The sequence below is a fragment of the Pontibacter mucosus genome (genome assembly GCF_003054055.1).
Lineage (GTDB): Bacteria > Bacteroidota > Bacteroidia > Cytophagales > Hymenobacteraceae > Pontibacter > Pontibacter mucosus.
This window is the reverse complement of sequence record NZ_QBKI01000001.1, coordinates 689,937-805,279: the sequence shown is the minus strand read 5'-3', so window position 1 is coordinate 805,279 and position 115,343 is coordinate 689,937. Positions and strand designations below refer to the sequence as shown.

At 52.2% G+C, this 115,343-nt stretch carries 105 protein-coding genes and 1 tRNA gene (1 of these 106 only partly in view); 46 read left to right on the top strand and 60 right to left on the bottom strand.

The annotated features are described in order from the left end of the window. The 4 genes from tsaB to rpmH all read right to left on the bottom strand — a co-directional run. Positions 1–635: the 5' portion of a tRNA (adenosine(37)-N6)-threonylcarbamoyltransferase complex dimerization subunit type 1 TsaB gene (gene tsaB / locus C8N40_RS03650; RefSeq protein ID WP_108210390.1), read on the bottom strand. 61 nt of this gene lie to the left of the window's left edge; only the first 635 of its 696 coding nucleotides appear in the window; it begins with the start codon at positions 633–635; its stop codon lies beyond the left edge, outside the window. 139 nt (positions 636–774) lie between these two features. Next, a complete protein-coding gene (locus C8N40_RS03645; protein WP_108210389.1) occupies positions 775–2,424 on the bottom strand; it encodes a S41 family peptidase in 1,650 nt (549 codons plus the stop codon). Positions 2,425–2,454: 30 nt separating this feature from the next. Further along, positions 2,455–2,862 (bottom strand): ribonuclease P protein component, encoded by a 408-nt coding sequence (locus tag C8N40_RS03640; RefSeq protein ID WP_108210388.1) that lies wholly within the window; start codon positions 2,860–2,862, stop codon positions 2,455–2,457. A 41-nt stretch (positions 2,863–2,903) separates the two neighbouring features. After that, the gene (gene rpmH, locus C8N40_RS03635; RefSeq protein ID WP_092105289.1) at positions 2,904–3,065 is read right to left on the bottom strand and encodes a 50S ribosomal protein L34; all 162 of its coding nucleotides are present in this window, start codon (positions 3,063–3,065) and stop codon (positions 2,904–2,906) included. Positions 3,066–3,833: 768 nt separating this feature from the next. Between rpmH and C8N40_RS03630 the strand changes: the two genes are divergently transcribed. Then, positions 3,834–5,549 (top strand): M61 family metallopeptidase, encoded by a 1,716-nt coding sequence (locus C8N40_RS03630; protein WP_108210387.1) that lies wholly within the window; start codon positions 3,834–3,836, stop codon positions 5,547–5,549. Positions 5,550–5,980: 431 nt separating this feature from the next. On the opposite strand, the gene C8N40_RS03625 is transcribed toward C8N40_RS03630, so the two are convergent. The 8 genes from C8N40_RS03625 to C8N40_RS03590 form a co-directional block, all read right to left on the bottom strand. Next, a complete protein-coding gene (locus C8N40_RS03625) occupies positions 5,981–7,219 on the bottom strand; it encodes an NAD(P)/FAD-dependent oxidoreductase (protein ID WP_108210386.1) in 1,239 nt (412 codons plus the stop codon). 133 nt (positions 7,220–7,352) lie between these two features. Then, positions 7,353–7,553 (bottom strand): hypothetical protein, encoded by a 201-nt coding sequence (locus tag C8N40_RS03620; protein ID WP_108210385.1) that lies wholly within the window; start codon positions 7,551–7,553, stop codon positions 7,353–7,355. A gap of 185 nt (positions 7,554–7,738) precedes the next feature. Beyond that, complete coding sequence (locus C8N40_RS03615) at positions 7,739–8,662, bottom strand: PfkB family carbohydrate kinase (protein ID WP_108210384.1); 924 nt, start codon at positions 8,660–8,662, stop codon at positions 7,739–7,741. A gap of 93 nt (positions 8,663–8,755) precedes the next feature. Further along, positions 8,756–8,832 (bottom strand) — tRNA-His (locus C8N40_RS03610). A gap of 357 nt (positions 8,833–9,189) precedes the next feature. Beyond that, on the bottom strand, positions 9,190–9,558 hold the full coding sequence (locus tag C8N40_RS03605) for a DUF6980 family protein (protein WP_108210383.1): 369 nt from the start codon (positions 9,556–9,558) through the stop codon (positions 9,190–9,192). A gap of 5 nt (positions 9,559–9,563) precedes the next feature. Beyond that, positions 9,564–10,898: a dihydroorotase gene (locus tag C8N40_RS03600; protein ID WP_108210382.1), complete on the bottom strand. Its 1,335-nt coding sequence runs from the start codon at positions 10,896–10,898 to the stop codon at positions 9,564–9,566. 74 nt (positions 10,899–10,972) lie between these two features. After that, positions 10,973–12,199, bottom strand: coding sequence for a serpin family protein (locus tag C8N40_RS03595; protein WP_108210381.1), 1,227 nt, complete (start codon positions 12,197–12,199; stop codon positions 10,973–10,975). Positions 12,200–12,539: 340 nt separating this feature from the next. After that, entirely contained in the window at positions 12,540–12,977 is a 438-nt protein-coding gene (locus C8N40_RS03590) for a hypothetical protein (protein WP_108210380.1), read from the bottom strand. A 256-nt stretch (positions 12,978–13,233) separates the two neighbouring features. Between C8N40_RS03590 and C8N40_RS03580 the strand changes: the two genes are divergently transcribed. Further along, a complete protein-coding gene (locus C8N40_RS03580; protein ID WP_108210378.1) occupies positions 13,234–14,592 on the top strand; it encodes a DEAD/DEAH box helicase in 1,359 nt (452 codons plus the stop codon). 770 nt (positions 14,593–15,362) lie between these two features. Here the strand turns inward: C8N40_RS03580 and C8N40_RS03575 are convergent. Then, positions 15,363–15,848 carry a hypothetical protein gene (locus tag C8N40_RS03575; protein WP_245904979.1) on the bottom strand — a complete coding sequence of 162 codons (486 nt, stop codon included), beginning with the start codon at positions 15,846–15,848 and terminating at the stop codon, positions 15,363–15,365. Positions 15,849–15,943: 95 nt separating this feature from the next. Then, a complete protein-coding gene (gene upp / locus C8N40_RS03570; RefSeq protein WP_245904978.1) occupies positions 15,944–16,600 on the bottom strand; it encodes a uracil phosphoribosyltransferase in 657 nt (218 codons plus the stop codon). 248 nt (positions 16,601–16,848) lie between these two features. Between upp and C8N40_RS03565 the strand changes: the two genes are divergently transcribed. The 9 genes from C8N40_RS03565 to C8N40_RS03525 all read left to right on the top strand — a co-directional run bounded on the left by C8N40_RS03565 (position 16,849) and on the right by C8N40_RS03525 (position 26,805). Further along, on the top strand, positions 16,849–18,510 hold the full coding sequence (locus tag C8N40_RS03565) for a hypothetical protein (RefSeq protein WP_108210376.1): 1,662 nt from the start codon (positions 16,849–16,851) through the stop codon (positions 18,508–18,510). Between the two features lie 401 nt (positions 18,511–18,911). After that, on the top strand, positions 18,912–20,750 hold the full coding sequence (locus C8N40_RS03560; protein ID WP_108210375.1) for an ABC transporter ATP-binding protein: 1,839 nt from the start codon (positions 18,912–18,914) through the stop codon (positions 20,748–20,750). Positions 20,751–20,878: 128 nt separating this feature from the next. Then, on the top strand, positions 20,879–21,220 hold the full coding sequence (locus C8N40_RS03555; protein WP_108210374.1) for a hypothetical protein: 342 nt from the start codon (positions 20,879–20,881) through the stop codon (positions 21,218–21,220). A gap of 9 nt (positions 21,221–21,229) precedes the next feature. Continuing rightward, positions 21,230–21,805, top strand: a complete 576-nt coding sequence (gene lpcA, locus C8N40_RS03550) for a D-sedoheptulose 7-phosphate isomerase (RefSeq protein ID WP_108210373.1) — start codon at positions 21,230–21,232, stop codon at positions 21,803–21,805. A gap of 140 nt (positions 21,806–21,945) precedes the next feature. After that, entirely contained in the window at positions 21,946–22,584 is a 639-nt protein-coding gene (locus C8N40_RS03545) for a hypothetical protein (RefSeq protein ID WP_108210372.1), read from the top strand. A 109-nt stretch (positions 22,585–22,693) separates the two neighbouring features. Then, positions 22,694–24,232 carry a YifB family Mg chelatase-like AAA ATPase gene (locus C8N40_RS03540; protein WP_108210371.1) on the top strand — a complete coding sequence of 513 codons (1,539 nt, stop codon included), beginning with the start codon at positions 22,694–22,696 and terminating at the stop codon, positions 24,230–24,232. A 241-nt stretch (positions 24,233–24,473) separates the two neighbouring features. After that, positions 24,474–25,052 (top strand): porin family protein, encoded by a 579-nt coding sequence (locus tag C8N40_RS03535; protein WP_108210370.1) that lies wholly within the window; start codon positions 24,474–24,476, stop codon positions 25,050–25,052. A gap of 299 nt (positions 25,053–25,351) precedes the next feature. Continuing rightward, positions 25,352–26,020, top strand: a complete 669-nt coding sequence (locus C8N40_RS03530; RefSeq protein WP_108210369.1) for a porin family protein — start codon at positions 25,352–25,354, stop codon at positions 26,018–26,020. 125 nt (positions 26,021–26,145) lie between these two features. Then, the gene (locus C8N40_RS03525; RefSeq protein ID WP_108210368.1) at positions 26,146–26,805 is read left to right on the top strand and encodes a porin family protein; all 660 of its coding nucleotides are present in this window, start codon (positions 26,146–26,148) and stop codon (positions 26,803–26,805) included. Between the two features lie 58 nt (positions 26,806–26,863). Here C8N40_RS03525 and C8N40_RS03520 read toward each other — a convergent pair whose 3' ends face one another. The 7 genes from C8N40_RS03520 to uvrA form a co-directional block, all read right to left on the bottom strand. Then, positions 26,864–28,228, bottom strand: coding sequence for a dipeptidase (locus tag C8N40_RS03520; protein WP_108210367.1), 1,365 nt, complete (start codon positions 28,226–28,228; stop codon positions 26,864–26,866). A 97-nt stretch (positions 28,229–28,325) separates the two neighbouring features. Further along, positions 28,326–28,973, bottom strand: a complete 648-nt coding sequence (plsY, locus tag C8N40_RS03515) for a glycerol-3-phosphate 1-O-acyltransferase PlsY (protein WP_108210366.1) — start codon at positions 28,971–28,973, stop codon at positions 28,326–28,328. A 169-nt stretch (positions 28,974–29,142) separates the two neighbouring features. Next, the gene (locus C8N40_RS22575) at positions 29,143–33,903 is read right to left on the bottom strand and encodes a hypothetical protein (protein ID WP_170114008.1); all 4,761 of its coding nucleotides are present in this window, start codon (positions 33,901–33,903) and stop codon (positions 29,143–29,145) included. 52 nt (positions 33,904–33,955) lie between these two features. Further along, on the bottom strand, positions 33,956–34,783 hold the full coding sequence (gene prmA / locus C8N40_RS03505; RefSeq protein WP_108210365.1) for a 50S ribosomal protein L11 methyltransferase: 828 nt from the start codon (positions 34,781–34,783) through the stop codon (positions 33,956–33,958). A gap of 8 nt (positions 34,784–34,791) precedes the next feature. Then, on the bottom strand, positions 34,792–35,145 hold the full coding sequence (locus C8N40_RS03500) for a 7(1) septoil knot domain-containing protein (RefSeq protein ID WP_170114007.1): 354 nt from the start codon (positions 35,143–35,145) through the stop codon (positions 34,792–34,794). 90 nt (positions 35,146–35,235) lie between these two features. After that, positions 35,236–35,997 carry a triose-phosphate isomerase gene (tpiA, locus tag C8N40_RS03495; protein WP_108210364.1) on the bottom strand — a complete coding sequence of 254 codons (762 nt, stop codon included), beginning with the start codon at positions 35,995–35,997 and terminating at the stop codon, positions 35,236–35,238. 918 nt (positions 35,998–36,915) lie between these two features. Further along, positions 36,916–39,723 (bottom strand): excinuclease ABC subunit UvrA, encoded by a 2,808-nt coding sequence (uvrA, locus tag C8N40_RS03490; protein WP_108210363.1) that lies wholly within the window; start codon positions 39,721–39,723, stop codon positions 36,916–36,918. A 398-nt stretch (positions 39,724–40,121) separates the two neighbouring features. Between uvrA and C8N40_RS03485 the strand changes: the two genes are divergently transcribed. The 10 genes from C8N40_RS03485 to nth all read left to right on the top strand — a co-directional run bounded on the left by C8N40_RS03485 (position 40,122) and on the right by nth (position 46,737). Next, on the top strand, positions 40,122–41,153 hold the full coding sequence (locus C8N40_RS03485; protein WP_146173502.1) for a hypothetical protein: 1,032 nt from the start codon (positions 40,122–40,124) through the stop codon (positions 41,151–41,153). Between the two features lie 85 nt (positions 41,154–41,238). Beyond that, positions 41,239–41,361, top strand: a complete 123-nt coding sequence (locus C8N40_RS03480) for a 30S ribosomal protein THX (RefSeq protein ID WP_108210361.1) — start codon at positions 41,239–41,241, stop codon at positions 41,359–41,361. A 429-nt stretch (positions 41,362–41,790) separates the two neighbouring features. Beyond that, positions 41,791–42,129, top strand: a complete 339-nt coding sequence (locus tag C8N40_RS03475) for a hypothetical protein (RefSeq protein WP_092105351.1) — start codon at positions 41,791–41,793, stop codon at positions 42,127–42,129. 261 nt (positions 42,130–42,390) lie between these two features. Then, positions 42,391–42,783 (top strand): group III truncated hemoglobin, encoded by a 393-nt coding sequence (locus tag C8N40_RS03470; protein WP_108210360.1) that lies wholly within the window; start codon positions 42,391–42,393, stop codon positions 42,781–42,783. Positions 42,784–43,336: 553 nt separating this feature from the next. Continuing rightward, entirely contained in the window at positions 43,337–43,939 is a 603-nt protein-coding gene (locus C8N40_RS03465) for an RNA polymerase sigma factor (protein WP_092105356.1), read from the top strand. After that, a complete protein-coding gene (locus tag C8N40_RS03460; RefSeq protein WP_108210359.1) occupies positions 43,914–44,144 on the top strand; it encodes a hypothetical protein in 231 nt (76 codons plus the stop codon). The genes C8N40_RS03465 and C8N40_RS03460 overlap by 26 nt, the downstream gene beginning before the upstream one ends. 281 nt (positions 44,145–44,425) lie before the next feature. Next, the gene (locus C8N40_RS03455) at positions 44,426–44,758 is read left to right on the top strand and encodes a hypothetical protein (protein ID WP_108210358.1); all 333 of its coding nucleotides are present in this window, start codon (positions 44,426–44,428) and stop codon (positions 44,756–44,758) included. 151 nt (positions 44,759–44,909) lie between these two features. Then, the gene (locus C8N40_RS03450; protein WP_108210357.1) at positions 44,910–45,308 is read left to right on the top strand and encodes a DUF805 domain-containing protein; all 399 of its coding nucleotides are present in this window, start codon (positions 44,910–44,912) and stop codon (positions 45,306–45,308) included. A 59-nt stretch (positions 45,309–45,367) separates the two neighbouring features. Continuing rightward, on the top strand, positions 45,368–45,850 hold the full coding sequence (locus C8N40_RS03445) for a hypothetical protein (protein WP_108210356.1): 483 nt from the start codon (positions 45,368–45,370) through the stop codon (positions 45,848–45,850). A gap of 203 nt (positions 45,851–46,053) precedes the next feature. Continuing rightward, positions 46,054–46,737 (top strand): endonuclease III, encoded by a 684-nt coding sequence (gene nth, locus C8N40_RS03440; RefSeq protein ID WP_108210355.1) that lies wholly within the window; start codon positions 46,054–46,056, stop codon positions 46,735–46,737. 220 nt (positions 46,738–46,957) lie between these two features. Here the strand turns inward: nth and C8N40_RS03435 are convergent, their stop codons facing one another. The 4 genes from C8N40_RS03435 to gldB all read right to left on the bottom strand — a co-directional run bounded on the left by C8N40_RS03435 (position 46,958) and on the right by gldB (position 52,997). After that, on the bottom strand, positions 46,958–49,747 hold the full coding sequence (locus tag C8N40_RS03435; RefSeq protein ID WP_108210354.1) for an outer membrane beta-barrel protein: 2,790 nt from the start codon (positions 49,745–49,747) through the stop codon (positions 46,958–46,960). 262 nt (positions 49,748–50,009) lie between these two features. Further along, complete coding sequence (locus C8N40_RS03430) at positions 50,010–50,510, bottom strand: hypothetical protein (protein WP_108210353.1); 501 nt, start codon at positions 50,508–50,510, stop codon at positions 50,010–50,012. A 172-nt stretch (positions 50,511–50,682) separates the two neighbouring features. Next, positions 50,683–51,897 carry a glycosyltransferase family 4 protein gene (locus C8N40_RS03425; RefSeq protein WP_108210352.1) on the bottom strand — a complete coding sequence of 405 codons (1,215 nt, stop codon included), beginning with the start codon at positions 51,895–51,897 and terminating at the stop codon, positions 50,683–50,685. A 95-nt stretch (positions 51,898–51,992) separates the two neighbouring features. Further along, on the bottom strand, positions 51,993–52,997 hold the full coding sequence (gldB, locus tag C8N40_RS03420) for a gliding motility lipoprotein GldB (RefSeq protein ID WP_108210351.1): 1,005 nt from the start codon (positions 52,995–52,997) through the stop codon (positions 51,993–51,995). Positions 52,998–53,072: 75 nt separating this feature from the next. Here gldB and C8N40_RS03415 point away from each other — a divergent pair, with 75 nt between their 5' ends. Then, positions 53,073–53,744 (top strand): porin family protein, encoded by a 672-nt coding sequence (locus C8N40_RS03415; RefSeq protein WP_108210350.1) that lies wholly within the window; start codon positions 53,073–53,075, stop codon positions 53,742–53,744. 80 nt (positions 53,745–53,824) lie between these two features. On the opposite strand, the gene C8N40_RS03410 is transcribed toward C8N40_RS03415, so the two are convergent. The 3 genes from C8N40_RS03410 to C8N40_RS03400 form a co-directional block, all read right to left on the bottom strand. Then, positions 53,825–55,423, bottom strand: coding sequence for an Rne/Rng family ribonuclease (locus C8N40_RS03410; protein ID WP_108210349.1), 1,599 nt, complete (start codon positions 55,421–55,423; stop codon positions 53,825–53,827). A gap of 227 nt (positions 55,424–55,650) precedes the next feature. Next, positions 55,651–56,520: a tetratricopeptide repeat protein gene (locus tag C8N40_RS03405; RefSeq protein ID WP_108210348.1), complete on the bottom strand. Its 870-nt coding sequence runs from the start codon at positions 56,518–56,520 to the stop codon at positions 55,651–55,653. A 62-nt stretch (positions 56,521–56,582) separates the two neighbouring features. Then, positions 56,583–56,888: an HU family DNA-binding protein gene (locus tag C8N40_RS03400; RefSeq protein ID WP_092105376.1), complete on the bottom strand. Its 306-nt coding sequence runs from the start codon at positions 56,886–56,888 to the stop codon at positions 56,583–56,585. A 322-nt stretch (positions 56,889–57,210) separates the two neighbouring features. Here C8N40_RS03400 and mutY point away from each other — a divergent pair, with 322 nt between their 5' ends. From mutY to C8N40_RS03355, 8 genes are all read left to right on the top strand, one after another. Continuing rightward, positions 57,211–58,302, top strand: a complete 1,092-nt coding sequence (gene mutY / locus C8N40_RS03395) for an A/G-specific adenine glycosylase (RefSeq protein ID WP_108210347.1) — start codon at positions 57,211–57,213, stop codon at positions 58,300–58,302. A gap of 113 nt (positions 58,303–58,415) precedes the next feature. Then, positions 58,416–58,892 carry a single-stranded DNA-binding protein gene (locus C8N40_RS03390; protein ID WP_108210346.1) on the top strand — a complete coding sequence of 159 codons (477 nt, stop codon included), beginning with the start codon at positions 58,416–58,418 and terminating at the stop codon, positions 58,890–58,892. Between the two features lie 26 nt (positions 58,893–58,918). After that, positions 58,919–60,289 carry a gliding motility-associated protein GldE gene (gene gldE, locus C8N40_RS03385; RefSeq protein ID WP_245904977.1) on the top strand — a complete coding sequence of 457 codons (1,371 nt, stop codon included), beginning with the start codon at positions 58,919–58,921 and terminating at the stop codon, positions 60,287–60,289. 13 nt (positions 60,290–60,302) lie between these two features. Beyond that, positions 60,303–60,869 (top strand): gliding motility lipoprotein GldD, encoded by a 567-nt coding sequence (gene gldD / locus C8N40_RS03380; RefSeq protein ID WP_108210447.1) that lies wholly within the window; start codon positions 60,303–60,305, stop codon positions 60,867–60,869. A gap of 944 nt (positions 60,870–61,813) precedes the next feature. Continuing rightward, entirely contained in the window at positions 61,814–63,913 is a 2,100-nt protein-coding gene (gene recG, locus C8N40_RS03370) for an ATP-dependent DNA helicase RecG (protein WP_108210446.1), read from the top strand. 320 nt (positions 63,914–64,233) lie between these two features. Further along, entirely contained in the window at positions 64,234–64,947 is a 714-nt protein-coding gene (locus C8N40_RS03365; protein WP_108210344.1) for a DUF4328 domain-containing protein, read from the top strand. A 112-nt stretch (positions 64,948–65,059) separates the two neighbouring features. Next, positions 65,060–65,668 carry a dihydrofolate reductase family protein gene (locus C8N40_RS03360; protein ID WP_108210343.1) on the top strand — a complete coding sequence of 203 codons (609 nt, stop codon included), beginning with the start codon at positions 65,060–65,062 and terminating at the stop codon, positions 65,666–65,668. 107 nt (positions 65,669–65,775) lie between these two features. Further along, positions 65,776–67,230 (top strand): hypothetical protein, encoded by a 1,455-nt coding sequence (locus C8N40_RS03355; RefSeq protein WP_108210342.1) that lies wholly within the window; start codon positions 65,776–65,778, stop codon positions 67,228–67,230. Between the two features lies 1 nt (position 67,231). Here C8N40_RS03355 and C8N40_RS03350 read toward each other — a convergent pair whose 3' ends face one another. The 9 genes from C8N40_RS03350 to C8N40_RS03310 form a co-directional block, all read right to left on the bottom strand. Beyond that, positions 67,232–67,960: a glycosyltransferase family 2 protein gene (locus C8N40_RS03350; protein WP_108210341.1), complete on the bottom strand. Its 729-nt coding sequence runs from the start codon at positions 67,958–67,960 to the stop codon at positions 67,232–67,234. Between the two features lie 181 nt (positions 67,961–68,141). Continuing rightward, positions 68,142–69,926 (bottom strand): acyl-CoA dehydrogenase family protein, encoded by a 1,785-nt coding sequence (locus C8N40_RS03345; protein WP_108210340.1) that lies wholly within the window; start codon positions 69,924–69,926, stop codon positions 68,142–68,144. 58 nt (positions 69,927–69,984) lie between these two features. Further along, positions 69,985–70,341: a four helix bundle protein gene (locus C8N40_RS03340; RefSeq protein ID WP_108210339.1), complete on the bottom strand. Its 357-nt coding sequence runs from the start codon at positions 70,339–70,341 to the stop codon at positions 69,985–69,987. Between the two features lie 33 nt (positions 70,342–70,374). After that, complete coding sequence (locus C8N40_RS03335; RefSeq protein WP_108210338.1) at positions 70,375–71,553, bottom strand: thiolase family protein; 1,179 nt, start codon at positions 71,551–71,553, stop codon at positions 70,375–70,377. Between the two features lie 232 nt (positions 71,554–71,785). Then, positions 71,786–72,082: a GIY-YIG nuclease family protein gene (locus tag C8N40_RS03330; protein ID WP_108210337.1), complete on the bottom strand. Its 297-nt coding sequence runs from the start codon at positions 72,080–72,082 to the stop codon at positions 71,786–71,788. A 99-nt stretch (positions 72,083–72,181) separates the two neighbouring features. After that, complete coding sequence (locus C8N40_RS03325) at positions 72,182–74,584, bottom strand: 3-hydroxyacyl-CoA dehydrogenase/enoyl-CoA hydratase family protein (RefSeq protein WP_108210336.1); 2,403 nt, start codon at positions 74,582–74,584, stop codon at positions 72,182–72,184. 17 nt (positions 74,585–74,601) lie between these two features. Further along, positions 74,602–75,042 carry a MarR family winged helix-turn-helix transcriptional regulator gene (locus tag C8N40_RS03320; protein WP_092105399.1) on the bottom strand — a complete coding sequence of 147 codons (441 nt, stop codon included), beginning with the start codon at positions 75,040–75,042 and terminating at the stop codon, positions 74,602–74,604. Positions 75,043–75,655: 613 nt separating this feature from the next. Further along, the gene (locus tag C8N40_RS03315) at positions 75,656–76,198 is read right to left on the bottom strand and encodes a hypothetical protein (RefSeq protein WP_146173501.1); all 543 of its coding nucleotides are present in this window, start codon (positions 76,196–76,198) and stop codon (positions 75,656–75,658) included. 186 nt (positions 76,199–76,384) lie between these two features. Beyond that, positions 76,385–78,142: an AMP-dependent synthetase/ligase gene (locus C8N40_RS03310; protein ID WP_108210334.1), complete on the bottom strand. Its 1,758-nt coding sequence runs from the start codon at positions 78,140–78,142 to the stop codon at positions 76,385–76,387. 218 nt (positions 78,143–78,360) lie between these two features. Here C8N40_RS03310 and C8N40_RS03305 point away from each other — a divergent pair, with 218 nt between their 5' ends. From C8N40_RS03305 to C8N40_RS03285, 5 genes are all read left to right on the top strand, one after another. Beyond that, positions 78,361–79,530, top strand: a complete 1,170-nt coding sequence (locus C8N40_RS03305) for a formimidoylglutamase (protein ID WP_108210333.1) — start codon at positions 78,361–78,363, stop codon at positions 79,528–79,530. A 152-nt stretch (positions 79,531–79,682) separates the two neighbouring features. Continuing rightward, positions 79,683–79,943 (top strand): cytochrome b5 domain-containing protein, encoded by a 261-nt coding sequence (locus C8N40_RS03300; protein ID WP_108210332.1) that lies wholly within the window; start codon positions 79,683–79,685, stop codon positions 79,941–79,943. Positions 79,944–80,014: 71 nt separating this feature from the next. Then, a complete protein-coding gene (locus C8N40_RS03295) occupies positions 80,015–80,887 on the top strand; it encodes a BadF/BadG/BcrA/BcrD ATPase family protein (protein ID WP_108210331.1) in 873 nt (290 codons plus the stop codon). Positions 80,888–80,977: 90 nt separating this feature from the next. Then, positions 80,978–81,802 (top strand): N-acetylmuramic acid 6-phosphate etherase, encoded by an 825-nt coding sequence (gene murQ / locus C8N40_RS03290; protein ID WP_108210330.1) that lies wholly within the window; start codon positions 80,978–80,980, stop codon positions 81,800–81,802. 137 nt (positions 81,803–81,939) lie between these two features. Next, entirely contained in the window at positions 81,940–82,218 is a 279-nt protein-coding gene (locus C8N40_RS03285; RefSeq protein WP_108210329.1) for a hypothetical protein, read from the top strand. A gap of 22 nt (positions 82,219–82,240) precedes the next feature. Here the strand turns inward: C8N40_RS03285 and C8N40_RS03280 are convergent, their stop codons facing one another. Together C8N40_RS03280 and C8N40_RS23250 are read right to left on the bottom strand one after the other, a co-directional pair. Then, positions 82,241–83,290: a hypothetical protein gene (locus tag C8N40_RS03280; RefSeq protein WP_108210328.1), complete on the bottom strand. Its 1,050-nt coding sequence runs from the start codon at positions 83,288–83,290 to the stop codon at positions 82,241–82,243. A gap of 52 nt (positions 83,291–83,342) precedes the next feature. After that, a complete protein-coding gene (locus C8N40_RS23250; RefSeq protein WP_108210327.1) occupies positions 83,343–84,071 on the bottom strand; it encodes a SpoIIAA family protein in 729 nt (242 codons plus the stop codon). Between the two features lie 278 nt (positions 84,072–84,349). On the opposite strand from C8N40_RS23250, the gene C8N40_RS03270 reads away from it, so the two are divergent. Then, positions 84,350–84,919, top strand: coding sequence for a hypothetical protein (locus C8N40_RS03270; RefSeq protein WP_092104991.1), 570 nt, complete (start codon positions 84,350–84,352; stop codon positions 84,917–84,919). A gap of 79 nt (positions 84,920–84,998) precedes the next feature. Here the strand turns inward: C8N40_RS03270 and C8N40_RS03265 are convergent, their stop codons facing one another. The 4 genes from C8N40_RS03265 to era all read right to left on the bottom strand — a co-directional run bounded on the left by C8N40_RS03265 (position 84,999) and on the right by era (position 87,863). Beyond that, positions 84,999–85,205: a YtxH domain-containing protein gene (locus tag C8N40_RS03265; protein ID WP_146173500.1), complete on the bottom strand. Its 207-nt coding sequence runs from the start codon at positions 85,203–85,205 to the stop codon at positions 84,999–85,001. Between the two features lie 33 nt (positions 85,206–85,238). Beyond that, on the bottom strand, positions 85,239–85,415 hold the full coding sequence (locus C8N40_RS22570; protein ID WP_170114006.1) for a hypothetical protein: 177 nt from the start codon (positions 85,413–85,415) through the stop codon (positions 85,239–85,241). Between the two features lie 182 nt (positions 85,416–85,597). Further along, positions 85,598–86,911, bottom strand: a complete 1,314-nt coding sequence (der, locus tag C8N40_RS03260) for a ribosome biogenesis GTPase Der (RefSeq protein WP_108210325.1) — start codon at positions 86,909–86,911, stop codon at positions 85,598–85,600. Positions 86,912–86,972: 61 nt separating this feature from the next. After that, the gene (gene era, locus C8N40_RS03255; RefSeq protein WP_108210324.1) at positions 86,973–87,863 is read right to left on the bottom strand and encodes a GTPase Era; all 891 of its coding nucleotides are present in this window, start codon (positions 87,861–87,863) and stop codon (positions 86,973–86,975) included. A gap of 519 nt (positions 87,864–88,382) precedes the next feature. On the opposite strand from era, the gene hemH reads away from it, so the two are divergent. Further along, a complete protein-coding gene (gene hemH, locus C8N40_RS03250; protein WP_108210323.1) occupies positions 88,383–89,411 on the top strand; it encodes a ferrochelatase in 1,029 nt (342 codons plus the stop codon). 350 nt (positions 89,412–89,761) lie between these two features. On the opposite strand, the gene C8N40_RS03245 is transcribed toward hemH, so the two are convergent. The 4 genes from C8N40_RS03245 to C8N40_RS03230 form a co-directional block, all read right to left on the bottom strand. Continuing rightward, complete coding sequence (locus C8N40_RS03245) at positions 89,762–90,343, bottom strand: LOG family protein (protein WP_108210322.1); 582 nt, start codon at positions 90,341–90,343, stop codon at positions 89,762–89,764. A gap of 97 nt (positions 90,344–90,440) precedes the next feature. Next, entirely contained in the window at positions 90,441–91,583 is a 1,143-nt protein-coding gene (locus C8N40_RS03240) for a cysteine desulfurase family protein (RefSeq protein ID WP_108210321.1), read from the bottom strand. A gap of 149 nt (positions 91,584–91,732) precedes the next feature. Beyond that, positions 91,733–93,124: a phosphoglucosamine mutase gene (gene glmM, locus C8N40_RS03235; protein WP_108210320.1), complete on the bottom strand. Its 1,392-nt coding sequence runs from the start codon at positions 93,122–93,124 to the stop codon at positions 91,733–91,735. Between the two features lie 186 nt (positions 93,125–93,310). Further along, entirely contained in the window at positions 93,311–93,571 is a 261-nt protein-coding gene (locus tag C8N40_RS03230) for a hypothetical protein (protein ID WP_108210445.1), read from the bottom strand. A gap of 141 nt (positions 93,572–93,712) precedes the next feature. Here C8N40_RS03230 and mazG point away from each other — a divergent pair, with 141 nt between their 5' ends. The 9 genes from mazG (at position 93,713) to C8N40_RS03185 (ending at position 101,869) form a co-directional block, all read left to right on the top strand. Beyond that, positions 93,713–94,522, top strand: a complete 810-nt coding sequence (gene mazG, locus C8N40_RS03225) for a nucleoside triphosphate pyrophosphohydrolase (RefSeq protein WP_108210319.1) — start codon at positions 93,713–93,715, stop codon at positions 94,520–94,522. 466 nt (positions 94,523–94,988) lie between these two features. After that, entirely contained in the window at positions 94,989–95,855 is an 867-nt protein-coding gene (locus tag C8N40_RS03220) for a MotA/TolQ/ExbB proton channel family protein (protein WP_092104971.1), read from the top strand. A gap of 30 nt (positions 95,856–95,885) precedes the next feature. Next, the gene (locus C8N40_RS03215; protein ID WP_092104969.1) at positions 95,886–96,491 is read left to right on the top strand and encodes an ExbD/TolR family protein; all 606 of its coding nucleotides are present in this window, start codon (positions 95,886–95,888) and stop codon (positions 96,489–96,491) included. Positions 96,492–96,509: 18 nt separating this feature from the next. Beyond that, positions 96,510–97,031: an ExbD/TolR family protein gene (locus tag C8N40_RS03210; protein ID WP_108210318.1), complete on the top strand. Its 522-nt coding sequence runs from the start codon at positions 96,510–96,512 to the stop codon at positions 97,029–97,031. Positions 97,032–97,034: 3 nt separating this feature from the next. Further along, positions 97,035–97,865 (top strand): energy transducer TonB, encoded by an 831-nt coding sequence (locus C8N40_RS03205; protein ID WP_108210317.1) that lies wholly within the window; start codon positions 97,035–97,037, stop codon positions 97,863–97,865. Between the two features lie 182 nt (positions 97,866–98,047). Next, positions 98,048–98,884, top strand: coding sequence for a TonB family protein (locus tag C8N40_RS03200; protein WP_108210316.1), 837 nt, complete (start codon positions 98,048–98,050; stop codon positions 98,882–98,884). 107 nt (positions 98,885–98,991) lie between these two features. Next, the gene (locus C8N40_RS03195) at positions 98,992–99,249 is read left to right on the top strand and encodes a sulfite exporter TauE/SafE family protein (RefSeq protein WP_108210315.1); all 258 of its coding nucleotides are present in this window, start codon (positions 98,992–98,994) and stop codon (positions 99,247–99,249) included. Continuing rightward, complete coding sequence (locus C8N40_RS03190; RefSeq protein ID WP_108210314.1) at positions 99,239–100,180, top strand: PstS family phosphate ABC transporter substrate-binding protein; 942 nt, start codon at positions 99,239–99,241, stop codon at positions 100,178–100,180. The genes C8N40_RS03195 and C8N40_RS03190 overlap by 11 nt, the downstream gene beginning before the upstream one ends. A gap of 33 nt (positions 100,181–100,213) precedes the next feature. Next, on the top strand, positions 100,214–101,869 hold the full coding sequence (locus C8N40_RS03185; protein ID WP_108210313.1) for a tetratricopeptide repeat protein: 1,656 nt from the start codon (positions 100,214–100,216) through the stop codon (positions 101,867–101,869). A 118-nt stretch (positions 101,870–101,987) separates the two neighbouring features. Here the strand turns inward: C8N40_RS03185 and C8N40_RS03180 are convergent, their stop codons facing one another. The 13 genes from C8N40_RS03180 to C8N40_RS03115 all read right to left on the bottom strand — a co-directional run bounded on the left by C8N40_RS03180 (position 101,988) and on the right by C8N40_RS03115 (position 115,277). Further along, on the bottom strand, positions 101,988–103,025 hold the full coding sequence (locus C8N40_RS03180) for an RluA family pseudouridine synthase (protein WP_108210312.1): 1,038 nt from the start codon (positions 103,023–103,025) through the stop codon (positions 101,988–101,990). A gap of 71 nt (positions 103,026–103,096) precedes the next feature. Further along, entirely contained in the window at positions 103,097–103,723 is a 627-nt protein-coding gene (locus C8N40_RS03175) for an OmpH/Skp family outer membrane protein (RefSeq protein WP_108210311.1), read from the bottom strand. Between the two features lie 26 nt (positions 103,724–103,749). Further along, a complete protein-coding gene (locus C8N40_RS03170) occupies positions 103,750–104,406 on the bottom strand; it encodes an OmpH/Skp family outer membrane protein (protein WP_108210310.1) in 657 nt (218 codons plus the stop codon). 17 nt (positions 104,407–104,423) lie between these two features. Further along, entirely contained in the window at positions 104,424–106,946 is a 2,523-nt protein-coding gene (gene bamA / locus C8N40_RS03165; RefSeq protein ID WP_108210309.1) for an outer membrane protein assembly factor BamA, read from the bottom strand. Positions 106,947–106,957: 11 nt separating this feature from the next. Next, positions 106,958–107,701, bottom strand: a complete 744-nt coding sequence (locus tag C8N40_RS03160; RefSeq protein ID WP_211318031.1) for an undecaprenyl pyrophosphate synthase — start codon at positions 107,699–107,701, stop codon at positions 106,958–106,960. 59 nt (positions 107,702–107,760) lie between these two features. Next, the gene (porG, locus tag C8N40_RS03155) at positions 107,761–108,528 is read right to left on the bottom strand and encodes a type IX secretion system protein PorG (RefSeq protein ID WP_108210308.1); all 768 of its coding nucleotides are present in this window, start codon (positions 108,526–108,528) and stop codon (positions 107,761–107,763) included. A 48-nt stretch (positions 108,529–108,576) separates the two neighbouring features. After that, positions 108,577–109,542 (bottom strand): DUF6089 family protein, encoded by a 966-nt coding sequence (locus C8N40_RS03150; protein WP_245904975.1) that lies wholly within the window; start codon positions 109,540–109,542, stop codon positions 108,577–108,579. A 157-nt stretch (positions 109,543–109,699) separates the two neighbouring features. Next, positions 109,700–110,587 (bottom strand): NAD kinase, encoded by an 888-nt coding sequence (locus C8N40_RS03145; protein WP_108210306.1) that lies wholly within the window; start codon positions 110,585–110,587, stop codon positions 109,700–109,702. 100 nt (positions 110,588–110,687) lie between these two features. After that, positions 110,688–112,076, bottom strand: a complete 1,389-nt coding sequence (locus tag C8N40_RS03140; protein WP_108210443.1) for a BamA/TamA family outer membrane protein — start codon at positions 112,074–112,076, stop codon at positions 110,688–110,690. Between the two features lie 11 nt (positions 112,077–112,087). Beyond that, complete coding sequence (locus C8N40_RS03135) at positions 112,088–112,753, bottom strand: CBS domain-containing protein (RefSeq protein ID WP_092104941.1); 666 nt, start codon at positions 112,751–112,753, stop codon at positions 112,088–112,090. Further along, entirely contained in the window at positions 112,750–113,523 is a 774-nt protein-coding gene (locus C8N40_RS03130) for an alpha/beta fold hydrolase (RefSeq protein WP_108210305.1), read from the bottom strand. Before C8N40_RS03130 ends, C8N40_RS03135 begins: the two co-directional genes overlap by 4 nt. A 503-nt stretch (positions 113,524–114,026) precedes the next feature. Next, positions 114,027–114,608, bottom strand: coding sequence for an anthranilate synthase component II (locus C8N40_RS03120; protein WP_108210303.1), 582 nt, complete (start codon positions 114,606–114,608; stop codon positions 114,027–114,029). Positions 114,609–114,764: 156 nt separating this feature from the next. Further along, positions 114,765–115,277, bottom strand: a complete 513-nt coding sequence (locus tag C8N40_RS03115) for a CvpA family protein (RefSeq protein WP_245904973.1) — start codon at positions 115,275–115,277, stop codon at positions 114,765–114,767. Between the last annotated feature and the right edge of the window lie 66 nt (positions 115,278–115,343).

Genomic DNA, 115,343 nt, shown 5'->3' with positions numbered 1-115,343 from the left:
TACGCTACATCCTCAAAGGCCTGCTGTTTATACTTTGGCAGCGCCAACGCCCCTATGGTTTTGGCATTCGGGAGCACGCCTTCTATAAACAAGGCATTGGCCTCTGTGTTTACTATACTTTTATACTTCGCAGCGCCGCTTCCGAAGAAGATGATCGGTTGCTTCTCCAACGTGGCCTTAAAAGTCTGCTCATCCAGCACCACCGGTGCAATCGGCTCCACCTCCTGCAGTTCATGCGTGAGCAGGCAAGTATAAACCTCCATCCGGCGCGCATCCAGCATGGGGCAGAACAAATAACGCTCCGGGTTCGGAGTCATGCTTATAACCTGTGCTGCTAAACCATACAAGGTCGAAACCTCCAGCAGCGGTATGTTGAGCGAGTAGCATAAACCTTTGGCCGTGGATGTTCCGATACGTAGGCCTGTGTAAGAACCAGGTCCGCCGGATACCGCCACTGCGCTTAAATCCTGCAAAGTATACCCGCAATTTTCGACCAGCTGCGCCACCATGACGGTGATGTGGGAGGAGTGCGACTTCTCTATCTGCAGCTCAGATGCCCCCAGCAACTGCTGATCTTTATATAATGCGATGGAGCAGACAGTGGTAGAGGTTTCGAGCGCGAGCAACAGCGGCATGGGCAAGTATAGTTATAGTATGAAAGATACCACAAAATTACGTTACACCGGTAAAGCTTCCAAAAGTATAGCTTATGTATAGCAAAAGAGGGAAGCACTGCTGCGCCTCCCTCCCCTGCTTGTGTTTTTATACTTTTAGTTAATTAGCCTTCAGGTATGATTTATACTTTACAGGATCCTTCAGCACCTGCACAGCTGCCAGGATATCCGGGTCGTCATCAAAAGAAGACTCGATATAACCTTTCTGCAGGTAATAGCGGGAAGCTATCTCCGACTCCAGCATCTCCTGAATCTCGGCGCGGAAACGCATCAGGTCGTTGGCCTTATTATGCGATACTTTCTTACGAATGGCCGCTAACTCGGCTTGTATATCATCATAGTGCTTACCTTCCTTCGCTTTTGAAGCCAGATCCTCCAGCTCATTCTCAATAGCGGTTGTGTAGGAGAGGTCTTTATCATCCAGGTAGGCTACAAACTTTTTATACTCGGCATCGGTCAGCTTAAACTCTGTGGCCGCCGGGATGCTGGGGTGCTCCAGTTTATACTTATTCGCGTAATCGAAGAAGTAGCCTTTGGCAGCTATAGTTCTAATTATCTCTGAGTAATTCGGTTGCTCTACCACTACATCAGGGCTAACACCACCACCGTCGTATACCACACGCCCGGCTGCTGTTTTAAAAGCTGCGCGCAGGGAGTCCGGTATAGTGGCTACACTACCGTCCTCGTTGCGGTGGGCATAGTCGATGGCCTGGATGCAGCGGCCGCTCGGGATATAATACTTAGCTGTGGTTACTTTAAGTTGGGAGTTGTAAGACAGCGGGCGTGTCACCTGCACCAGGCCTTTGCCAAAAGTACGCTCTCCTACCAGCACGGCGCGGTCATAGTCCTGCATCACGCCGGCCACAATCTCGGAGGCCGAAGCACTGCGTGAGCTGGTCAGCACCACCAGCGGCATTTCCAGATCCAGCGGCTCATCCAGGGCCTTGTAGGTTTTGTTCCACTCCTCTACCTTGCCCTTGGTACTCACAATGTCCTTGCCCTTCTCCACAAAAATATTTGAGATGTTCACGGCTTCATGTAGCAAACCGCCGGGGTTGTCGCGCAGGTCCAGCACAATTTTCTGGGCGCCTTTCTCCTTCAGCTTCTGCACCGCCATCTTTACCTCCTTGCCTGCATCCACGGTAAAACCCGAAAGCTGCAGGTAGCCGATCTCGCCATCGAGCATGCCGTAGTAAGGCACATTTTCTACCATGATGTTCTCGCGCAGCAGGTCCAGGGTTCTGGACTTGTTCTGCCCGTAGCTGCGGACTTCTAGTTTAACGGAGGTATTGGCCTGCCCTTTCAGCAACTTGCTCACCTCTTCCGTAGACTTACCCCGCACATCCACGCCATTTACTTTCAGGATTTCGTCGCCGATAGCCAGGCCTGCTTTGTGCGCCGGGGAGTTCTCATAGGGCATCTGCACCACCACTTTCCCGTCGCGGCTACCGATAACGGCACCAATACCGCCATACTGCCCGGTGGTCATGGTGCGGAAATCCTCGATATCGTCCTCCGGAATATAGTTGGTATAGGGGTCAAGCGACTTGAGCATGGCATCAATGCCCGTGCGCATCATCTGCGCAGGCGGCACGTCATCCACATAGTAAGTGTTTACCTCTTTGAAAAGGGTCGCAAAAACATCCAGGTTTTTAGCTATTTCAAAGTATCGCTCAGAGTCGGTTTTAAAGGAAAAGAGGCCAAGGGCAAAAACGCCGATGAAAAGGCCGGTTATAGTTTTCTTATGCATAATGTCAGGCTATAGGAGACGCAGGTAAGTCTATTTACTTACAAAACGCGCCAAACCTGAAATTAGTTTTTTCTGGATAGAGTGGAAAGATTTTTTTTCCTTCCCGATGTAAAGGATGCCCAACAGGCGGGGAGCCTGGTCGGGTTGTTGGGTGATAATGTGCTTGTTTAAGCGATACGCCTCCCGCATCCGCCGCTTCAGCAGGTTACGGTCTACGGCGCGCTTAAAGTAGCGTTTGGAAACGGAGAGGAGCACCTGGGTTTGTCCAGGCGGCAGGTCTTGCGGCGTATGGTATACAAACCGCAGCGGATACAAATTAAAAGAAGAACCCTTGGCGAAAAGCAGCGAGATAAGCCGCTTCTGGCACAAGCGTTCTTCTTTTGAAAATGTATAGTTTAAAGGCTGGCCGGCCGGCTCATTGGTAGCAGCTGTATTCATTAGCGGCTATGCAATAGCGAAGCCTATTCCTGCATCAGGAATTAAGCTGCCTTGTGTCTTTTGTCGCTAGAAACGGTCAGTCTCTTTCTGCCTTTGGCTCTTCTGCTGGCCAATACTCTTCTACCGTTAGCGGTTTCCATTCTAGATCTGAAACCGTGCTTGTTTCTTCTTTTTCTCTGAGAAGGCTGGAATGTTCTTTTCATCGTCTGCCAATGGTTTTATTATGGCCTGCAAAATTAGTAAACCTTTGATGAATCGCAAAGCCTGGTTCATAAATTTTGTAAAAAGATGCTGCGGCGCTGAGTTTTGGTGTTGAGAGAGTTGGTAGTTAAATAGGCTTTATTAAGGTTCTAGACGCTGATTTTATACTTTAGCTATACTATTTATACTTGCTGGTTTATACTTTCTGCAGTTCCGGACATCCTTGTCCGGAACCACTCTGCTGCGGACTTCCGAGTCCGCGTAGGCCATCCTTTATACTTTGGCCATTCTTCCCATAGCCCCTGCTTCCTTCCACTTGACACAAGCTATCTTTACTAGCTGCCGTTCATCCTCTAGTTCGCACTAGCGTCTCGTTGCATTTCGGGCTTTGGAGCTCTCAAGCCCGAGAGGGCTCGCCTTCGGGCATCGCGCGGTGTACATTTCCTTTGCTACCCTTCGGTCGCAATGCCGCCACAGCGGCACCAGAAATCTACAAGGCGCTCAACCCAAAGGCTGGGAAGGGGTCGATAGCTTTAGCTCATGCAATAGGAACCAAAGTGTCCCCTTGAGGGGACTACAGGGGTGTTTATACTTTGGCAATGAAGTTCATACATCAGCCGCAGCAACTACAGACTCCCCGCCTTAGCCAAGGAGGGGCCAGGGGTGGTTGGACCCGGTACTGCAAAGCTCCTCCCCCCTCCCAATAATAACTTCCCACTTTTCAATCCACGTACATAGCTTTGCAACACGAAAGTATAAACTGACGCATCATGATACATTACCGCCTCTCCTTCCAGAACCCGCTAACGCACTTTGTGGATATCGCCATTACGATAAAAGAGAACCAGCAGCAGGAGCTATACTTGCAGCTGCCCGCCTGGAGGCCCGGACGGTATGAGCTGCAGCAGTTTGCCCAGAAGTTGCGCGCCGTAACCGCCTCTGCCAATGGAGAAGGTATCACCATCGAGAAAGTAACCAAGGACCGCTGGCGGGTGCAAGCCGGAGACGCCTCGGAAGTACAAATCCGCTACAGCTTTTTTGCGCGCCAGATGGATGCCGGTGGTTCGTGGCTGGATGAGGAGCAGCTTTACCTCAACCCCATCAACTGCCTGATGGCGGTAGAAGGCCGCGAACAGGAGGAATGCCAGCTACAACTGCAGCTCCCGGAGGAGTGGCAGATTGCGTGCGGGCTGCCCGAGGTGGAGAAGCATACGTTGCAGGCGGCAAATTTTGACGAGCTGGTGGATAGTCCCTTTATGGCAAGCGACAGCCTGAAACGGGAAACGTTTGAGGTAAGCGGTTATACTTTCCACGTGTGGGTACAGGGCGACTGCCAGCCGGACTGGGCGAAAATAAAGCAGGACTTCTTCGGGTTTACCAAAGAGCAACTGGAGGTGTTCGGCGATTTTCCGGTACCAGAATACCACTACCTGAACCAAATTTTGCCTTACCGCTACTACCACGGCGTGGAACACAGCCGCTCTACCGTCATCACGTTGGGGCCGGGCGAGCTACTCATGTCGCCGGCCTTGTACAAGGAGTTTGTGGGCGTGAGTTCGCACGAGCTTTTCCATACCTGGAACATCAAGAAAATACGCCCTGCCGAGATGCTGCCGTATAACCTGGCGCAGGAGAATTACTTCAGGACCGGCTATGTTGCCGAGGGCATCACCACCTACTACGGCGATTACCTACTGGCGCGCAGCGGCTTCTTTACTGCCGAGGCCTACTTTGAGGAGCTCAACACCACCCTGCAGCGCTACTTCGCTGACTACAGCCGCCACAACCTCTCCGTCGCCGACTCCTCTTTCGATTTGTGGCTGGACGGCTACAAGCCCGGCATTCCCGACCGCAAGGTATCCATTTACATCAAAGGCGCCCTCACTGCCCTGCTCCTGGACCTGCAGCTACGCCAGGCAACCAGTAACAAGGCAAGTATGGATGTGGTGATGCAGGAGCTTTGGGAGCGTTTCGGCAAAAAGAGCATCGGCTACTCGGAGCAGGATTACGCCAACCTGGTAGAGGAGGTAGCCGGACAATCGTTCCAGCCATACTTCGACAAGTACATCAACGGTACCGAACCTATAGAGCCTGCTCTGCACGAGGCCCTGCGTTATGTGGGCTGCACCTTGGCAGAGCACCAGAACCCGCTCATCTATGAGGGTAAGTATGGCTTTAAGGTTTCTTCTGAGGGAAGTATAAAAGTGACGGCCATCGCCCCGGGCTCGCCGGCCAGTGAGCTTTTAAGTATAGACGATGAGCTGGTAGCCCTGAACGGACGCAAACTGGAGAACAACCTGCAACAGCTACTGGCGCTGGATCCGCAGGAAATGGAGCTAACCTTTTTCCGCGAGAAGCAGCTGCGCGTGGTCAGGCTGGAGGCAAACGGCCAAAGCTACTACAGCAAGTATACGGTGCAGAAGCGGCAGGACGCGACGGCGGAGGAAAAGGAGAATTTCAGGCTGTGGCTGAAGCAGACGTTTTAAGATACATGATACTTAACCCACCCCTAGCCCCTCCGAGGAGGGGAATTATCCGTAGGCGACTACATCTCACTTGCTGGCGCGGGTTTGCAACCCGTGTCTCATTATAATGTCGGATTTGTAATCCTACTGGGCCATAGGCCCAACAATAGCCGGTCACAAGCGCGGACGCTCGCGCTATTATGAGCCGGTTTACCAAAATGAAACGCTCCTGGGAGGGGAATAATCTACTAAGTTCTACTGAAAACCATCCCTTTGAAGATCAGGCCATTTCATTCTCTTTATTTTGTCATCCTGAAAGGATCTTGGTCGCCAGTAGCAAAGGCTTAAACTCCCTTTTACCAAGTTTCTTAACAGAATGACAGAAGGGTTGAAGGCATTGCGAATAAATAAAAAAGGCCAGTTAGAGGAGCGTGTCTATACTTTAAATTCCTCTAGTTAAAAAGCAGCTTAGCATAAAACGAAGGCTGCCGGAGGCGCTCGCGCAGGTCCAGGTCGTTGAACATGCAGGAGATGGTTTCGGCCAGGGCTTGGTTCTTACTTGCCTTACTGGCCACTTTATCGAAAAGCCAGGGGTAGTTGAGGAGCTTCTGCATCTGGCGGCTCAGCCTAAGCTCTTTCCAGAGGCGGTTGTACACGGCTTTGTCGTAGCCCTGCATGAATTGGGCAGAGAAATTCTGCTGCTGCAGGCACTTCTCCGCTTGCTCTGCCGCCCACCTGCCACTTATCATGCCGTTGCTGATGCCTTCGCCGGTAAAAGGGTCTATCAAGGCGCCGGCATCGCCCAAGAGCATGTAGTTCTCGCCGGAGAGGGTGCGTTTTTTGGAGCCCAGCGGCAAGCCGAAGCCGCGTATCTCATCTACCAATTCGGCTTTGGCGAAGCGGCGCTGCAGTTCCGGATGCTCTGCTATCATGCGCAGCATTTCCTTTTTCAGGTTCACTTTTTTGCGGCTCACAGCGCTGCTCAGCATGCCCACCCCCACATTAGCATGGCCGCCTGGCAAGGGGAAAATCCAGAAGTAACCAGGCAGGAAGTCTTTGAAGAAGTGTAGTTCTATAAAACCGTCGGCATCCATACTTTCTACGCCTTTGTAGTAGGCACGCAGGCCAGCGCAGTAGTGTTCCGGCTCCTGCTCCAGCCCCGCCACATGCCGCGTAAACCCCGATTGTGCCCCATTGGCCACCAACAGCAGTTTTGCCTGCACCAGCGGCTTGCCAAGCTTGTCCGAAAGTATAAACCCGCCTTCCAGAGCACGCTCATACCTGGCTACCTCCACGTTCTCCCGCAGTTCGATTTCCGGCCGCTGCCGCACCTGCTGCACCAGAAAATCATCGAAATGAATACGTTTGGAGATGTACCCGGCTGGTGTGTCCTGCTCCGGTTGATAGTTATACTTGAATGGCACGCTCAGCTTATGCCCGCCGGGCGAGATAAAGTGGATGCCCCACGAGGGCAGCGCCTCCTGTAACTCCCCCAACTGCTGTGGCAGACCTGGCGAAATACGGCGCAGCTCATTTACCACTTTGCCGCTCAGCGCATCGCCGCATACTTTATCTCTCGGAAAGGAGGCCTTGTCGAGCAGGAGCGACGGGATTCCTTTGTTGGCCAGGTGCAAGGCGGCAGTAGCTCCGGCGGGCCCGGCGCCAAGTATACAGATATCGGTTTGGTGCATGGGAAAGTATAAGATCTGCTAAAGATAGTATAAGCAGCCAACCGGCACAAACCGGACATAAAAAAGGGAAGCCCTATTACAGGACTTCCCCCTTCCTTAGTTTTTCATAGTCTATTTTGCTTGGAAAGGCGCCTTACTTTTTATCGTATGGCGTGTTGTTACCGCCCTTTGCCAGGTTGCGGTTCGGGTTCTGCACTTTAGTATCGTCTTTGTTCAGTGCGCTGCGCACCGGGTTTTTCTCAATGTTGCCCATCAGTTTATTGGGGTCTTCCTGATTTGGATTATTTTTCTTCAGCTCATCCAACTTCTTTTTATTCTCATTCTTGATGCTCATAGCTTGTTTTCCTCTTGGTGTATAGTATAGTTTACCGCATCGGGCTATACTTTGTTGCACTTAGTTGCCACTCACCTAACCAGAGAAGTCATCTGCAAGCCTTTTAAGAGCATTATAATTGTACTATATCTAAAAAGAAAAAGGGAAGCCGAGGCCTCCCTTTTATACTTTATACTTGGCTATACTTACTGCAGCACGGTGTCAAACGCCACCAGGTTCACGAACTGCTGCACGCGGGCGTCAATCTCCTCCTGCGAGAGGTTCTTGAGGCGCTCGGTACCGAACTTCTCCACGCAGAACGAGGCCATGGCTGAACCATAGATAACGGCGCGCTTCATGCTCTCGAAGCTGATGTCTTTTGTGCTGGCCAGGTAACCGATGAAGCCACCCGCAAAAGTATCGCCCGCTCCGGTTGGGTCAAACACTTCCTCCAGGGGCAGGGCCGGGGCAAAGAATACCTTCTCCTCGTGGAACAGCAACGCACCGTGCTCACCTTTTTTGATGATGAGGAACTTCGGCCCCATCGCCATAATCTTCTTGGCAGCCTTCACCAACGAGTAGTCGCCGCTGAGCTGGCGCGCCTCCTCGTCGTTAATCGACAGCACATCTACCAGTTTCAGGGTTTCCTTCAGGTCGTCCAGGGCAATGTCCATCCAGAAGTTCATGGTGTCCATCACGATCAGCTTCGGACGGCTGCTAAGGCGCTCGATTACCGTTTTCTGCACCTGCGGCGCCAGGTTGCCCAGCATCAGGTACTCGCAGCCCTGGTAGCTGTCGGGGATGATCGGGTCGAAATCGCCCAGCACGTTGAGCTCTGTGGCCAGCGTTTCGCGGCTGTTCATGTCGTTGAAGTAGCGGCCCGACCAGAAGAAAGACTTCTCGTTCTCCTTTACCTGCACGCCCTCAGTGCTGATATGGCGCTCGTGCATCAGGGCAATGTGGTCCTGGTCAAAATCACCTCCCACTACCGATACCACGTTTACCGGCTTTACAAAGTATGACGACGACAGGGAAATATAAGTGGCCGCACCACCCACGATTTTATCTGTTTTTCCGAAGGGAGTCTCCAGCGCATCAAACGCCATCGAACCTACTACTACTAAGCTCATATTTTTAATTTTGAATGAGTGATTTTTGCATGAGTGAATAGACGCTCGTGCAAAATAAATAAAAAAAGCCCTTGAAGGTTCGCTTCAAGGGCTTGGGGTGGAAGATGGGGCTCGAACCCACGACCCCCAGAATCACAATCTGGTGCTCTAACCAACTGAGCTACAACCACCGTGTCTCGTTTGAGTGTGCAAATATACATAGCATTTCAGACAATGCAATACACTGAGCGCATTTTTTAGCTCAAAAAAGAGCTCAGAAGCGCAAAAAGCTATAAATCAGAAGTATATTTTTTATGAATATATATCTGTCATTATACTCTCTCGCTCTCGTCTGGCGAGTGTGGGTATCATGTGGCGTCCCGCCACGCTAAGTATAGTTGCTATATTTTATACCATAGCGGCCAGAGGCCGCTGGATAGCTCACACTCGCCAGAGGCGAGCGAGTGCAAAAGTTGAGTTTGCAACCGGGACGGAGGCCCGAACTATACTTCGCCACGAGCGAGGACACTCGCACCATGTATAAAGCATTAGTTAATCAGCTTGGTGCCACACCACGGGCAGTAGTTTATTACAACCATAGTAGCACTACCATCATGCACCGGAATGCCGTACAGTCCTTTATCCCATTTATTGATAATCACATCCGGGTCGTCATACTTTATCTCACCGTCCTCGTCCAGGCTTTGGTATACTTTGTCGGCCATCATCAGGCAGCAGTAGCTTTCGTAGGCAAAGCCTTGGGCTTTTAGCTTTTCGGCCGTGGCCCAGTTGTAGCAGGCCTCATCCTCATGGATGGCATCTATGTAAGCCTCATACTCCTCCGAAGTGGTTACGTCCTCCGGCAACTCCTTCCCGAAAAAGCGGCCGTGCAGCTCTTTAAATTTCTCCAGCTCCATACTTGCTACCTGTCAAACAGCAGTCGCTCGCCTTTCTTGCTCTCGTCAAATTCCCCGTTGGCAAAGGCCAGGTGACCGGAAACCAGCGTGTGGGTGATGCTGGAGCTGAACGTGTGCCCCTCGAACGGCGACCAGCCGCATTTGTAGTAGGTGTTTTCTTTGGTTACCGTGTAAGGCTTGTTCAGGTCTACGAGCACCAGGTCGGCCCAGTAGCCTTCGCGGATGTAGCCGCGCTCGCGCACGTTGAAAAGTATAGCCGGCGCGTGCGCCATTTTCTCCACCACTTTCTCCAGCGTCAGCTTGCCCTGCTTTACAAACTCGAGCATCATCTGCAGCGAGTGCTGCACCAGCGGCACCCCAGACGGCGCCTGCTTATACTTGCCCTGCTTCTCTTCCCACAGGTGCGGCGCGTGGTCGGTGGCGATTACATCCAGTTTATCCTCCAGCAGCCCTTTCAGCAGCCCCGCTTTGTGGCGCGCCTCTTTTACGGCTGGGTTACACTTTATCTGGGTGCCATAGGTATCGTAATCCTCTTTATCGAACCACAGGTGGTGCACGCATACTTCGGCGGTGATGCGCTTTTGCTCCAACGGAATGTCGTTGCGGAACAGCTTCAGTTCCTCTTCCGTGGAGATGTGCAGGATGTGCAGGCGGGTGTTATACTTCTCGGCCAGCTTCACGGCCAGGAAAGATGACTTGAAGCAAGCGGCCTCGTTGCGGATTTCGGGATGACATTTCACCGGGATGTCGTCGCCATACTTGGCCTCGTACAGCGCCATGTTGTCCCGGATGGTTTGCTCGTCCTCGCAATGCACGGCAATCGGCAGCTTGGCTTTCGAAAAAATCTGCTCCAGCGTCTGCTCGTTATCCACCAGCATGTTGCCCGTGGAGGAGCCCATGAAGATTTTGATGCCGCAAACGGTGTTGGGGTTGGTGAGCAGCACCTCGGCCAGGTTGTCGTTGGTGGCTCCCATGTAAAAGGAGTAGTTGGCCAGCGAGGTCTTTGCCGCGATTTTATACTTATCCTCTAGCAGCTCCTGCGTCACGGTGTTGGGCACCGTGTTGGGCATCTCCATAAACGAGGTGGTGCCGCCTGCCACCGCCGCCCGGGCCTCGGTGGCTATACTTGCCTTGTGCGTCAGGCCCGGCTCACGGAAATGCACCTGGTCGTCGATGACGCCAGGCAGCAAGTATAAACCGGTGGCGTCGATGGTTTGGTCGGCGTCGGCGGTTATACTTTGGCCAATCTGCGCGATGCGTCCGTTCTGCACCAGCACATCGGCCGTGGTTATACTTCCTTCGTTTACGAGTTGAGCGTTCTTGATGAGGATAGATTTCATACTTGCTAAGATACGTGTTGAGCAAAATTAACACATTATCTTAGTTTCCGGCAGAAATCCTATTGGTTTGTGGGCTATTCCGGCTGCATCAGCTTACCGATGAAAAGTATGGCATTGGAGGATTTCTCCCGGATAAGGAAAACAAAGGGTCTGTCGATGCGGATGGAGGGTGGCCCCACAGAGGTAAACACCACCTCAACAGAAGTTACGGCGGCAGCTTCTGTGCCCTCTTCGTTCACCTCCAAAAAGGTTTTATGCTTTACCTCCGAAATAGCCAGGTTGCTGTGCCCTTCTACCATGCGGCTAAAATCGGCATAATCCGTGAAGGCCACGCCCATCCCCAACTGTTTCAACAGGTCTTTCAATTCTTTCTCATACTCCAGCTTGAACTTGGGCAGGCGCAGTTCCATACTTGTAGGCTGTGCTTCTGCCAGCCAGGCCGTTAATTTTTCGGCGCTCAACTCTTCGACTACATCATCAACCGTACTGCTGCCATCAGGTACAAGGAGCGTCATGCTGAACTGCTGGTTTCCGTAAGGCAGGTCAATAATTTGCTTGTTCCCCGCGTGATAGTATAGATATCCCCCGTCCTTCAGGGTCATAAAATCATGGGTCAGAGTACTGCCACCCGCCAGGTGGAACACACCCGGCCGGGTTAGCTTTTTATCGAATTTATAGGTCCAGGTGCCTTTAAAGTAGATGGCGTTGATGAGGAATAACACATGGTCGGGGCTTATCTCTTCCACAATGTCCTCTATCTTCCCATTGGTGTTGCTTTTAACCCAGCTATTTATCTGGTCTTTGGCAGTTGGCGAGGCAAAATCCAGCCCTTTCACCGTGGCGTTAAAGTATGTTTTGTTCGTTTCTGCGAACGGCGTCTGCAGCTTTAAGTCATTCCTATGCCAAAGCGAGTTGGCCGAGGTAAAAACCACTTTTTTATCTACCCCCTTCAGCAGCGCGTCCAGTTCTTTATAAGATTTGTTGATGTCTTCGTCCGAGCTCAGCTGAAAGCCCAGCGTCTCCCGCATGGCTTCCTTGGTAGCGCCATCGGCCCCATTGTAGGTCATGGCCAAAGCCATACTTATACTTAGCGGCGAGATAAACACATTCTCCTGCTCTTCCTTGCTGAGCTGTGCAAAGGCGCGAAAGGCAAAGTCGTTGGAGCTTTCCACGGTCTTCTGCTCCTGTACCGTCAGGGCGCGTGTGTTGGGCGTATTGTCCTTCACATCGTCTTGCTGGCAACCGGAGAACAGCGTGGCAGCCGCAGTGGCTATACTTAACAGGAGCATATTTTTGTTCATGGCAGTGGCGTTATGGGCAACGTATAAGTCCTTTTCCCAATGACCCTTATGACCGGCAAAGGGTTGCAAAAGCTCAGGAAGTATGCCTACAAGAAGTAGCTGTTACTGATACAGGTGTCTCGCGCATATAGCACAGACACCAAGTTCATTTACTTATAATGGGTCGTAGTATTGCCTAATATTATCTGCTAAAACGCCTGGATAAATTTTCTGAGGGAGTTCGGGCTTATACCCTGTCGTTTGGCATATAATGCATTGATTCAGCCATTTCTGTACTTCGGGGTATTGCCTAGCATATAGTTCTTTATCTCTCCCCTTCATTGATGCAGACTTTTGTGAGTTAAGTTAAATTTTCCAAATCATCCAAATCTCGCCTGCGCCCACTACTCTCCTTGTTCTTACGAAGATCTTTTAAGCTGATAAAATTGACTGGTACACCTTCATCTTCTATCACAACTTTATTAGGATAGCATTCTTCAAACTTTACACCGTCTATACTTGTAAGCACATCTATCCTGAGGGGAGGGTAACCTAACTGAATGATATTTTCTTTGGCGAGAAAGTCTTTCTCTGTCAAACCAAAGCTGCCAAACCCAAACTCCTGCATTACCTTTACCATAGTATTAGCGGTTTCTTCATCAGGACTTATCCATACATCCAGATCACCCGTGTACCTGGGGTGCCCGTGTATACCAACTGCATAGCCGCCCACTATCAGATACTTAACTTTATGCTTGTTTAATAATTCTACAAACTCTCTGAAGTCTTGGCTCAACATCTTTCTTTATAAATTTTATGTATTGGCTGCGAAGTAATTCAATAGCTGCCAAGCGCTCCTGTGGCGATTTGGACTGCCAGTATGCGTAATCCGACTGTTGATCTCTAAGGCTAATTTTTCTAACAACTTTTTCCATACTTCATATAAGTATCAGCAACAATATACGCATTTTACCGGTCGGCTTTACACCAGCTTCACCTCCCTCCCGCAAAAATCCCGTACCTTTGCATTAAAACACCAAGTATAAAGTATAGCCATGGCAGAAGAAGCAGAGAAAGAAGTCACCACGTTCGAGGATTTTAAACTGAACAGGCAGTTGCTGAATGCCATTGAAGAAGCTGGCTACGAGAAACCAACGCCCATACAGTTAAAGGCCATCCCGGTGATAATGGGTGGCCACGACGTGATGGGCATTGCCCAGACCGGCACCGGCAAAACGGCGGCTTTCCTGTTGCCTATCCTGATGAAGGTAAAATATGCGCAGGGCCTGAACCCGCGCGCCATCATACTGGCCCCGACCCGCGAGCTGGTCATGCAGATAGAGGAGCACATCACGCTCCTGGGCAAGTATACCGACATCCGCCACACGGCCATCTACGGCGGACTGGGCCCAAAAACGCAGATTGAGACGATAAACAAGGGCGTCGACATTCTGGTAGCCACACCAAAGCGCCTGATGGAACTATACCTGAAAGGCGAGCTGGTACTGAAAGAAGTAAAAACGCTGGTGCTGGACGAGGCCGACAAAATGATGGACATGGGCTTTATGCCTCAGATCCGCCAGATGCTGGAAGTAATCCCGCGTAAGCGCCAGAACCTGCTGTTCTCCGCCACGATGCACCCCAAAGTGGTAGAGTTGTCGGAAGAGTTTCTCGAATTCCCGACCCGCATAGAGGTTACGCCGCAGGCCACGCCCGTCGAAACCGTGAGCCAGACCTTGTACCAGGTGCCCAACCTGCGCACCAAAATCGCAATGCTCGAGCACATCATTCAGGACAGGGAGGTGTTTAACCGCGTGATCATCTTTACCAGAAGCAAGAAAAATGCGGAGGATGTGGCCAAGTTCCTGGAGCGGAAAGAGTATGGAGAGGTGCGGGCCATACACGGCAACAAAGGGCAGAACACGCGCATCAACTCCATGGAGGCCTTTAAAGGCGGCGATGTGCGCTTTTTGGTGGCTACGGATGTGGCTTCAAGAGGGATTGACGTGAGCATGGTGAGCCATGTGATCAACTTTGATGTACCGTTTGTGTACGAAGATTACGTGCATCGCATCGGCAGAACAGGTCGGGCTGAGAACGAAGGGGCCGCCATCACATTCGCCAACCCGGCCGAAATGTACCATATCCGCAAGATAGAAAAGCTTATACGGATGCAGATACCGGAACAGCCGATGCCGCCGGAAGTAAAGATCCATGAGATAACCTTTGAGGAGCAGCAGGCCATCGCCCGCGACATAGATCACCAAAAGCGCCTGGAGAACCCTGACTTTAAAGGTGCTTTCCATGAGAAGCAAAGCAAGCATAAGTCTAATTTTGAGAAGGGCAAGAAGAAAGGCGACCCGAAGAACTCTGGCTGGCAGAAAACTAAGAAGAAAGGCAGTCGCAGGAAGTAATGGTATTTCCCAGGTAACCTTCCGCTGTTCTGGACATCGTTGTCCGGAATCCGTTCTGTTGAGGGCTTCCAAGTCTGCGTAAGGTATACTTTACCGCAATCGCTGGCGCGAGTTTGCAACTCGTGCCTAGCATGAGGTTGGATTTATAACCCAACTGGCTTTAAAGGCATACATTTATACTTTGGCTATACTTTATACCTGCTGGTTTATACTTTCCTAGCCGCCGCTTCCTTCCACTGGACACAAGCTCTCCTTTCTAGCTGCCGTTCATCCTCCAGCCCCACAAACCTAAAGTTGCACTTCATACTTTGGCTCCCTCAAGGCCGGGAGGCCTCGCCTTCGGGCATCGCGCGGTGTACATTTCCTGCCCTCGTGCCTCGGGCTGCCTGCGGCACCGGAAATCTACAAGGCGCTCAACCCAAAGGCTGGGAATCATTCGATAGCCATGGCTAACGGAGCTTCAGCCAGAGTCCCCCTTTGAAGGGGGTAGGGGATGTAATCGTCAGCAAATGATCCCCCTCCCCGGAGTGGCTAGGGGTTGGTTTATACTTTGTAGGGACAGGTCGCGACCTGTCCGCGCGAGAACCAAGGCTATGAAACTTATACTTCAGCAGTGGCAATAACAGACTCCCCGCCTTAGACAAGGAGGGGGAAGGGGTGGTTGGACCCGGTATGGCAGAACCCCCTCCCCTGTTTTTAGGGGAGGGGCGGGGAGGGGTTGATTTTCCGCCAGGGGTGGTTGGACCCGGCACTATTTAACTCCGCAAGCCTCACAGCTTAATATTCAAAAGCAAATGCTCAGCCATATCGCCGAACTCAAATACCATCAGGTTTAAGACAGAGCTCCAGAAAATGGAACTCCAGAGCATATGCAGGAAGATGTTTTTGCGTGGGGCTCCGAAGAGCGCTACGACCAGCGTGCCGAAGATAGGGGTAAAGATTACGGGTGTCAGAAAAGCCACGCCCGGAACGCCGAAATGCTGCCACACCCGTATGATTCGGCGGGTCCGTTTGCTAAACACCGGCTTTTGCCTAGCCCGCCTGCGTTGCGAGATCCATTTGGCCACCGCCTTACCGATGGTAGAGAAGATGGTAACACTGGTCATCATGCCGGCCACTGTTAGCAGCACGGTTTCAGGGTAAGATAAGCCAAGCGAAACACCTGTCAGCGGACCTCCAATGAACTTCACCATGCTCATCAGGTACACCGAAAGGTACTTCAATACTTCCACAAACACCACAGGGCTCAGTAACAAGGGTAAACTGTTTCAGGTCGCGCGAAAAGGGCAACTATGCTTTATACGTTTCCGGCTAAAATAAATGCACCGGCGCAAAGGAAAGTATGGGCAGTTTATACTTTGGGGCCAAAGGCCAGGTCGCCGGCGTCGCCGAGGCCGGGCACAATGTAGGCTTTTTCGTTGAGGTGGTCGTCCAGCGCCCCCAGCCAGATATGCGCCTCCGGCACCTGCTCCTGCACATACGCCAGCCCCTCGGGGGCTGCAATGGCGGCGGCAAAATGCACCTGCAGCGGCTTGCCGTGGCGCAGCATGCCCTTGTACGATTTCACCAGCGAGCGGCCGGTAGCCAGCATGGGGTCCGCCAGAATCAGAATTTTATCGTGCAGGTCGGTGGAGGCCAGGTACTCCATGTTGATCTGGAGCGCCGTGTGCTCCTCCTCCACCCGGTACGCGCCCACAAAGGTACTATAGGCCTTGTCAAAATAGTTGAGCATGCCGTTATACAGCGGCAAGCCCGCCCGCAGAATAGTGGCCAGCACCGGCTGCTCGGCCAGCAGGAGCGTCTTTGTCTCGGCCAGCGGCGTGGTGACGGTTACTTCCCGGTATGGCAGCGTCTTGGAAATCTCGTAGGCCAGCAGTTCCCCCAGGCGCTCCAGGTTGCGGCGGAAGCGCAGGCTGTCACCATGCACATGCACGTCGCGCAGCTCAGCTACAAAATGGTTCGCCAGCGAAGGGGTTTGGGTCAGGATATGTACGTTTTTATTTTCCATGATAGCTGCCAAAGTATGAACGGGTTTCATCCCAAAGATACACAAGGGCGCGCCTTACGCCAATCCGCAAGCCAAATTTCGCGCTCCTCTCCTCCTAACATCTTACACCCCGCATACGTACATGCCGCCCTGATGCGTTCTGTCAGGGCCCTGCCAAGTATAAATTCAGCCACCAGGGCAGCGGAATCAACCTTAAAAACAGTACATTCGCATTTAATAATAGTGATATAGCCACAAACCACTTATACATGAAACGCATACTTGGTGCTTTTGCCCTCTCGCTTGCCGCTTTTGCCGCGCAGGCGCAGGACGTCTACATGCCCTACGACCGCGACACCTATCACCTCATAGACCGCTACCAGATAAAGTTTGGGAAGCAGGTGCCGGAGATGCACACCGCCGTTCGCGCGTACGGCCGTGCCGAGGTGGCCGAGTTGGCAGAGATCAGCGCCCGGAACGCTGTCACCCGGGCCGATGAGTTTAACGCCGCCTACCTGCTCAACGACAACTGGAACTACACCGACCAGGCGCAGAACGAGAGTCGCAAACCCTTCCTCACGCATTTCTACCGCAACGTGTCTGACCTCTACCATGTGGATACCGAAGATTTTGTGCTGCGTGTAAACCCGGTGATTCATTTTGAAGTGGGCGTGGACAACGAGTCGGATGGGGTGCGCTACGTGAACACGCGCGGTGCCCAGATAGAGGGAAGTATAGACGACCGGTTTGGCTTTTACTTTTTTGTGGGCGAAAACCAGGCCCGCTACCCGGAGTACGTGAACCGCCGCATCCGGCGCGATGGCGTGGTGCCGCACGAGGGTTTCTGGAAGGATTTTAAGAAGGATGGGGCCGACTACATCACGGCACGCGGTTACATGAACTATGCCCTGAGCAAGCACGTGGAGATACAGCTGGGCCACGACCGCCACTTTATCGGCGACGGCTACCGCTCGCTCATCTACTCCGACTACGCGCCGCCAGCCTTTTTCCTCAAGCTCAACACCAAAGTATGGAAGCTGCACTACATGAACCTCTTCCAGGAGCTGATTCCGGTGTTTAACCGCCGCGATGAGCTTTATCCGAAGAAGTACATGGCCATGCACCGCCTGGGCATAAACATTACCGACAACTTTAACTTCGGCCTTTATGAGCAGGTGATTTTTGCGCGCGGCAAGGGCCGTTTCGAGCTGCAGTACCTCAACCCGATCATCTTCTACCGCAGTGTGGAGCACGGTCTGGGCAGCCCCGACAACGTGCTGCTGGGGGGAGACTTCCGCTGGAACCTCTGGAACCGCCTGCAGCTGTACGGTCAGGTGGCGCTGGATGAGTTTGTGCTGGATGAGGTGAAAGGCGGCAACGGCTGGTGGGGCAACAAGTTCGGGGGCCAGATCGGAGCCAAGTACATCGATGCCTTCGGTATTCCGAACCTGGATTTGCAGGGCGAGGTGAACGCTATCCGCCCTTATACTTACCAGTATGAGGATGAGTTCTCCAACTTCCAGCACTACCGCCAGCCGCTGGCGCACCCCATGGGAGCCAACCTGGTGGAGCTGGTGGGCATCGTACGGTACCAACCCATTCCGCGCCTGCACCTGACGGCCAAGGCCATTGCCACCCAGTATGGCCAGGACGTGGTTTCTGCCACCGATACGCTGAACTACGGCAACAACGTGCTCCTCTCCTACCTCGATCGCGTGTCTACTTACGGCAACGAAATTGGGCAGGGTGTTAAAACTAACCAGGTACACGTCGACCTGACCGCCTCATTCCAGGTGCGCCACAACCTGTTTGTGGACCTGAAGCAGGTGGTGCGCCGCGTGAAGGCAGCAGGCGAGGCACCGGACTACAACACCTCCTTTACCTCTTTTGCCCTCCGCTGGAACATCCCGCAACGGCTACACGAGTTTTAACCTTCTTCCGCCCCCTTCTGCAAACAGGAGGGGGCTTTTTTATACTTCTTCTGCCGCAAGCTTTCAGCTTGCGAAAGTATAAATAAGTATAATTTATGTAAGCTGAAAGCTTGTCGGTATGGTTAACCACGAGCTGAAAGCTTGCGGTAGGTTTAAGCCATATGTCCGCTTATGCCATTAGATCTGTACCACCTACTAAGCATCTCCGCCAAAACTTCCGCTTTACATTTATCACTCCGTTCTATTTGAGTATCTTTGCAGCGGTTAGGTGAATCGCACCGCAATAACCAAAGTATAAACAACTTAACCCTGATTTGTGGCTGCCACAGTGTAGCCATACGTGTTGCCCGTTTGCAGAGAAGGCTTGTGCAGCAGAAGCATCCGGCAACCCCAACCATACCATGAAGACCTACCTTCGCATACTACAGTTCGCCAAACCCTACAGCCGGTTTGTGCCGCTCTATACCCTTTATACTTTCCTGGGCATCATTTTCGGCCTGTTCAACTTCACGCTCATCATTCCGCTGCTGGATGTGCTGTTTGGCGAGGTGGGGCCGGAGAAAGCGGTGGCAATGGCCGCCACCAAACCCGAATTCGCGCTGAACATCGAGTTCTTCAAAGACTTCTTTAATTACCACTTCGGACAGGTGATTCTGCAGGAGGGCAAGCAAGGGGCACTGATGTTCGTCTGTATCATCATCATCGTATCGGTGTTTCTGGCCAACCTGTTCCGTTACCTGGCCTTCCGGATTGTGGGAGCGCTGCGGGCGCACGTGGTGCGCAACATGCGCCGGGCCGTGTACAAGCGAGTTACCGAGCTACACCTGGGCTATTTCAGCAATGAGCGCAAAGGCGACTTGATGACGCGCCTGACCGTAGATATACAGGAAGTGGAAAGCTCCGTGGTGAGCACGCTGACGGTGGTGATTCGCGAGCCGGTTTCCATCATTGCCTTTTTTATACTGCTCTTCAACATGTCGGTGGAGCTGACGCTGTTCTCGCTTATACTTCTGCCGCTATCCGGCGGTATCATTGCGGGCATCTCCAAGCGACTGAAGCGGAAGGCCAAGGAAGGCCAGAACTCGCTGAGCTTTATACTTACCATCATCGATGAAACGCTGAGCGGCATGCGCGTGATCAAAGCCTTCAATGCCGAGCCGTTTATACTTGGTAAATTCCACGACCAGAACAACCGTTATGCCCGCATCCAGCGCTCCATCGCCAACAAGCGCGATTTGGCCTCCCCGTTGTCGGAGTTTCTGGGGGTATCGGTGGTGGCGGGATTGCTGCTCTACGGCGGCACGCTGGTGCTGAACCAGGAGTCGGAGCTTTCGGCCAGTGAGTTTATCACCTACATCATCCTGTTCTCGCAGGTATTGGTGCCGGCCAAGGCCATGTCGGCGGCCTTCAGTAACATCCAGCGCGGCCTGGTGTCCGGCGAGCGGGTGCTGCAGGTGGTGGATACCGATCCGCAGATCAAAAACAAGCCTAACGCTAAAGTACTCCCTGCTTTCAGGCATGAGATTGAGTTCAGGGACGTGGCCTTTGCCTACGGCGACAAGCCGGTGCTGCAGGACATTAACTTTAGCATACAGAAAGGCAAAACGGTGGCCCTGGTAGGCCCGTCGGGTGGCGGCAAGTCCACGCTGGCCGACCTGGTGCCGCGCTTCTACGACCCCACCAGCGGCGCCATCCTCATCGACGGCCACGACATCCGCGACTATACCATGGAGTCGGTGCGGGCGCAGATGGGGGTAGTGACGCAGGAGTCTATCCTCTTCAACGATACCATCTTCAACAACATCGCCTTTAATAAAACCGATGCCACGGAAGAAGAGGTCATCGCCGCCGCTAAGATCGCCAACGCGCATGAGTTTATCATCAACGCCGAAAACGGCTACCAGACCATGATTGGCGACCGGGGCAGCAAATTATCAGGCGGGCAGCGCCAGCGTTTAAGTATAGCCCGGGCCATCCTGCAGAATCCGCCCATACTCATACTGGACGAGGCCACCTCGGCGCTGGACACGGAATCGGAGAAGCTGGTGCAGGAAGCCTTGACCAACCTGATGAGAAACCGCACCTCCATCGTGATCGCGCATCGGTTAAGTACCATTCAGCATGCCGATGAGATACTGGTGCTGCAGCAGGGCAGAATTGTAGAAAGAGGCACCCACGACGAGCTTCTGGTGCACTCTGGTTTGTACGCCAAGCTAACCCAAATGCAGCTGACGGTTTAACCTGATTTTGTACTTCAGAAGTATAGCCGCTACCTAAAACATAATCTTACAACTATATAGTATTTGCAAATAATATTTTTTTGTTAATTTTAGCCAAACAGTTGTTGTACTCAAATCGCTCAAGCGGCATGAAAGCTCTGAAAGCACTTCTCGATGTACTTGTGTTTGGTTATATCATCTTCACGGTACTGCTCCTGGCGGGGGCTATAGACGAAACGGCTATCTTAAATACAAATGCGGAGGATGAAGTCCTCACGCTGTACAAAGGGCTGGTAGCCATAGGCGGCGTGATGATGCTGGCCCGCGTGGTGGTAAGCAGCGTTTATGTAGCCGACCTGAAGCACGAACAGTACCGCGCCGAGCTAAAAATCAACAACCTGAAAGCCTCCCTCTACGAGAGCCGCCAGGCGTTCCGCAGCAACAGCTACAAAGAGACGTACGCCGAGGAGCGGCAGGCAGAGGTGGCGTAAAATACCCACATGACAGCTACTACCATACTTGCAGAACTGACGCAGGCACAGGATGTGCTTAACGCGTTTCTGTCTGATGCGGCTAACATCGCATCCATTGAAAAGGCCGCTGAAACGATGGCCGCCTCCATCCAAAACGGGGGCAAAATAATCAGCTGCGGCAACGGCGGCTCCATGTGCGACGCCATGCACTTTGCCGAGGAACTTTCCGGCCGCTACCGCAACGACCGCCGCGCCCTGCCGGCCCTCTCCATCTCCGACCCCAGCCACATGAGCTGCGTGGGCAACGACTACGGCTACGAATACGTGTTCTCCCGCTACCTGGAGGCGCTGGGCAACCAGGGCGACGTGTTGCTGGCCATCAGCACCAGCGGCAACTCGGGCAACGTGCTGCGCGCCGCCGAGACGGCCAAGGCCAAAGGCATGAAAGTGGTTGGCCTGACCGGCAAAGACGGGGGCAAGCTGGCCTCGCTCTGCGACGTGGAAATACGCGTACCGCACTTTGGTTACGCCGACCGCGTGCAGGAAATCCATATCAAGGTCATCCACATCTTTATACTTTTGCTGGAGCAGAAGCTGGTGTAACTCACCTCCAAGTATAAACCAAAGTATAAATCCGGGTGGCAGCGCAGTTTCTACCACCCGGATTTATACTTTTAACCTGCCTTGGGCATTCTAAACACGGAAAACTCGTACGTAGTAAGTATAAATTTATACTCTGCCGGATGAAACACACGCTATACCTTATACTTGCGCTGGCCGCCTTTCTCGCCTCCTGCCAAAGCCAGGAAAACAGCAGGCAAACCGAGCCGGACACCATACCCGCCGATACCACCGCAGCACAGCCACCTAAGCCTCCCGCCCCGGACTCGACTTACCTCATCGTTCCAGGCGAAAGTATAGGCAAGGTGAAGGTGGGGATGTATGGCGAGGCACTGGCGCGTATACTTGGCGAGCCCGACAGCAGCGACGCCGCGATGGGCAAGGCACTCTACTTCTGGGAAGGTGAACAGCCGGCGCATTATGTGTCGGTGTTTACGGTAACTGATTTCGGAGGCCAGGTAGAGAAGCCGGTGGTGCAACAGGTACAGATCACCTCGCCGCGGTTCCTGACAAAAGACAGCATCGGCACGGGCAAGCCCCTCTCCGAGATCCGCCAAAAGTATGGTCCGCTCCGGCCACTGGCTTATTTCCAGAACGCGCAGCGGCAACAGGTCTACATTTTCGACAACCAGGCCCAGGGCATCGCCTTTGAGGTAACGCTGCCCGACAGCCTGTGCTCTGCCATCACGGTGCATCCCAAAGGCGAGGATATGGCCGACATCTACCTGCCCCTGCACCCGGACATGACCCGAATTAAGTAATTTTGCCGCAGGCCATACTTTTAAAAGTATAACTCGGAATCAATTAGGTGCCAGCGTTGTTCCGCATCAAAAAAATCCTGAGAACCTACACTCCCAACTGAAAGCAAACATGCTGATTAAGACCTTTGGCAGCGCCGTGCAGGGCGTCAATGCCTACACCATCACCGTAGAGGTTAACGTTAGCCCCGGCACCAAATACTTCCTGGTAGGCCTGCCCGACAATGCCGTAAAAGAGAGCGAACAGCGCATCGAGTCGGCCCTGAAGCACTTTGGCTACAAAATCCCGCGCCAGAAGATCGTCATCAACCTGGCTCCCGCCGATATCCGCAAGGAAGGCTCCTCCTACGACCTCACGCTGGCCATGGGCATCCTGGCCGCCTCCGGCCAAATTTCCGCCGACAAGGTTTCGCAATACATGATCATGGGAGAGCTGTCGCTGGACGGTTCGCTGCGGCCGATAAAGGGCGTGCTGCCCATTGCCATACAAGCCCGCAAGGAGGGTTTTAAAGGTTTTATACTTCCGGCCCAGAACGCGCAGGAGGCCGCTATCGTGAACAACCTGGACGTGATCGGGGTGAACAACATACTGGAGGCGATTGAGTTTCTGGATGGTGCCCGAGAGATTGAGCCTTTGGTGATAAATACCCGCGAGCTTTTCGGCAACACCGCCGACCAGTACGCTGCTGATTTCTCGGATGTGCAGGGACAGGAAAATATTAAGCGTGCCCTGGAGATAGCCGCTGCCGGAGGCCACAACCTGATTATGATCGGCCCGCCGGGAGCCGGTAAGACCATGCTGGCCAAGCGCCTGCCGTCCATACTTCCTCCCCTTTCAATGCACGAGGCACTGGAGACAACCAAGATACACTCGGTAGCGGGCAAACTGGGCGAGGCCGCCTCACTCTTGACCACACGCCCCTATCGCTCCCCGCACCATACCATTTCGGATGTAGCCCTGGTGGGAGGCGGTGGCGTGCCGCAGCCTGGCGAGATTTCGCTCTCGCATAACGGGGTGCTGTTCCTGGATGAGTTGCCCGAGTTTAAGCGCACGGTGCTGGAGGTGATGCGCCAGCCGCTGGAGGAGCGCCGCGTGACCATTTCCCGCGCCAGGACCACCATTGATTTCCCGGCTAATTTTATGCTGGTGGCCAGCATGAACCCGTGCCCCTGCGGCTACTACAACCACCCTGAGAAAGAATGCGTGTGCGGCCCCGGTGTGGTGCAACGATACTTAAACAAGGTAAGCGGCCCGCTGCTGGACCGCATCGACCTGCACGTGGAGGTGACCCCTGTTACGTTTGACGAGATGACTGCTACGCGTAAGGCTGAGGACAGCGCCTCTGTGCGGGAGCGTGTGATGAAGGCACGCGACGTGCAAACGGAGCGCTTTAAGGACGTGCCGCAAATTCACTCCAACGCCATGATGCCTTCGCAGATGGTGAAGGAAATATGCCAGATAAATGAGGCGGGCCGTACGCTGTTGAAAACGGCCATGGAGCGCCTGGGCCTCTCGGCACGCGCCTACGACCGTATCCTGAAAGTGAGCCGCACCATTGCCGACCTGGCAGGCATCGAAGAGATAAAAATTGAACATTTAGCAGAGGCTATTCAGTACCGCAGCCTCGACCGCGAAGGCTGGGCAGGCTAACAACAGCACAGCAAATAAACCTGTTTAACAATAACTTAACAAAAGCAGCAGCCATACCCGGTTGCTGCTTTTTGTTTACCTTATTCATACTTTATACTCCCTAAATTGTACTCCTGTATCGCCAAGTTTATACTTTGAGCCTATACTTTTCCGCGAACCTTGCGTAATACCATACGACTGTTAGCCACGAACCTGATAGGCGCTGACAAGAACAGAAGTTTTTTACCAATGAAGAAAAGCTATGAAACAAACCTTATTAATCTTTGCACTCTTGCTGGCAACCGTTTTTGCCGCCGATGCCCAAAGTATAGGTGTGCGGGCAGGTGTTAACTACAGCGGTTTTTCGGGCGATGACTCCTTCGCCAGCGACAGGATGTTCCGCTTCCATGCCGGCCTAACCTCCAAGTTCTTCCTAACCACCGATGAGTTCTTCGCCATACAGCCCGAGTTGCTGTTCTCCCTGAAGGGGGCGGAGTCGGATGACGACGACTTTAAGGTGAAGGTGAGCTATATCGATGTGCCGGTGCTGGCCCACATTAATGCGGGACCCATTTACTTCGAGGCAGGTCCGCAGGTATCCTTCCGGGTAGGGGGCGATATCGAACTGAACGGCACCAACATACAGGATGACCTCGACGACTTTAAGCGGACTAGTTTAGGATACGCTGCAGGTGTGGGCTTTGTCGCTGGCGCCTCGGGGCTTACCGTGGGCGTGCGCTATAACGGCGATATCTCCAAACTTTACGACAACGATAACATCTCCGATGCCCGCAATAGCGTATTCATGCTCACGCTGGCTTATACTTTGCCTGGCCGGTAAGATTGCCTTTAGTATGAAATAAAACTATCGAAAAACTAAAAGTTCGGCTAAGCGCCGAACTTTTTTTTGCCCCTATGCCACTTCCCTGTGCATAGTGCCCACACATATTTTCAGATACTATATACCGTAAGGCTATACTTTGGCCTGCTTGTTGATATCTGCTAGATACCCGGAACAGGAGAACCTGAAAGCCGCTGGCGCACCGTCCGCCGAAGTCTTGTAGGAAAGGCTGCTCCAGGACAATTTATTAACCACAGAGTATGTGGCCCCGGGTGCCGCATACGTTAACCTATAAAAGTATGAAGAAGCTATTATTATCATTAACCATCGCGCTGGCATCATTTACGGTGGCGCAGGCCCAGTCTGAGCTGGGTGTTCGGGGAGGCGCTAATTTCTCCAACCTTTCCGGCGACCTGAAAGACGAGTCGAGGTATGAGAACAAGGTGGGCTTCCATGGCGGCCTTACCTACAACATACCGGTAGTGGGCGATTTTTTCTCGGTACAGCCTGAGTTGCTATACTCCAACAAAGGTTTTAAGTATGAGGACACCGAAGTAACTCTGCCGGTGGGCGGCACCTTCCGCCGGGAGGGCAACATGAACTACAATTACCTCGAGTTGCCGGTGCTGGCCCGTATCAAAGCTGGCCCCATCTACTTCGAGGCTGGTCCGCAGGCCTCTTACCTGCTCAGCGTGAACAACAACATCAAGGAGTACATGAACGGGGACCGCACCAGCTCCGCCACCACCGAAATCAGCAAAGGCGACATCAAGGACTTTGAGCTTGGCTACGCTGCTGGTATAGGTATTACTAGCGGCATGCTGAGCGTGGGCGTGCGCTACAACGGCAGTGTCACCGATTTTATGGACAAGTCCTCCACCGAGTTTTTTGATGATGAGAACTTCACCGACGCCCGGCACTCCACCATCATGCTGACGCTCGGCCTGAACTTCTCGGCCTCCAGATAAGAATTTTCTTTTCCTGTAATGCCTAAGCCAGCCCTTGCCATTTTGGTAGGGCTGGCTTTTTTGCTTCTCAACCTATTCTCATTGGCAGCAGTATCATTAAACTATACACACAATCCCTGCCTGCTATGAGAAAGACGCTTTTACTACTGCTGTTTATACTTGTGCCGGCACTGCTGGCGCAGGCGCAATACGCCCGCCTGGGCGCCAAGGTGGGCGGCAACCTGTCCAGGGTGCAGGGCTCCGACGGCTCCTCCAGCCTCACAAACAACCTGGCTGGGTTTAATGGCGGGCTTATACTTAGCTATGAGTTTGTGTCGCGGCTGGCCCTGCAGGCAGAGCTGCAATACGAGCAGAAGGGCTTTGTTTACGACAATTACCCCATCAGTGCGGACGAGGTGCTGACCGATGATCACCGGTTACACTACCTGACGCTGCCCCTGATGCTAAAACTGCAGAAAGGCGGTTTGTTTGTGGAAGGCGGCCCTTATGTGGGCTACCTGGTGGGCGAGTCTACGCAGGTGAAGCGCGTAGACAGCCAAAGCGCCGGCAGCGACAACCCTGTTATACTTGGAAACTACCCTTTACACCTGAAGGATTTTGAGCGCTGGGACTATGGTTATACCGTCGGCATTGGTTTGGAACTAGACAATGGTTTCTTCGTGAGCCTGCACAACACAGGTGGCCTTACCTCCTTCTCCAAAACCCTGAACCAGAAGAACTTCGGCTTTAAGCTAAGTATAGGCTACCTGCTGCGCCCACCCTCAGTAGACGAAATGATGCTCTAAAAAACCAAAGGCCCGGTTGCAGGAACAACCGGGCCTTTTTATACTTTATACTTTAAGATTACTTCTTCAGCTCTGCAAAGTACTTGTAGAACAAAGGTATCGTTTCGATGCCCTTCATGAAGTTAAAGAGGCCGTAGCTCTCGTTTGGCGAGTGGATGGCATCCGAGTCCAGGCCAAAGCCCATCAGCACCGAATCCAGCCCCAACTCTGACTTGAACATGGCCACAATCGGAATAGAGCCACCGCTACGCACCGGAATCGGCTTCACTCCAAAGGTCTCCTCATAAGCCTTAGCAGCTGCCTGGTAGGCCGGGGAGTCGGTTGGCGTTACCACTGGCTCGCCTCCGTGGTGCGGCTTCACTTCCACCTTCACGCTCTTAGGCGCTATACTTTCAAAGTGCTTCTTAAACTTCTCCGTGATCTCCTCCGATGTCTGGTTAGGCACCAGGCGCATTGAGATTTTGGCGTAGGCCTTGGAAGGAATCACCGTTTTGGCGCCCTCTCCGGTATAGCCACCCCAGATACCGTTCACATCCAGCGTCGGGCGGATGGAGTTGCGCTCCATCGTCACGTAACCGGCCTCGCCATGCACATCACCCAGATCCAGCGCTTTCTTATACTTCTCCAGGTCAAACGGGGCGCGGGCCATGTCGGCACGCTCCTCCTGGCTCAGCTCCTGCACGTTGTCGTAGAAACCGGGTATGGTGATGTGGTTGTTCTCGTCGTGCAGCGAGGCAATCATCTGGCACAGTATGTTGATGGGGTTGGCCACGGCACCGCCGTACAGGCCAGAGTGCAGGTCACGGTTCGGGCCGGTCACCTCTACCTCCAGGTAGCTCAGGCCGCGTAGGCCAGTGGTAATGGAGGGCGTGTCGTTGGCCAGCATACCGGTGTCGGAGATCAGGATCACGTCCCCCTGCAGGCGGTCCTTGTGCTCGCGCACAAAAGCGCCCAGGTTCACGGAGCCCACTTCCTCCTCGCCCTCAATCATGAACTTGACGTTGCAGGCCAGCGTGCCGGTTTTCACCATCGTCTCGAACGCCTTTACGTGCATGTACATCTGTCCCTTATCGTCGCAGGCGCCACGCGCGTATATCTTGCCATCCTTTATCACAGGCTCAAACGGAGGCGAGGTCCACAGCTCATACGGGTCGGCGGGCTGCACATCGTAGTGGCCGTAAACCAGCACGGTCGGCAGGTTGGGATCAACTAGCTTCTCGCCGTACACCACCGGGTTACCGGCAGTCTCCACCAGCTCCACGTTATCGGCACCGGCCTCTATCAGGCGCTCTTTCAGGTATTCGGCATTGCGCATGACATCGGCTTTAAACTTAGGGTCGGCACTAACCGATGGGATGCGCAGCATGTCGAGCAGCTCGTCTACAAAACGATCTTTGTTATCGTTGATATATTGGTTAAGCATAGCGTTTGGGTTTACTCAGTAAGGGTTAAAGATACAAAAAAAAGCCACCCCTTACAGGCGGGGCGGCTTTTCTCATACTTTTTATACGTGCTATACTTTACCGTTTGCGGCCGAGTTTGATGTTGGCCTTGCTTTCCTCCCCGGCTATGAGGCGGTTGATGTTCTTGCGGTGCGTGAGCACCACCACCGCGAAAAGTATAAACCCGAAGATGATAAGAATCGGGTTTTCGGGATGGAAGCGGGGCACCAGCAACAGCAGCATTGGGAAGGCCAGTGCCGCGATCATGGAGCCCAGCGAAACATACTTTGAGGTGAACAGCACCACCACGAAAATGGCAATGCACACCAGCGCCACCACCGGCTCGATGGCCAGCATCATGCCCAGCAAGGTGGCCACCCCCTTGCCGCCCTTAAAGCGCTCATACACCGGGAAGATATGGCCCAGCACGCCGATGGCACCATAAGCCAACTGGTAAAAGATCAGATTCTCAGGCTCGACGGCATTAAAAATCACCAGAAAGCCGGCCAGCGAGGTAGCCGTCCAACCTTTAAAGATATCGAGCAGCATTACGATGGTACCGGGCTTTTTGCCCAGCACCCTGAAGGTATTGGTGGCACCGGAGTTGCCGCTGCCATGTTGCCGGATATCGATGCCATAGTATGCCTTGCCTATCCACACAGCCGAACATATAGAGCCGACGAGGTAGGCCACGATGGCAAACGCAACTATTACTACTATTTCCATACAGTTCAGATTACAACCAGGGGCTTGCTACTGCCAGATCGCACCGATTTGCAGGCGCAGGTGCATAAAAAGGCACAAAACAAGCCCAAATATAGGTAAATCTTGATTTCCTAACTAATAATTAAGCGCCGCATTCACCTATACGCTCCGTTCATGCCTCCTGGTTATATCAGAAGGCTCCCTCCCCTTCTTCCTCCTGCTTCTTTTTCTTTTTCCGGCCCTTCTTGTCATCATCTTCCGAGATGAAGTCGAAGTTGCCTGTCGGCTGGCCTACAACCTGCTCAGTGGCGGTTTTGAAGCCCGGTTGCCCACCCAGGTACATGTTCTGGAAGTGGTTGATGAACTCATTTTTCTCCATCGAAAGGCCCTCGTATATGCCGAAGCTGGCCGAGGAGCCACGGTTGCCTTTGGACTTGCCGCGTATGGCCTTGTTAAACTTGTCGTCAGATGAGACCATGGTCAGGCCATTCTCAAAGAAGCTGAAGTAGTACCAGGTATACTGGTCGGCCTGCAAGTATAGATTCACCACCGGGTCGCCGTGCATGTCCTGCTTCATCTCCAGGTAGCCGTTCATGCGCGCGTTGATGTCCTCCTTCATGCTGCTGGCCACCCCGAGGCCGCCCACGCTGTACCAGGCCTTCTGATCGTTAGACCAACGCAGGTTTACGTCAGAGAGTATCAGGCTTCGCTCCAGTTTCTTGGATAGTTTCGGCAGCGGCACATACTCCACCGCCGACAGCTCTTTATACTTGCGCGCATCGCGGTCTCCTACAAATTCCCCTATCTGGTAGAGCAGGGCATCATCCACGTTGCTGATGGCGGGTGCCCCGGCGGCATTTCCGCGCAGGTTGCCTGCCATGGCTCCAAGGGCAGCTCCCGGCACATCCATATCAAAGGCAATTAACGTATGCAGGCTGTAGCGGCTGCTATCTACGTTGGCATCTCCGCTGCCGGAGGCTGTGATGTTAAACCCTTTCTTCGGCTTCACCAGGTTGAGCTGGCCTTCAAAATGGATGGTGTTGGATGCCTCGTTGTAGCGCAGCACGTTGCCCTCGTAGGCATTGCCATAGGCCCTTGCCTCGCGCCCCATTTTAAATTCCCCGCTTTCCTTGTCATAGGAGAGCAACCCGTCTACTGTGAAAAGGTCCAGGTCCTCTTCCGCCTGCTTTCTGGACACAAAGGTGTTGTAGAGCGTACCGGAGCCAGCCCCCACGTGCAGGCCTGTATGCAGCGGCAAGCCATCAGCGGCCTTCGGCTTCAGGATCGGGATGCGCACGTTGTTCGGGTCGAGGGTGTCTTTTTTGTATGGGAACCAGTCGGAGTCCTCCGGATTTCCGGTGAAGTTCAGCTTTACCTCGCCGTTAAAGTCCATGTTCTGGTTAGAGGCATGCAGCACGGCCTTGCCGCGGTACATGATTCTTGGGAAGATGTAAAACGGTGCGGTTCCTTCCTCCACGCTGGCTGTGGCATACGTATAAATCGGCTTCTTTTTCTGCTGCGGGTTGCCGTACACAAAGTCTCCGAAGTGCAGCTTAAACGAGTCGCCGGCAGCATTGTAATAATCGCGCATGGCATCGCCCCGCATCTCGTACCGCGACAGTACATCGATATTGCCGGCGTATAGTTTGTGGTGCTGCTGCACAGAGTCGGTAAGCACCTGGGCATTGCGCAGGGTGCGGATGCTGGCCCCAGCCTGCACGGCCACCTTGCCGCTGTCCGGCACTACGTACGAGTCGGCTACGGCAATGTAGGGTACCCCGGAGGCGTGCAGTGTGTTATCCTGCAGGCTGAACTCGCCGCCCTCGGCCATAAACCGCAGTCCTTCCTGGTCGGGGTGTTGAGAGTAGAACCAGTTTTTACCGCCGTTCTCATCGGCCTTCAGATTCACTTTTTTCTGGTTCATGTCCCAGCGAGCGCTGCTCATGGAGGTTTTATACTGTGTTTTCGGGAACTCCATACTGGCCGCTCCCTTCTGCTCGCTCGCAAAGTCCACAAAACCGGTGTTCATGTCGTAGGTGAAGGCCACATCCTGAGCCTTGATGGCCGGGCGTCCCTCCACGTCCGACTTCACAAGCATCTGGGCATTGTTGCCGCTGAAGCTGCGCTGGTCGAATCTGAACTTATCGGACGTAACGTTGGCGTTTGCATTATCCAGCACACCGGTGCCGTACAAACCGCCCGGCGACATCTTGGCCACGCCTTTGAAAGTATAACCCTCCTTGTACATGTTCATCGGCTCCTCTGCGGTTTGCAGGTACATGGTATCCGCCTGAGGCTGCCAGTTCATGTTAAAGCCTTTGAGCGATGCAGCCGGGTAGGCAATGCCGTTCACCGTCGTTTCGTTGATGGTTACTTCTGTGCCGCCCTCTGCTACGGCTCCATTCTTGTAAAATGTATACTCCGGGGCGTGCAGCGTGGCAGCCAGGTAGGTTAATTTGCCGCGGCTCTGTATACCCGCCGAGCTCAACATAACCGTGTCATACACCATCCCTTTGCCGCCGTAAGTCTCCAGCCCTTTGGCTGACGGCTGGTAGTAGAAACCCATGGTCTCATCGGGCATCATCTGTAGCTTGGCCTTGATGGGCGGAAAAATGCCCCCAGAGTGGAAGGTGCCGTCGAAGGCCACTTTGTGATTCCCTGAGCTGAGGCTGTCGAGCTTAAACGGAGGCATGTCGAAGTATACGGTGCTGTCGTAGGCCCCGCCTGCCACCTCCGGGCGCGAGAAAGCCATCTGCGCACCGGCCACCGCATCGAACTTGGGGTACTCCGCCATGAACTTCTCACCAGACTTATTATCTGGTTTGTTGATATACAGCTTGCCTGACGAACTACTGGTCATCACCTGCTCCCTGGCTTTGTTATTCCTGGCCCTGCGGTTGTCTGTTACCAGGGCAATGGTGTCCAGCTTGGTCAGGTCGATGGAGAACTCATCATAGTTAAACCGGAACTCCGTGCCGCGCAGGGCCAGGCGGCTGGCGTATACTTGTCCGTCAAACTCGATGTCGCGGTTCTTGAGCACGTGTATTTCCTGGCGGCGGGGCAGAATGTACACACTGGCGGTGTCGTTGTTAAACGTAATCTTGTTTACCCCGCGCACGGTCAGCTTGTTATTCTCCAGGTTTAGGGTGGCGTTGCGTCCGGAGGGCACCACCGACTTAATCACAATATGGTCATAGTCGTTTTTGTCGCGCGAGGCTCCTACGTAGTGCCAGGCCTTGTTTTTCAGCTCCACGAAGCCGGAGGCAGGGTCGTAGTCCAGGTAGCCCTGGTAGGCCATGTTCTGGGCCGCTTCCCGCACGGCCTTCTCATCCAGCCGGGTGGCGCGGGCCACGTCAGCCGTATAAAAGGTGCTGGACTTGACCTTGGCCCCGTAGCCTACCAGCACCTGCAGCGGATGGAAAGGCGCAATACCCACCAACTGCTGGTAGCGCACATTGGAGTAATACTCCGTGGACTCCAGCTGCACCGGTATCAGCGTTTTGGTGTTCAGGATGGAGAACTCGATTTCCGGCTGATTCAGGTTCCAGTGCAGGCGCTCCGCCGTCACCTCCAGGTTGTGGTAGGAGTCGTAAAGCGGGGTGCGGGCGTAAGGGCCTTTGTCTTTGGTAAGGGTCAGGTCCTGGTTGATGCGGGAGTAGCGCAGCTGCATGCCCGGGTGCGTGAGCGAGTCCTGGCCCATATACACGGACACAGAAGCGCGGCTAGCCACCACCACGGAGTCTTCAAACGTATAGTTGCGGGCCATGGTGCGGAATTTCCGCTGCCCCTGCCTCGACACCACCAGCTGCGACAGGCTTCCATCCAGCGGGCGGCTGCCAATCATGTCGCCACTAAGCGAGAACCCGCCGGTATAGGCAATGTCGCCTCCCAGGCTGCTTAGCCGGGCATCGTTGGTAAAGGAGGTAAACTTCGGGTAGGGATAATTGCCAGTTTTGCGCTTGCTGCTGATCCACTCCAGGGCGCCATCCACAGGCGCTGCCAGCACCGCGTTATAGGTTACTTTGGTATCCGGGGCCTTGAAACCGGCAAAGCTGGTGTTAAAGCTATACTTGTTGAACTCAGCTTTGGCCGGCTCTCCTTTTACCTTCCAGTTAAACTCGCCTCCCTCGCCCACAAACATATTCTGGGCAAGCATCAGCTGGCCCGAAGTGCTCTGTATAGCGGCAGAGTCCCAAGGCGTAACGAACACGAGCGCCACCTTCTCCAGCTTCAGCACAGGGCCCGATACTTTGGGCATGGTTGGCACAAACATGCGCTTTATACTTTCCTTCTGCTTCTGCGCGTTCTTCTGCTTGTCCTCTTTCTTTGGCTTTGGCGCTACCGTTCCCCAACCGTCATCTTCCCAGGTATCCTCACTTGCGGCCGGTTCATCGTCCCAAGACACGCTTCCCCATGCATCGGCGTCCCCCGCCTGCTCCTCTACCGCCTTGCTGGCCCCTTCGTAGGCAAAGCTGAAGCTGCCCCCGGAGGTACGCAGGCTATAGTAGGAGTTCTGAAACAACTTATTCTGATCCATGAACAGGCTGAGCGTGCGCAGGAATTGCTCCAGCTGCTTCACGTCCTCCTGCTGAGCTGCCTTTGCCGTTACCTCCAACAGGTTATCCAGCTGCGCCGGGCGCAGGTTCTGCTTCTTGACACCGGCAGTTAGCATGGTAAAGAAGTCGGAGAAGTGCGGGCTGGTGCGCATGCGCTTGCGGTACATGCGCTGCGCGATTTCCACTACCTCTTTCTGCTGTTTAGAGGAGAGCTTTCCGCTGCTCCATACTTCCTCCAGGTCCGCAGAAAGTGCCTCAGCGTTCTCAACCTTTCCCGCCAGCAGCATCGCTTTCGCATCTGCCACAAACTTGTCTGGCTCGGCAGAAAGTTTTACCTGCTGCGCCTGCGCCGTCAGAACCGTAAAAAACAGGATAAGGGGTAAAAGTTGTTTCATAAAGGTAGCGGTTGGGTGATTGGATGGTAATTTATACTTCTAGGGGCGTAGGCTAGGCCCTGAAAATGGCAGAGACCCAGTTGTTCTTGACCCGGTGGGAGCCGTAGGTCAGGTCCAGTTCCTCGCAGCGTTGCTGTATCATGGGCAAATCTTCTGTGTAGAAGCCGCTCAGCAGCAGGTAGCCACCAGGTTTCAGCACTGCCTTGTAAGCCGGCATATCTTCAAGTAAAACGTTGCGGTTGATGTTGGCCAGGATGATATCGTATGGGGCATCGCCTGCAATGGTCTCGGCTCCGCCCAGGCGCACGTCTATGCCGGCGTAGCCGTTCAGCTCGGCGTTTTCGCGGGCGTTTTCCACGGTCCAGTCCTCTATCTCCACTGCCACAATTTCTGCAGCGCCCAGCTCGCCGGCCATGATGGCAAGTATACCAGTGCCGCAGCCCATGTCCAGCACGCGCTTGCCCTGGTGGTCCAGCGTGAGCTGGTTTTCGATCATGAGCGTAGTGGTTTCGTGGTGGCCCGTGCCAAACGACATTTTCGGGTTTATCACAATATCATATTTTGCCTCGGCTGGTTTCTCGTGAAACGAGGCGCGCACCGACACCTGGCCGCCGATGAACAGCGGCTCGAAATTCCGCTCCCACTCCTCGTTCCAGTTCTGGCGCTCGATCTTCTGCACCGTGTACTCCACCTGCACAAAATCAGCGTAGCGGGCCAGTACCTCCTCCAGATCCTGCTGGTTATACTTTTCCTCCTCCACATAGGCACTAAAGCCGTCCTCTGTTTCTACAAAGGCATCGAAGCCCAGCTCTCCGAGCTCGGCAGTAAGTATATCCGCAAAATCAGCGTTTACTTTTAGGGTTACTTCTATAAAATCCATGGTAAAAATTATTCTCGACAAGTGGCAAAAGAGCGTACATCGGTAAAATGCACAGTAAAATCGGCCTGGTGGCGCTGGTCAGTTACATAGAGCACGTGGCTGGCAAAGGCCTTGGTGGGCGTCACGAACCACACGGCAGGCGCGTCGGCAAAAAGCTTGTTGCTCTCACGGTAAACGACCATGTCGGCAAAGGCTTCTTGCTCGCCCAAATACACCACATGCGAGGCGGTGTTTTTATACAGCGGGTTACGCTCCAGGTAAACAGCCCCGTACACCTGGCAGTGGTTGCGCGCTGCCTCTGCCGCAGGAGCAGCGCCCAGGTAAGGTAGCAGCGAAATCCAGAGCGCTAACAGTAACTGCATAATATTAATTTGTTAAAATATAGGCAAGATACAAAAAAAGGTCGCTCGTCCAGCAGACCAGCGACCTTTTTAACAATTTCCTATTGTATTTTAAATGGATTTAATCACATCCGTAAAATCCCTTGATTTAAGCGATGCGCCGCCAATCAGACCGCCATCTACATCGGCCTGGGAGAACAGTTCCTTGGCGTTACCCGGGTTGCAGCTGCCGCCATAAAGTATAGAGGCGTTGTAGGCTGCCTCGGCATCGAACATGCGGGCCAGTTGCTCCCGGATATATTCGTGCATTTCCTGTGCCTGCTGGCTGCTGGCCGTACGGCCGGTGCCAATGGCCCAAATCGGCTCATAGGCAATCACCACCTGGTCGAACTCCTCGTTGCTGAGGTAAGAGAGGCTGTCGTGCAGCTGCTTGCCTACATAGTCGAAGTGGCGGTCGGCGTCGCGCTCCTCCAGCGGCTCTCCGCAGCAGAAGATCGGCTTCATGCCGTGGGCAATGGTGGCCTTCATTTTCTGGTACAGCGTCTGGGCATCCTCGTGGTGGTACATGCGGCGCTCGCTGTGGCCGATAATCACATACTCCACGCCCACCGACTTGAGCATGGCAGCCGATACCTCGCCGGTGTAGGCGCCGCTCCCGTGCTCGCTCACGTCTTGCGCGGCCAGGTGCATTTTGTCGTTGCCCTGCACCAGCTTGCCTACGCTCTGCAGAAACGGAAACGGAGGGGCCACCACCACGATCACCTCGCTGTTCACCTCGTCCTTCACCATGTTATCGATCTCCGATACCAGCGAGAGTGCCTCTTCGGCCGTTTTATTCATTTTCCAGTTGCCTGCAACAATCTTCTTTCTCATGTTTTATACTTTGTGTTGATAATTCAATACTTGGCTTGTCCCGAAGCTTTACGGCAAGATAGGAAAAAATGGTGTACCTCTTGTTTATACTTTACCGGAGTATTTAAGTAGTTCTATACTTGCCGGTTTATACTTTGCTATACTTCCTGACTCATACTTTATGCTTTCGCTGGCGCGAGCTTGCAGCTCGTGCCATTTATCCTTGGGCTATACTTCCTTAGCCACCGCTTCCTTCAGCTTGACACAAGCTATCCTTGCTAGTCTCCGTTCATCCTACAGCCCCACCAACCTATAGTTGCATCGCTGACTTTCTGCCCTCCTAGGCCGGGAGGCCTCGACTTCGGGCATCGCGCGGTGTACATTTCCTTTGCTACCCTTCGGTCGCAATGCCCTTTCGGGCACCAGAAATCTACAAGGCGCTCAACCCAAAGGCTGGGAACAGATTCGATAGCCGCTGCCTTTGCTACTGGAAATAAAAGTATAAATAATAACATAGGAACTGTCCCCTTGAGGACAAGTGAGAACGAGAGTTCGAAACTTGCGAGCAAAGCTCAATAGGGGTGTAATCACCTGCCATGTTTATACTTGTAGGAACAGCTACTATGAAACTTATATTTTAGAACGAGTAATTACAGGCTCCCCTCCTTTGACAAGGAGGGGCAGGGGTGGTTGGACCCGGCGCTGCAGAAAAGCGGACAAGGATGTCCGCAGCAGAGGAAGCTCCGGACAAAGAAGTCCGGAACAGCAGTGGTTAGACCCAGCATCACAAAGCTCCCTCCCCTGTTTTTAAGGGAGGGCTGGGGTGGGGTTTATACCTGACTAGAGGCAAACTAATCTGGCACCACAAATAAAAAAAGCCGCTGCAAGTATACCTGCAGCGGCTTTATACTTATACTTATACTTATACTTATACTTTGCCTACAGCTTATCCTTCAGGAACCGAGCCGTATGATTATCCTCCAGCTTCGCCATTTCCTCTGGAGTGCCTTCGAACAACAGGTGGCCGCCGTTCAAACCTCCTTCCGGACCAAGATCGATGATCCAGTCGGCGGATTTGATAATGTCCATGTTGTGCTCGATGATAACGACGGTGTTGCCGTTCTCGATCAGAGCGTTGATAGAGGTAAGCAGCCTGCTGATGTCGTGGAAGTGCAGACCGGTGCTTGGCTCGTCGAAGATAAACAAGATGTTCTCGTGGTGCGGCTGTATGCCCTTGGTCAGGAAAGAGGCCAGCTTTACGCGTTGCGCCTCGCCACCCGACAGCGTGTTGCTCGACTGCCCCAGGCGGATGTACCCTAGCCCCACATCGTTCAGCGGCCGCAGCTTTTCGATGATCTTCGGCTGGTCGGCAAAGAAGCCGATGCTGTCGGCGATGGTCATGTCCAGCACGTCGGAGATGCTCTTGTCTTTATACTTGATATCGAGCACATCCTGCTTAAAACGCTGGCCGTGGCAACTGTCGCAGGTCAGGTAGATGTCGGCCATAAACTGCATCTCAATCTTTACCTGGCCCTCGCCCTGGCATACTTCGCAGCGGCCGCCCTCGATGTTGAACGAGAAGTGCGACGGCTTAAACCCACGTGCTTTTGCCAACTGCTGATCGGCGTACAGCGTGCGGATAGCGTCGTAAGCCTTCACGTAGGTCACGGGGTTAGAACGCGACGACTTGCCTATCGGGTTCTGGTCCACAAACTCCACGTGCTCGATCTTGCCGTAGTCGCCGGCCAGCTTGTCGAACTTGCCGGTGGCCTCTGCGGTAGCGCCGTGTAGCTTTTGCATGGCCGGAGCCAGTATTTTCTTGATGAGCGTTGATTTACCGGAGCCGCTTACGCCTGTCACCACCGTCATCACATCCAGCGGAATCTTCACGTTCAGGTTTTTGAGGTTGTTCTCGCGCGCCCCGATGATCTGGATGGCATTGCGCCACTTGCGCCGCTGCGTGGGCACGGGCACCTCCATGCGGCCGCTCAGGTACCTGGACGTATAGGTATCTGCTTTCCTGGTCAGCTCTTCCAGCGTCCCCTGGAACATCAGGTTACCCCCACCTGATCCGGCCTCCGGGCCAATATCAATCAGTTGATCTGCCGCGCGCATCATCTCCTCCTCGTGCTCCACCACAATCACCGTGTTGCCCAGCTGCTGCAGCGAGCGTAGCACGCCAATCAGTTGCTCGGAGTCTTTGGGGTGCAGGCCGATGCTTGGCTCATCCAGAATGTACATGGAGCCCACCAGGGCGCTGCCCAGCGAAGTAGCCAGGTTAATGCGCTGGCTCTCGCCGCCGGAAAGGGTGTTGGAAAGCCGGTTCAGTGTCAGGTATCCCAGGCCCACGCGCTCCAGGTAGCCCAGGCGGTTGGTTACTTCGGTTACCAGGCGATCGGCCACGTTCTGCTCGTGCCCGGTCAGCTGCAGGTTCTGGAAGAAAGGCAGCACCTGCGTGATGGGCATCAGCACCAGGTCAGTTATACTTTTGCCGCCCACTTTCACGTAGCTGGCATCTTTGCGCAGGCGCGAGCCTTTGCAGTCGGGGCAGGTGGTGCGGCCGCGGTAGCGCGACAGCATCACGCGGTACTGTATCTTGTGCGTCTGCGACTGAATCTCCCTGAAGAAAGCGTTGAGGCCGGAAAAGTACTTGTTGCCGGTCCACAGCAGCTCCTGCTCCGCCTCCGACAGCTCGTTGTAAGGGCGGTGAATGGGAAAATCGAAGCGAATGCCGTTTTTGAGCAGCGGCTGCAGCCATTCGCTCATCTTATCGGTGCGCCACGGGGCAATAGCCCCTTCGTACACGGTCAGGCTCTTATCGGGAATCACCAGGTCCGGGTCGATGCCGAGCACGCTGCCGAAGCCCTCGCAGGTCTGGCAGGCGCCGTAAGGGTTGTTGAAGCTGAAGAAGTTTACCGACGGCTCCTCGAACGTCATTCCGTCCAGCTCAAACCGGTTGGAGAAAACGCGCTCCTCCCCGTCGCCATACTTTACGCGGCACTCGCCGTGGCCCTCAAAAAAAGCGGTCTGCACCGAGTCGGCAATGCGGAACTGCAGATCCTCGTCGGATTTGTAGATCACGGCGCGGTCCACGAGAATGTATACTTCCTTGCCCAGGTTCGGCTTCTTCTCCTCCAGCAGCTCCTCTATAAAGTATACCTGCCCGTTGGCGTAGATGCGTGAGTAGCCCTTCTGCAGCAGCAGGTCCAGTTCCTTGCCCAGGCTACGCTCCTTGTGCTGGTGCAGCGGCGCCAGAATCATCACGCGGGCCTCGTCCTCTAAAGAAAAGATAAAGTCCACTACATCGGTTACAGTGTCTTTCTGCACCACCTCCCCGGAAACAGGCGAGTAGGTTTTGCCGATGCGGGCGTAGAGCAGCTTCAGGTAATCGTAGATCTCGGTGCTGGTGCCTACCGTGGAGCGGTTGTTTTTTATACTTACCTTCTGCTCGATGGCGATGGCCGGGCTGATGCCGCGGATGTAGTCCACGTCCGGCTTGTCCATACGTCCCAGGAACTGGCGCGCGTAAGAACTCAGGCTCTCCACGTACATGCGCTGCCCCTCGGCATAGAGCGTGTCAAACGCCAGCGACGACTTGCCGGAGCCGGAAAGGCCGGTAATGACGATGAACTTGTTGCGGGGCAGCGCCACACTCAGGTTTTTGAGGTTGTGCACCCGCGCGCCTTTAATAATAATGTGCTGACGGGCATCGAGCTCGTCCAGTTTATCTTCGGTTATGTTTACCATACTTTGGGTAGCCCCCGCGGCAAGTATAAGTGGCCGTTGCTGAGGCTGTTTTAAGCTAATTTTCAATCTGTAAAGATACGAATAGATAACCGCTTTTTGAAGGCCTTTGTTGCAGTTGGTGCTCAGGCAGCTTATACTTTATACTCTTTTTGTTAGTGGCTTCTCCTGCAATTAGTGCAATAACAGGTCTGATGCCTCCTTGCGTGGATTCACAAAAAAAATCAGGGCTTTCACTAAAATATAACACAAGCGCTGCTCATACCCTCCCCGCGCTCGTAAATACCATAACAACCACTCCGAGTAGTGCTCTGCTGCTCACCCTTCAGTAGTACCACTGTACCCACTTCCTGGGTATGCCTTCTGTTGATACTTACTTCTGAACCCAAACATACCCTATTATGAAAAATATCTACACGCTGCTAAAGTTGTTGTGCAGTATCCCTGTTTTCCTATTTTTACCCCCCCATGAGGCGAAAGCGCAAGAAGTGGGGGTCTGCAGCTACGAGAACGACTGCCTCTTGATAGCCTTTGAATCCATACAGGAAGAAAGCCCGACCTCGCCAAGCCTGTTGGTGGTGATGTCGGCATTTATCGAAACGGGTGGGGCATGCTCCGACATAGACGGACTTATCTTTTCACCGTCGGGTGGATTTCCGGTGCTGGTAACGCGTGAGGCATTGGATGAGAACCTGAACATCGTGGAGCTTACTGTGAGCAGAACCATCTTTACACAGACGCCCGATGTGCTGATAGCCACTTTCTTTTACATCAATATCCCCATCATAGGCATCCAAATACCTATCCCAACCAACGTAGTGGATATGCAGGCCCGCCTGGACTCTGATGATCCCTGCCTGCCTATTACGCCGTTGCCTGTGGAGCTATCCCGGTTTGAGGGAAAGGCAACCCAAAGCGGCATCAACCTGGAGTGGGAAACGGCCAGTGAGATCAACAACAGCCATTTTGAGGTAGAGCGCAGCGCGGATGGCAGCGCCTTCGAGAAACTCGGCAGCGTAGCCGGCCACGGCAACTCGGTGGCAACGATAGAGTACAGCTACCTCGACAAGCACCCCAACCCCGGCACCAACTACTACCGCCTGCGGCAGGTAGACTTCGACGGAAAGTATGAGTATAGCAACGTAGTAGCCGTAACGGCTCCCGAGACCACGCAGGCGCTGCAGGTGCAGATAGTGCCCAACCCCTGCCTCAACGGCGATTGCCAGCTGCGCATCTCTACTGCCACGGCAGGCCAGCCGGTGCGCGTGCAGCTGAAGGACCTGTCCGGAAGGGTGGTGTTTGAGCAAAGTATGCAGCACGATGGCGAGCCCCTGCAGCTAACACAAGCGCAACTGCAGCGGCTGCGCGGGGTGTTTATACTTTCGGCGCTGGCCGGGCAGGAGGTAGTGCGGCAGCGGGTGGTGCTGGAATAAAGTATAATCGAAGGGACAACCCGCCCCCACCCCTGAAACGTATGGTTGGTTACTGTTAAACCAATCTTAAAAGAATCGTTTTACTATGGGAAAAGGAGATAAGAAGAGCCGGAGAGGCAAGATCGCCAAGGGCACCTTTGGCAAGAGGCGCGCGCGCAAACACTACAACCTGAAAATGAAGCCCGCCAACAAGAGTAATGCCTCTTAAGTAAAGTAAACGCTACACAGGTTCGCCCTGCCGCCGGAACTACCCCCGCGGCAGGGCGAACCTGCTTTTATACTTGCCATGCTGCTATGACCTGGCCAAATGCTATTTCTCTGGTAAAACCACCGTACTGCTTCCGTATCAGCCATGTCCAAATTTCTCGCTAAAAACAGCACCGATCACGCAACTATGGCTTCTGAAAAAAGTATAAACACTTACCTACTTTTAGTTCCGGGCTTTGCTCCCCGAAGGCGCCTCTGGCCAGCAAATAAAGCCCACAGAAACAATTACACGACCAACCTGTTGGAAGAAGGGCTCGTGTTATGAATTTGTAAAGTATAATTTCTCGAGCTAACGCTTGGCTGCAAGGTGCGTACCTTCAGTACAGTAAGACGTTTATTAACCCATTTAAAACTTAACTAACACCAATCCATGCAAGTACTGGACATCAAACAATTGCTAGAGAACATTGAGCGGCAGGTGTACCAGCAGGAAATCACGACTGACGACGCAGTGACGAAACTAATCAACGCTGAAATTGCCAAGGCCATCAACCTGAAGTATAAAAAGGAGAACGAGGCCGAGGAAGACATGCTGAAAAACGTTTCCTGCACCACCCTGGAGTGTTACCTGGAACACCTGAAGGCTGTGGAGGCCAAACTCCGCAAGCCCTGCGACATCTCGGCCCAATGCAAACCCTTGGAGGAGCGCGAGATTAACCGCCGCCTGTTGCTTATCCTGAACCGCCTGAAAGGCTACAGCAGAAAATAGCAACCGGCACCTGTCATTTTTCAAGACTATCCTTCGCAAGATTCCTCAGCTCTTTCGAAGGATTTTTTATTTCCGGCCCTTCCTCCCCCCTCTCGCTGCCATACATGACGCATGTCATTTTTTTGCAGCAGCACGCCTGTTATACTTGCAGGATAGCCCTAATACAAGGCAACCAAACAACAACATACTTAACGGCTAAAAATAACAAGCCCTGCATTTACTGCCGGTCTGCCACAGGAGGGCGCTGCTAACCTACCAACGATGAAGAGAGACATAGAGACTGAGGAAGACGTAAAGCTGCTCGTTGACACCTTTTACGCCCACGTAAACGAGGATGGGCTGCTGGCGCCTGTATTTAATAACGTGGCAAAGGTAAACTGGCAGCACCACCTGCCGGTGATGTATAACTTCTGGAGCTCGCTGCTTTTCGGAAGTATGGCGTACAAGGGCCAGCCCTTCCCCAAGCACACGCGCCTGCCTATAAAGCAGGAGCACTTCGGGCGCTGGGTCATCCTTTTCACCCAAACCATTGAAGAGCTTTTTGAGGGCACCAAGGCGGAGGAGGCGAAGCACAAGGCCAAAAGTATAGCCCGCATTTTCCAGATGCGCATGGGCCTGCTCAGCCTCCTGGACCAGGAGCCCGGGATGCAGTAGCATCGCATAGCATAAATTTTAAGGCAGTGGCTCCGGCCTACTGCCTTTTGTTTTTATACTTATTTTGCGTCCGTATTTTATGGTATAGTTGCGGCGCTTTTGCATAGTTTCCGCTGCCATTCAAGTTGCCCGGCAGGCTCTCGGGGTGCCGGCCTAAGCGCTCCCTAACCAGCCTTCGCCGCTCCGTTACTCATACTTACGCCCCATGCTACCGCTCCGGCAGATTTTTTCAAAATTTCGTAAGCTGCACACCGCCAACAAATTGCACTTTGAAAGATAGCATTTTTCTATATGCGGTAAACAAAATTTAACCCATCGCATTATAACTTTCATTTTACTTACGTATATACGACTTTACAAGCCTGCAGCGCAACGTTTTAGGGTGGCGGCAAGTATGAGGGCGATTTCTTTTTTTGTCTATTACCGGTATCAAAGCTTGCACATCCAAAAGGCGTTCTATATATTTGATTTACATTTCTGAAAAAAACTGTTTAAAACAAGTAAACGCGACAATATGATATAAAGCTCTACGTTAACTTAATGTAGCTTTAAGATGAATACAACTACCCAGATGAGCGACTCAGCATTGGTATCGCTCTACATCGCAGGTAATGAAGGTGCGTTTGAACAGCTTGTAAACAGGCACAAAAACAAAGTCTACACAACTATTTTATTGATCGTAAAGGACTCGTACACGGCCGAGGACCTCATGCAGGATGCGTTTATCAAAGCCATCCATACCATGAAGGGCGGACGCTATAACGAGGAAGGCAAGTTCTCTTCCTGGATCTGCCGCATTGCACATAACCTGGCAATAGACCATTTCCGTAAAGAGAAGAGAAGCCCGGTGATCACGCTGGAAGACGGCAGCAACGTGTTCAACACCATGTCTTTTGCGGAGGACTCTATCGAGTCCCGCCAGATAAAGGAGGACACACACGCCCGACTGCGCGAGCTGATCCAAACGCTGCCACAAGCGCAGCGGGAAGTGCTCATGATGCGTCACTACGCAGAGATGAGCTTCCAGGAAATCGCCGACGCTACCGGTGTGAGCATCAACACTGCCCTGGGGCGCATGCGCTATGCGCTGATCAACCTCAGGAAAAAGATGCTGAAAAGTAATATTGCGTATGATACAAACCTCTACACAGAATGAACTGATCCAGTATGTTTATGATGAGTTGGCCGACGACGCCTGCGCACAGCTGGAATCAGCGTTTTTGCAAGACTCAGAGCTAGCCGAGGGCTGCTCCGACCTGCTTATGCTGCAGAACCTGCTTGACGGTGCCCTGAAATCGCCGAACGAGCGCGCGGTACAAAACATATTAAATTACTCAAAAAGCTTAAGTCTGCAGACTTAACCGACTGCAGACTTTTTTTATGCATTGAGGGATAGCGAGGCTGAAAGAGAGGGTATTCAGAAACAGGATGGCCGCTCCCGATCATAGCCAGTTATTTGGTGTGGTTGTGTTTGCCAAAGACTTGGTATCCAAGCCGGCAAGCCCCTACCAAGATATCATAGATATAACAGCACAAAAAGCCACCTACAGCAGGTGGCTTTTTGTGCTGCTCATCCATTAGAGGGAGTAACTTCTGTGGTGAGTTTATTCTAATTACCACAGAAACGATATTATCACCTACGATGCACTTTGACTTTAACCAATTCATGGACGCGCTGGAGCAGGAGGGGCTCTCCAGGCAGGAGGCGGGCATGCGCATCTACCAAGAGGTGCGCAAGGCAGAGAACCAGAAGGAAGGCTTTTTGGACCAGGCACAGGAGCGTCCGGAGTTTTACTTGGAGATAAGTCGGCAGATCGACAACTACGTCGCCCTGCTCAAGCTCGCTCATAACCAGATCTCCCCCACTCCGCAGGAGCTGGACCAGGAAGTATTCCAGGCAGAACAACCGGAGCTTGAGCGGATTAAACAGCTCCTGGAGCGAATAAAAGAGGCCGAGCGCCGAAGCAGGACCTAATAGCAAAGCCACCCACGCCGGGTGGCTTTTTCTTTAGCTGCCTTTCAGTGTCCCTGTGGGGCCACTTCTAAGATCTTTCCATATTATATTTTGATTATACTATATATTACTTACCTTGAGCTGAAACTTTTCCAACCTTAAACAAACTTTTATGTCAAACCTCTTCTCTTTCAGCGGGAGAATCCGCAGGACCGAGTACGCCGTTACGCAAATCGTTATCTCCTTTGTGATAGGCATCCTTTTCTTTGTGTTCGGTGTTTCACTTTTTGCTGGTGAATCAGCGGCAGTCGGCATGCTCATCTTTTTTTCCGTTGCCATGCTCCTCTTAAGCTGGATTAGCCTTGCTTCCGGTGCCAAAAGATGCCACGACCGCGGCAACTCAGGCTTTTTTCAACTTATACCCTTCTATGGGCTCTGGATGCTATTCGGTGACGGAGACCACGGAACAAACCGCTATGGTGCCGATCCGAAAGGCCGCATAAGCCAGGCTGAGTTATTTAAAGCCACCGCTCCTACGCAGGCCTCTTTCAATGAGACTCCTATAGGTTAAGAACAACAAATAGCCCCTGCAGATGAGCAGGGGCATACCCTAACCTATAAAACAAACGAATGAGAAAGGTATTGCACCTAACATTAACAATATCCATTTTCTGCGCCTTTGCTCTTACTGGTTGCAGTAAAGACAATGAGGTAGAACCGTCTAAGCAAGCACTTATCGCCGGTAAGAAATGGGCTCCTTTTAGTGGCACTTACAGAATAGGGAAAGGCCCAGAGCAAGATGCCTTGGAGGGTTCAACCGACTGCCTTTTTGACGACTACAACATGTACTATAAGAATGGGCAGTATGAGTACAATAATGGGGCGACCAAATGTACAGAAGAATCGGCCCAGGTCTCTGCCCGGGGAACATGGTTCATAAACGGAGACACCCTGAATGTATACATCAGCCTTGGCCCAGGGGCAGTTTGGCCGAGTCGAAGGAGAATTGTGAAGCTTACGGAGCATGAATTGATTACTGAGGACTTGCTCTCTGCCCATGAAGACCCTGACTCTGCATGGGTGTCAACATTTACCTACCGCGTCTTAGACTAACTGAGCTATGTACAATAAGTAACAGGTAGGGGACGCTTTCCGGAGAACTAATCTTAGCGGGACGCTCTTACAGGTAACTGAGCCCGCTTAAGTTAAAGACCCCAAAGTGGAGGCATTATACTCCGGATGATCCGATAGCCAAAAAGCAGCAAGAAAGTAGAATAAGGTTATCTTTGTAATTCTACCTTGCCCTATAATTCTTTATGCTTAAAAAGGAACGTTACAAACTCCTGATCGAGTACTTTACCCAACACTTTCCGGAGCCGGAGACAGAGCTGGCCTACAGCAACCCTTACGAGCTGATACTGGCGGTGGTGCTTAGCGCCCAGTGCACAGACAAGCGCGTGAACATGGTGACGCCTGCCCTTTTTGAGGCTTACCCTACGGCAGAGGCACTCGCCACGGCTACGCCCGAGGATGTTTTTCCGCTGATCAAAAGTATTTCTTACCCCAACAACAAGGCAAAGCACCTGGCTGGTTTGGGCAAAATGCTGGTGGAGCAATTTAACGGGGAAGTGCCCAGCACAGTGGAGGAACTGGTAAAGTTGCCGGGCGTGGGCCGCAAGACTGCCAACGTGATCGTGTCCGTTATCTGGAACCAGCCGGCCATGGCCGTGGATACGCACGTGTTCCGCGTAAGCAAACGTTTGGGATTGGTGACCAAAACCGCCAAAACACCGCTGGAGGTGGAAAAGCAACTGGTGGCCAACATTCCGCAGGAGCTTATCTCCAAAGCACACCACTGGCTTATATTGCATGGCCGCTACATCTGCCTGGCCCGCCGGCCCAAGTGCGAGGAGTGCCCCCTTACCCATTTCTGCGCCTTCTTCCAGAAGAACTTCCCCAACATCCCCGATGATCCGGAGAATAAGCTGGGCGGGGTGTAAGCGTGGAAGCATAAAGTATAAATCATGCGCGGCATGGGGTAGTATCCTGTAGTTTATACTTTGGTAAGTATGGAGCAATAGTCGTTTACACTTTATTGTCATCCTGAAAGGATCTTGTGGGCAAGCCGCATAAGCTTAGCCTCCCTTCTACCAAGTTTCTTACAGAATGACAGTACTCTTTTATACTTCAACCCAACACTGACCCGATACTTTATACTTGCTAAAACCTGAAGAGGGTGTTTCTGCTCTCGCTCCTCGCCTTGCTACCAAAGTTGCGGATATCGTAGATGAAAGTGATCATACCGTAGCGGGTTAGTGCTGTTGTCCGCACATCCTCTATCATGTTCTCCCGGATAAAGCGGTTGGCGCTGATGTTCTGGTCCAGCAGGTCGAATACTGATAGCTTCAGTTGTGCCCGGTCATCCTTCAGAAACAGGAAGGTAACTGCGGCAGTAAGCCTGCTGTAACTGTCCTGCAAGCCAGGCACGGCATCCGAAGTGTGCCACTGCTCCAGGTACGCCTCCCACACCACGCGCTTCGGCACCCGAAGCACCAAGCGGCTAGTGGCAGCTCTGAACAGGGTGTTATAGCTATCGAATACATCTTCCTCATAGCGGCTGCGATTCGTGCTCAACCGCAACGTTTGGTAAAACTCAAGCTTATCGTTCAGGTTTATCCCCGCGTTTACCGAAGGATTAAAGTTGACGATTTGTCCATAGCTCCGCACCCCGTTCAGGATGATCAGCATTTTACGGTACCCCCCGCCAGCCGATGCTCCCAAGGAAAACCTCCTGCCTGAATCATGCTTAAATTCCTTTGATACCCTTGCCATCCCGTTCACCTGCCAGTTTCCATCGGTGTTGACAGGCCGGGAAGTCTGCACCCCGTCAGATCCTATCGTCCGCTCTCTGGTAATATCATCCCGGTTTATACTTCCGTAGGCGAAGAGGTTGTAGTTGAGCGACTTGTTGAAATCATACTTATAGAAATTTAAGTTGAAAGTATGGGAGACAGTAGGTGCCAGAGCCGGATCTCCATAGCGGATAAACAGTGGGTTAGAGTTATCTACCACAGGCTGAATATCTGCAGCCCCCGGCTCACGTAGCGCGGATGAGTAGCTTAAGTTCAGTTCTTTCCAACGCACGCGCAGTGATGGGAAGGCATAGAGGTAGTCCTGCAGAATGGGTTTCCCTTCCCGGAAAGCGGTCTTGATATTGAGCGACATAAACTCCACTGCGGGCTCCACCGTTAGCTTTCCTTTTTTCCAGTTGAGGCCTGTGGTTACGTAGTTTCGCCAGCCCTTCCTATCGAAAAGCGTGGAGAAATCATCCAGCAGCACATCGTAATCGTTGTTTTCCGGATTATAGGCGTAGGTGCTTACGGCGTTGTCTTCTTTAAAATAGTGAGAGTTCAGCCTGATAACGGCGCCCAGGTCCTTTGAAAACGGCTCGATGTAAGCAAGGGTATTGCGGACGCCCAGATTGTCCCTGCCTTCGTTCCGGAGCTGGTTAAGCTCCGCTGTTTGGGGCTGTGGTTCAAAAAAGCGGTTGAGGGCTAGGTTATACTTGTCCTGAAGTGTGGTGCCGTAATCATAAGTGCCAAATAAACTAAACACCCGGCCCTTCTTGGCGAAGAGGCGGCTTAAGGAATACGTGCCGGCAAAGCTGTCCGTGCCGCCCTCTGAGCGCTCGTTATTATCTCCCTCATTTATCATTCTGCCGGTATTCCGGTAGGTATTGGTCAATTCCTTCTGTCTTGCAGTGCTTTGGCCGAGCAATATGCTTGGTCTGAAGTAAAAATCCGTAAGGGAGTCCAGCTTCCACTCCAGCTTACCCCCTATCTGGTGCTTATGGCTCCTGATGTTCTGGTCCCGGGTGCGGCGTGTGATTAGGGTATCGCGCCCTAATGACTGCCTGGCATCTACATGTTGTCTTACCTCTTCGTCTATGCCTCCGTAGAAGTATTGCAGGTTCAGCTTGATGCCGTTTTTGGTGACCGTGTTAAAGTTTGCACCTCCGCCGGATGACTGCTGCACCCCTTCCCCCATTCCGCCAAAGGAGACTCCGTTCAGCTCATAGCCACTGCCCGACATGGCAACACTGTTCGTCCCGCTCCGGTCAAACCCTCCTATCTTTCTCATATCGCCCATACCAAACCCCGGCCGGTTCAGGTTGTTTGAATAGCCCAGCAGGCTTAGCTGTGTGGTATCGCGGAAAGTGTTTATCAAGCCGCCGCCTTCATACCGGTTGTCGGTGCCGATACCGCCGTATACTTTGCCAAACAGGCCCTTTTTGACTCCTTTTTTGAAGGTGAGGTTAACCACCTGCGGGATTTCGTTCTCGGGCAAGTATGGGTCGCGGCGTACTACCTCCGGGTCATTCATCACCTGTACTTTCTCAATTACATCGGCCGGTAGGTTGCGGCTGGCAATGGTAGGGTCGCTGCCGAAGAACTCTTTCCCATCCACCAGTATCTTGTGCACAGTCTTTCCATTCACGCTGATGTTGCCTGCCGCGTCCACCGTTACCCCCGGAAGCTTCTTCAGGAGATCCTCTACTAATGCAGTAGGCAGCGCCTTAAAAGAGGAGGCGTTAAACTCCAGCGTATCGTTCCTCACCAGCACCGGCGGCGTTTCGGCCACCACCAGCACCTCGCTCAGCAGCTCAGAGCTTGGCTCCATCTTTAGATCGCCCAGGTCCAGCACGGGCTGATCCGCCGAAAGTATAAAATCCTTGCGGTATACTTTAAAGCTCATCATCGTAATCACCGCCCGAAGCTCCCGGCCGGTGGGCAGCCCCGGCACCCTGAACACGCCTTTCTCATCGCTCATCCGAAACGTGACCATCGCTGTGTCGCTGGCAGTATAAACCGCTACTGCGGCATAGGGCAGCGCTTCTTTCGTCTCCGCGTCCAGGAGTATACCCTTTAGCGCGCCTTTATGGCTTTGGGAGAAGGAGTGCTCCGGATACAGCATGAGCAGCGGCAACGTGAAAATCAGGAGGAGTTTCATAGGCAGTGCTTATCAGGTAGAAGGGGTAACTGCTTGCCTGCACGAGAAATTCAGTAAGATTTAGAGAGCAAACAGGACATGTGCTTCTACAATATAAGTAAAAGCTAATATAAAGCACCGCAAAATGTAATATTTTGAAAGCCAGACACAATCACAAGCGAGTGAGGGCGCTGCAAGTATGGATGCAGGAACAACAGCCTTAGCGAAAGAATAAAAAAAGAGGCAAGCTTAACCGGCTTGCCTCTTTTACTGGGTATACTTCTTAGGACTGCGACCTGTCTCTCTCATGGTGGCCGCGTTTGCCTTTTCCGCCTTTCTCGTGGTGCCTGGCTTTCATTTGCTCGCGTTTCTGCTCCTGCATCTCCTCATACTTGGCGTACTGCTTCTTGTTGAGGATATCTTTCAGCTCTTCGTTGTGGCGCTGGTGGGCTGCCATCATCTCGTTACGCATAGCTTCACGGGATTCGGCGCTTTTCCTGTCGCCTCTCCTAAAATCGGCCCGCTTCGATTCACGTGCCTTTGCCTCTTTCAAGTATAGCGCCTCCACCTTTCGGGCCTGCGACTTATTAAGGTCAAGCTCTTGGGTCATACGCTCCGCCCTCAGCTTTGCCCTTTCCTCAGGAGATTTTCGCTTGCGATCGTCTTTGTATTTTTTAGCCCGTACTTCCTGCCGCTGCTTTTCAGGGCCTTGTGCTACTGCGGGTGCCACAGCGCTTCCTGCTACCAGCACACTTAATGCCAGCATCAATATGTTCTTTCTCATCTTCTTCTGCTTTTATGGGGTTAGATAATCAGCGCAAAGCCCAGGCCTGGATTTTTGGCTTATACTTCTACATTACCAAAGTATGTGCCATATTTACTGATTAGGAAGATGCACAAGAAAACATAGTATATAAACACCTGGTAATGAAAGCAATAAGAAATACAAAAACAACTTAGTAATACTGAACAGCATCTTTTACCACCTTCTCCAGCACCTCCTCTACCTGCAACACCAGTTGCTGGCGGTCGAAAAGTTGGCGGGCTATGGAAGCGCCGTTAGCTGAGGCAGCTTGCAGTTGCTGCGGTTCGGCCAGCACATCGCGCAGTGTCTGCGCAAGTAGCTCCGGTTGCTCGGCGGGCGAGTACCAGCCACAACTATACTTCTCCACAAAGGCTTTGGTCCAGCCGGGGTTGGTGACGATAACGGGCGTGCCGCAGGCAAGGCTGTCGTAGAACTTGGCTGGCGAATTACTGGCCAGCACCGGCAGATCGTTAAAAGGCACTAAAGAAACATCGGCCAGCTTAAAGAGCCTGAACACATCGGGGCGTGGCTGTGGCGACAGTAACAGCAGGTTAGGTGTCTGTGCTGCCAGCTCCTTCAGCTGTGGCTCATAGTAGCCGTTGCCCGTAAACACAAAAGTTATACTTGGGTCTGAGGCCATACTTTGAATCGTCTGCATGAGCGTGGGCATGCTGTTGGCCCGCCCAAAGGTACCGGCATAGAGTACCACCCGCTTTCCGTGCAGGTTATACTTTTGCCGCAGTTCCTCTACCTCCTGCTCCTGCACAGCATCCACTAAATCCAGGTCGGTGCCATTGTAGTTGGTCGTGATTTTCTCCTTCGGGATGCCCAGGCCGGCCACGTACGCCGTCATGTCCGGGGAAAGGGTGATGATGTGGCTGGCGCTCTCGTAAAGGCTCTGCTCCATGGTATAGAGGCGCTGCTGCAGCCAGCTGTTCTGCACCGCCCCCATCTGTATCGGGAAGCTTGGCCAAAGATCCTGTACCTCAAAAACCCACGGCACACCGCGTAGCCTGGACACCTGCGCTGCTACCCAAGGCGTGCTGAGCGGCGTAGATACAGCCCATAACACATCGGGCTTCTGCAACTGCATGGTTTTCTTGAAAGCACTCCCCGCGAATCCGGCAAAGGCTTTGAGGCGCTTGCGCACCCCCATTTTGTTGGAGTATGGTGCCAGGCACTCATGTAGTTCCACTCCCTCCGGCACCCAGAAATGATTATAGGTTACCCTGGTCTTCCTCCAGCCATCGCTTGTTACCAGGCTTATTTTGTGCCTGTGCACCAGCTCCTGCATAAACGTGTAGTGGCGGCACGTAGCAGGGCAGTCCGGGTTGTGGTGGTGCTGGTTCAGGAGGGCAATGTGCATTCTTGATAGTTAAATTGTTGCTTGCTAAATTGTTGAAATGCTATCCTAGGTAGACTCTTCGCTCAATCAACAACTCAGCCACGTAACCGCTAAAGCTACCGCCTTCTTTCCGGTTTATACTTTGATTCCTCGAAAATCTTGCGGTAGTCCGTCTCTGCCATCAGTTCTGGCAAGGTTACGTTAGGGTTACGCTCCATGTACTTGCGCACAATCTGCCACCCCACCCACGTACCGATTCGACCGGGGGCAGTAGCGTCTATTTCAGGGGTGTTAGGGCGCTCGCCAATGTATTTGTTCACCACAAAAGGCGTTTTCTCGAACAGCAGCTCCTTCTCCACAAAATGCGCCCAGATGCGGCCTTCGTTGTAGTTTACATCCGCTATCTGCTTATCGGTGTAGGAAATAATGGAAGAGTCCGGCACGCATGGCAGCACCGACTTCACGAAGTAATAGGCCTTCCCCATTCCAATCATCTCCGAAAGCAGGTTACGGTCCTTAAAGTTGGTTCTGTTAAAGCGGTTGGAGAGCAGCAGCATGGCCGCTGGCACCATCTTCTCCGGCTCATAGCGCTTCAGGATATACTCATAGGCCTGCGGGCGGTATTTTGCCTTCTCCCCGATAAAGTAATCTATCCCGAACACGATCAGGCTGTCCGACACGTACAAGTCGTTGCCCAGCGTGCCCAGGCCGGTAACAAAGGTCTTTACCTGTGGCGCCCTGAAATCGGGGTAGTTATACTTTATTACCCGGAAAGCATCCTCCAGCAGCTGCTCTTCCTGCTGCATGTCGCCGAAGGTTTGCATGGCCTGCTGTGCCAGCGAGTCCAGCTCCGGGTTGGTGGCCAGGCCGTGCAGCGGGTTTATAAAGGCAGAGTCGGAAGGGTACTCGCTCCGCTGTAGGTACTGCTCGGCAAAGTATGGACTAGCCTGGATGAAGGCTGCCATCTGGGCTTTTGTCTTAGCTGCAAAGAACGGTTTTTCCAGTCGCTCAATCTGCACATCCATCGGGATTTGCGCTATCTCGTTGGGTAGCTCGCAGCCCTTTCTGCCGCAGCCAAAGGCAAACACAAGTATGGCAAGTATAAGTAATCTGTAATACATTGTTTTTGTATCTTTACGCAAAAATAGGGGTTACTTTGTAATAGGGTAACGTAAAGTATAATAAAAGCTAAGCTAATGAAGAAAATCACACTGTTAATGCTGTTTTTGTGCCTTGGATTCACATCGATGGCGCAAGTTGAGATTGGCCTGCAGCTCTCGCCTACCATTTCTGGCAACCGCTTTGTGGCCGAGGACAGGTATAACTTTGAGAAGGAGAACAGCAAGCTGCGCCTTGGCGTGGGCGTGGTGGTAGACTACTTCTTTGCCCAGAACTACGCCTTCAGCACCGGCCTGATGTACCGCAGCAAGGGGTCCGAGATTGCCTACAACTACACCCGTGAGCATGGCGACGGTTCTACGGAGCGCATCAGCGGCAAGGATGACATCTCCATACAGTACATCCAACTCCCGTTAACGCTCAAGCTCTTCACCAACGAGGTGGCCCCGGGCACGATTCTATACTTCCAGGTGGGTGGCGCGCTTAACACCAAGGTTGCCGCACAGGTAAACAACAAGAAGGTAATAGACGGCGATAAGGTAATCAAGCGCTTCAACATTTTCGAGACGGATGCCATACTTGGCGGCGGCGTGGAGTTTGAGCTGGGCCAGAGCACGAAAATCTTCGGTGGCCTTACCTACCACCGCGGCCTGACCAATATCGACGACCATTACAAGAAGAAGCTCGGCGACAAGAACATCTCCGTGAAAAACAACGGCGTGTCGGTTGACTTTGGCCTGAAGTTCTAGCCTGCCATACTTTACCTTAAATACAAAAAGCCGCTGCTATCTACTAGCAGCGGCTTTTTTGTGCCCGTAAGCCAGGGGGCTTACTCTTCATCTTTGTCCTGCACGCCGTTCATATCATTGAAGGCGGAGCGCAGTTCTATCTCTTCCCCCCTGCTGTCAATCACTTTAAACTCCATGATGCCCAGGGAAGTATCTTTGATCAGGCTTACCCACCTGAAGTACTTAAAGAACCATTTCACCTGCCGTGAGAACAAGCCTTTGGTATAGTAGGCATGCACGAACGGGTGTAAGTATATTTCCAGACTCTTGTGGTTGTGGCTTGTCAGCAGGTCGTCTACCGCTGCGTCAATTTCGTCTGTTACCAGTATACTGGCAGATGTTTTACCGGTGCCGCCGCAGGTAGGGCAAACCTCGCCGGTTACAATGTTTTGCTCGGGCCTCACGCGCTGTCTGGTAATCTGCATCAGGCCGAACTTGGAGATTGGAAGGATGGTGGACTTGGAGCGGTCACGCTTCATTTCCTCCTTCACCACCTCGTATACTTTCTGGCGGTTTTCGGGCGACTTCATATCGATGAAGTCCACTACAATGATACCACCTATATCCCGGAGGCGCAGCTGACGGGCCACTTCTTTGGCGGCCATCATGTTTACGTGCAGTGCGGTTGCCTCCTGATCGGTTTCGGTATTGGATTTATTCCCACTGTTCACATCGATTACATGCAGCGCCTCGGTGTGCTCTATCACCAGGTATCCGCCCCCTGGTATCGTCACGGTTTTGCCGAAAGCAGCCTTTAGCTGTTTCTCGATGTGGAAGTGTTCAAAGGTCTTGGTTTTGCCAGTATAGTGCTTCAGGATCTTAACCCTTTCCGGCGCTATACTTTGCACGTAGGCTTTGATCTCGTCATAGAGTTGGGTGTTATCCACCACTATGTTGTCAAAGCTCTCGTTTAGTAAATCCCTCAAGATGGAGGAAGAACGATTGAGCTCGCCAATGATCTTATCGTTTGGCTTCGCTATTCTGAGGGTTTTAAAGCCCTCTTCCCAATTTGCTAACATGTTGCGCAGGTCTCTGTCGAGCTCTGCCACATCGCGGCCTTCTGCCACTGTACGTATAATCACACCGAAATTCTCCGGCTTGATGCTCGTGATCAGGCGTTTCAGTCGGGTGCGTTCCTCCTTACTGACAATTTTCTTGGATACGCTTACCGTGTTTGAGAACGGTACGAGCACCAGGTAACGGCCGGCAAGAGAAAGCTCACAGGATAAGCGTGGTCCTTTGGTTGAGATAGGCTCTTTTACGATCTGCACCAACAGCTGCTGCCCTTTTTTGAGCACGTCAGCTATTTTGCCGAGTTTGTCTATCTCAGGCTCAAACTTCGCCTGGTTTAGCTTGGGTGTTGCGTTCTTCTGTGTTTGCGCCGCTTTTACATACTTGTTCAGTGTTTTGATGTTGGCTCCCAGGTCGTGGTAGTGCAGAAATGCATCCTTCTGGTAACCGATATCAATAAAAGCGGCGTTCAGTCCAGGCATTACCTTTTTTACAGTACCCAGAAAAATATCCCCTACAATGTAGTCCGTGTCTTTCGACTCGAAGTGATATTCAACTAATCGTTTGTCCTGTAAAAGCGCAATGCGTTCCCCATCCTGAGTAGAATTGATGATTAGCTCGTTGCTCAATTTCTCTCAAATGGTTATGTTGGATGTATAAGACCAAAGCCCACTTTAACTTGCGTAAAGTGGGCCCTCTTGAACGCGGAAGAAATTACTTCTTCTTATGTCTGTTTTTTCTCAGGCGCTTCTTTCTCTTGTGCGTAGCGATTTTATGTCTTTTTCTTTTCTTTCCGCAAGGCATATTCTTGTAGGTTTGGTTTTATAAATGATTTCTTCAGTTACTTTTAAAGCATTTACTGCAGTCTGGCCAGGTACTCGTCCACAGAGGTGTTCAGGGCCGGGTCGTTGCTCATGCCTTTCACCTTGTTAAACAGTTCCTTAGCTCTTTCGGTCTCCCCTGTCTCAGCCAACGACACCGCCAGGTAGAAGGTTCCTTCCACGTGCTGCGGGTTAACGGACACAAGTTTCTCGAAATGGCCCACCGCCTTGTCGTACTGGTTAGACTGTATGGACAGGATGCCCAGGTTGAACAAAGCCTTCTGGTTGTTCGGGTCTGCCACAATCACCTCGCGCAGCATGGTTATACCCTGCATGGGGTTGGAGGTGGCGATGTAAGTCATGGCCACGTTTGTTTTGGCGTCGTTGTCCGAAGGGTTGTTCTTCAGCACCTGCTCGTACATGGTACGGGCCTTGGAGCCCAGTTCGCTGGCACGTTCCTGAGTGGCGGCAAAGGTAAAGGCCTCATAGTAGGCGTCTCCGGCTCTCTTGTAGCTTTTCTCACCTCCACGGGCGTTGGCAGCAATTTCGTAATAGTACCCAGCGCTGTCATACCTGGCAGCGTTGGAGTAGGCTTCGGCAAGCTCCACAGCGACCAGGCTACGGGTTTGCTCGTCGGTAGCTTTGTTATACTTGGTACGCGCAGTTGTCAGCGCCATCAGCTGCTCGGGTGTGGCAACCCTGTGTGCTTTGACTGCATCTTCACCAGCTCCGGCTCCGTGGTCGTGGCCATCGTCTTCGGAGTGGCCTTCCGGTAAACCGGTGCTTTCTTCAGTTTTGGCTAAGTTATCCTGATCTTCGTTGTTAACAACAACTTTAGGCAAAAAGAATAAAACGGCCACCAGAGCGATGGCTGCAACAACTATCAATACCTGAGACCGTTTCATTCTTTTTACGCTACGTTAATATGTTACTGAAAATAAAGTTCGTTCAGCAAAGATACAAAAAATTAAGAATGCGCTAGCTCCTGAATCTTTTTGCTGTTCTTGATCTTCTGGATAAAGGTCTTAGACGGCTTGAAGCTTGGAATAAAATGCTCGTCGATGATGATAGATGTGTTTTTAGAAATGTTACGAGCTACTTTCTTCGCACGCTTCTTATTCACAAAGCTACCAAAACCTCTCACATAGATGTTGTTACCATCAGCCATAGAGTCCTTCACAACTTTGAAGAAAGCCTCGATTGTAGACTGAACATCTGCCTTATCAATCCCTGTCTTATCAGCAATCTCTGATATTACTTCTGCTTTAGTCACTTTCTTAAATTTTTAGAATATTAATAATATGTTAACTTTCTAATCTTTGGAAAATCAGGCGGTTCCGCAGAACGATGAAATTCGGGGCACAAAGGTAGTTTTACTTTTCGAATTGCAAAAGATTTAGCGCTAAATTATTAACTATTAACCTCCTGCCTCCTGTAAAAGCGCGCTTTAGTTTCTGCAAGAGCGTGCTATCTTCACCCTTCCCTAACGCACCTTAACTGTTTATATTTTAACGTCTGCCACTTACCTTGCGCCTGCCCAAAGAGCAAACAATACCTTGCGCTGTTTGTTTTGCAGAACCTAAACTGTACAATTTATGCACCCCGTTCCAGACCCTTCTTTCGCTCCGACTCTAATTAACTGGTACAGCAGGCACAAACGTTCCCTGCCCTGGCGCGGCACGAAAAATCCATACTTTATCTGGCTCTCCGAAGTGATTCTGCAGCAGACGCGGGTGGCGCAGGGATTACCCTACTATGAGCGCTTTGTGGCCGCTTACCCCACCGTGCACGACCTGGCCGCCGCCCCGCAGGATGAGGTGCTGCGGCTGTGGCAGGGGCTCGGCTACTACTCCCGGGCACGCAACATGCACCACACTGCCCAACTGGTGGTAGAAAAGTATGGTGGCCGGTTTCCCGACAATTATGAGGAGTTGTTAAAGCTGAAGGGCGTAGGAAACTACACGGCGGCGGCCATTGCGGCCTTTGCCTTTCAGGAGCGGGTGGCTGTGCTGGACGGCAACGTGTTCCGGGTGCTGGCGCGTGTATTTGGCATTACGGACGATATTGCGGCCCCTGCCTCGCGCAAGGTGTTCCAGAAACTGGCAGATGAGCTGGTGCCGGCCCATGAGCCAGACACCTATAACCAGGCCATCATGGAGTTTGGGGCCATCCAGTGCACCCCGCTCATGCCTGACTGTATGTTCTGTCCGCTGCAGCAAAACTGTTTTGCCTTTAACCACGGCATGGTGCAGGAACTGCCTGTAAAATCGAAAGCCAAGGCGGCACGGCCACGTTTTTTTCACTACATCGTATTCGAGCTGAACGGCACCTTTTACCTTCGCAACAGACTGGAGGGCGATATCTGGCAGGGACTTTACGATTTTTACCTTTACGAGAGCGAGAGCAAGGACCTGCCCGTGGAGCAACTGCTGCACGAACTGCAGGAGGCCGGCATACCTGTGCAGGAAGCCCTGTTGCAGCCGCCGGCAAAAGATTACAAACATATTCTCAGCCACCAGAAAATAACGGCGCGCTTTTACCGTATAAAACTCAAGGATCCGCTAAAAGATGAGGTGCTTCAGGAAACAAGGTTGGCCGCTTATAACGTTGGGGAAATAGACGCTTTGCCGAAGCCGGTTTTAATCAGTAATTATTTGCAGGATGCTAAGATTTTAGTATATTTATAGGCTGAAACTTTTCTTTAAACAAAAACATTAAGAGGTTCAGTATAAGCCATATTTGCCTCCAGCTTGGTTGCTGGAGTAGCCCAATTCAATTTAATATTTAGACAAAAAAAGACATGGCAAGTGTAAACAAAGTAATTTTGATCGGAAATCTGGGCAAAGACCCTGAAGTACGTCATTTAGAAGGTGGCGTGGCCGTTGCCCGCTTCCCTATTGCAACCTCTGAAACGTTTAAAGATAAGAACGGGCAGAAGCAGGAGCGCACCGAGTGGCACAACATCGTGGTATGGCGAGGCCTTGCCGAAGTAGCGGAGAAATACCTGCGCAAAGGCAACTCGGTGTTTATCGAGGGCAAAATCCGCACCAACAGCTACCAGGATAAAGAAGGCGTGCAGCGCTACAGCACCGAAATCGTGGCCGATAACATGACCATGCTTGGTGGCCGCGGTGGCGACAATGGCGGAGGTGGCGATTACCAGGGCTCTTCCGCTGCTGCAAGCGGCGGAAACTATGGCGGTGGCGCCACAGCCAGCAAGGGCGGCAGCCCGGCCGGCGGCTTCCAGAGCGACGAGCCGGACGACTTGCCGTTCTAACCTATGTTTAACTAAACAAAACAATCTTGGAAAGTACAGATTCCGGAGACCCCCTGAGTTACAGCTTACTCCAACTTTTACAGAGTTCTTTAACTCAACTCAGGATTGAATACCTGGTTGCCATTTCAGGCGGCCTGATCTTATTGCTGCTCTCGGCCCTGACCTCAGGTGCCGAGGCAGCATTTTTCTCTCTTTCGGAGCAGGAACTAGAGCAGTGCAAAACAAGCCAGCACCCCGCTGAGCAACGTGTGTACCGCCTCCTGCAGGACCCGCGCAAGCTTCTTACCACCATACTTATACTTAACAATGGCGTCAATGTAGCCATCATCACGCTGTTTGCCTACGTGGCCTGGCAGGTGTTCGGCACCATGACCTTGTCGGCCGGATCGCTGGCGATATGCCTGCTGTTTGCTACCTTCTTCCTGGTTTTTTGCGGGGAGGTGCTGCCGAAAGTATACGTGCAGCGGCACCGCATGCCGCTGGCCCGAAGCATGGCAAGTGTGCTCGACAGGCTGCAGTTCCTTATCCGGCCTTTCTCGTGGCTGCTTATCTCCATCAATGAGCTTGTAGATCGCAAGTACATCATCCGGGGGTATACAAATACTATTGAGGAATTGCACCACAGCCTGGATGTGGCCCTGATAAAAGCGGATACCTCGCCGGAGGAGCGCAGGATTCTGCGCGGGGTGGTAAACTTCGGGTCTATCTCGGTAAAACAGATCATGCGCCCGCGCATTGATATTGTGGCCTTCAACACCTCCATGACTTTTCCGGAACTGATGCCGGAAATAGTCAAGTGGGGCTACTCGCGCGTTCCGGTATACTCCGGAAGCACCGACCACATAGAAGGCATCCTTTACGTGAAGGACCTGTTGCCGCACCTGGGCAAGGGCCCGGACTTTGACTGGCAGCAGCTGGTGCGCCCTCCTTTTTTTGTGCCGGAGAACAGGCGCATCGCCGATCTTTTCCAGGATTTCAAGGAAAAGCATGTGCACATGGCCATCGTGATAAATGAGTATGGCGCTACAGTTGGCCTGCTTACCCTGGAGGACATTGTAGAGGAGATTGTGGGAGAGATCAACGATGAGTTTGACGACGATGATGATATCATTTACTCTCAACTCGACGAAAATACCTTTATCTTTGACGGCAAGACCTCGCTGCACGACTTCTGTAAGATAACAGAGGTGCCCTTTGATGCCTTTGACGAGGTAAAGGGCTCAAACGAGACAGTGGCCGGCCTGATGCTTACCTTATTCTCCGGGATTCCGAGGGCTGGGGAGGCAACAGCCTATGGCCGTTTCCACTTTACGGTAGAGTCGGCGGACACGAAGCGCGTAAAACGAGTAAAGATCAATGTCGCAAGCAAGAAAGAGAAGTATCATAAAGTTGGGTAGCCTGAAGGCGTTTATGTGGGCGGCCCTGGCCGCTGGTATCGTAGCCTGCAGCGGCACGGAGTATACGCCAAAACCGAAAGGCTATAACCGCATCGACCTGCCCTCCCATACTTACCAGCAACTGCAGGAAGCCCACCCTTATACGTTCGAGTACTCCAAGCACGCTAAAATCCGCCCGGACTCTTCCGGTATCGCCGAGCCGCATTGGATAAACATCATCTATCCCAGCCTGGGTGCCAATGTGCAGCTAACCTACAAGCAGCTGGAGAATGACGACAAGAAGCTGAATGACCTGGTGGAGGATGCCCGCAAGCTCACCTCCAAGCACCAGATCAAGGCCTATGCCATCGAGGAGGCAGAAATTAAAACGCCTTCCGGCGATATAGCCTCTGTGTTTGAGCTGGAGGGCGAGGTTCCCAGCCAGTTCCAGTTCTATGTAACCGACTCTACAGACAACTTCCTGCGCGGCGCCTTATACTTCCGCACCGCCACCCAAAACGACTCCCTGGCCCCGGTGATTGAGTTTGTGAAGAAGGATATCATCCATTTGCTGAATACGCTGGAGTGGAAGGAGATGTAGTTGTTGTTCTATAGGATAGAAAGTATAAATCGACAAATGCCAACATTTCTCAGCTTTATAATCATTGCTACCGGAGCCTTTACATGCTGGGCATTTAGAGGATTCGAAGGTAAATTCACTGATGAAATGGTCGGCCCTATTGAACTTACATCCCAAAAAAGAAGAAGAAATCTTATCATAGGTTCACTAGTAATTGCTTTTATACTTTTGATCATTTTTAAATTCAGCGAAAGCAGTCAACCACAGACAAGAGTAATTTTATTAGACAGCGTTAGTCCAGAGTAAAGTGAACACTTTGGCATATCCGATTGCCGTACCGGGTCCAACCACCCCTGGCCCCTCCTTATCTAAGGCGGGGAGCCTGTAACTGCTTTGGCTAAAGTATAAATTTCATAGCTTCAATTCTTGTCATCAGAAGGATAAACCCACCCCAGCCCCTCCCAAGAGGGGAATTTATACTTACTACTCTCTTGTCATCTCGAGCAGGGCGAGAGATCTATCGGGATTCTAATCAGATCTCTCCCGAAGGTCGAGATGACAGTAGGGGCAGCGGCTATCGAATTGATTCCCAGCCTTTGGGTTGAGCGCCTTCTAGATTTCCGGTGACGAGCGGCAGCGAGGCATTGCGACGCAGGAGCAAAGGAAGCGAAAGCAGCGCGATGCCCGAAGGCGAGGCCTCCCGGCCTGGGAGGGCACAAAGTATAAATGCGACAGTAGCTTATGTATGGCTGGAGGATAAGCGCCCGCTAGCAAGGATAGCATGTGTCCAATTGCAGGAAGCGGCGGTTTTGGAAGTATAAATCAGCAAGTATAAAAAGTATAGCCGAGGTATAAAGTATAATTACCAAGTATAAAGCCCAGCCAGCATTTACACCTGTCGGGGCTTTTGCTTATTTTTGTACTTTATACTTGCCATACTTTCACCCGATAGCAAGCCAAAGACTGTGAGCAACTTCTTCAACACCAAAATAGAATTCCTGAAGGGCGTAGGCCCCATGCGGGCGGAGCTGTTGCAGAAAGAACTCAGCATCTTCACCTACGGCGACCTGATCCAGCATTACCCTTTCCGCTATCTCGACCGCACCCAGTTCTACAAAGTAAGCGAGCTGGACGAAAGTATGCCTTATGTGCAGGTGCGCGGCCGCATCCGCGGAAAAGAGGTGATTGGCGAAGGCCGGAAGCAGCGCCTGGCCGCTACGCTGGTAGATGAGAACGGCGACCAGCTGGAGCTGGTGTGGTTTAAGGGCGTGAAGTGGATGGAAAAGACGCTGAAGAACCATACCGACTACATCGTGTTTGGCAAGCCCACCGAGTTCAACGGCAGGTTTAGTATGGCCCACCCGGAGCTGGAGGAACTGGCCGAGGAGAAACAAACGACCTCTTTTCTGCAGCCCGTCTACAACACCACCGAAAAGCTCAAAGCCCACCGCATCGATAGCAAAGTAATTGCTAAGATGATGGAGCATTTGCTGAAGGTGGCCCTTCCGCAGGTGCAGGAATCGCTGTCGCCGGAGCTGATTGATACCTATAAGCTAATGGACAAGCGCAGCGCTTATGCCAACATCCATTTCCCGGAGACGGTGGAGAAGTATAATGCGGCCAAGTTCAGACTCAAGTTCGAGGAGCTTTTTTACATACAGCTGCGCCTGTTCCGCCAGAAGGTGGTGCGCAAAGCCGACCTAAAGGGCCAGGTATTTAACCAGGTGCCCACCCTCAACGAGTTCTACAAAAACCACATGACCTTCGATCTGACAGGCGCGCAGAAGCGGGTGGTGAAGGAAATTTATGCGGACCTGACAGCGGGCAAGCAGATGAACCGCCTGCTGCAGGGCGATGTGGGCTCGGGCAAAACCATCGTGGCCTTTATCACCATGCTGATTGCCGCGGATAACGGGGCGCAGTCGGTGTTGATGGCGCCTACTGAGATTCTGGCCGACCAGCATTACGTGGGCCTGAAAGCCTTTGCCGATCGCCTGGGCATCAACCTGGGCAAACTTACCGGCTCTACCAAAGCCAGCGAGCGAAAGGTACTGCACGAGCAGCTGCGCTCCGGCGAGATGAAGATGATTGTAGGCACACACGCGCTGCTGGAGGACGTGGTGCAGTTCCAGAACCTGGGCCTGTGCATCGTGGACGAGCAGCACCGCTTTGGCGTGGAGCAGCGCTCCAAACTGTGGCGCAAAAACCCACGCATTATCCCACACGTGCTCGTGATGACAGCCACCCCTATCCCCCGCACCCTGGCCATGACGCTGTACGGCGACCTGGATGTATCGGTGATTGATGAGCTGCCGGCCGGTCGTAAGGAAATCGTGACCGTGCACCGCTTCGACTCGCACCGCCTGCGTGTGTTCCAGTTCGTGCGCGACCAGATAAAGCTAGGCCGCCAGGTATACATCGTGTACCCGCTCATCGAGGAGTCGGAGCAGATGGAGAACTACAAGGACCTGATGGACGGCTACGAAAGTATAAAACGCGCTTTCCCAGAGTACCAGGTAAGTATGGTGCACGGCAAACTGAAGCCGCAGGACAAGGACTACGAGATGCAGCGCTTCGTGAAGAAAGAGACGCAGATTATGGTGGCCACTACCGTAATTGAGGTGGGTGTAAACGTGCCGAATGCTTCTGTGATGATTATCGAGAGTGCCGAGCGCTTTGGCTTGTCGCAGTTGCACCAGCTGCGTGGGCGTGTAGGCCGGGGTGCCGAGCAGAGCTACTGCATCCTGATGACGGGCTACAAGCTGAGCAAAGATAGCAAGACCCGCCTTGAAACGATGGTACGCACCAACAACGGCTTCGAGATTGCCGACATCGACCTGAAACTGCGCGGCCCGGGCGATTTGATGGGAACACAACAAAGCGGCGTACTTGACCTGCTCATCGCCGACCTCTCCAAGGACGCGCCTATACTTCAGGAGGCCCGCGCCGCCGCCCAACGCGTGCTGCACCAGGACCCGCAACTGGAGAAACCCGAAAACGCCAACATCCGCCGCCACATTCAATCGCTGAGCGCCAATACTATTAACTGGAGCAGGATTAGCTGAGAAAGTTGGGGCTACTTATACTTTGGTTCCACGCGAAACAATAGGTAATTTCTTATACTAGAGAACGGGCTTCTTAACTGTTTTTCGTGTACTTCAAATACTATTAGATTCCTCTTCCTATTTGCCATTATTAGTGTTTTCACCATCAATTTGTACTGCAATAGCTGATTTCATGTGGGTGATAACATCTCCAAGACTTAATATAAAAATGAGAAAGGGTATTCCCCCTTAAATAAGTTCTAACTATCTTCCTACCCCATGCAGAAGCTTTGGCTTCATTGACTTTCAACGCTTATTACACTTTCCTTAATTCAAAAAGAATGAACCCTACAAAACCCAACGTACAACGTGCGAAGATGGCCATCGTGTTAATATGGGCTGTGCTTGTTGCGGAAGTATTGGCTTTTTTCTCCAGCTATTTGCAGTACGACTTGCTTCAAGCCGCATCGTCAGGCTTTATTTCGGAAGAGGCTGCAGCAGCCAACGATGCCAGGGAGCAGGCTATGGGAGGTATTTACTTCTTACTTTTTGTCGGTTCTGGCTTTGCTTTCCTTCTTTGGTTTAGAAGAGCCTACTATAACTTACAGCAGCGTACCGGGAATGCCTCATTCACGGACGGATGGGCAGTTGGTAGTTGGTTTGTTCCAATCCTTTGCCTCTTTCGTCCTTATCAGATCATGCGTGAGCTTTACCAGGATTCAAGGATGTTGCTTACAAAGACCGGGCACGAGTTCCCCCTAAAAACCACTTACCTTGGATCGTGGTGGGCACTATGGATTTTTAGTAATTTTCTCGGACAGATCTTGATGCGTTCTTATCTCAACACAGAATCGGTAGATGAACTGACCAACGCAACAATTGCCAGTATGTTAGGAAACGTGGTTGGTATTCCGCTCGCCTTGATTACGATAAAGGTAATCAAGGATTATGCAAGGGCGGAAAGACTACTTTACGAATCAGAAACGGGCGACAACGAGATAGCCGAATCCAGTGAAGAGGATTTCACTGGATTCGGATTATCACCTGTTTCTTAGCCTAAGAGAGTTTGTTTTTTCCATTGTAGATGTTTTCACCCACAATGTGTACTACAACAGCTAATTTCTTGCAGGTGATAACACCTACAAGGGCCTGAAAGAATAAAATAATATGAGGAAAATAATCGTATTAGAGTTTATTACTTTAGATGGAGTAATACAGGCACCTGGCGGACCTGAAGAAGATACATCAGGAGGTTTTGAATTTGGAGGTTGGGTGGCGCCTTATACAGATGAAGTCTCGGACAGAGTCATGGAAAAACACATGGAACCTGCAGATCTTCTTTTGGGCAGAAAGACATTTGAGATCTTTGCCAATTATTGGCCGGAGCACGAACATATATGGCTAGGTATTACTGATGTGACAAAATACGTGCTGTCGAATACTATAAAGGATTCGGACCCGATAGTTACCAGGTGGAAGAATTCTATTGTCCTCCATAGTCTGGCAGATATCGAGAAGCTTAAAAATTCACACGGGTCTGCTATCAAGGTTTGGGGTAGCAGTGAGCTGGCCCAGCTGTTGTTGAGGAATGATCTGGTGGACGAACTCTGGCTCAAAATCTATCCGTTGATTCTTGGTAAAGGGAAAAAGTTATTTGACAACGGCGCCGTTCCGGCAGCATTTACATTAGTAGAGAGTACGGTTACACCAAGTGGCGTCATCATCGCCAATTACAAGCGCGCAGGGGAAGTCAAGACAGGTACTGTGGGAACTTAAGGAGAAAAGCACGAAGCACTCACACCGGTTTCGGCTGCACGAGCATCATTCCCCACAACCAACACCTCACACCTCCGTTTTACCCTTATTACAAACTCAAATCACCCGTGAAAAAGCAGTTTACTCTTTCGCTTATACTTCTGTGCCTGCTCTGCCTGCCGCAGGCTATACTTGCCCAGTCCAAAATCAGGGCAGCGGTAGACTTTAACTATCAGCCCAACCCCGAAGTCGACCATTACAACCAGCGCCTGCCGCACAAATCCATCCCGGTGGGGCAGAACGAGTTTATACTTTTAAACCGCCAGGGCGATGGCCAATATACCGTGGAGAAATATAACGCGGACCTGAAAAAGCTTTGGGCAGCGGAGATACCCATGGCTGCAGGCGAGGAAGTGGATAAGTTCACAGCCGGGCAAGAGGCGGCGCTGGTGGTGACGCACCGGCAGGACGGCCAAAACCAGCTGCTCCACGCGCACCGCATTAACCTAAAAACGGGAAAAGCGGAGCAGCCGGTACAGCTCCTGGGGGCTCCGGCCAAAGGCCGCAGGGCTGGCGTGGCGGTGTCGGCTGACGGTACGCAGGTGCTGGCCTACCGCTTTCAAACCGACAACAGCTTCCAGATACAAAGCATCAGCGGCACGCTCTACAACGGCAGCCTGCAAAAGCAGCAGGACGTAAAGTATGACCTGAGCGACTTGCGCGGCATCCTGACCGCCGACATACAGGTGGGCAATGGTGGCGAGCAGTATGTGAACCTGATTTCGGACCAAATGAACCGCCTGAGCGTGCGCCAGTACAAGCCGGGCAGCAAGGAAGTCAGGGTGATGTCGGTGCTGGTGGGCGGCGTGTTTGGTGGCAAGAAAGTATACATCCGCGACACACGCTTCGAGCTGATGCCGAACGGGCAAATGTATGGCGCCGTGCTGACGGCTGACGAGAAAAGCGGCGGCTACTACAGCCTGAAGGCCGTGCAGTATGATTTCGAGAACGAGGACATGCGTTTTGCCGAGGAGTACATGTTCACCCCAGAGTATGTGCAAAAGGTAAATGCGCTGGATAAAACAAATAAAAGCAACTCCTTGCAGGACATTTACCTCACTGACCTGATCCTGACACCAGAGCGGCAACTGCTTATACTTGCCGAAAAGAAGTATACCGAGGGCGGGGAAAACTCACCATACTTTGCCAAAGAGCTGCACCTGTTCGCCTACGACGAGTACATGACCTTCGATTGGAACTCGGTGCTGATGAAGCAGCAGCAAGCCCCGGCTTCCGAAGGCTTTACCAGCATCTCCTACAGCTCCTACCTTAGCGGCAATACGCTGAACCTGCTTACGCTGGAGGAGCTCGGCGGGAAGTATGATTTATACTTGCGCCAGATAAACACCAACAATGGCAGCGCCACAGCCCCGCAGGGCCTTCGCCTCGGCATCCCGAATGATAAAAAGCTGGCTTATGTAAAGGATTACACCACCTGGCTGGCCGGCAAGGACATTGTGACGGTGCTACGTGGGGGAAAGAGAGCGGACAAGCTGCAGCTCACCCGCATCGAGGTGAGATAGCTTACAGCTTTAGCTGCTGCAGAAAGCGGGTTCGGAGCGACTCGCTTTCCTGTTTTTTGCGCATGCGTCGGGTAAACGAGGTCAGCTGCAGCAGCATGTGCGAAAAGCCCACGTAGTTCACAATATCCACATACATCTTAAACTCCTTGCGGGAGCCGTCCAGCACGCCCAGCTTATCCACTTTATAAGTGTTCATAGCCGACCAAGGCATCCAGCGCACTACCTTTTTGTGGCGCAACATGTAGCGGTTGATGGCCACCTCCAGCTGGTAAGACTTCAGCTTCTGGTTTAGCACCTGCTTCAGGTCAGCGGTTTTAAGTATACGCTCGCCGGACAGGAGCACATCGCTGCGGTACCACTTCACGAACCAGGGCGAGTTGATGCGGCGCAGGATAATCATATCCACAGAAGTATACTTCCGGTACGCCTCCAGGGCAGCTTCCAGCTCATACCTTCGCAGGTCCTGCAGGTCGGCATCCATCATCAGCAGGGTTTTATACTTTACCTGCCGGAGGCCTTGCCGGATAGCTTCGGTTTTACCCACGTTCTGCGGCAGCCGCACTACCTCCACCCCTGGCCAGTTGTGCTGTATGTAGTCGGCGGTACCGTCTTCAGAGCCATCATCCACACAAATTACCTGGGCAATATATTTTGTGCCCACCATAATGCGCAGCACCTGTCCGATGCGCTCCCGTTCGTTGTAGCAAGGTATAAGGCAAGTCACCTTCATAGTTCTGTTTTTGTACCAAGTGGCTGTTCCTCTAATACGTAAAATGTCTGCGACTACTACTGCCCCAAGTATAAAATTGATGCAGGATTTGCATTTTATACTTTAGTACTTTCTCTTTCTGACACAAAAAAAGGCTGCTACCTGTGGTAACAGCCTTTCCCTAACTATAAATGGTCAGAAATTAATATACATACTCATTTGCCTCTACCAGGGCAGCGGCAATGCGGCGGCGCGCTTCTTTGGTATTGTACAGGTCTTTCTTCGTGAAGCGCTTCAGGCCCATGAACAACAGGCGCTGCTCATCGCCTTCGGCCATCGCGGCAATGGCGTCTTTACCAGCCATAAAAGCCGAATCCACCGCATCGTTTACCGTCACACGCACGATGTCTATCTGGTTGGCCACGGCCTCTTCGCCTTTCTGGCTTACCAGTTTCTCCACGCGCAGCAGCGTGGATTCCGCCACGTAGGTCTTGATGGCCATGTCGGCAATGTTCATCAGGATTTCCTGCTCCTTGGCCAGCGAGTCCATGTACTTCTGCACCGCCGTGCCGGCCACCATCAGAATGGCTTTCTTCAGGTTGCGGATAGCCTTGTGCTCTGCTGTAAACAGGCCTTCCTCTTCCTCTCCGAAGTCCGGAATAGCCATCAGCTCCTGCTGCACCGCCTGCGCCGGGCCCATCAGGTCGAGTTCGCCTTTCATCGCCTTTTTCAGGATCATGTCCACGGTGAGCATGCGGTTGATCTCGTTGGTACCCTCAAAAATACGGTTGATACGGGAGTCGCGGTAGGCGCGGTCCATCGGGTAGTCGGCTGAGAAGCCGTAGCCACCGTAGATCTGTACGCCTTCGTCCACCACGTAATCCAGCACCTCCGAGCCTTCCACTTTCAGCATGGCGGCCTCGACGGCAAACTCGCGGGCAGCGCCCAGTAGTGCCTCGTTCTCATTCGCACCGCTGCTCAGCAACTCCTGCTCTTTGTGGTAAATGTCCATACCGGCGCGGTACAGGGCCGACTCTAAGCCGTAAATGCGAATGGCCTGCTCTGCCAGTTTGTGCCGGATAGCGCCGAACTTAGCGATAGGCAGCTTGAACTGGTGGCGCTCGTTGGCATACTTCACCGACAGGTCTGCCACTTTCTTAGCGGCTCCCAAGGTGGCAGCTCCTAGTTTAATACGACCAATGTTGAGGATGTTGAAGGCAATCAGGTGACCTTTACCGATCTCGCCCAGCACGTTCCCTTTCGGCACCTCGCAGTCCGTCAGGAACACCTGGCGGGTAGAGGAGCCTTTGATACCCATCTTATGCTCCTCATTGCCCAGGCTCAGGCCCGGGTAATTTTTCTCCACAATAAAGCCGGTGAACTTGTCGCCGTCTACCTGCGCAAACACGATGAACACATCGGCAAAGCCCGCGTTGGTAATCCACATCTTCTGACCGTTCAGGATGTAGTGCGTGCCTGCATCGTTGAGCACCGCCTTGGTCTTGGCCGCCAGGGCGTCAGAACCAGAACCCGGCTCCGTTAAGCAGTAAGCAGACGTCCACTCGCCGCTCACCAGTTTGGGGATATACTTGTTCTTCTGCTCCTCGGTACCAAAGTATAAAATAGGCAGTGTACCGATACCGGTGTGCGCCGCAAAGGCTACCGGGAACGAATGCCCGCCGCCTACCGACTCCGTTACCAGCAGCGAGGTGTTGAAGTCCATATCCAGGCCGCCGTACTGCTCCGGCATCGATACCGCGAACAGACCCAGCTCCCCGGCTTTCTTCATCAGCCCTTCCATCAGTCCCTCTTCGTGGTTGTCCAGCCTGTCCAGCAGCGGGTATACTTCCTCGCGCACAAAGTCCAGGCAAGTCTGGGCCATCATGCGCTGCTCCTCGTTAAATTCCTCCGGAATAAACACATCCTGCGGGTTGGTCTCCTTGATCAGGAATTCTCCACCTTTTATAGTTGCGGTTTTAGTTTCCATGGTTTTTAGATTTTTTGATTTTGTGACAAAGGACAAAAGACTTTTTATCCCTTAATATTTAATCATTGAGTCGACTTTGCAGATTGCTAATCTTCTTCTCCAGACTGTGGAGTAACTTGAGCAAATTATTAAGACTATCTTCGGACAAGTAGCCAAATTCTTTCGCCAATAATAACTGTGTTTCTACTTCATAGGCTGAGCCTAATGCTATACCCAGAAAATTTCGAAAGTCTTTGTTAGTGCTTCGAGCGGAGCCTTCGGCAATATTTGAAGCGATGGAAACGACAGCACGATTAACTTGACTTGTCAATCCATACTTCTCAAATTCAGGGAACTGTCTGGAGTGAAAATATACTTCTTTCGCAACAGCTATGGCTTCCTGCCATACTCTCAGTTCCCTGAAGTTATGCTTCATCTTTTGTCCTTTGTCAAATAGTCTTTTGTCAAGCTACTTTAGTAGCTCAAACACACCTGCCACGCCCTGGCCACCGCCTACGCAGGCTGTAACCAAGCCATACTTGCCGCCCGTGCGGCGCAGGTCGCTGAAGAGCTGCACACTCAGCTTGGCGCCGGAACAGCCCAGCGGGTGACCGAGCGCGATGGCCCCGCCATTGATGTTCAGCTTGTCCGGATCAAAGTCCAGGTGGCGCATCACGGCGATAGACTGCGCGGCAAAGGCCTCGTTCATCTCAATCAGGTCGATGTCGTTCAGGCTTAGGCCAGCCATTTTTAGGGCTTTCGGCACAGCGGCAATTGGGCCCATACCCATAATACGCGGGTCTACCCCTCCGGTACCGTAGCTTACCAGGCGCGCAATCGGCTCCAGGTTCAGCTCTTTTACCATGCGCTCGCTCATCACAATCACAAAGGCGGCTCCGTCGGATGTCTGGGACGAGTTACCGGCTGTTACCGTACCGCCTGCGGCAAACACGGGCTTAAGGCGGGCCAGTGCCTCCATCGATGTATCAGCACGTGGGCCTTCGTCGGTGTCTACCACAAACGAGCGGGTCTTCTTCTTGCCATTTTCGTCCACGTAGGTTTCTTCCACGGTTACTGGCACGATCTGGTCTTTGAAGTAGCCGTTTTGGATGGCGTTAATAGCCCGCTGATGCGACTTAAAGGCAAACGCATCCTGGTCTTCACGTGAAACATTGTAATCGGCAGCCACCGCCTCAGCCGTTAGGCCCATGCTCAGGTACCAATCCGGGTTCTTCTGGGCAATTTTGTAGTTCGGCACCGTCTTCCAGCCCGCCGTTGGCACCAGCGACATCGATTCGGTACCACCCGCCACGATACAGTCGGCCATGCCAGCCGCGATGCGGTTAGCGGCAATAGCGATTGTTTCCAGGCCGGAGCCGCAGTAACGGTTTACCGTCATGCCGCTTACCGACATCGGCAGCGCCAGAAGCGAAATCATACGGCCAATCTGCAGGCCTTGCTCCGCCTCCGGCACCGCGTTGCCCACAATCAGGTCGTCTACGCGCTCGGGGTCAAGGGCTGGCACAGAAGCCAGGAGGTGTTTGATGACGTCAGCAGCCAGGTCATCAGGTCTGGTGAACCGGAATCCGCCACGGTTGGCCTTGCCTACTGCGCTACGGTATCCGGCTACGATATATGCATTGTTCATTTTGATGCTCTTTTATAGTTTATACTATCACTATACTTTCAGTTTTACCCTATCATCTGGTCGAGTTGGGGAGTAGCCTCGGCTTAACCTCCCTTCCACCAAGTTTCTTTCAGAATGACAGATTTGAGGCCTGCTTATTAGAAAGAATGACAGCAATTGTATACTTATACTTAGTACCTTTCCTCTTTTGTCATCTTGTAAAGATCTTGGTGGCTGGGAGATGCAGGCTGGCTTAATCCTCAACCTTCAGAAACTGTAAGTGTGGATTCTCCTTTCTGATGAGCTCCAACTTTTGCTCCCGACTCAGCAACTTCAGCTCCTTCTCCCGCTCTATGGCATACTGCACGTAAGTGTGGCGCTCATAGTACAGAAGCTTATAGCAGTAATAGCGACCGGCAAAGGTTTCGGGCTTACCGCGGTTTTCCTTGTGCTGCTCCAGCCTTACTACCAAGTCATTTGTCACCCCAACATAGAGTACTGTTTTACCCGGGTTGGTGGTGATATAGACAAAGTAGTTGTGGCTTTTCATGGCTGACACTTAACCTAACTTCTACCAAGATCCTTACAGGATGACAAAGAACGAATAAATTATGAGCGACCTTACCTGCCACTCATACTTCTTATAGCATTAATTCCGCAGCGGCTTACCAGTTGTCAGGATGCTCTGGATGCGCTCGAGTGTTTTGCGCTCACCCGTCAGCGACAGGAAGGCCTCGCGCTCCAGATCCAGCAGGTACTGCTCGCTCACCTCGGTTGGGGCCGACAAATCGCCGCCGCACATCACGTAAGCCAGTTTCTGAGAAATCTTCAGGTCGTGCTCCGACATGTAGCGGCCAGTATACATAGCGTTGGCTCCTGTCAGGAACATACCCAGGGCACCGCGGCCCTGCACCTTGATGTTAGTACGCGGCACCGGTTTGGTGTAGCCAGCCTCTGCCAGCAGTATAGCCTGCGCTTTGGCATCGGCAATCTGGCGGTTGCTGTTGATGGAAATACCGTCGCTCTGGCGCATGTAACCCAGGTCAATAGCCTCTTTGGCCGAGGTAGAAACCTTCGCCATGCCGATGTTGAGGAACACGTTTTTCAGGTCGTTCAGCTCGATATCGCCATCAGCGTACATGTCAGCCGCACGCAACGTCATCTCCTTAGTGCCGCCACCGCCTGGTATCAGGCCCACACCGAACTCCACCAGGCCCATATAGGTCTCAGCGGCCGCCTGGATGTGGTCCACGTGCAGGTTCAGCTCGCAGCCACCGCCCAACGTCAGGCCATGCGGCGCGCCCACTACCGGGATAGCCGAATAGCGCATGCGCATCATTGTGTTCTGGAACTGGCGGATGATCATGTTCAGCTCGTCGTAATCCTGGTCGATGGCATACATGTAAATCAGCCCCACGTTGGCACCGGCAGAGAAGTTAGCCCCCTGGTTGCCCACTACCATCCCACGGAAATCTTTTTCGGCCAGCTCGATGCCCTTGTTCAGCGCCATGATCACGTCGCCGCCCATGGTGTTCATTTTGGTGTGGAACTCCACGTTCAGGATGCCGTCACCAAGGTCAGTTATAGTTGCGCCGGTGTTTTTCCAGATAACTTTGTTCTCGCGCAGGTTATTCAGGATGATGAAGTTCTCGGCGCCCGGTATGGCTTTATACTCTTTGCTCTGGATGTCGTAGTAGCGGCGCTGCCCGTTTTCTACAATGTAGAAGGACTCTTTGCCGCGCTCCAGCATCTCCTCTACCCAACGGGCAGGCTGGTAGCCGTTCTCGAGCATGCGCTGCACGCCTTCGCGGGCACCAATGGCATCCCAGTACTCAAACGGACCAAGCTCCCAGCCAAAGCCGGCACGCATGGCGTCGTCTATTCTGTAAAGCTCGTCAGAGATCTCCGGGATGCGGTTGCTCACGTACTGGAACAGGCCGTAGAGCGACTCGTTGAAGAATTGCGCGGCTTTGTCGGACTGGCCGGAGAATGCCTTTATGCGCTTCTTCAAGTCTTCAATTGGCTTAAGTACCTCCAGGCTCTGGAATTTGGCTTTCTGCTTCGGCCCATACTCCAGCGTGTTCAGGTCCAGCGTCAGGATCTCGGTTTTGCCGCTCGCGTCCTTTGTCTTTTTATAGAAGCCCTGGCCGGTTTTATCGCCCAACCATTTGTTCTCTACCATCTTCTGCAGGTAGTCCGGCAGCCTGAACAGCTCTCTTGATTCGTCGTTCTCGCCGGTCTGGTACAGGCCGTTGGCTACGTTTGCCAGGGTATCCAGTCCCACTACATCCAGTGTGCGGAAGGTGGCCGATTTCGGACGGCCGATGATCGGGCCGGAAATACGGTCCACCTCGTCCACGTTCAGGCCTAGCTTGTTCATCACCTGCAGGCCCTGCATGATGGCGTAAATGCCCACACGGTTGGCGATAAAGGCCGGCGTGTCTTTGGCTAGCACGGTAGTCTTGCCCAAGTATAAATCGCCGTAGTGCATCAGGAAGTCTACCACTGCCGGATCGGTTTCCGGTGTCGGGATGATCTCCAGAAGCTTCAGGTAGCGCGGCGGGTTGAAGAAGTGCGTACCGCAGAAGTGCTTTCTAAAATCGTCGGAGCGGCCTTCCAGCATCAGGTGGATCGGAATGCCCGAGGTGTTGGAGGTGATGAGCGTGCCCGGATTGCGGTGCTGCTCCACCTGGTCGTACACCAGTTTCTTTATCTTCAGGTTCTCCACCACCACCTCAATGGTCCAGTCGGCGGTGGCGATGTCCTTCATGTTGTCCTCAAAGTTGCCTGTCTGTATCAGGCGCGCGTCAGCCTTGCGGTAAATCGGTGAGGGGTTTGATTTCAGGGCCGCATCCAACGAGCTGTTCACGATGCGGTTGCGCACCTGCTTGCTTTCCAGCGTCAGGCCTTTCTTTTCCTCGTCGGGCGTCAGCTCTTTCGGCACGATGTCGAGCAGCAGCACCTGCACCCCGATGTTGGCGAAGTGGCAGGCGATACGCGAGCCCATCACCCCGGAGCCAAGCACGGCTACCTTTTTAATAATTCTTTTCATAGAATAGCGATAGTTGTCTATGGGTTAAAGATTTCCTTGTTTTCGATCATACTTTGGATGCGGCCGCATACTTTCAAAAACACATCCAGCTCTTCCTGCGGCACTTGCTCGCGCACCTTGTGGTTAAACTGCTTCACAGTCTGGCGCGACACCTCCTTCTTCTCCAGTCCCTTCTCTGTTAAAAAGATGCGCACCAGGCGCTTGTCGTTCGGGTCGGATACTTTGTAGATAAGGTTTTTCTCCTCCATACTTTTGAGAATGCGGGTGAGGCTGCGCGCCTCCAGCCCCAGCAGCGGGGCAATCTTGGTGGCAGGCGTGCCCTGCTCCTGGTCGATGTTGAGCAGCACGAACCCGATGGAGGTGGTAATATCGTTCTTCACGGCCTCCACATTATACATACGGGAGATAGCGTGCCAACATACTTTAAAATTATAGTCTACTGTTTCTTCCGGCTTCATCGTCATACATGGTGTATACCAAATATAAGTAAATTTGTTATGCAAGCATACCTTTTTAACAAAAAATTAATTTGCTCTCAGGCATGCGGTACCCGGGATTATGTTACAATCAGCACAAGTATAGTTATACTTTATACTAACTGATGAGTATGGTTATAGTTTCAGGAAAGTATGGAAGGGCCCCTTTTATTTCCCTTTTGTCATCCTGAAAGCCGAAAATCCCGCACTTGTTTTGGGTGATCCTGCCAGTGTGTGGCATTAGCTAGCCTCTCGGGGAAAAAGCCTGCTGCTGCTAATGCCCTCGCTCGTCTCCGGCGAGTGTGAGGTATGATGGTGGCGTCACGCCGCCTCGTGCAGAATGAATAAGGCGGCAGAAGTATAAAGTATAAATTTGTGGCCAGAGGCCGTGGGATAGCGCACACTCGCCGGAGGCGAGCGAGAGGATGGGGTTGCTTCGTTCTGAAATTTGCCTGTTATGTATGGCGCGAGCGTCCACGCCCGTGACTAGCTATGGTTTGGGCCTCCGCCCCAGTCGGATTACAAATCCGACCTCATAAATGAGACACGGGTTGCAAACCCGCGCCGGCAAGTTGTGTGGGAGGGCCTGCAAAGTTTATAAGCTGTCGAGCAAGGCTTGACTTGGCGTAAAATTAGGCGGAGGAAGTATAACGTCTTTAGCCGTGCTAAACTGGTGGTTACTATTAGGCACTAACTCTTGTTCTTCAACAAGAGTCAACAAGTCCAAAATCCTTTTCCATACTCTGGCACTCAGCGCACCTTTCATCCGAATTTCTCCATTATACATGGTAAATAATATAGAGACGTATGAAGCATGCTCCTCATCAGGCTGCACCGACTTTAAGGTGTTAAAATCGGTGGCATCAAGTATAGCATATACTTTGTTCATCTGTAAGGAGTCTAACTTACCCATGTAATTAGCCTTTATGGGACAACAGTACCGCTCCCTCAAACGATAGTAGAATGTGCCGTCCTTGAGAATCTCTACATCTTTATCAAATCCCTCTCTGTTAAAGCCTTGCATGATAGAGAATGTAATTTTCTCGAAGTGTGTGTCTTTTTCTTTTCCCGCTTTTTCTGATTCCTTAACTACTGCTTCACTCTGCTGCCCTCTGCACGAGAGACAGGTTACTACCACGAAGAAAAGTATAAACCGGACCATTTGCGTTGATGAAAAAGTACAGAGACTACAAAAAAATCATCCTGAAAGAATCCTGGCAGAAGTATAAACTACCTCCGACCAGGCTCCATTCAGGATGAAAAATTAGGCTGATGAAGTATAGACAGCAACCATTGCGGCGCCGGTTATACTTCGGTTTATACTTTAATACAGGCTTTCGATCACGTCCTTGTAGTTGGCTGTGATCACCTTGCGCTTCACCTTCAGGGTTGGCGTCAGCTCGCCGCTCTCCACGGTCCACATTTTGGGGATGAGGGCAAACTTCTTCACGGTTTCATACTGCGCCAGGCCTTTGTTGGCCTTTTCTATCTCACGCTTAAACTTCTCGAGCACCTCCGGATGCTTGATCATCTCCTCATCGGACGTATACTTGATGCCCTTGTGGTTGGCCCAGTCCTGCAAGCCCAGGAACGAGGGCACGATGAGCGCGGAGGCATACTTGCGGCCGTCGCCTATCACCATCACCTGCTCTATCACCACAGACTCCTTCAGTTTGTTCTCGATAGGCTGCGGCGCCACGTACTTGCCGCCGGAGGTCTTAAACATCTCTTTCTTGCGGTCGGTAATCTTCAGGTACTTGCCCTGTATCATCTCGCCGATGTCGCCGGTGTGGAACCAGCCATCCTCGTCGATTACCTCTGCCGTGAGATCCGGCTTTTTGTAGTAGCCTTTCATGATGTGCGGCCCGCGGGTCAGGATTTCGCCGTCTTCGGCAATCTTTACCTCCACGCCGTCGATGGCCATGCCTACGGTTCCGATCAGGTTATTCTCCGGCTCGTAGCGGTTCACCGAGATTACCGGCGAAGTTTCTGTGAGTCCGTAGCCTTCCATCACGCGGATGTTGGCCGCCCAGAAAACCCGCGCCAGGCGTGGCTGCAGCGCGGCGCCACCCGACACGATCACTTTCACGTTGCCGCCCAGAGCTTCGCGCCACTTGCTGAAGATGATCTTGTTGGCCAGGTCCAGCTGCTTGTTGTACCACCAGCCCTGGTCGGTCTGTGTGTCATACTTCAGGCCCAGCTCCAGCGCCCAGAAAAACAGCTTACGCTTCACGCCCGTCAGCTCCATACCAGCCGCCACGATCTTGTCGTATACTTTCTCCAGCAGGCGCGGCACGGTAGTGAACAGGTGCGGCTTTACTTCCTTCAGGTTATCGGCCACCTTCTCTATACTTTCGGCATAGTAGATGGACACCCCGATGCGGAAGTACAGGTACAGCAGCATGCGCTCGAATACGTGGCAGAGCGGCAGGAAGCTCAGCGCGCGGTGGGTATGATCTACCGGCACGTAGGCCAGCGTACCGCGCACGTTGCTCATCAGGTTGTCGTGCGTCAGCATTACCCCTTTCGGGTTGCCGGTGGTGCCGGAAGTATAAATGATGGTCAGGACATCGTCCGGGGAAACGGCGGCTTTCAGCGGCTCCAGCTGTGCTACCTCCTCTTTCACACCCAGTTCCAGCACCTCTTTCCAGTTTTTGGCCCCGTGTATGTCATCGAACGTATAAATCTCCTTGATGCCCGCTATGCCCTCGGTGGCGGCCACCACCTTGTTGTAAAGCCCTGCATCGGCCACGAAGATGATCTTTACCTCTGCATCGTTGAAAATGTAGCGATAGTCCTCCTCGGTAATGGTAGGGTACATGGGCACGCTGATGGCCCCTATCTGCTGAATGCCGAAATCCACCAGCACCCACTCCGGCCGGTTGAACGAGACGATGGCTACTTTGTCATCCTTGCCAACACCCAGCTTCAGCAGGCCGAGGCTTACCTGGTTGGCATACTCGAGCACATCGCTGGTAGTATACTTTTGCCAGGTGCCGTTTACCTTAGCCGCTAAACAGTCGGGCTTGGGGAATTGCTGCATCTGGTTAGGCAGAAGGTCGAAGGTCCGGGTTAGGTTCATAGTGTATCTTAAGCAAAGGTGTTTTGATTAGGTTTAAAACGGGCCTTTATACAGGATAAACGACCTGTTACACATGCATTTTAATTATTTTTTTCGAATTCTGCCACGTCAGGCCATATAAATATTTCCTGTATAGTATATTTATACTTTTAGAACCTGGGCCACGAACATGGGTTACCCTGTGTTTGCGGCCTATACTTTGAGAACAAGATTTGCCCATGAACCTATCCATATTTTTTGAGCCGCTAAACGAGGATGTTTTTGCCGCCCTGCACAAACCCCGCACCCTCGGCTCCTACATCAGCCGCTTCGTGAGCAAGTTTCCGGACTGGCGTGCTGCCGACATAGCCATACTTGGCGTAAACGAAACACGCGGAAGCAACACCACCGAAGAAGGGGCGGAAGATGCTGCGGCCCCTTCCCCCGCCCGCCTTGTGCGCAAAAGGCTCTATGACCTGAACAAAGGCGCCGGCCGCTGCCACATCGTGGACCTGGGCAACCTGCGCCCCGGCATTACGCTGGAGGACACGCACCTGCGCCTGAAGGAGATTGTGGAAGTGCTCATCTCGCACAACACCATTCCCGTCATCATCGGCGGCTCGCAGGATTTGGAGTATGGCCAGTACATGGGCTACGAGCACCTGGAACGCGCCGTGAACATGGTTACCGTGGACAGCCGCGTGGATATGAGCGAAGACAGCGACGAGGCCCCCAACAGAAGGCAGCTGCGCCAGATACTCATGCACGAGCCCAACTACCTCTTCAGCCTGAGCCAGATCGGGTACCAGTCATACTTTGTGGAGCCGGAGGTGATGGCCACGTTCGAGAAAATGCACTTTGAGGCTTACCGCGTGGGCGAGGTGCACCGGAGTGTGCAGGAGATGGAGCCCGTGGTGCGCGTGGCCGACCTGCTGACGTTCGACATCTCGGCCATCCGCCACCAGGATGCCCCGGCCAGTGAGCCCGCCAACCCTTTTGGGTTGACCGGCGAGGAGGCCTGCCAGATTTGCTGGTACGCCGGCCTGAACGACAATCTGACCTCGCTGGGCATCTATGAGTATAACCCCGCCCTCGACGACCGCGAGCTGACCGCCATGACCGTGGCCACCATGATCTGGTACTTTATCGAAGGCTTTTACCACCGCAAAAACGAGACGGACTTTAACGGGCGTAGCTTCACCAAGTATGCTGTGGCCTTCAACCACGACAACCCCGACCGCATGATCTTCTACAAAAACCGGAGCAGCGAAAAGTGGTGGCTGGAGGTGGAGCCGCTCAGCCCCGACAAGGGCAGCCGCATCGTACCCTGCAGCTACGAGGATTACCTGCAAGCCACTAAAGGCGAGGTACCTCACCGCTGGATACTGACGCAGGCAAGAATCGGGTAATTTTATCGTTTGGGGTTTAAAATACGGAGACGTGAAGATGCTTGAAGTCTTTAAGCGCTGGAATTGAAGGATAATTGCGCTAACCAAGTATAAATCATTTCTTGGCGCACTATTTTCAAATCTTCAAATTCCCACATCTCCTCATCTAAAGCATGACTTTACCAGAATACACGCTGCAACAACTGGCGCTACGCAACGGGCAGGACCGCGACGAAGTATGGGTAGCCTACCAGGGTGTTATCTACGACGTGAAAAAATCGAGGCTTTGGCGGAACGGGAAGCACTATGAGCACTGGGCCGGGCAGGATTTAACAGAAGAACTGGCCGATGCACCGCATAATGCCAATGTTTTTGATAAATTTGAGGCTGTGGGGCTTGTCAAGAATTCTGCTTACCGTAGTTCGCAGAGTTAACAGAGCTAAAAATAAAACCGTATATTGGTGTCACGACTTGTTTAAACATTAAAATAAATCAAAATAAACAAATGATATTTATAGCTGATAGCGGCTCTACTAAAACAGACTGGCGCATCGTAACGCAAGACACTGTGCTGGGCCAGGCACAGACTGCCGGATTTAACCCGATGTACCAGGAGACAGACGAGATTTTCCAGGAAATAAACGATGTGCTGCTACCACAGCTAAGCGATAAGAACCCGGAGGCCATCTACTACTACGGCGCAGGCTGCAGCTCGCCAGACCGTAACAAGCGCGTGGAAGACGCTTTGCTCCGCGCTTTCCCGGATGCGGCTGTATTTGTGGAGCACGACCTGCTGGCTGCCGCCCGTGCGGTTTGCGGCCGTCAGGCTGGTATTGCCTGTATCCTGGGTACCGGCTCCAACACCTGCCTCTACGATGGTACCGATATCATAGACAACGTGCCGTCGCTGGGCTTCCTGCTGGGCGACGAGGGCAGCGGCGCTTACATGGGCAAGCTGCTGATAAAGGCGTACCTGTACCGTGAGCTGCCGGAAGACCTGGCCACTTCGCTCAAGAACACCTACAACCTGACCAAAGACGGCATCCTGGACACGCTTTACAGCTCTGCCATCCCGAGCCGCTACATGGCTACCTTTGCCAGGTTCATGCACGACAAGCAGAAGCACCCGGTTATCCACGGCATGATCTACGAAAACTTCTCGGAGTTCTTTGAGCGCCATGTGGTAAAGTATGAGGGCCACGAGACCCTGCCGGTTAACTTTGTGGGCTCCATCTCCTACTTCTTCAGCGATATTCTGAAGCAGGTAGCCAAGAAATATGGCCTGCACGTGAACACCATCCTGCAGAGCCCAAGCCAGGGCCTGATCCAGTACCACCAGGAGCTCCTGCAAGCGTTCGGCTCTCCTAAGAAAGCATAAATAGCCTCTAAAATGAAGTATGGCGCGATGGTTTAACAGCTGTCGCGCCATATTTTAAACCTATCATACTCTTAAAACTATACTTTAACGGTGTCTACTACAGAAACAACGTCCAACTACGACGGCCTGGAGCACATGAGTGTGCATGAGCTGCTCGTAAACATCAACCGCGAAGACAAAACCGTGCCGCTGGCCGTAGAAAAAGCCATTCCGCAGCTGGAGCGGCTGGTAAACGCCACGGTGGAGCGCCTGCAGCAGGGAGGCCGCCTGTTCTACATCGGGGCCGGCACCAGTGGCCGCCTGGGTGTGGTGGATGCCTCGGAGTGCCCTCCTACCTACGGTGTGCCGCACGGCATGGTAGTAGGCATCATGGCGGGCGGTGATTCGGCCATCCGCAAGGCGGTGGAGTTTGCCGAGGACGACGAGGAGCAGGCCTGGAAAGACCTGCAGGAGCACGACATCAACGAGAAGGACATTGTAGTGGGCATCGCTGCCTCAGGGCGCACGCCATACGTTATCGGTGGGTTGAAGGCCTGCCGTGAGCGCGGTATTGCTACCGGATGCGTGGTTTGCAACGCCGGCAGTGCCGTGGCCGCTGCCGCAGACTTCCCGGTAGAGGTAGTGACGGGACCAGAATTCGTGACTGGCAGCACCCGCATGAAAGCTGGCACCGGACAGAAACTGGCGCTCAACATGCTCACCACCTCCACCATGATCAAACTGGGCCGCGTGAAAGGCAACAAGATGGTAGACATGCAGCTCTCCAACCTGAAGCTGGTAGACCGCGGCACCCGCATGGTGATGGAGGAGCTCGGAATAGAACAGGAAGAGGCAGGCGCCCTGCTTAAAAAGTATGGCAGCGTGCGCAACGCTGTGGACGCCTACCGCAACAGCAACCGCCATCAGGTTTTATAAGCCGCAGAAAACAGCAAGAGCCGGAGCAAACACTCCGGCTCTTTTTATTTAATGCCTGTTGTATCTTTATCGGTTGCCTGTAGTAGTTAAAGTATAACTCGTCCCAGACAGAGGATTTACTTTAATCAAACCTACAAATGAAAGCAGCTGCCATTATATCGCTTCTGATTGGCCTGGTGGGGCTGGCAATACTTACCTACCTTTACCTGCAAACTGCCCCCGAACAGGAGGCGCCGGGCGAGCTGCAAAGTATAGGCTTGAGCTATACTATGAGCGACACTACCAGAATGATACTTTTTATACTGGAGACAGTCGGCGCTGTTATAGGATTCTTGGCCTACAAGTACAGGAAAATCAAAATTGGGCTTCTGGGGATGGGCCTGTGCATGCTGAACCTCATCCTTTTATACTTTTAAGCCGGCCCCAGCAAGTATAAAATTACTTCTCTGTAAACTTCTCCAGCATCACACGGGCTGCCTCCTTGCTGGGCACCCTGTAATTCACCACCGACCAGGGGTAGGAAAGTATAAACCGCTCGCGGTTGGCATCCCCGATGTGCACGATTTTATACTTGTACAGTTCCAGTGGCTCCAGCCCCAGTTCCTTGCGGCGCTCATCTACCCGCTCTTCCTCCTTCCGGCTTAGCTTCATGGGCATGTAATCGTCCAGCCCGTCAAATTCGTCGTCGTCTGCGCACTTGCTGCAAACTATCCTGGCGTAGGCGCGGGAGCCGTGCCGGTTGGCCCCGGCCTGCTGGTCCAGGAGGTAGGCGGCGGCATAGGGTGCGAGGCGTCCCTGCTGCACGGCCTGCGTCAGCACCTCGGCAAAGTCGTGGCCGTCGCGGGCCTTGGTTTGCCGCTCTATCACGATGGTGAAGCGGGGCAGCAACTCCAGCGTGTCTGCCAGGCCAATCAGGTCCTCGCCGGGGTAGCCATACTCTTCTATCCAGCCGAGCAGCAGCTTGGTGTTGGCTTCCTCAATGGCTCGGATGGTGTCTCGGTGCACGCGCAGCCCGCCCTTTGCCTGCCGGAAATACTGGTCGCGGGCGTAGAGCTCGTCGAGGTCGGCTCGGAGCTCCTTGTTCAGGTGCTGCTCATACTTCTGGCGGCGCTTGGGGTATTTCTTGGCGAATTTCTTCCAGTGCTTGGTGGTGCGTAGCGAGTCGAGGGCGGGTCGCCGCTCCAGGTACTCCAGGCTTACCCCCTTCAGCACCAGTTTATCGAGGTAATGGAAGGTTTTCTTGCGATCCTGCAGCTCCAGCGCGCTCATCGCAGCGTTGTAATAATCGCGGGCGAAGGGCGAGGGCACGGCGGCAAAGGCCTGTTTGTACACATCCAGTGCCTGTTCATACTCCCTGTCCACCACCAGCAGCTCGGCCTGGTTGATGAGCGGGTGGTATACTTTTGTGTAGTCGGGTGTTTGCTGGGCAAAAGTATAGTGCTGCACCAGCAGCACTGCTGCAACGTATAAAAGTGTTTTTCTGAGCATCGTTGTGTTGTCTGATGGCGCGGCAAGTATAGCGGCGGCGTGCCTCCGGCTGCTACCGTAGCCAGTCTATGGCCGTATCGCGCTCATCCAGTTTAAAGAATCTTACATGATGGCTGGGTGTGTAGCCACCCGACCGCTGCAGCCACTCCTCGTGCCCGGCAATGGCCACCTTGCTGAACTTGTTATGGTGCGCCACGCCCTGCTTCAGGTTTTCCCACAGCACATCCGGAGCGGCCCCGTTCGGTTGCAGCACCTCCAGGTATAAACGCACATCCTGGCTGTGCATTGCCCGCTCCTGTAGCATATGGTCTATTTGCTGCAGGTCCTCGTCGGATAGCCCGTCAAGGGTTGCCACGCCCACCACGTGCCGCGGCATGGCCTCCAGCACCGAAAGCGCCTCGCCATGGCCCGGCGCCAGCGGTTGGCCAAGCCATGCCAGCGCCTGCTCCTTATCAGCCATACCAAAGGCCTTCACCTCGAAATGGGGCGTCAGGAAGTTGGCCAGCCGCGACTGCTTCCGCACCCAGTCTTTGTCGGTTACGATGGCGTAGCGGGCCACCTTGTTCCAGCTGTGGAACTTTAGTTTCAGGGCATCGAAAAAAGACTGCACGCTGTCCCAGTCGCCGAACTGCTCAAACTCAAAGTATAGGCAGATTTTGGGATGGGCCTTCGCCTTTCGCTCCATCTCCTGCACGATCATCCTCAGTCCTGCCTCATCAATATAATACTGCACATGAAATCCAGCAAGGTTTTCCTTATCAAAGCTAATTACTGCTACCATAGTATGCCAGAAAGTTAGGGTGTTTACTGTGCTTGCTAAGTATGCCGGTGTCTCTGTTACATAGCGGCTTTACTGTACTTTACCATACCTCCAATGGCGGCAAACGGTTACTTGTTCGGCACCTATACTTTGCAGATAATTCTGGTGCCACTTTTTCTGTGCTACATTTGTTAAAAGATGCTGCCGGAGAAGGTAAAAAAGCCGCTGGCGGGGCCAACCATGGTAAAGCCCGGACAGTATTTATGCTACGGCCCATACTTTGGAGATTAACTTAACTTATGCACGACATAGAGCCATACTACAACTGGATTGAGAAATACGCGGCCAGCGAGGACCCGCGCTCGCCGCTGTTCGGGGCCGAGAACAGCCTCATGCACTATACCCATGCCATTTACGGGTACTACATCCATCCGCAGTGGGATAACATGGACTCTGAAACGCTCTTCCTGAAAATACTTTACGCCGACTACGAGCTGAACTTTGCCGTCATTGAGTTTATCGGCGAGTGGAACGATGCCCTCAACAACGACATCATGCAGCTCAAGCGCAACATCATTGACCCGATGGTGAAGGAAGGCATCAAGCATTTTATACTTATCGGGGAAAACGTGTTTAACTTCCACGGCTCCGACGACTCTTACTACGAGGAGTGGTTTGAGGATATCGAGGAAGGCTGGGTGGCCGCGCTTGGCTTCCAGGACTTTGTGCTGAGCGAGATGAAGAACTATAACCTGGACTCTTACATCAACTACGGCGGCAACCTGAACGACATCCACTGGCGTACGTTTGTGCCCAAGCGCCTGTTTGCCCTCGTCAACAGCCTGATCCAGAAACGGCTGGGGCCCTGAATGTATAAAGTATAGAAAGTAAAAAAAGAAAGAGGACCTGTTGTGGCAGGTCCTCTTCCGGTATGTAGTGTCCAGCTTGTTACTGCACTTCGTTTTCTACTTTCTCAGCGCCCTCCTCTATCTCGTCTCCTGCTTCGTCAGCAGCGTCCTCGATATCGTTGCCCATTTCTTCCGCACTGTCCTCTACTCTTTCAGCATCGCGCTCGGCGGCATTTTCAGTACTAGAATCGCAGGAGGCGAAGGCAAACATGCCCAGTGCCAGAAACATAACAATTGACTTTTTCATGGTATGGTTGTTTTAAGGGTTATCAAATAATGTTTACTCAATTACGGCGCTGGTATCAGCATCCTCGGCGGCATCTTCCATGTCCTCCGCCGTTTCCTGGGCCTGGTCTTCCCTTACCTCTGTCGTGTCGCGGCCTTCTTCGGCCGGAGAGCTGCACGAGGCAAGGCTTACTAAACCAGCCAGTGTGAATGTGTACAGTACCTTTTTCATTTGTCTTTTTGGTTAACTATTTCGCTTGCGGGGCTGCAAAACAGCTTCCGCCGAAACATGCCAGACAATACGCAGCTATCTGAATATAGTTTTTATTGTTGATAAAAAAACGGCTGGCACCTCCTGAGAAGTGCCAGCCGTTTTTACTCTGATTCAGCCCATAAGGCCTTATACTTTGATCCTTATTTTTTCTTGAACAACAGCCTGATCGGCACCCCGGTAAAGTCGAAGTGCTCCCGCATTCTGTTCTCGAGGTAGCGCATGTACGGCTCCTTCACGTACTGCGGCAGGTTGCAGAAAAACGCAAACGTAGGGTTGTGCGTCGGCAGCTGCGTAATGTACTTGATCTTGATGAACTTGCCTTTAATAGCCGGCGGCGGGTAACGATCAATATCCGGCAGCAGCAGGTCATTCAGCTTGGAAGTTGGGATCTTGCGCGTCTTGTTCTCATACACGTCCATGGCCACCTCGATGGCTTTATGGATACGCTGCTTTGTCACTACCGAAGTAAAGATGATCGGCACGTAAGAAATCGGCGCGATGCGGCTGTAGATCTCGTCCTCAAACTTTTTGGTCGTATGGGTGTCCTTTTCCACCAGGTCCCACTTGTTCACCAGTATCACGATGCCTTTGCGGTTCTTCTCGGCCAGGGCGATGATGTTAACGTCCTGCGCCTCAATGCCGCGCGTGGCGTCCAGGATTACAATACATACATCGGCCTCTTCCAGGGCACGCACCGAGCGCAGCACCGAGTAGAACTCAATGTCTTCGCTTACCTTGCTCTTGCGGCGCAGACCGGCTGTATCCACAATGATAAACTCTTTGCCAAAGGCATTGTAGCGGGCATGGATGGCGTCGCGGGTGGTACCGGCAATATCGGTTACAATGTTGCGCTCCTGGCCCAGCAGCAGGTTCACGAAGGAGGATTTGCCCACGTTCGGACGGCCCAGCACGGCTATTTTTGGAATACCGGCATCCGGGTCTTCCACACCTTCGTCCTTAAAGTGCTTCACCACCTCGTCCAGCAGCTCGCCTGTGCCGGAACCGTTTTGCGAGGAGATTGGGAAAATATCGATGCCTACGCCAAGGGAGTAAAACTCACCCATCTGGTGCATGCGGGCATTGGTGTCGGCTTTGTTGGCTACAACATACACCGGCTTGTCGGTGCGGCGCAGCACGTTGGCAAACTCCTCGTCCAGCCCGGTAAGGCCGGCATCCACGTCTACCATAAAAAGTATCACGTCGGCCTCGTTCATGGCCAGTTCTACCTGGCGGTTAATCTCGGTCTCAAAAATATCGTCGGAGCCGTGCACGTAGCCACCGGTGTCAATCACAGTGAAATACTTGCCGCACCAGTCGCCGTGGCCGTAGCTGCGGTCGCGGGTTACGCCGCTCACGTTGTCCATAATGGCCCGGCGCTGGCCGATCAGGCGGTTAAAAAGGGTTGATTTGCCCACGTTGGGGCGGCCTACAATGGCAATGATGTTGCTTGACATCGAACTATAATAAAATGGTTAAAGTGCCCCCGGAGCACCGTGCCCCGAAGCTTTATGTGCGCTACTCTTCGCGGTAGCCGAAGCGCCGAAGCAGCTTCTCGTCTGTCCGCCAGTTCTCGTTCACGCGCACGTATAAATCAAGAAATATCTTTTTCTGGAAGAAGTCCTCCATGTCCAGGCGGGCCTGGGTGCCTACTTTTTTCAATGCCTCGCCCTTGTTGCCAATCACGATGCCTTTCTGGCTTCTGCGCTCCACGCTGATCTCTGCGCGGATGCGAATGATATCGGCCTCTTCCTTAAACTCCTCTACCACCACCTCGCAGCTGTAGGGAATCTCCTTTTTATAGTTGAGGAAGATTTTCTCCCGGATTATCTCCGACACGAAGAAACGCTCGGGCTTATCGGTCAGTTCATCCTTCGGGTAAAAGGCGGGGTGCTCGGGCAGGTAATGCAGCAACCGCTGGAACAGATGATCCAGCCCGAAATTGTGCAGCGCCGATATCGGCAAAATCTCGGTCGGGTTCATGTGCTCCTGCCAGTAGGCCACCTTCTCGTTCACCTCTTCCTCTGTGGCCTGGTCTATTTTATTTATCAGCAAAAGTATGGGCACCTTGGCGTGCTGCAGGCGCTTGATCACATCGTCCTCGTCGTGCTTCTCGTAGATGTCGGTTACGAAGAGAATGATATCAGCGTCCTCCAGCGAGGTGCGCACGAAACCCATCATCGACTCGTGCAGGGCGTACTGCGGCTTGATGATGCCGGGCGTGTCGGAGTAAACGATCTGGAAGTCGTCTCCGTTCAAAATGCCCATGATGCGGTGCCGCGTGGTTTGCGCCTTTGACGTGATGATGGAGAGCTTCTCGCCTACCAGCGCGTTCATCAGCGTGGATTTGCCCACATTCGGCTTGCCCACTATACTTACAAAACCGGCTTTGTGCGGTGTTTCGGCCATAATCTGAATTTGAGGTTGCAAAATTACTCCTTTTTTACGAAACCCCGTGAAAATGTGCAGATTTAGGAAGAGTTTGGGAGTTAGAGAGTTGGGGAGTTTAGGAGTTTTAGAGTTAAAAAGTTAGAAAGTGTGAGAATTGCTCCTTGGTTTGAATCCAAGAAACGTTGCCCTCGCTCGCGTCCCGCGAGTGTGAGGTATACTGTGGCGTCCCGCCATGTATCAGTAAAGAATGCATTGGCTAAAGTTTAAAGTATAAACTAAAGCGGCCAGAGGCCGCGGAATAGCTCACACTCGCGGGACGCGAGCGAGAGAGGTCGCTGATTATAAAGTATGCTTCAACTCCTCAACTCTCTAACTCTTAAACTCCCAAACTCTAAATAACTTTCTAACTCCAGAACATTTCCCCCTACTTGTCGCTTTAGGCTACGTTGAGCCTCTATTACGGCATAGGAATTAAGAATCAACAAGTAACGGGTTATACTTGTATCTTTGTAAGACGAAAGCACTTTTAAAGTATAAATGAGCAAGAAAGCTATCGGTAAGATTGGCGTGCTGCTGGTAAACCTCGGTACACCGGACACACCCCAAACACCTGACGTGAGAAAGTACCTGCGCGAGTTCCTGCTGGACAAACGCGTGATGGATATAAACCCGGTGGGCCGCTATGCCCTGGTGAACGGCATCATCGCGCCGTTCCGGGCGCCGAAGTCCGCCAAAGTATACCAGCAGCTCTGGACCGACCGCGGCTCGCCGCTCATGTTCCACGGCCTTGACCTGCAGGCAAAGCTGCAAACGGCCCTCGGCAAAGACTATCACGTGGCCTTTGGCATGCGCTACCAGAGCCCAAGTATAAGCAGTGCCCTGGAGGAGCTGCGCGAGCAGAGCGTGGACCGCATCATTGTGGTGCCGCTGTTTCCGCAATATGCCGCCGCCACAACCGGCTCGGTGCACGACAAGATCATGGAGATTGTAAAGGACTGGTGGATCATCCCAAGTATAAACTTCATCTCCTCGTACTGCGACGACCCGGGCTTTATCAAGGCTTTTGCTGAGCTGGGCAAAAAGTACATGGCCGAGGATGATTACGATCATGTGGTGTTCAGCTACCACGGTGTGCCCGAGCGGCAGGTGCTCAAGGGCAGCGACCACGGCTACTGCAAGCTGGGCTCCTGCTGCAACAGCTATAACAAGCGCAACAAGTACTGCTACCGGGCCTCCTGCTTTGTCACCTCACGCCTGCTGGCCGCCGAGTTGGGCCTGCGCGAAGACCAGTATACCGTGGCGTTCCAGTCCAGGCTGCTGAGCGACCCGTGGCTGCAACCGTATACCGACGACCTGCTGAAAACCATGCCCGCCAAGGGCATCAAGAAAGTGTTGGCCTTCAGCCCCGCCTTCGTAGCCGACTGCCTGGAAACCACCATTGAGGTTGGCGAGGAGTTTAAGGAGATGTTTGAGCACGCCGGCGGCGAGAAGTGGCAACTGGTAGAAAGCCTGAACTCCAACGATTCCTGGGTGGAGGCGCTGAAAGATATCGTGCTGGAGAACTAAGGGTTTGAAAATTTGAGAATCTGGGGATTAGGTGATGATCTCCGCCGAACTATAAAAGAGGCCGCTGCAAGTGTAACTGCAGCGGCCTCTTTTATTTTACAGTTCCTGCCGCAAGTTTAGCGCAGCGCAACGTGTGGCTATACTTGTTGCAAGTTTACAACTTGCTTTCTGCAGAGCAGAAAAGTATAATTTAGCAGAAGTATTTCTTTGGTAGGCATCGTCAAAGTATAGCTTCTGCCTTCCTTGCTTTTTTAAAGCAAAGCAGTTGAAAACTGCTGCCATACTTAGCCACACGTTACGCTGCGCTAAACTTGCGGCAGATAATCCGGAAAGCCCGAACAACCATTCAATTAAATCCGCTCCGAATCTACCCAATCCTCCGACACAGTATCGGCATACCTGGTAAGCTTTTGCAGCAGCACCTCCGGCGCACTTTCCACGATCAGGTTCTTCATGTACTCCGGCTTAATGAGCCCTTCCTGCACGCAGTCGGCGAGAAAGGCCATGAATTTATCGTAATAGCCGTTCACGTTAAAGAAGGCCACAGGCTTCTGGATGATACCCAGCTGGTTCCAGGTGATGATTTCGTTGATCTCGTCCAGGGTGCCGAAGCCGCCGGGCATGGCCACAAAGGCATCGGACTTGGCGGCCATCAGGGCTTTGCGCTCGTGCATGGTTTTTACGATGTGCTGCTCCGTCAGCCCGGTATGCGCTTGCTCGCGGTCTACCAGGCTTTGCGGGATCACGCCCACGGCCTGCCCGCCTTTGGCAAGTACGGCATCGGCAATCGTGCCCATCAAGCCAACCTTACCACCACCGAACACCAACCCTATACTTTGGGCGGCCATCAAATGGCCTAGTTGTGTGGCAGCCTCCGCATATACCGGGTTGTTTCCGGAGTTGGCGCCACAGAAAACGGCTATACTTTTCATATTATATACTTACTAGAGTTTAATCAAGAAAGGCCCCGGCGTACTGCCAAGGCCTTTTTTATACTTTGTTTATACTTTAAGCTGAGCGATTTTATACTTACGCCAGCTGCTTGTTATACATTTTGGCCACTGTTTCGGCTACGTAATCAACCTCCTCAGGTGTGTTATACTTGCTGAAGGAGAAGCGCACCGAGCCACGGTTGGGGTCGCACTCCAGCGCGCGCAGCACGTGCGAGCCGGCATTGGCGCCGCTGCTGCAGGCGCTGCCACCAGAGGCGGAGATCTTGGCAATGTCCAGGCTGAAGAGCAGCATCTCGTTGATGTCTGATGCCGGCAGGCTCACGTTCAGCACCGTGTACAGGCTCTTGTCGCCAAACTCTGACATGCCGTTAAAGCTCACATCGTCCATCTGCTCGCGCAGCTTGTAAATCATGCGGTCTTTCAGGCTTTGGATGTAGGTCTGGTGCTCGCCCATATCGCGGTAGGCAATTTCCAGCGCCTTGGCCAGCCCAATGATGCCGTACACATTCTCGGTGCCGCCGCGCATGTTGCGTTCCTGCGCCCCACCCTGAATCAGCGGCTGAATTTTCGTCTCGGCATCGCAGTACAGAAAGCCCACACCTTTCGGACCATGGAACTTGTGCGCCGAGCCTACGATGAAATTGGCCTTCAACTGCTGCAGGTCGTGCTTGTAGTGGCCCATGGTCTGCACGGTGTCGGAATGGAACACGGCGTTATACTTTTTGCAAATCTCCCCAATCGCCTCGATGTCGTTCAGGTTGCCGATCTCGTTGTTGGCGTGCATGATGGAGACCAGCGTCTGCGGCTGGCTGGCCAACAGTTCCTCCAGGTGCTCCAGATCCAGGTTGCCGCGCTCGTCGTGGCGCAGGTACGTTAGCTGTACGCCCTCCTGCTTCTCCAGCAGCTCCATGGTGTGCAGCACGGCGTGGTGCTCCAGTTTGGTGGTGATGGCATGCTTGATGCCCAGCGAGCGGCAGGTGCAGATAAGGGCGGCGTTATCGGCCTCGGTACCGCCGGAGGTGAAGAAAACCTCAGCCGGAGACGTGTTCAGCAGGCCCGCCACCGTTTTGCGCGCCCGCTCAATGGCCGCCCTCACCTCGCGCCCATGCGAGTGGATGGAAGACGGGTTACCGAAGTGCTCCAGCATATAGGGAGCCATAGCGTCAAAAACCTCTTTGTCCAGAGGAGTGGTGGCAGCATTATCTAAATAAACACGCATGTTATTAAGCTATATTTTGATTCTATTCTTATTCAACCAACAAAGTATAAAAAAAAGTTGCGCCAATGGCAGGAACAACCCTACCAGTGGCGCAACACTGCCTGTCACTTTTGATTTGTATTACAACAGCAACAACACATATTCTATACTTATGCTTTCTGCGAGATAATCTCTTTGATGTCTGTGATAATTTTGTTGGCCAGGTGCTCGGCCGTGGCATTGCTGTCGCTCTCGGCGTAGATGCGGATAATAGGCTCGGTATTGGACTTGCGCAGGTGCACCCACTCCTTGTCGAACTCAATCTTCACCCCGTCAATGGTATTGATAGGCTGCTTGGCGTAACGCTCCTGCATTTGGCGCAGCACCTCGTCCACGTCCACGTCCGGCGTCAGCTCTATTTTATTTTTGGAGATGTAGTAGTTCGGGTAGGTGGCGCGCAGGCGCGTCATGCTCATGTCCGATTTGGCCAGGTGCGACAAGAACAGGGCTATGCCCACCAGCGCATCGCGGCCATAGTGCAGTTCCGGGTAGATGATACCGCCGTTGCCCTCGCCGCCGATGATGGCGTCCTGCTCCTTCATCATGTTCACCACATTCACCTCGCCCACGGCAGCGGCGAAGTACTCACCTCCGGCCTTCTCCGTCACGTCGCGCAGGGCACGGGTAGAGGAAAGGTTGGAAACGGTGTTCCCCACCTGGTGCTTCAGGATATAGTCAGCCACGGCTACCAGGGTATACTCCTCGCCGAACATGCTGCCGTCTTCGTTGATCAGGGCTAGGCGGTCTACGTCCGGGTCTACCACAATGCCCAGGTCAAACTTGCCTTTCTCTATCAGGCGCGAGATCTCGCGCAGGTTCTCTGGCAGCGGCTCCGGGTTGTGCGGGAAGTTGCCGTCCGGCTCGCAGTATAATTTCTCAATTTTGGTAACGCCCAGCGCCTCCAGCAACATCGGCACGGCAAAGCCGCCGCTCGAGTTTACGGCATCCACGGCTACGCTGAAACCTTTGGCCTTGATCGCCTCCACATCAACCAGCGGCAGCTCCAGAATGGCTTTGATATGCTTTGCCAGCGCTTCCTGGTCCTGGGTATACTTACCCAACTCCGTAACCTGGGCAAACTCAAAGGCCTCCTGCTCGGCAATCTCCAGCACCAGCTTTCCTTCGGCATCGGAGATAAACTCGCCTTTGTGGTTGAGCAGCTTCAGGGCGTTCCATTGCTTGGGGTTGTGGCTGGCGGTAAGTATAATTCCTCCTCCGGCCTGCATGTCGGGCACGGCCATTTCCACGGTTGGTGTGGTGGAGAGACCTACATCGATGACATCAATGCCCAGGCCCTGCAGCGTGGCGCATACCAGCTTGTTCACCATGTCGCCGGAGAGGCGCGCATCGCGGCCCACTACAATAGTTTTTTTGTCGGTGTTCTGAAGCACCCACGTCCCGAAAGCGGCGGAAAACTTAACCACATCCACAGGGGTAAGTCCTTCTCCAGCCTGTCCGCCTATCGTTCCTCGTATTCCTGAAATTGATTTTATTAAAGCCACTTTCCGTATTTTAGTTGCTCGGCAAAAGTAGCAATTTTACGCATACTTCCAGCGGGTTTTACGGTATTGTGGCAGCATAAAATATCAGCGCAATACAGCGCACCTCTCCTGAAGCATCAGCCGCTACCTTCAGGCACATGCTTTATACTAGCATCTAAACAATAAATAAAGTGAGGTCTTGCCGGGCTATACTTTGTGCTCGGTAAGCAGCTCCCTTACTTTCAGGCGGCCCACTTCCAGCTCGTTTATCCGCAGCCGGTCCACCTGCCCTTCCTTCAGGGCCATGTTACGAATCACCAGGCGTCCGATGGCCAGCGCCCCTACTGCCATAGCACCCACGCTTACAACGGCAAGAGCCGTAGCCAGGCGCGCAAACGCCACCTGCGACTGCACGGCAGCCACTGAGGCAGCCAGTTGCTGTATCTCCTGCTTCTTTTTCTTCTTCATAAAGTATAGCCGTTTAAAAATAGATGTCTCCTCCGCTTTTACGCAGAAAGCCATGCCCCGCGGATTGACATAATATTAATTGCATGTTAAGACATGCTCCCGCCGGGCTACGTACAGTAATTATTTAGTACCTTTGCGCTTATGACTATTCCACAACCTGGCAAAAACGACCGCCAACAACAGCTGGAGGCCTTCGGCCGCCTGTTGGATGTGATGGACGACCTCCGGGAGAAATGCCCCTGGGACCGTAAGCAAACAATGGAGACGCTCCGGCACCTGACGATAGAGGAGACGTACGAGCTTTCGGATGCCATCCTGAAAGGGGAAGTGCAGGAGGTAAAGAAGGAGATTGGCGACATCATGCTCCACCTGGTTTTCTACGCCAGGATTGCCTCGGAGCAAGGCGCCTTTGATATCGCCGATGTGCTGCATGCCCAGTGCGAGAAGCTCATCTTCCGCCACCCCCACATTTACGGAGACACCAAAGCCGACAGCGAGGAAGAAGTGAAGCAGAACTGGGAGAAGCTCAAGCTCAAGGAAGGAAACAAATCCGTACTGGGAGGAGTACCCCAATCGCTGCCCGCCCTTATAAAAGCCATGCGCATACAGGAAAAAGCCCGGGGCGCCGGATTTGACTGGGACGATAAATCGCAGGTATGGGAAAAGGTACAGGAGGAGCTAGGGGAATTCGGGAGCGAGTTTAACAAAGAGGATATAACAGAAATCGACAGGCAACGGGCTGCGGCCGAGTTTGGCGATCTGCTTTTCTCGCTCATCAACTTTGCCCGCTTTGCCGGAATAGACCCGGAGGAGGCGTTGGAGCGCACCAACCTGAAATTTATTAACCGCTTTCAGTACATTGAGAGTGAAGCCGCTAAGGACGGAAAACGTATACAGGATATGAGCCTTGCCGAGATGGATTTTTACTGGAACAAAGCAAAAAAACTATAGCCATACATAACGCTAAAAAATTATTCTTTATATTTAGTGCGTTTTTCCTGAAAATTGAACTAAATAGTACGGGAGGTAAAACTCAACAGCAAACAGGAAGCTGGCTTTGAGACGCTTGCCCGCCCTAACGAGATTCTTACCGGTATAAATTACACCACCCAGGATAACAGCCCCCGCACCACAAAAGCTGGTGTTTAGACTTTGGAACAAATTTATTTATTTAATACTTTGCAATATTGAATTGCCTCAGGCTTGGAATTTTATAAGCTTATCGCTTAAATTTAGAGAACCAAAGCAGCAGCAGCAGGTTTTTTATTAATTTTTTCGAAACATAATTGTTTGAAAAATTGAGAAAAATCAGAAATTGCAAATTCAATAAAGAACTAAAAGCGAAACAATTACATTTTATACTTACACAAACGTTTTTATTACAACACAAACAGCTAAACTTTAAACTTTAATCAAAATGGAAAAAAAGACTGCAGTAGTGAGCAAGAATGCTAATGTAGAGAAAAAGCCTAGCGCAGTGGGCTCTCTATTTGCGACAATTGTTATTCCGCTTGCCCTGTTTGCTTGCGTACTCATCTATATGTTTGTTCTTGGCAATCCGGCCAACTTCGAAGGAAATGACCCAGCAAACCACCCGCTACCAGGTAACTGGCTTGGAATCGTATACAAAGGCGGATGGGTTGTGCCAGTGCTTCTTTCCCTGAACCTGATGGTATTTATCTTCGCTATTGAGCGTGCGCTTACTATCGGTAAAGCAAAAGGTACTAAGAACGTTGCTAACTTCGTTCGCACAATCTCTGCAAAACTGACTCAGCGTGACGTAAACGGCGCTATCGCTGCTTGCGACGTTCAGAAAGGTTCTGTTGCTAACGTGGTAAAGGCTGGTCTGCTGAAGTACAAGGAAATGCAGAACGAGCCAGAGCTGCTGAAAGCTGAGAAAGTTGCCGCTATCCAGAAGGAAATCGAGGAGTCTACTTCTCTTGAGCTGCCAATGCTGGAGAAAAACCTGGTGGTTATCTCTACTATCGCCTCTACCTCTACACTGGTAGGTCTGATCGGTACGGTACTTGGTATGATTAAGGCCTTCTCGGCTCTTGCAACAGCAGGTGCTCCTGACTCAGTAGCTCTTGCAAACGGTATTTCTGAGGCCCTTATCAACACGGCCCTGGGTATTACAGGTTCTACTATCGCTATCGTTGCGTACAACTACTTTACAAGCAAAATCGACGAGCTTACTTACAGCATCGATGAGGCTGGTTTCAGCATGGTGTCTACTTTCACAGCACAGCACGACACTGCTCCAGCTAGACCACAGACTGTATAAGTTAAGTTAAACCGTATTTAACCAGATAAAATGCCTAAAGTAAAAGTAAAAAGAACAGTACCCTCGTTGGACATGACGCCAATGGTGGACTTATTCTTCTTGCTGGTTACTTTCTTTATGCTGACAGCAACTGCCCGTCCTGACGAGGCGGTTATTGTAGACACGCCTTCATCGGCTTCAGAGATCAAAATTCCGGATACTAACGTAATTACCATTACAATAGATAAAGATAACCGGGTGTTCTTTGGAGTTGACGGACAGCAAACAAAGGAAGCTTTGCTTGATAAAATTGCAGGCAAGTATGGCGTAGGCTTCACCGAGGAAGAGAAGAAGACTTTCTCTCTCATGAGTAACTTCGGTGTTCCTGTTAGCCAGCTTAAATCGCTCCTCGCAATGGAATCAAACGCACGCAAGGAGGTACACCAGCCGGGTATCCCAATTGACTCTACTCATAACGAGCTGGGCGATTGGGTGCTACAGACACGTTTGACTAACCCGCAGGTGGTTATCGCTATCAAAGGCGACCAGGATACAAATTACCCGACTATCAAGCGCGTAATCGACATCCTGCAAGACAGAAAAGTGAACAGGTTCAACCTGATCACTACCATGGAAGCGAAGCCTACGAACCTATAATTAGAAAGGAGATAAGAAATGGCAGAAATACAACAACAAGCCGACTCCGGTAAAGGTGGTAAGAAACGCGCCAAACGCTCGTCGACCAAAATCGACATGACGCCGCTGGTAGACCTTGCCGCCCTTCTGATTACGTTCTTCATGCTTACCACAACCTTCAACAAGCCACAGACCATGGAAATTAACATGCCTGTGAAAGATGTTCCGAAGGAAGAGCAGATAGCATTGAAAGCCAGTAATGCCATGACTATTATTCTTGGCAAAAACGACAAGCTATACTACTACTTCGGTCTTGCAGAAGATAACCCAGAAATAGTTGAGTCGAGCTACGCCGCAGATGGCATCCGTAAAGTTTTGCTTTCACCTCGCGTGAAGTCAAACGACAAGATGACAGTGCTGGTGAAGCCAATGGAGGAGTCCCGCTATAAAAACATGGTGGATATCCTGGACGAGTTAAAAATAACTGACACCAAAAAGTTCGCGATGGTTGATATAGCTGACGAGGACGAGAAACTGGTGCAAGAACAAATGGGAAATTAAGATATGGACGCAAGTAAGTTAGCAAAAGCATCGCTTGATGATATCGTCTTTGCCGGACGAAATAAAGCGTACGGTGCCTACCTACTTCGCAGACTTTACAATAAGCATATCACGATTGCTGCGATAACAGCAATTATCCTGTTCTTCTTGTTCTTAAGTATTCCTTTGATCTCTAAAATGATTAAGGGAGACGAACAAGATACAGAAGTGGTACAGCGCATTGTAACAGAAGTAGACCTGGCTCCGCCACCACCACTGGACGAGGCAACGCCACCGCCGCCACCGCCGCCGCCACCGGATCTTCCGCCACCACCACCACCAGTGCGTGCTACTGTAAAGTATACACCACCGGTTGTGAAGCGTGACAACGAAGTTGTAGAGGAGGAAGAGATTCCTGATGTGGACGTACTAGAAGAGATCGACGCGGGTGTAAAAACCGTAGAAGGCTCCAAAGACGCCCCTCTTGACCTCGGCGAGATTGACGGTACAAGTGATGTAGTAGCAGAAGTAGTTGAGGAGAAGCCTTATACTTACGTGGAGCAGATGCCTACCTTCCCTGGTGGCGACAGCGAAATGATGAAGTATCTGGGCAAGAATATCCGCTACCCAGCAGCTGCACAGCGTGCCGGTGTTGAGGGTCTTGTTGTACTTTCATTCGTAGTAAGCAGCACAGGTGAAATCTCCGACATCCAGGTGGTAAAACAACTGGGTGCTGGTACCGACGAAGAAGCTGTACGCGTTGTTAAGTCAATGCCGAAGTGGACGCCTGGTAAGCAGAACGGTAGAGCAGTACCTGTACGCTACACACTTCCAGTACGATTTACGATTAAGTAAGCAGATATACCTGCTAAAAGCCCAGCCTCTCCAGGCTGGGCTTTTTATTTGCCTAAAAATAAAGTACTCAGCATGCATACAATCAATATAGAATTTCGTATATTAAAAGAAAACTAAGTAAAAGTTAAAAAGACTACTACAATGCCATAGAGAATAATTGTTAAACCTAAACCCCAAAGCCCATGGAAAAGAGCTATTTCTTAAGCATGACCTTCAACAACATCGTGTTCAGAGGTCGAAACAAAGCGTACGGAGCCTATTACCTGCGCAGGAAGTATGGAAAGCACATGGTACTGGCAACAGCCTTAGCCATCACCATTTTTTCAGGGCCTTTGGTAGGCGTATTGGTCGACGCAATTTTCTTTACAGAACCCGTAAAGTATGAGAAGCCAACCTATACGGTACATGAGCCTATAGATATCGTGCTCCCCCCACCTCCTAAACCAGACCCAAAACCTAAAGTGGAAGTACTTCCCGCTGAACCCATAACAGAGCGGAAGGTGGCGACAGAAAAGTTTACGAAAATAGAAGTAGTAGATGACGCCACACCTACAACGGAAACAGTGCCCAATCAGGAGGACCTCTCCAAAGCGGTGATCGGGACTGAGAAGATTGAGGGAGACGCACCTGAGTTACCGATTATGCCGATGCCAGATGCGCCGCCAGCCGGAATAGAGGGAGGCACAGGAGCTCCAGCTAGTACAGAGCCCTTTGTGGTGGTGGATCAGATGCCGCAATTTAAGGGTGGACTTAACGACTTAATGCAGTACCTTGGCCGTAAACTCCGTTACCCGCCTGCTGCTCAGTCTAACGGAATAGAAGGAACAGTGGTGGTAACCTTTGTGGTAGGAACTACAGGCGAGATTAGGGATGTGGAAGTACTCAAAGGACTAGGGTACGGTACTGACGAAGAGGCGATACGCGTTGTTAAAACCATGCCCAAATGGGAACCCGGCCGTCAAAACGGACATGCAGTGCCGGTGCGCTATACGTTGCCCATCCGCTTTAGCATCAGATAGTATCCAATAACAAGAATGGAAGCAGAAGCATTCGGACAGTTTTGTTCGCTTCTGCTTTCATTTTTTACGCATTAAATATATTTTTAAGGATTAAAAGAAAATAACCTATGATAAGACCACGCAGAGAAGACAACCGGCCGAAGCAAAGCGCATTCTCAAAGTTTGCCCGCGTCTTCGGTATCATCATGACCCTCCTCTACGTGGCGATGGGTGTGTTTATACTTTTTGCCGGAGACGCCCTGAACCTGGACATGCCCGACAGCATGAAGTATGCCTTAGGTGGAATTCTCATATTGTATGGAATTGTTAGATTTGTAAGAGTATACAACAGCACACGCTCTAACAGAAACAGGTATGAAGATTAAAGCATTTGGCTTAGCCGCCATAACAGGCATTCTGGCGCTGGCAAGCTGCGGAGGAGACCCCAGCACAAAGCAGGACACACCTACATCAGGCACTATCAGCATCAGCGTAGACGAGTCGTTTCAGCCCATTATAGAATCTGAAATTAACACCTTCGAGGGCATCTATAAGTATGCTAAGATAAATGCAGCTTACAAGCCGGAAGGCCAGGTACTGAAAGACCTGCTGGACGACAGCACCAAGATAGCCGTACTTTCCAGGGAACTGACGCAAGAGGAAAAGGCGGTTTTCGATAAGCAAAACAGAGTGCCGCGCTACACCAAAATAGCCATTGATGCGGTGGCTCTCATCACAAATAAGGAGAACCCGGACTCGCTGCTGACGATGGAAGAGCTCACAAAGATCTTCAGCGGCCAGTTTAAGTCCTGGAAGGAACTGGACAAGGGTTCGCCGCTGGGAGATATAACTATTGTATTCGACAATAATAACTCAAGCACCGCACGTTACGTTAAGGACTCGTTGATTGCAGGAAATAACCTCCCGGCCAACACGTTTGCCTCTAACTCGCATAAGGCACTGATAGACTATGTACAGCAAAACAAGAATGCGATTGGCGTGATTGGCGTGAACTGGGTGAGCGATTTTGACGACTCTACGGTGGTAGGCTTCCTCAATAAAATTAAAGTTGTTGGCATAAGCAAAAATCCGGCACCGGTAAGCACCGAAGACTATTATCAGCCGTATCAAGCATATATAGCACAAGAGGTTTACCCGCTGCGCAGGTTCCTGTATGTCATTAGTACTGAGGGCCGTTCAGGTCTTGGCACAGGATTTGCCTCTTTTGTAGCTAGTGATAGAGGGCAAAGGCTTATACTTAAGTCAGGACTAGTGCCGGCAACTATGCCTGTGCGTGTGGTGAGCCTTGGAGACTAAGAAACTAAACAAAAACTACTAAACTTTTATAAAATGAATAAAAACTGGAAGTACATCGCTTTGATGGCGGCAGCCTTCCCTGCAACAGCAGCATTTGCACAGTCAGGTGACGCAGGCAGAGCAGCTGTTAACCTGGAGCGCTACGAAGAAGCAAAATCTATCTATAAGGCTCAGTTGAACAATAAAAGCACAGCTGATAGAGCTTATTTTAACTTGGGTGATATTTACCTGCGCACAGATAAACCAGACTCAGCGGCTTACTATTTCAACCAGGGCTTAGCAGCGAACAAGAAATCCAATATAGCGCATGTAGGACTTGGTAAGCTGGCTTTACAGCAAGGCGACCAGGCTAAGGCGGAGCAGCACTTTAACCAAGCCCTGAGCGGAAAAGGGAAAAAGGATGCTTATGTACTTGCCATGATTGGTGAGGCTTATGTTAATGTGCCTAACGCTACCGAAGCGCAGCTAAATAAAGGTGTGGAGTACCTGAAGCAGTCTCTGGAGCGTGACAACAAAAACGTGGACGCCAACATTACCTTGGGCGATGCTTATCTGGCCCTGAAGAATGGTGGTATGGCCATGACGCACTACGACAGAGCTATCCAGCTCGATGCTCAGAACGTTACCGCTTACCTGAAGCGCGGTCAGTTATACACCAGCTCACGTAACTATAACGAGGCAGAGCAGGCTTTCCAAAAGGCTATCGAGATCAACCCTAACTTCGCTCCGGCCTACCGTGACCTGGGCGAGCTTTACTACTTCGCTGGTCAGTATGACAAAGCGCTTTCTACTTTCCAGAAGTATGTAGACATGGCCGAGGACACGCCAGATACGAAGGCTAAGTATGCATCTTTCCTGTTCCTGACAAAGAACTACGACAGAGCCCTGCAGGCAGCGGAGGAAGTGCTGCAGGTACAGCCAGACAACATGGTAATGAATCGCCTTAGAGCCTACTCTTACATGGAGCTGGGCCAGCCTGACAAGGCATTGGCAGCCATTGAGACGCACATGCAAAAGGCTGACCCTAACAAGCTGATTGCAGAGGACTATGAGTACTATGGCCGCATCCTGTCTAAGAATAACCAGCACCAGAAGGCGGTAGAGAACTTGGAGAAAGCAATCTCTATTAACCCAACGAACGTGGAGCTGTATGCGGAGCTGGCTAATGCTTATGCCCGTAATAACCAGTACGATCAAGCCATTGCTACCTACGATCGCAAGCGTGAGACTGTCGAGCCAAGCAATGCTGACTACTTCTACATGGGTAACATCTACATGATGGCTGGTGAGGAGCAGGCAACAAACGGAAATTCTGCTAAGGCCAACGAGTACTTCAAGAAGGCTGACGAGACGTATGCGAAAGTAACGGAGGCAAACGCTGACTATGCCTATGGCTACCTGTGGAGAGCGCGTGCCAATGCCAGCCAGGACCCAGAGACTGAGCAAGGACTGGCAAAGCCATACTACGAGCAGTTCATTCAGAAGGCCGGTAACGAGAAAGACAAGTATAAGCGTGACCTGATTGAGGCTAACTCATACCTGGGTTACTTCTACTACATCAAAGGAGACCGTGACAATGCTGTGAAGTACTGGACAGAGGTGAGAACCCTTGACCCAAGCAACCCACAGGCAGAAGCGGCCCTGAAGGAGATTTCTAAAACAGTCTCTAAAACGCCAAGAAAGAAGTAAGCCTTCTTACACATACTAAACAGAAAAGCCGCTGCGAAACGTAGCGGCTTTTCTGTTTAAAAATAGTTGCTTTATACTTTTGGCAGGGAAGTATAAAGTGGTGAGTTCTGTATATACTTTATACTATAGGCTCCTCGTACAGCGCCCACTTTTCCAATACAGCCTTAAAGTCCTCAGGCAGCTCAGAATCAAACTGAAGAAACTCTTTTGTAGAGGGATGCAGAAAGCCCAGTGATTTGGCGTGGAGCGCCTGACGAGGCATCAGTTTAAAAGCATTATCCACAAAGGATTTGTAGGTGCCGCTTGGATTGCCATACAGAATTTTATCCCCTCCATAAGTTGCATCAGAGAACAGCGGGTGCCCGATGTGCTTCATGTGCGCCCTAATCTGATGGGTTCTGCCTGTCTCCAGGTTACACTTGAGTAAGGATACGTACTTAAAGCTGCGCAGCACCTTGTAGTGCGTTACCGCGTGCTTGCCGTAATCTCCGGCAGGGTACACAGCCATTACCTTGCGATCCTTCGCACTCCGACCTACGTGGCCCGTTATCGTTCCCTCCTGCTCCTTGGGTACTCCCCAAACCAAAGCGTAATAAGTCCGCTCTATACTATGGTCATAGAACTGCTTGGCCAGGTAAGCCATACTATAGTCTGTCTTGGCAATCACCAGCAGGCCGGAGGTATCTTTGTCGATGCGGTGCACCAGCCCTGGCCTGCCTTCACCGTTGCGGTGCGTAGGAAGGTTCTGCAGGTGATATGTCAGCGCGTTCACTAAGGTGCCGCTCCAGTTGTTATAGGCAGGGTGCACCACCATGCCGGCGGGTTTGTTTACCAGCAGCAACTCCTCATCCTCATACACTATATCCAGCGAGATGTTCTCCGGCACAATATCGGTATCGCGCGGAGGCTCTGCCAGGGTAACGGTAATCACATCCAGTGGCTTCACCTTGTAGCTTACCTTCACCGGCTTCTGGTTTACCTGCACCGACTCAGAACGGATGGCGCCCTGCAGCTTGTTTCGGGTAACGTTTGGCAGGCGGTCCATCAGAAACTTGTCCAGGCGCAGCAAAGCCTGCCCTTTGTCCACTACAATGCGGTGGTGCTCATAGAGCTCATCCGAGTCCTCTGCTCCTTCTGTTTCTATGTATTCTACCACGATTACTCAGGTATAAAAAAGAAAGCCGAAGTAGATACATCGGCTTTCCAAAACTATAGATAATCTATTGCTTAGTTCTTTTTCTTGTTGTTGCTTTTGGCAGGTGTGTTAGACTTGGCAGGAGTTGAAGCTGGCGCTGGCTTGGCAGCGGCAGGCTCTGCCGTTTGCTGCTGTGCTTTTGCAGGGTCTACGCCCAGCTTCTTCAGCACAAGCGGAGAGATGTCGCCATCTTCCGGTCCGGCCAGAAGGGCCTGGTTGCTGATTACGTAAGTATAACCGTTCTCTTTAGCTACGTCTTTGATAGCTTTGTCAATCTTCGTAATGACTGGGTCTACCAATGACTTCTCTTTCTGCTGCAAAGACATCTGCGCGTTGCGCTGGAACTCCTGGATAGAGTTATTCAGGCCCATCAGCTCTTTCTCCTTGTCTTCACGAATAGTAGCATCCATTGTAGCTGCTCCTTTTTCGTATGCCTGCAGCTTTGTCTCATACTCAGCATATTTGCCTTTCAACTGGTTTTCCAGCTGTGTGCTGTGGTCCTTCAGCTGAGATTCTATTTGCTTGCTCTCTGGCAGCTGCAGCAGTATATACTCCACGTTAGTATAACCAATCTTAAGCGGCTGGTCGTTGCTCTGAGCAAATGACGCAAAGCTGATCAGAAAGAACGCTGCTACTAATAGTTTAATCTTGTTCATCATTGGTTGGTTAATTGTTATTTAGACGTTTAGTTGTTAGACTTCTTCTTTGTGTTTCTGGCCGGAGGCTGTTGTTGTTGCTCCTGAGGCTCCTCCTCTCCTACCTCTGGCAGGTTGGCGGGGTCATCTACTAGGGCACTATCAGGCCGGGCGCCCGGAGTGTTCTTCCTGTCGGAGGCCAGGCCAAGTTCTTCCAGCACATATTCTGTGTAGTCATGCACCGGGTTAGTATAGATCATCACCAGGTCGCCGGACTTATCGAACATGATCTGAACGCCGCGCGCTTTCGATACTTTCTCCACGGCCTCAAACACCTCATCCTGGATAGGGCGCATCAGCTCCTGGCGGCGCTTAAACATCATGCCCTCGTAGCCAAAGACCTTGCGCTGGTAGTCGCGCAGCTCGTTCTCCTTCTTCGCTATTTCAGCCTGCCGCTTCTGCTTCATCTGCTCGGTAAGCAACACCTCTTCAGCCTTGTAGTCCTGTTTCAGCTTATCAGCCTGCTGCTGTAGCTGCTCAATCTCGCGTTGCCAGGCCTCGGCATACTTGTCCATCTCCTGCTGCACTTTGTTAAAAGCTGGCATCTTGCTCAGGATGAAGTTGGAATCAATATAGCCAATCTTCTGAGCTTGCGAAACAGACGTCAGCAAAAAGCCTGCTAAAAAGATGAACAAAAACTTCCTCATACTAATTCATTTGTTCTTTAGCGGATCTGCTGGCCAATGATGAAGTGGAACATGCCACGCTTATCATCCGCTCTGCCCGGCAAATCATCCAGTCTCCAGGCGTAGTCGAAGCCAAGCAGGCCGAACGCCGCCATAAAGATCCTCACACCTACACCAGTTGAGCGGTAAAGCTTGAACGGGCTGTAGTTTTTATAGCTACCGAAGTTATTACCTGCCTCTACAAAAGCCAGGCCATAAATAGTAGCGGCCGGGTTAGGCGATATCAGTTGGCGTGCCTCAAATACAAACTTATTGTAGGCTATACCACCTGAGCTCAGCAGAGCATCGTCATTAAGATTGTTAACCACCGTTTCATCATCATAACCACGGAGGCCGATGTATTCAGTACCCACAAAGATGTTTCCGCCTCCAAGACCGGAACCACCCATTCTGAAGCGTTCGAATGGCCCAATGGCTCCGTCGCCATAGTTACCGATAAAGCCAAAGTGCGCTCTTGTGTTGAACACCAAATTCCCTGCCACATTTATAAAGTAGGAGGCGTCGAACATCCATTTATTGAATTCAATAAAAGTATAGTCGTCATCTTCCCGCTCTGAGAACAGCGAGTATGGCGGCGTCATGTTCAGGCTCAGCGTAAACTGGGAACCGCGTCTCGGGAACGTTGGGTTATCGATACTGGAGCGGCCAAGAGTGTTTACAACAGAAATACTGTTGGATGTACCATTACTAAAACCTGGGGCAAGAAAATAGTCATTCAGGTTATACTGGTTGTAGGACAATGAGTGGTTCATGTAGAAGTAGTTGTCCGGCCAGTTTAGTCGGCGACCCAGGCTGACGGCTGCGCCATTCACGTTCAGGCGGCTGTTATTTGTACTCTCATCCTGAACACCATACAATCTCCTATAGTAGTCGCTGTAGCCACCGCTGCGGTATATCGTTTTGAAAAGGCTTACAGACAGCGAGTTCGGCTTACGGCCACCCAGCCATGGTTCTGTAAACGAGAAGGAGTAGGACTGGTAGTACTTACCATTGGCCTGCACGTTCAGCGACAGGCGCTGCCCGTCACCACTCGGTATCGGCTTCCACTCCGACAGGTCCAGCATCTTGCGCGTCGAGAAGTTGTTCAGCGACAGACCTACTGTACCCACTGCTCCAATCGGGCCACCCCAACCGCCTGACAAGCTTATCTGGTCATTTGGTCGCTCAGTTACGCTATAGGCAATATCCACGGTACCATCTGCCGGGTTCGGAATTGGGTTCAGGCCAATTGTCTCCGGGTCAAAGTAGCCCAGGGCAGCCAGTTCGTTTCTGGTTCTGATCAAATCATCGCGGCTATACTTCTGGCCAGGCAACGTTCTAATCTCACGCAGGATCACATGGTCACTTGTCTTGTCGTTGCCGGAGACGATGATCTTGTTAATGGTAGCCTGCGGTCCTTCCACCACGCGCATCTCCACGTCGATAGAGTCGCCATCCACGCGAACCTCTACCGGCGTAATGCTGGAGAACAGGTAGCCATCGTTTTGATAGAGTGCCGACACGTCTACACCGGTTGGGTTATAAGTCAGGCGTTTCTCCAGTTCTACCTGGTCGTATACATCGCCTTTGCTAATGCCCAACACGCGTGCCAGGTAATTATCGTCGTAGAGGTAGTTGCCAGCCCAGGTAATGTTGCGGTAGAAGTACTGCTGCCCCTCATCCACTGTAATCTGGATGCCCAAACGGTCGTCGCTGATGCGGTAAACAGAGTCGGACACAATGGTGGCATCGCGGTAGCCCTGGCTGTTGTAGAAGGTAATCAGCGCCTCCTTGTCTTCCTCAAACTTGGTGCGGTTAAACTTAGAGGAGGTGAAGATCTTGTAGAAACGCTTCTCCTTGGTGTTTTTAAGCTGGCGCTGGAGCTTTTTGTCTTTAAACGCCTCGTTGCCCACAAAGCTGATGTCGCCAACCTTTACCTTATCCCCTTTATCCACGTGAATGTTTAACACCACGCTGTTTGGAAGTATAGAATCCGGACGCTGGGTAATGTTTACCTTTACATTAAGGAAGCTCTTGTCCACGTAGTATTCGCGCACCACGTTTCTGGTACTGTTCAAAACAGCGTCCGTCACGATACGTCCCTTCTGAAGCGGCACTTTATCGCGCAGCGCTTCGCCCTGGGATTTATTGATACCGGAGAAGCGGAAGTTTGAAAGCCTTGGGCGCTCCGTCAGGTTAAAGGTAAGGTAGATAACATCACCCTCGGTATGGGCCGTTACGTCCACATCACCCAGAATGCCCTGATCCCAAAGTTTCTGAATAGCGCGGCTAATGTCCTCGCCCGGCACCGTAATCATGTCTCCCTCTTTCAGCCCGGTAAGGGAGGTAAGGGCAATAGGGTCCAGAAACTTGTAGCCGCTCACCTTCACCTCCCCGATACGGTACTGGCGCGGCTGCTGGTAATCTATCGAAGACGGCTGCTGGGTAGGTCTGTTAAGTACTTGGGAAGAGGCCGTGCCTGCCGTAAGCAGCAACACAAGCACCCAAATGCATCTAATCATTCGTGCGTTTATCACTTGGTTAGTTGTTCACTTGTCTTACCGAAGCGGCGCTCACGGCGCTGGTAAGATAATATCGCTTCATAGAGATGCTCTTTCCGGAAATCGGGCCACAGCAACTCTGTAATGTATAACTCAGTATAAGCTAATTGCCAGAGCAGGAAGTTGCTGATGCGCTGCTCCCCGCTGGTTCTGATCAGCAATTCCGGATCGGGCATACCTGCGGTGGAAAGGTGACGCGCCACAACGGACTCGTTTACTTCATCTGCCTTTATACTTCCATGAGCCACTTCTCCGGCAATGCGTTGCATGGCTTGGGTAATATCCCAGCGGCCACTATAGCTCAGTGCCAGCACCAGGGTCATTCGGGTGTTGTCTTTCGTTATCTCCATGGCCTCCATCAGCTCGCGCTGGCAGGCCTTCGGCAGGCTGGCAGTATTGCCAATCGTCTGCAAACGAATATTATTTTTAGTTAATGTAGCTGCTTCTTTCCGGATAGTGGATACCAGCAGGGTCATCAGGGCAGAAACCTCCTCTACAGGCCGCGACCAGTTCTCGGTGGAAAAAGCGTAAAGCGTCAGGTACTCTACTCCCAACTCTGCAGCGCCCTCTACCGTGCTGCGCACAGCCTCAATGGCATTTTGATGCCCAAAGATGCGCAGGCCTCCCCTTTTCTTTGCCCATCGCCCGTTACCGTCCATGATAACGGCTATGTGCTTTGGTAAATTGCCTAAGTCTACTTTCTCCTTCAGATTCATTAAAACACGATTTCCTTGCAAGTTACAAAAAGCAAGAGAAATTCATGAATGATTGCAACTTAATCTAAGAGACCCGGTCTTTTCTTGTAGATTGGAGGGCAGTTGTAGCGGTAGAAAGTATAGGAGATGCTGATGCCGTTGTAGAAGTACCAGTCGTTATCGTGTGGGTTGGCAATATTTTCCGGAAAATCAGGTGCCTGGAGGTGATCCAGCTTATCCGTGAAGGTTTTTCTGGCGCCAAACTCCAGCCCCAGGTTCCAGTGGGTGCTTAAGGCATACTTTAGCCCTACCCCTACCGGAATGGCAACGGTTATGTCTGTGTCGAACTCCCGCTCCACATTGCCCGCCATATAAAGCTTTTTGTTGTATAGCATACCTGCAATGCCTACAAACAGGTACGGCGACAGGCGCGGGCTCTGGCTGCGGTCATAATAATCCAGGAAGTTGTACTCTACCACCCCGGAAAGCTCCAGCAAGCTAAACTTCAGCTCGGCCTGGCGGTAAGCATGCAGCGGGCGTTCATCAAAAGCCTCATCGCTAAAACTTCTGTCGTCGAAGATACGATGACTCCCCAGCAGGCCCCCGCGCAGCGTAATAGCATTGGACATATCCCGGCGATAGAATACCGTAAGGGCGGGTTGGTTGTTGAGGAAGCGGTAGTTTGGTGAAATCTCTCCTTTATAGTTAGCCCCTCCTATTCCTATGCCAATCTCAGAGGTAGTAACGGGCTGGTTGCCCTGTGCCTGAACACTTGTAGAAAAAAAAGCACTCCCTATCTGCAGAAGTAGACAAATAAGGAGCGCCAGTGGCAAAGTGCGTAAAATCATGTAGTATGAGCAAAGTTTAGTTGAACAACGCAATCGCTGCCCGTTCTATTATCTAAACTTCGGACTTCTGATGCGTGGTGATAGAATATAATTAATAGTGATACCGGTGTTAATGTACCAGTCATCGTCCTCGCGGTCACCTCTTTGTTGACCGTCTCTGCCATAACCTCTTACTATGTCGTATGGAGTACCGCTTGGGTCGGTTTGCAATGCAAAGCCAGAGGCAGCACTCCTGTCGGCGAAGATAGCTGCCGCACGCTGTGCTTCGGTAGTTCCGTCGCCTAGCAGCGCTGCTTTGGATACGTAGCTACCACTTACGTCGTCCAGGTAATCGGTAAATGTTTTTCTCCAGCCAATCTCAAAGCTCAGGTCCCAGTATCTGTCAATCTTATAACGCACACCCAGACCAAAAGGAACTACAATTTGCGCGCGCTTGTACGGCTTCGGGTTATCCCCGCCCAGATGCTGTCCTTCAGTTCCCAAAGGCTGCAGCTCGTACCATCCGGAAGGGATATTGTAGGCATCCGGCAGCTGCCTGTTATGCGATGCATCAAAGTAGTTGCCATCATAATACGCCTTGGGGTTGTGGTGCATCACCGCTACACCCAGGAAGCCGTAGGGCACAAAATCAGGGCGACGCTGGAAGGTGCTGCGGTTCTCGTACAGGTCTACGATACCTACGACACTCAGTTCTTTAATATCGTTTCGGAAAGATAGATTTCTTCCGTAGCGGCCTCTGTTCTCACCCTCGTTTGCAGACGCACTCAATGCGTCGTCACCTGTGATACGCCCCCAGTTAAACCCTACCCGGTAGGAAAAGCGCGGTGCAAAGCGATACGAATAGCTGATTCCGGCACTTGGTCTGGTAGACTTGAAACGGAAGCTCGTGAAGTCCGGCTGCGGCACAATATCCCCGAAGTAGTTCGTGGCACCAAGCGTGAAACCAACAGTACCATACTGCTTACGCTTCGTCCAACGCTGCGCTTCTGCGTCGGAAGAGGCAATAGTAAGCAAAATACCAAGTGTTAAAACAAGGGTACAAAGTTTCTTCATAATAGAGAAATATATAAAGGGTAGCGTATCAGCAAGCTTGCATTCTTCCTAAATTAATAGAAGCCAAAAATAGCGAGAATACTTAATTTATAAAATATTATAACAAATATATTTAATATTATTTTATGATGGTATTCCGCTTATCCAGCCCCCAGTTTAGCTTGCTGCGTAGCGTCGACAAAAAGTTAACATGGTGAAGCTTTACCAGCCTGGCAACAAATGCTTCCCTCCGAACTGCCAACTGCACATTCATATCCACTGGTGTAGACCTGGAGTCCAGTGCAGCCAGGTAGCTGCTACTACGCCCCTCTACCTCAAAAGAAATGACACTGCGGTCAGAAACAATCATGGGCCGCACATTGAGGTTATGCGGACATACGGGTGAAATGACGAAATTGTTGGTCTGTGGCAGCACCAGTGGCCCTCCGCAGCTAAGCGAGTACCCCGTAGATCCGGTGGGTGTGGCCACTACCAGGCCATCGCCCCAATATGAATTCAAATATTCACCATCTATATACGTATGCACCACTATCATGGACGAAGTATCGCGCTTAAGTACGCTAAACTCATTCAGACCGAAGTTAATGCCGTTAAACACCTCCTGATCGGAGTCCACACGGATCAGGGCCCGGTCATCCAAAGCATAATGGCCTTTGTAAATCGCATCCAGGGCGATGTTGATGCTGTCGTAGGGAATGGTGGCCAGAAAGCCGAGGCGGCCGGTGTTGATGCCAAGTATAGGTATCTGCTGCGCTCCAATGTAAGTTACCGTATCGAGCAGGGTTCCGTCCCCGCCAATGCTCAGCACCACCTCCACGCCCGGCAGCTTATCGCCACGCCGGAAGGTTTCTATACCCGTGGGCAGGTTGATGGTGTTTTTCAGGTATAACTCGAAATGCTCTACCAGGCACAGCTGGGCCTTCCGGCGCTGCAGCTCATCAAAAAGCGCTTGTATAAAAGGGATGATGTCGTCGGCAAACGGGTTACCAAGTATGGCGATTTTCATAGAGTCGGAGAGTTAGAGAGTTTGGGAGTTAGAAAGCCCGGCAAGGAACAACGAAAAACTAACAACCAGTAACTAACAGCTAAATTTATACGTCATCAAATCAAAAAGGAAATCGGGCGCTAAAGTATAAACCTGTGTCGCCCTCCCGGTTCAGGGTATACTCCAGGCGCAGCACGATATCATAGAATGTTACCGCATGCAAGCCCAGGCCACTGCCCAGCAGCAAACGGTTGGTAAGCGGGTTTCCCTGCTCAAAAACATCGTCCACCACGTAGCCCACATCTGTAAAAGCATTCAGGTAAAAGGCCAGCGGCACGCTGTTGAACTTTGGATTATGGATAAATTTAAGATTTATACTTTTAATATCCACCAACTGCCGCGTTAAGCCTTGTTTAAAAAGCCCATAGTGCTGCCCCCCAACCACATACAGTTCGTAACCGCGCACGTAAGACCGGAACCCAAGCGCCACGTTATCGGCGAAGGCGTGCTTGCCGGCCAGCCGCAGCTGGCCCTCTGCCCCCACCATGTAGCTATACTTGCCCGACAGCGGCACATACTGCACATACTTGGCGCGGGCGGTGGTAAAAGGCGAGCCTGAGCTCTGCAGAAACAGGGTCTGGGCCACAATGGCCTCGAAGTAACTGCCGGCTGTGGGATAGGCAAAATCGTTGCGGCGGTTGATGACCTGGTACAGTTCCAGGCGCGTGTACTGCCGCTCCTGCTGCGCCTCCCGGTAATACTCCGGGTTTAGGAAGGCCACCGAGTCGGAGATACGCTCGTTGAAGTAGGACAGCCGAAGCCCTGCCTGGCGCTGCACGTTTTGCCGGTGCACCAGCGCCGCCGACACAGAGCTGCGCCGGATGGGCATGCCGCTTTCCTGCTCAAAAAAACGCTGCCTGTTGTTCAGGTTGGCATAGCTGATGGTGCGGCTGCGGTAATCGGCCACTGAGAAATCTGCCCCGATGTTATACTTTCGCCACACGTATGGGATGCGGTAAGCTAGTTCCAGCCGTTTGTTAAAGCCACGCTGCACCCGCACACGCACCTCCTCGTTGCGCCCTCTGAAGTTGCGGCGAATCAGGTTAAGGCCGTAGTCGATGCGGCTCCAGTCCTTTTTCTCCAGCCAGGCGTTAAAGTTACGGTCGGCAAAATCAAAGATGGGAATGGGATACAGGTAAAAGCGCTCCTGCACCTCGTACGCTACCTGCACCTGCCCCTCGGAGCAAGTATACGTATAGTTTACATGGTGAAAGAGCCGCAGGTTAAAAAGCCGCCGTTTGTTTTCCTCCAGCAGGGGCTCCAGGTTTTCGGCAAGTATGGTATCCCCGGGGGCAAAGGTCAGCTCGCGCAGCATCACCTGGTCCCTGGTGGTCTCGTTGCCCGACAAACTGATGTCGGCTACCACCACGGCCATCACGTCACAGGGGTTAGCCAGCGCAGCGGCTCCGGATAAAAGTATAAGTATAAGAGGGAGGATCCGCAGCAGCATCCGCGCCAGCATTAAATATCGAGGTATTTAAAGAGCATGTCGAGCCGATCGCGGCCCACGTCGTATTCGGTGTTGTCGTTAAATTGGGCAGTGATGCGGTATTCGAAGCGCTCCAGAGTGGCAATGATGCGGCTGAGATCGTTGGTATTGAGCTTCAGGGTAAGCTTTATCTTGTAAGGGTCCAGCTCATCCGGCGACACGTAGGCACTGAGGATCTTCACGTTCTCCTCCTCTATAAGGCGACTGATCTGGGCCAGCGAGTAATCGCGTTCGGGCATGGAGAGCACCAGTATACTTCCCGAACCCTGCAGCGCCGACATCTGCCCGAATGCCGCCAGGGTATCGTTGATCGTGATCACGCCCATATAGTCCTGTTCGTCGTCCAGCACGGCCACTACCTGTATCTTGTTTTTGATGGCGGCCTCCATCACATCGTAAAAGTGCTGCGGCCCCTGCACGTGCACGTCCTTGTATTGCAGCTCCAGGTCCTTGAGCGGCTGCGTGCGGTCGGGCAGCTCAATCAGGCTAAGCTCAGTGGCCAGCCCCATATACTTGCGGTTGCTCACCACCGGCAATTCGTTTACACGGAACTCATCCATCCAACGCAAAGCCTTTTCCACGGTGTCGTAGAGCTTTAGCGGCGGTATCATTTGGTTGATGAGTTCTTCTGCTATCATACCGGTGAGGCTATGGGGGTTCGTTCTAAATATTTCTCTAAGATACTGTTAAACTTCTCGGGATGTTCCATCATGGGGGCGTGCCCGCACTTGTCTATAAAGTATAAGTCGGAATTTTTGATGAGTCTGTTGAACTCATACGCTACCAGGGGCGGAGTGATTGTATCGTTCAGTCCCCATATTAACAACGTGGGCACCTGAATGTTTGTGATATCCTTGGCCATGTTATGCCGCTGCGCCGACTTGGCGATGGAGATAATGCGCAGGCACTTGGCGTTGCTGTTGGTGATGGAAAACACCTCGTCCACCAGTTCCCGGGTAGCTGTTTTGGGGTCGTAGAACGTATAACCCACGCGCTCCTCCACATAGGCATAGTTACCGCGCTTGGGGAACGAGCCTCCCATCGAATCCTCGAACAGGCCGGAGCTGCCGGTAAGCACCAGGCGCTTTACCATCGTCGGGTTATCAAGCGTGTACACCAGCGCCACGTGCCCGCCGAGTGAGTTGCCGAGCAGCGTCAGGTCGCGCAGCTTTTTCAGCTTCACGAAGCCTTCCACAAAGTTCACCAGGCCCGGCACGCCCGCCTTGTGCAGCGGCATTTCGTAAATCGGCATGAGCGGGATAACCACCCGGTAGTTCTTCGAGAAATGGTCTACAACGCCGTTCCAGTTACTGAGTGCCCCGAAAAGCCCGTGCAACAGCAGCAGCACTTCTCCTTCTCCCTCATCAATATACTGATAATCTCCTTCTTGTCTGACTTGTAAATCCATGAATCGAAAAACTTATAAAAAACCCGTGCGCTGCCTTTGCTTATACTTTTTACAGCAGCAACCGGTTTCCGGAACCCGCAACGGCCTTAGCCCGCAAGTGCCACAAAAGTATAAATTCGCCTGCTTGCCATGTAAAAACAAAGGCTGAGCCTTAACGGCCCGATGTTCGCGCAATATTAACAATACTAACCCAAATTTGAAGCATATAGAGCAGATTAGCAAAACGCCTTTTTTTGCCCGTTCCTCTGTCAGATGCTGCTCCTGCGCCAGAATCGCATAAAAATGCTTTGCCTTATACTTGTAAAGCAACAGGGATACAAGTATAAATAAGCGCTTGTTTCTAGCCGCTGCCCTAGCAAATCCTCGCAGGGAAATAGCGCCGCCGAAAACGGAGAGGTACCAACATCCCAAATGCGGGCAATTTATAGAATACTATACACGAAATGCCGTCTCCGTAACTGGAAAGAGGCTCAGTCAACGGGAAGGCTCGGCGTTTATTCGGATTAATTAACTGAGGAGTCTAGCAACTTTGCTGTACGGAGCCAGTTTTGGAGCATCTGCAGGCCATACGTGGTCAGGGCCGCTTCGGGGTGGAACTGCAGGGCGTACAGCGGCAGCTCCCGGTGGCGGAAGGCCATTAGCTCCCCTTCCGCGGTATGGGCCAGTGGTTTTATACTTGGCGGCACCTGCCTGAGCACCAGCGAGTGGTAACGTACCACCGGCATCGTGCGGGGCAGTCCCTCAAAAAGAGCGTCCGGCTCGCAGGTAATTTCCGAGATTTTCCCGTGCATGGGCCGCAGCCCCTTCTCCAGCCTGGCCCCAAAGAACTCGCCCAGCGCCTGGTGCCCCAGGCAAATGCCCAGCATCGGCACGCGGCTATGGTAATGATGTATCACCTCCATCATACTTCCGGCTTGCTGCGGCACGCCCGGCCCCGGCGAGAGCACCACGCCCTTTACCGGCAGTTGCTGCAGCTCCTCAAGCGGCACATCGTTACGCACCACCTGCATCTCTACCCCCAGCCTGCCAAAATAATCCACCAGGTTGTAAGTAAAGGAATCGAAGTTATCAAGCAGCAAAAGCATGGGGAGAGTTTAGGAGTTAGAGAATTAGAGAGTTAATGAAGTATAAGCCTTTGTTCTCATTGTCGTCAAATGGATTCCGGGAGCTGCTGCAAAGTATGAATATCATATTAAGCAACTATAACTCCTAAACTCTCTAACTCCCCAACTCTTAAACTCCTAAAAGTGTTGCCTAACCGAGGTGATGAGGGCTTTGATGAACGGGAGCACGTAGCTCAGGATGTCGAGGGCGTAAGGAGTGGTTTTGAGTACCACCGGGTAAATCATCGAGGCCGCCGCTGTATCTTTAGACACGCTGATGCCAGCCATGTCTGACACGTAGAGCAGCAGGCTCAGGGCCAGGCACCACTTCAGGCCGCCCAGTATGGCGCCCAGCACGTTGTCGAACAAACCGAAGGGGGTAAAGTCCACTACTTTTTTAAGCAGCAGGCCGCCCAGGTGGATGAGCAGGATGATGCCCACGAAAACGACCAGGAAGGTAACGTAGGGCAAGAGCCCGTGCGCGTCGCCAATAAAACCGGCCATCAGGGGCAGGGCCGTGTCCAGCAGTTTCAGGCCGCCAAGTATAGCCAGCACCAGCGCCACCAGCGACACCAGCTCCAGCAGCAGGCCCTTCCGGAAACCCATGAAGGCGCCATAGGCAATCGGAATAGCCAGAAAAATGTCAAACATACTCATAATCTATAAAAAGGGTGGAAGTAGCAGCACTTCATACTTTCGGGCAAAGTATAGCCCAGC

Coding starts and splice junctions, on each gene's coding strand:
- C8N40_RS03645 (WP_108210389.1), bottom strand. CDS start 2,424: ATGCATAAGAAAACTATAACCGGCCTTTTCATCGGCGTTTTTGCCCTT.
- C8N40_RS03145 (WP_108210306.1), bottom strand. CDS start 110,587: ATGAAAATCGCCATACTTGGTAACCCGTTTGCCGACGACATCATCCCT.
- C8N40_RS03365 (WP_108210344.1), top strand. CDS start 64,234: ATGAACCCTACAAAACCCAACGTACAACGTGCGAAGATGGCCATCGTG.
- prmA (WP_108210365.1), bottom strand. CDS start 34,783: ATGGATTTTATAGAAGTAACCCTAAAAGTAAACGCTGATTTTGCGGAT.
- C8N40_RS03305 (WP_108210333.1), top strand. CDS start 78,361: ATGAACCTATCCATATTTTTTGAGCCGCTAAACGAGGATGTTTTTGCC.
- C8N40_RS03430 (WP_108210353.1), bottom strand. CDS start 50,510: ATGAGAAAGAACATATTGATGCTGGCATTAAGTGTGCTGGTAGCAGGA.
- mutY (WP_108210347.1), top strand. CDS start 57,211: ATGCACCCCGTTCCAGACCCTTCTTTCGCTCCGACTCTAATTAACTGG.
- C8N40_RS03320 (WP_092105399.1), bottom strand. CDS start 75,042: ATGAAGCCGGAAGAAACAGTAGACTATAATTTTAAAGTATGTTGGCAC.
- C8N40_RS03120 (WP_108210303.1), bottom strand. CDS start 114,608: ATGCTTTTGCTGCTTGATAACTTCGATTCCTTTACTTACAACCTGGTG.
- gldD (WP_108210447.1), top strand. CDS start 60,303: ATGTGGGCGGCCCTGGCCGCTGGTATCGTAGCCTGCAGCGGCACGGAG.
- C8N40_RS03390 (WP_108210346.1), top strand. CDS start 58,416: ATGGCAAGTGTAAACAAAGTAATTTTGATCGGAAATCTGGGCAAAGAC.
- C8N40_RS03435 (WP_108210354.1), bottom strand. CDS start 49,747: ATGAAACTCCTCCTGATTTTCACGTTGCCGCTGCTCATGCTGTATCCG.
- C8N40_RS03475 (WP_092105351.1), top strand. CDS start 41,791: ATGCAAGTACTGGACATCAAACAATTGCTAGAGAACATTGAGCGGCAG.
- bamA (WP_108210309.1), bottom strand. CDS start 106,946: ATGATTAGATGCATTTGGGTGCTTGTGTTGCTGCTTACGGCAGGCACG.
- C8N40_RS03615 (WP_108210384.1), bottom strand. CDS start 8,662: ATGAGCTTAGTAGTAGTAGGTTCGATGGCGTTTGATGCGCTGGAGACT.
- C8N40_RS03295 (WP_108210331.1), top strand. CDS start 80,015: ATGATATTTATAGCTGATAGCGGCTCTACTAAAACAGACTGGCGCATC.
- C8N40_RS03130 (WP_108210305.1), bottom strand. CDS start 113,523: ATGGATTTACAAGTCAGACAAGAAGGAGATTATCAGTATATTGATGAG.
- C8N40_RS03190 (WP_108210314.1), top strand. CDS start 99,239: ATGAAGATTAAAGCATTTGGCTTAGCCGCCATAACAGGCATTCTGGCG.
- C8N40_RS03540 (WP_108210371.1), top strand. CDS start 22,694: ATGCTGATTAAGACCTTTGGCAGCGCCGTGCAGGGCGTCAATGCCTAC.
- rpmH (WP_092105289.1), bottom strand. CDS start 3,065: ATGAAAAGAACATTCCAGCCTTCTCAGAGAAAAAGAAGAAACAAGCAC.
- C8N40_RS03595 (WP_108210381.1), bottom strand. CDS start 12,199: ATGAACAAAAATATGCTCCTGTTAAGTATAGCCACTGCGGCTGCCACG.
- C8N40_RS03335 (WP_108210338.1), bottom strand. CDS start 71,553: ATGAACAATGCATATATCGTAGCCGGATACCGTAGCGCAGTAGGCAAG.
- uvrA (WP_108210363.1), bottom strand. CDS start 39,723: ATGGTAAACATAACCGAAGATAAACTGGACGAGCTCGATGCCCGTCAG.
- C8N40_RS03185 (WP_108210313.1), top strand. CDS start 100,214: ATGAATAAAAACTGGAAGTACATCGCTTTGATGGCGGCAGCCTTCCCT.
- C8N40_RS03350 (WP_108210341.1), bottom strand. CDS start 67,960: ATGAAGGTGACTTGCCTTATACCTTGCTACAACGAACGGGAGCGCATC.
- C8N40_RS03450 (WP_108210357.1), top strand. CDS start 44,910: ATGTCAAACCTCTTCTCTTTCAGCGGGAGAATCCGCAGGACCGAGTAC.
- upp (WP_245904978.1), bottom strand. CDS start 16,600: ATGGAAAATAAAAACGTACATATCCTGACCCAAACCCCTTCGCTGGCG.
- C8N40_RS03630 (WP_108210387.1), top strand. CDS start 3,834: ATGATACATTACCGCCTCTCCTTCCAGAACCCGCTAACGCACTTTGTG.
- gldB (WP_108210351.1), bottom strand. CDS start 52,997: ATGTATTACAGATTACTTATACTTGCCATACTTGTGTTTGCCTTTGGC.
- C8N40_RS03620 (WP_108210385.1), bottom strand. CDS start 7,553: ATGAGCATCAAGAATGAGAATAAAAAGAAGTTGGATGAGCTGAAGAAA.
- C8N40_RS03545 (WP_108210372.1), top strand. CDS start 21,946: ATGAAACACACGCTATACCTTATACTTGCGCTGGCCGCCTTTCTCGCC.
- C8N40_RS03445 (WP_108210356.1), top strand. CDS start 45,368: ATGAGAAAGGTATTGCACCTAACATTAACAATATCCATTTTCTGCGCC.
- C8N40_RS03580 (WP_108210378.1), top strand. CDS start 13,234: ATGGCAGAAGAAGCAGAGAAAGAAGTCACCACGTTCGAGGATTTTAAA.
- C8N40_RS03520 (WP_108210367.1), bottom strand. CDS start 28,228: ATGCTTAACCAATATATCAACGATAACAAAGATCGTTTTGTAGACGAG.
- C8N40_RS03360 (WP_108210343.1), top strand. CDS start 65,060: ATGAGGAAAATAATCGTATTAGAGTTTATTACTTTAGATGGAGTAATA.
- lpcA (WP_108210373.1), top strand. CDS start 21,230: ATGACAGCTACTACCATACTTGCAGAACTGACGCAGGCACAGGATGTG.
- C8N40_RS03285 (WP_108210329.1), top strand. CDS start 81,940: ATGAAAGCAGCTGCCATTATATCGCTTCTGATTGGCCTGGTGGGGCTG.
- C8N40_RS03280 (WP_108210328.1), bottom strand. CDS start 83,290: ATGCTCAGAAAAACACTTTTATACGTTGCAGCAGTGCTGCTGGTGCAG.
- C8N40_RS03535 (WP_108210370.1), top strand. CDS start 24,474: ATGAAACAAACCTTATTAATCTTTGCACTCTTGCTGGCAACCGTTTTT.
- C8N40_RS03470 (WP_108210360.1), top strand. CDS start 42,391: ATGAAGAGAGACATAGAGACTGAGGAAGACGTAAAGCTGCTCGTTGAC.
- C8N40_RS03640 (WP_108210388.1), bottom strand. CDS start 2,862: ATGAATACAGCTGCTACCAATGAGCCGGCCGGCCAGCCTTTAAACTAT.
- C8N40_RS03325 (WP_108210336.1), bottom strand. CDS start 74,584: ATGAAAAGAATTATTAAAAAGGTAGCCGTGCTTGGCTCCGGGGTGATG.
- C8N40_RS03240 (WP_108210321.1), bottom strand. CDS start 91,583: ATGCGTGTTTATTTAGATAATGCTGCCACCACTCCTCTGGACAAAGAG.
- C8N40_RS03625 (WP_108210386.1), bottom strand. CDS start 7,219: ATGCACCAAACCGATATCTGTATACTTGGCGCCGGGCCCGCCGGAGCT.
- C8N40_RS03270 (WP_092104991.1), top strand. CDS start 84,350: ATGCACGACATAGAGCCATACTACAACTGGATTGAGAAATACGCGGCC.
- C8N40_RS03115 (WP_245904973.1), bottom strand. CDS start 115,277: ATGTTTGACATTTTTCTGGCTATTCCGATTGCCTATGGCGCCTTCATG.
- hemH (WP_108210323.1), top strand. CDS start 88,383: ATGAGCAAGAAAGCTATCGGTAAGATTGGCGTGCTGCTGGTAAACCTC.
- C8N40_RS22575 (WP_170114008.1), bottom strand. CDS start 33,903: ATGAAACAACTTTTACCCCTTATCCTGTTTTTTACGGTTCTGACGGCG.
- C8N40_RS03425 (WP_108210352.1), bottom strand. CDS start 51,897: ATGCACATTGCCCTCCTGAACCAGCACCACCACAACCCGGACTGCCCT.
- C8N40_RS03265 (WP_146173500.1), bottom strand. CDS start 85,205: ATGAAAAAGTCAATTGTTATGTTTCTGGCACTGGGCATGTTTGCCTTC.
- C8N40_RS03500 (WP_170114007.1), bottom strand. CDS start 35,145: ATGCAGTTACTGTTAGCGCTCTGGATTTCGCTGCTACCTTACCTGGGC.
- C8N40_RS03245 (WP_108210322.1), bottom strand. CDS start 90,343: ATGAAAAGTATAGCCGTTTTCTGTGGCGCCAACTCCGGAAACAACCCG.
- C8N40_RS03310 (WP_108210334.1), bottom strand. CDS start 78,142: ATGAACCTAACCCGGACCTTCGACCTTCTGCCTAACCAGATGCAGCAA.
- C8N40_RS03220 (WP_092104971.1), top strand. CDS start 94,989: ATGGAAAAAAAGACTGCAGTAGTGAGCAAGAATGCTAATGTAGAGAAA.
- C8N40_RS03465 (WP_092105356.1), top strand. CDS start 43,337: ATGAATACAACTACCCAGATGAGCGACTCAGCATTGGTATCGCTCTAC.
- C8N40_RS03230 (WP_108210445.1), bottom strand. CDS start 93,571: ATGAAGAAGAAAAAGAAGCAGGAGATACAGCAACTGGCTGCCTCAGTG.
- C8N40_RS03560 (WP_108210375.1), top strand. CDS start 18,912: ATGAAGACCTACCTTCGCATACTACAGTTCGCCAAACCCTACAGCCGG.
- C8N40_RS03530 (WP_108210369.1), top strand. CDS start 25,352: ATGAAGAAGCTATTATTATCATTAACCATCGCGCTGGCATCATTTACG.
- der (WP_108210325.1), bottom strand. CDS start 86,911: ATGTCAAGCAACATCATTGCCATTGTAGGCCGCCCCAACGTGGGCAAA.
- C8N40_RS03600 (WP_108210382.1), bottom strand. CDS start 10,898: ATGAAATCTATCCTCATCAAGAACGCTCAACTCGTAAACGAAGGAAGT.
- C8N40_RS03485 (WP_146173502.1), top strand. CDS start 40,122: ATGAAAAATATCTACACGCTGCTAAAGTTGTTGTGCAGTATCCCTGTT.
- C8N40_RS03160 (WP_211318031.1), bottom strand. CDS start 107,701: ATGAATCTGAAGGAGAAAGTAGACTTAGGCAATTTACCAAAGCACATA.
- C8N40_RS03175 (WP_108210311.1), bottom strand. CDS start 103,723: ATGATGAACAAGATTAAACTATTAGTAGCAGCGTTCTTTCTGATCAGC.
- porG (WP_108210308.1), bottom strand. CDS start 108,528: ATGATTTTACGCACTTTGCCACTGGCGCTCCTTATTTGTCTACTTCTG.
- C8N40_RS03195 (WP_108210315.1), top strand. CDS start 98,992: ATGATAAGACCACGCAGAGAAGACAACCGGCCGAAGCAAAGCGCATTC.
- C8N40_RS03405 (WP_108210348.1), bottom strand. CDS start 56,520: ATGAAACGGTCTCAGGTATTGATAGTTGTTGCAGCCATCGCTCTGGTG.
- C8N40_RS03330 (WP_108210337.1), bottom strand. CDS start 72,082: ATGAAAAGCCACAACTACTTTGTCTATATCACCACCAACCCGGGTAAA.
- C8N40_RS03460 (WP_108210359.1), top strand. CDS start 43,914: ATGATACAAACCTCTACACAGAATGAACTGATCCAGTATGTTTATGAT.
- C8N40_RS03565 (WP_108210376.1), top strand. CDS start 16,849: ATGAAACGCATACTTGGTGCTTTTGCCCTCTCGCTTGCCGCTTTTGCC.
- mazG (WP_108210319.1), top strand. CDS start 93,713: ATGACTATTCCACAACCTGGCAAAAACGACCGCCAACAACAGCTGGAG.
- C8N40_RS03135 (WP_092104941.1), bottom strand. CDS start 112,753: ATGATAGCAGAAGAACTCATCAACCAAATGATACCGCCGCTAAAGCTC.
- C8N40_RS03300 (WP_108210332.1), top strand. CDS start 79,683: ATGACTTTACCAGAATACACGCTGCAACAACTGGCGCTACGCAACGGG.
- C8N40_RS03555 (WP_108210374.1), top strand. CDS start 20,879: ATGAAAGCTCTGAAAGCACTTCTCGATGTACTTGTGTTTGGTTATATC.
- C8N40_RS03170 (WP_108210310.1), bottom strand. CDS start 104,406: ATGAGGAAGTTTTTGTTCATCTTTTTAGCAGGCTTTTTGCTGACGTCT.
- C8N40_RS03345 (WP_108210340.1), bottom strand. CDS start 69,926: ATGGAAACTAAAACCGCAACTATAAAAGGTGGAGAATTCCTGATCAAG.
- C8N40_RS03415 (WP_108210350.1), top strand. CDS start 53,073: ATGAAGAAAATCACACTGTTAATGCTGTTTTTGTGCCTTGGATTCACA.
- C8N40_RS03215 (WP_092104969.1), top strand. CDS start 95,886: ATGCCTAAAGTAAAAGTAAAAAGAACAGTACCCTCGTTGGACATGACG.
- C8N40_RS03200 (WP_108210316.1), top strand. CDS start 98,048: ATGGAAAAGAGCTATTTCTTAAGCATGACCTTCAACAACATCGTGTTC.
- era (WP_108210324.1), bottom strand. CDS start 87,863: ATGGCCGAAACACCGCACAAAGCCGGTTTTGTAAGTATAGTGGGCAAG.
- C8N40_RS03525 (WP_108210368.1), top strand. CDS start 26,146: ATGAGAAAGACGCTTTTACTACTGCTGTTTATACTTGTGCCGGCACTG.
- C8N40_RS03205 (WP_108210317.1), top strand. CDS start 97,035: ATGGACGCAAGTAAGTTAGCAAAAGCATCGCTTGATGATATCGTCTTT.
- C8N40_RS03140 (WP_108210443.1), bottom strand. CDS start 112,076: ATGCTGCTGCGGATCCTCCCTCTTATACTTATACTTTTATCCGGAGCC.
- C8N40_RS03590 (WP_108210380.1), bottom strand. CDS start 12,977: ATGTTGAGCCAAGACTTCAGAGAGTTTGTAGAATTATTAAACAAGCAT.
- C8N40_RS03455 (WP_108210358.1), top strand. CDS start 44,426: ATGCACTTTGACTTTAACCAATTCATGGACGCGCTGGAGCAGGAGGGG.
- C8N40_RS22570 (WP_170114006.1), bottom strand. CDS start 85,415: ATGAAAAAGGTACTGTACACATTCACACTGGCTGGTTTAGTAAGCCTT.
- C8N40_RS23250 (WP_108210327.1), bottom strand. CDS start 84,071: ATGGTAGCAGTAATTAGCTTTGATAAGGAAAACCTTGCTGGATTTCAT.
- tpiA (WP_108210364.1), bottom strand. CDS start 35,997: ATGAGAAAGAAGATTGTTGCAGGCAACTGGAAAATGAATAAAACGGCC.
- C8N40_RS03210 (WP_108210318.1), top strand. CDS start 96,510: ATGGCAGAAATACAACAACAAGCCGACTCCGGTAAAGGTGGTAAGAAA.
- C8N40_RS03605 (WP_108210383.1), bottom strand. CDS start 9,558: ATGGAGCTGGAGAAATTTAAAGAGCTGCACGGCCGCTTTTTCGGGAAG.
- nth (WP_108210355.1), top strand. CDS start 46,054: ATGCTTAAAAAGGAACGTTACAAACTCCTGATCGAGTACTTTACCCAA.
- C8N40_RS03340 (WP_108210339.1), bottom strand. CDS start 70,341: ATGAAGCATAACTTCAGGGAACTGAGAGTATGGCAGGAAGCCATAGCT.
- plsY (WP_108210366.1), bottom strand. CDS start 28,973: ATGGAAATAGTAGTAATAGTTGCGTTTGCCATCGTGGCCTACCTCGTC.
- C8N40_RS03480 (WP_108210361.1), top strand. CDS start 41,239: ATGGGAAAAGGAGATAAGAAGAGCCGGAGAGGCAAGATCGCCAAGGGC.